At 38.6% G+C, this 115343-nt stretch carries 102 protein-coding genes, 3 pseudogenes, 1 riboswitch and 1 other annotated feature (2 of these 107 running past the window's edge); of the genes and pseudogenes, 21 read left to right on the forward strand and 84 right to left on the reverse strand.

Features of this window, described 5'->3' with window-relative positions; translation table 11 throughout:
• Both HMPREF9243_RS05070 and HMPREF9243_RS05075 read right to left on the reverse strand, forming a co-directional pair.
• Nucleotides 1-698: the 5' portion of a fructosamine kinase family protein gene (locus HMPREF9243_RS05070; protein ID WP_013669302.1), read on the reverse strand. 175 nt of this gene lie to the left of the window's left edge; 698 of the gene's 873 nt are visible here — the first part of the coding sequence; it begins with the start codon at nucleotides 696-698; its stop codon lies beyond the left edge, outside the window.
• 67 nt (nucleotides 699-765) lie between these two features.
• Nucleotides 766-1587 (reverse strand): HAD family hydrolase, encoded by an 822-nt coding sequence (locus HMPREF9243_RS05075; RefSeq protein ID WP_013669485.1) that lies wholly within the window; start codon nucleotides 1585-1587, stop codon nucleotides 766-768.
• A gap of 177 nt (nucleotides 1588-1764) precedes the next feature.
• On the opposite strand from HMPREF9243_RS05075, the gene HMPREF9243_RS05080 reads away from it, so the two are divergent.
• From HMPREF9243_RS05080 to HMPREF9243_RS05140, 13 genes and pseudogenes are all read left to right on the forward strand, one after another.
• Nucleotides 1765-2973, forward strand: coding sequence for an ATP-binding protein (locus HMPREF9243_RS05080; RefSeq protein WP_013668692.1), 1209 nt, complete (start codon nucleotides 1765-1767; stop codon nucleotides 2971-2973).
• Nucleotides 2974-3013: 40 nt separating this feature from the next.
• Complete coding sequence (locus HMPREF9243_RS05085; protein WP_013670115.1) at nucleotides 3014-4567, forward strand: VWA-like domain-containing protein; 1554 nt, start codon at nucleotides 3014-3016, stop codon at nucleotides 4565-4567.
• Nucleotides 4568-4760: 193 nt separating this feature from the next.
• Nucleotides 4761-5066, forward strand: coding sequence for a hypothetical protein (locus HMPREF9243_RS05090; protein WP_013668506.1), 306 nt, complete (start codon nucleotides 4761-4763; stop codon nucleotides 5064-5066).
• Between the two features lie 75 nt (nucleotides 5067-5141).
• A complete protein-coding gene (locus HMPREF9243_RS05095; RefSeq protein ID WP_013669735.1) occupies nucleotides 5142-5612 on the forward strand; it encodes a superoxide dismutase family protein in 471 nt (156 codons plus the stop codon).
• A gap of 194 nt (nucleotides 5613-5806) precedes the next feature.
• Complete coding sequence (locus HMPREF9243_RS05100; protein ID WP_013669023.1) at nucleotides 5807-6967, forward strand: ArgE/DapE family deacylase; 1161 nt, start codon at nucleotides 5807-5809, stop codon at nucleotides 6965-6967.
• Between the two features lie 34 nt (nucleotides 6968-7001).
• Entirely contained in the window at nucleotides 7002-7736 is a 735-nt protein-coding gene (locus HMPREF9243_RS05105) for a DUF5058 family protein (RefSeq protein ID WP_013668938.1), read from the forward strand.
• 12 nt (nucleotides 7737-7748) lie between these two features.
• A complete protein-coding gene (locus HMPREF9243_RS05110) occupies nucleotides 7749-8435 on the forward strand; it encodes a hypothetical protein (protein ID WP_013669904.1) in 687 nt (228 codons plus the stop codon).
• Between the two features lie 238 nt (nucleotides 8436-8673).
• Nucleotides 8674-8904, forward strand: a binding site (T-box leader).
• A gap of 66 nt (nucleotides 8905-8970) precedes the next feature.
• Nucleotides 8971-10106, forward strand: a pseudogene (locus HMPREF9243_RS05115) (5-methyltetrahydropteroyltriglutamate--homocysteine S-methyltransferase).
• Between the two features lie 237 nt (nucleotides 10107-10343).
• The gene (locus HMPREF9243_RS05120; protein ID WP_013669957.1) at nucleotides 10344-11519 is read left to right on the forward strand and encodes an ABC transporter ATP-binding protein; all 1176 of its coding nucleotides are present in this window, start codon (nucleotides 10344-10346) and stop codon (nucleotides 11517-11519) included.
• A 2-nt stretch (nucleotides 11520-11521) separates the two neighbouring features.
• Entirely contained in the window at nucleotides 11522-12163 is a 642-nt protein-coding gene (locus tag HMPREF9243_RS05125) for an ABC transporter permease (protein WP_013669370.1), read from the forward strand.
• 2 nt (nucleotides 12164-12165) lie between these two features.
• Nucleotides 12166-13122 (forward strand): osmoprotectant ABC transporter substrate-binding protein, encoded by a 957-nt coding sequence (locus HMPREF9243_RS05130; RefSeq protein WP_013668573.1) that lies wholly within the window; start codon nucleotides 12166-12168, stop codon nucleotides 13120-13122.
• A gap of 3 nt (nucleotides 13123-13125) precedes the next feature.
• Nucleotides 13126-13797: an ABC transporter permease gene (locus tag HMPREF9243_RS05135; protein WP_013669043.1), complete on the forward strand. Its 672-nt coding sequence runs from the start codon at nucleotides 13126-13128 to the stop codon at nucleotides 13795-13797.
• 16 nt (nucleotides 13798-13813) lie between these two features.
• Complete coding sequence (locus HMPREF9243_RS05140; protein ID WP_013670073.1) at nucleotides 13814-14560, forward strand: alpha/beta hydrolase; 747 nt, start codon at nucleotides 13814-13816, stop codon at nucleotides 14558-14560.
• Between the two features lie 60 nt (nucleotides 14561-14620).
• Here the strand turns inward: HMPREF9243_RS05140 and HMPREF9243_RS05145 are convergent, their stop codons facing one another.
• Nucleotides 14621-15160: a DUF924 family protein gene (locus HMPREF9243_RS05145; protein ID WP_013669908.1), complete on the reverse strand. Its 540-nt coding sequence runs from the start codon at nucleotides 15158-15160 to the stop codon at nucleotides 14621-14623.
• Between the two features lie 328 nt (nucleotides 15161-15488).
• Here HMPREF9243_RS05145 and HMPREF9243_RS05150 point away from each other — a divergent pair, with 328 nt between their 5' ends.
• From HMPREF9243_RS05150 to HMPREF9243_RS05160, 3 genes are all read left to right on the forward strand, one after another.
• On the forward strand, nucleotides 15489-16355 hold the full coding sequence (locus tag HMPREF9243_RS05150; RefSeq protein WP_013669215.1) for an LD-carboxypeptidase: 867 nt from the start codon (nucleotides 15489-15491) through the stop codon (nucleotides 16353-16355).
• Nucleotides 16356-16624: 269 nt separating this feature from the next.
• On the forward strand, nucleotides 16625-18214 hold the full coding sequence (locus tag HMPREF9243_RS05155; RefSeq protein WP_013669720.1) for an ABC transporter ATP-binding protein: 1590 nt from the start codon (nucleotides 16625-16627) through the stop codon (nucleotides 18212-18214).
• A gap of 130 nt (nucleotides 18215-18344) precedes the next feature.
• The gene (locus HMPREF9243_RS05160; RefSeq protein WP_013668756.1) at nucleotides 18345-18761 is read left to right on the forward strand and encodes a hypothetical protein; all 417 of its coding nucleotides are present in this window, start codon (nucleotides 18345-18347) and stop codon (nucleotides 18759-18761) included.
• Between the two features lie 335 nt (nucleotides 18762-19096).
• Here the strand turns inward: HMPREF9243_RS05160 and folK are convergent, their stop codons facing one another.
• The 5 genes from folK to HMPREF9243_RS05180 all read right to left on the reverse strand — a co-directional run bounded on the left by folK (nucleotide 19097) and on the right by HMPREF9243_RS05180 (nucleotide 23878).
• The gene (folK, locus tag HMPREF9243_RS05165; protein WP_013668542.1) at nucleotides 19097-19570 is read right to left on the reverse strand and encodes a 2-amino-4-hydroxy-6-hydroxymethyldihydropteridine diphosphokinase; all 474 of its coding nucleotides are present in this window, start codon (nucleotides 19568-19570) and stop codon (nucleotides 19097-19099) included.
• Nucleotides 19567-20118, reverse strand: a complete 552-nt coding sequence (gene folP, locus HMPREF9243_RS05170) for a dihydropteroate synthase (RefSeq protein ID WP_196793318.1) — start codon at nucleotides 20116-20118, stop codon at nucleotides 19567-19569. The genes folK and folP overlap by 4 nt, the downstream gene beginning before the upstream one ends.
• On the reverse strand, nucleotides 20070-20399 hold the full coding sequence (locus HMPREF9243_RS10285) for a dihydropteroate synthase (protein WP_081456644.1): 330 nt from the start codon (nucleotides 20397-20399) through the stop codon (nucleotides 20070-20072). Before HMPREF9243_RS10285 ends, folP begins: the two co-directional genes overlap by 49 nt.
• Nucleotides 20400-20641: 242 nt before the next feature.
• Nucleotides 20642-21976 (reverse strand): GntP family permease, encoded by a 1335-nt coding sequence (locus HMPREF9243_RS05175; protein WP_013670005.1) that lies wholly within the window; start codon nucleotides 21974-21976, stop codon nucleotides 20642-20644.
• Nucleotides 21977-22006: 30 nt separating this feature from the next.
• Entirely contained in the window at nucleotides 22007-23878 is a 1872-nt protein-coding gene (locus HMPREF9243_RS05180) for an FAD-dependent oxidoreductase (protein WP_013668896.1), read from the reverse strand.
• Nucleotides 23879-24096: 218 nt separating this feature from the next.
• Between HMPREF9243_RS05180 and HMPREF9243_RS05185 the strand changes: the two genes are divergently transcribed.
• On the forward strand, nucleotides 24097-24786 hold the full coding sequence (locus tag HMPREF9243_RS05185; protein ID WP_013668770.1) for a MurR/RpiR family transcriptional regulator: 690 nt from the start codon (nucleotides 24097-24099) through the stop codon (nucleotides 24784-24786).
• A 69-nt stretch (nucleotides 24787-24855) separates the two neighbouring features.
• Here the strand turns inward: HMPREF9243_RS05185 and HMPREF9243_RS05190 are convergent, their stop codons facing one another.
• The 8 genes from HMPREF9243_RS05190 to parE form a co-directional block, all read right to left on the reverse strand.
• Complete coding sequence (locus tag HMPREF9243_RS05190; RefSeq protein ID WP_013669692.1) at nucleotides 24856-25662, reverse strand: ABC transporter ATP-binding protein; 807 nt, start codon at nucleotides 25660-25662, stop codon at nucleotides 24856-24858.
• Between the two features lie 16 nt (nucleotides 25663-25678).
• Entirely contained in the window at nucleotides 25679-26566 is an 888-nt protein-coding gene (locus tag HMPREF9243_RS05195; RefSeq protein ID WP_013668508.1) for an ABC transporter permease, read from the reverse strand.
• Nucleotides 26567-26570: 4 nt separating this feature from the next.
• On the reverse strand, nucleotides 26571-27527 hold the full coding sequence (locus tag HMPREF9243_RS05200) for an ABC transporter substrate-binding protein (RefSeq protein ID WP_049776760.1): 957 nt from the start codon (nucleotides 27525-27527) through the stop codon (nucleotides 26571-26573).
• A 782-nt stretch (nucleotides 27528-28309) separates the two neighbouring features.
• Complete coding sequence (locus HMPREF9243_RS05205) at nucleotides 28310-28933, reverse strand: hypothetical protein (RefSeq protein WP_013669289.1); 624 nt, start codon at nucleotides 28931-28933, stop codon at nucleotides 28310-28312.
• 3 nt (nucleotides 28934-28936) lie between these two features.
• A complete protein-coding gene (locus HMPREF9243_RS05210) occupies nucleotides 28937-31171 on the reverse strand; it encodes an AAA family ATPase (RefSeq protein ID WP_013669863.1) in 2235 nt (744 codons plus the stop codon).
• A 911-nt stretch (nucleotides 31172-32082) separates the two neighbouring features.
• Nucleotides 32083-33018, reverse strand: coding sequence for a manganese-dependent inorganic pyrophosphatase (locus HMPREF9243_RS05215; protein ID WP_013668924.1), 936 nt, complete (start codon nucleotides 33016-33018; stop codon nucleotides 32083-32085).
• A 130-nt stretch (nucleotides 33019-33148) separates the two neighbouring features.
• On the reverse strand, nucleotides 33149-35605 hold the full coding sequence (gene parC, locus HMPREF9243_RS05220; protein WP_013669947.1) for a DNA topoisomerase IV subunit A: 2457 nt from the start codon (nucleotides 35603-35605) through the stop codon (nucleotides 33149-33151).
• On the reverse strand, nucleotides 35595-37670 hold the full coding sequence (gene parE / locus HMPREF9243_RS05225) for a DNA topoisomerase IV subunit B (protein WP_013668965.1): 2076 nt from the start codon (nucleotides 37668-37670) through the stop codon (nucleotides 35595-35597). Before parE ends, parC begins: the two co-directional genes overlap by 11 nt.
• Nucleotides 37671-37812: 142 nt before the next feature.
• On the opposite strand from parE, the gene plsY reads away from it, so the two are divergent.
• On the forward strand, nucleotides 37813-38553 hold the full coding sequence (plsY, locus tag HMPREF9243_RS10290) for a glycerol-3-phosphate 1-O-acyltransferase PlsY (RefSeq protein WP_041706084.1): 741 nt from the start codon (nucleotides 37813-37815) through the stop codon (nucleotides 38551-38553).
• On the opposite strand, the gene HMPREF9243_RS05235 is transcribed toward plsY, so the two are convergent.
• The 58 genes and pseudogenes from HMPREF9243_RS05235 to fabG all read right to left on the reverse strand — a co-directional run bounded on the left by HMPREF9243_RS05235 (nucleotide 38456) and on the right by fabG (nucleotide 104094).
• Entirely contained in the window at nucleotides 38456-39277 is an 822-nt protein-coding gene (locus HMPREF9243_RS05235; RefSeq protein ID WP_013669685.1) for a GTP-sensing pleiotropic transcriptional regulator CodY, read from the reverse strand. The two genes, plsY and HMPREF9243_RS05235, sit on opposite strands and share 98 nt — an antisense overlap.
• Nucleotides 39274-40203, reverse strand: coding sequence for a tyrosine-type recombinase/integrase (locus HMPREF9243_RS05240; protein WP_013669888.1), 930 nt, complete (start codon nucleotides 40201-40203; stop codon nucleotides 39274-39276). The genes HMPREF9243_RS05235 and HMPREF9243_RS05240 overlap by 4 nt, the downstream gene beginning before the upstream one ends.
• Nucleotides 40204-40368: 165 nt before the next feature.
• Nucleotides 40369-42459: a type I DNA topoisomerase gene (gene topA / locus HMPREF9243_RS05245; protein ID WP_013669135.1), complete on the reverse strand. Its 2091-nt coding sequence runs from the start codon at nucleotides 42457-42459 to the stop codon at nucleotides 40369-40371.
• A gap of 87 nt (nucleotides 42460-42546) precedes the next feature.
• Nucleotides 42547-43431 carry a DNA-processing protein DprA gene (dprA, locus tag HMPREF9243_RS05250; protein ID WP_013670085.1) on the reverse strand — a complete coding sequence of 295 codons (885 nt, stop codon included), beginning with the start codon at nucleotides 43429-43431 and terminating at the stop codon, nucleotides 42547-42549.
• 49 nt (nucleotides 43432-43480) lie between these two features.
• On the reverse strand, nucleotides 43481-44257 hold the full coding sequence (locus HMPREF9243_RS05255; RefSeq protein ID WP_013669473.1) for a ribonuclease HII: 777 nt from the start codon (nucleotides 44255-44257) through the stop codon (nucleotides 43481-43483).
• Nucleotides 44250-45131 carry a ribosome biogenesis GTPase YlqF gene (ylqF, locus tag HMPREF9243_RS05260; RefSeq protein ID WP_013668765.1) on the reverse strand — a complete coding sequence of 294 codons (882 nt, stop codon included), beginning with the start codon at nucleotides 45129-45131 and terminating at the stop codon, nucleotides 44250-44252. The genes HMPREF9243_RS05255 and ylqF overlap by 8 nt, the downstream gene beginning before the upstream one ends.
• 72 nt (nucleotides 45132-45203) lie before the next feature.
• Complete coding sequence (lepB, locus tag HMPREF9243_RS05265; RefSeq protein ID WP_013669657.1) at nucleotides 45204-45731, reverse strand: signal peptidase I; 528 nt, start codon at nucleotides 45729-45731, stop codon at nucleotides 45204-45206.
• Nucleotides 45732-45748: 17 nt separating this feature from the next.
• Nucleotides 45749-47242, reverse strand: coding sequence for a S41 family peptidase (locus tag HMPREF9243_RS05270; protein WP_013668699.1), 1494 nt, complete (start codon nucleotides 47240-47242; stop codon nucleotides 45749-45751).
• A 140-nt stretch (nucleotides 47243-47382) separates the two neighbouring features.
• Nucleotides 47383-47604, reverse strand: coding sequence for a YozE family protein (locus HMPREF9243_RS05275; protein ID WP_013669591.1), 222 nt, complete (start codon nucleotides 47602-47604; stop codon nucleotides 47383-47385).
• Between the two features lies 1 nt (nucleotide 47605).
• The gene (locus HMPREF9243_RS05280; RefSeq protein WP_013670130.1) at nucleotides 47606-48238 is read right to left on the reverse strand and encodes a DUF2140 family protein; all 633 of its coding nucleotides are present in this window, start codon (nucleotides 48236-48238) and stop codon (nucleotides 47606-47608) included.
• Nucleotides 48239-48256: 18 nt separating this feature from the next.
• Nucleotides 48257-48757, reverse strand: coding sequence for a dihydrofolate reductase (locus HMPREF9243_RS05285; RefSeq protein ID WP_013669394.1), 501 nt, complete (start codon nucleotides 48755-48757; stop codon nucleotides 48257-48259).
• 41 nt (nucleotides 48758-48798) lie between these two features.
• Complete coding sequence (locus HMPREF9243_RS05290; RefSeq protein WP_013669103.1) at nucleotides 48799-49740, reverse strand: thymidylate synthase; 942 nt, start codon at nucleotides 49738-49740, stop codon at nucleotides 48799-48801.
• Nucleotides 49741-49813: 73 nt separating this feature from the next.
• Nucleotides 49814-51730, reverse strand: a complete 1917-nt coding sequence (locus HMPREF9243_RS05295) for an ABC-F family ATP-binding cassette domain-containing protein (protein ID WP_013670057.1) — start codon at nucleotides 51728-51730, stop codon at nucleotides 49814-49816.
• A gap of 72 nt (nucleotides 51731-51802) precedes the next feature.
• Nucleotides 51803-53485, reverse strand: a complete 1683-nt coding sequence (locus tag HMPREF9243_RS05300) for a formate--tetrahydrofolate ligase (RefSeq protein ID WP_013668973.1) — start codon at nucleotides 53483-53485, stop codon at nucleotides 51803-51805.
• A gap of 248 nt (nucleotides 53486-53733) precedes the next feature.
• The gene (locus HMPREF9243_RS05305; RefSeq protein WP_196793319.1) at nucleotides 53734-54567 is read right to left on the reverse strand and encodes a hypothetical protein; all 834 of its coding nucleotides are present in this window, start codon (nucleotides 54565-54567) and stop codon (nucleotides 53734-53736) included.
• Nucleotides 54540-54803 (reverse strand): hypothetical protein, encoded by a 264-nt coding sequence (locus HMPREF9243_RS05310; protein ID WP_041706097.1) that lies wholly within the window; start codon nucleotides 54801-54803, stop codon nucleotides 54540-54542. The genes HMPREF9243_RS05305 and HMPREF9243_RS05310 overlap by 28 nt, the downstream gene beginning before the upstream one ends.
• Before the next feature lie 101 nt (nucleotides 54804-54904).
• Nucleotides 54905-55246 carry a type II toxin-antitoxin system PemK/MazF family toxin gene (locus HMPREF9243_RS05315; protein WP_013669240.1) on the reverse strand — a complete coding sequence of 114 codons (342 nt, stop codon included), beginning with the start codon at nucleotides 55244-55246 and terminating at the stop codon, nucleotides 54905-54907.
• Complete coding sequence (locus HMPREF9243_RS05320) at nucleotides 55246-55467, reverse strand: AbrB family transcriptional regulator (RefSeq protein ID WP_013669547.1); 222 nt, start codon at nucleotides 55465-55467, stop codon at nucleotides 55246-55248. Before HMPREF9243_RS05320 ends, HMPREF9243_RS05315 begins: the two co-directional genes overlap by 1 nt.
• A gap of 69 nt (nucleotides 55468-55536) precedes the next feature.
• A complete protein-coding gene (gene lepA / locus HMPREF9243_RS05325; RefSeq protein WP_196793349.1) occupies nucleotides 55537-57357 on the reverse strand; it encodes a translation elongation factor 4 in 1821 nt (606 codons plus the stop codon).
• Between the two features lie 338 nt (nucleotides 57358-57695).
• Nucleotides 57696-59122, reverse strand: a protein-coding gene (locus tag HMPREF9243_RS10295) for an IS3 family transposase (RefSeq protein WP_101560582.1) whose coding sequence is annotated in 2 segments (ribosomal slippage) — nucleotides 57696-58612 and nucleotides 58612-59122 — 1428 coding nt in all. Because the reading frame shifts where the segments join, the coding sequence is not laid out codon by codon here.
• 110 nt (nucleotides 59123-59232) lie between these two features.
• Nucleotides 59233-60393, reverse strand: coding sequence for a molecular chaperone DnaJ (dnaJ, locus tag HMPREF9243_RS05345; RefSeq protein WP_013669474.1), 1161 nt, complete (start codon nucleotides 60391-60393; stop codon nucleotides 59233-59235).
• 71 nt (nucleotides 60394-60464) lie between these two features.
• On the reverse strand, nucleotides 60465-62282 hold the full coding sequence (gene dnaK, locus HMPREF9243_RS05350) for a molecular chaperone DnaK (RefSeq protein WP_013669794.1): 1818 nt from the start codon (nucleotides 62280-62282) through the stop codon (nucleotides 60465-60467).
• Between the two features lie 21 nt (nucleotides 62283-62303).
• Nucleotides 62304-62966 (reverse strand): nucleotide exchange factor GrpE, encoded by a 663-nt coding sequence (gene grpE, locus HMPREF9243_RS05355; RefSeq protein ID WP_013668838.1) that lies wholly within the window; start codon nucleotides 62964-62966, stop codon nucleotides 62304-62306.
• Nucleotides 62967-62970: 4 nt separating this feature from the next.
• Entirely contained in the window at nucleotides 62971-64041 is a 1071-nt protein-coding gene (gene hrcA / locus HMPREF9243_RS05360) for a heat-inducible transcriptional repressor HrcA (protein ID WP_013669798.1), read from the reverse strand.
• 307 nt (nucleotides 64042-64348) lie between these two features.
• Nucleotides 64349-65305, reverse strand: a complete 957-nt coding sequence (gene ribF, locus HMPREF9243_RS05365) for a riboflavin biosynthesis protein RibF (RefSeq protein ID WP_013669069.1) — start codon at nucleotides 65303-65305, stop codon at nucleotides 64349-64351.
• Nucleotides 65306-65535: 230 nt separating this feature from the next.
• Nucleotides 65536-66243 carry a tRNA pseudouridine(55) synthase TruB gene (truB, locus tag HMPREF9243_RS05370; protein ID WP_231286945.1) on the reverse strand — a complete coding sequence of 236 codons (708 nt, stop codon included), beginning with the start codon at nucleotides 66241-66243 and terminating at the stop codon, nucleotides 65536-65538.
• A 14-nt stretch (nucleotides 66244-66257) separates the two neighbouring features.
• Nucleotides 66258-68048, reverse strand: a complete 1791-nt coding sequence (gene recQ, locus HMPREF9243_RS05375) for a DNA helicase RecQ (RefSeq protein WP_013669366.1) — start codon at nucleotides 68046-68048, stop codon at nucleotides 66258-66260.
• Nucleotides 68049-68250: 202 nt separating this feature from the next.
• Nucleotides 68251-69732 (reverse strand): aldehyde dehydrogenase family protein, encoded by a 1482-nt coding sequence (locus HMPREF9243_RS05380; RefSeq protein WP_013668772.1) that lies wholly within the window; start codon nucleotides 69730-69732, stop codon nucleotides 68251-68253.
• Nucleotides 69733-69820: 88 nt separating this feature from the next.
• Nucleotides 69821-70627, reverse strand: coding sequence for an ABC transporter ATP-binding protein (locus HMPREF9243_RS05385; RefSeq protein WP_013668822.1), 807 nt, complete (start codon nucleotides 70625-70627; stop codon nucleotides 69821-69823).
• 16 nt (nucleotides 70628-70643) lie between these two features.
• Entirely contained in the window at nucleotides 70644-71528 is an 885-nt protein-coding gene (locus HMPREF9243_RS05390; RefSeq protein ID WP_013669563.1) for an ABC transporter permease, read from the reverse strand.
• 174 nt (nucleotides 71529-71702) lie between these two features.
• The gene (locus HMPREF9243_RS05395) at nucleotides 71703-72572 is read right to left on the reverse strand and encodes an ABC transporter substrate binding protein (protein ID WP_395994312.1); all 870 of its coding nucleotides are present in this window, start codon (nucleotides 72570-72572) and stop codon (nucleotides 71703-71705) included.
• Between the two features lie 790 nt (nucleotides 72573-73362).
• Nucleotides 73363-73716: a 30S ribosome-binding factor RbfA gene (gene rbfA / locus HMPREF9243_RS05400; protein ID WP_013669767.1), complete on the reverse strand. Its 354-nt coding sequence runs from the start codon at nucleotides 73714-73716 to the stop codon at nucleotides 73363-73365.
• A gap of 21 nt (nucleotides 73717-73737) precedes the next feature.
• Nucleotides 73738-75891, reverse strand: a complete 2154-nt coding sequence (gene infB, locus HMPREF9243_RS05405; RefSeq protein ID WP_395994313.1) for a translation initiation factor IF-2 — start codon at nucleotides 75889-75891, stop codon at nucleotides 73738-73740.
• Nucleotides 75892-76072: 181 nt separating this feature from the next.
• Entirely contained in the window at nucleotides 76073-76354 is a 282-nt protein-coding gene (locus tag HMPREF9243_RS05410; RefSeq protein ID WP_013669204.1) for a ribosomal L7Ae/L30e/S12e/Gadd45 family protein, read from the reverse strand.
• Nucleotides 76347-76643, reverse strand: coding sequence for an RNase P modulator RnpM (gene rnpM / locus HMPREF9243_RS05415; protein WP_013668631.1), 297 nt, complete (start codon nucleotides 76641-76643; stop codon nucleotides 76347-76349). Before rnpM ends, HMPREF9243_RS05410 begins: the two co-directional genes overlap by 8 nt.
• An 11-nt stretch (nucleotides 76644-76654) precedes the next feature.
• Complete coding sequence (nusA, locus tag HMPREF9243_RS05420) at nucleotides 76655-78022, reverse strand: transcription termination factor NusA (RefSeq protein WP_013669656.1); 1368 nt, start codon at nucleotides 78020-78022, stop codon at nucleotides 76655-76657.
• Between the two features lie 12 nt (nucleotides 78023-78034).
• Nucleotides 78035-78508 (reverse strand): ribosome maturation factor RimP, encoded by a 474-nt coding sequence (rimP, locus tag HMPREF9243_RS05425; protein WP_013668712.1) that lies wholly within the window; start codon nucleotides 78506-78508, stop codon nucleotides 78035-78037.
• Nucleotides 78509-78614: 106 nt separating this feature from the next.
• The gene (locus tag HMPREF9243_RS05430) at nucleotides 78615-79274 is read right to left on the reverse strand and encodes a P-II family nitrogen regulator (protein WP_013669398.1); all 660 of its coding nucleotides are present in this window, start codon (nucleotides 79272-79274) and stop codon (nucleotides 78615-78617) included.
• A gap of 32 nt (nucleotides 79275-79306) precedes the next feature.
• The gene (locus HMPREF9243_RS05435; RefSeq protein ID WP_013668871.1) at nucleotides 79307-80767 is read right to left on the reverse strand and encodes a DUF1538 domain-containing protein; all 1461 of its coding nucleotides are present in this window, start codon (nucleotides 80765-80767) and stop codon (nucleotides 79307-79309) included.
• Nucleotides 80768-80791: 24 nt separating this feature from the next.
• Nucleotides 80792-81106: a P-II family nitrogen regulator gene (locus HMPREF9243_RS05440; RefSeq protein WP_013669256.1), complete on the reverse strand. Its 315-nt coding sequence runs from the start codon at nucleotides 81104-81106 to the stop codon at nucleotides 80792-80794.
• 208 nt (nucleotides 81107-81314) lie between these two features.
• The gene (locus tag HMPREF9243_RS05445; RefSeq protein ID WP_013669983.1) at nucleotides 81315-85628 is read right to left on the reverse strand and encodes a PolC-type DNA polymerase III; all 4314 of its coding nucleotides are present in this window, start codon (nucleotides 85626-85628) and stop codon (nucleotides 81315-81317) included.
• Between the two features lie 51 nt (nucleotides 85629-85679).
• Nucleotides 85680-86942, reverse strand: a complete 1263-nt coding sequence (gene rseP / locus HMPREF9243_RS05450) for an RIP metalloprotease RseP (RefSeq protein ID WP_013669763.1) — start codon at nucleotides 86940-86942, stop codon at nucleotides 85680-85682.
• Nucleotides 86943-86954: 12 nt separating this feature from the next.
• Entirely contained in the window at nucleotides 86955-87476 is a 522-nt protein-coding gene (locus tag HMPREF9243_RS05455; RefSeq protein ID WP_269208267.1) for a phosphatidate cytidylyltransferase, read from the reverse strand.
• A complete protein-coding gene (locus HMPREF9243_RS10860) occupies nucleotides 87467-87745 on the reverse strand; it encodes a phosphatidate cytidylyltransferase (protein WP_269208268.1) in 279 nt (92 codons plus the stop codon). The genes HMPREF9243_RS05455 and HMPREF9243_RS10860 overlap by 10 nt, the downstream gene beginning before the upstream one ends.
• Before the next feature lie 15 nt (nucleotides 87746-87760).
• Nucleotides 87761-88501 (reverse strand): isoprenyl transferase, encoded by a 741-nt coding sequence (locus HMPREF9243_RS05460; protein WP_013669651.1) that lies wholly within the window; start codon nucleotides 88499-88501, stop codon nucleotides 87761-87763.
• Nucleotides 88502-88755: 254 nt separating this feature from the next.
• Nucleotides 88756-89316 (reverse strand): ribosome recycling factor, encoded by a 561-nt coding sequence (frr, locus tag HMPREF9243_RS05465; protein WP_013669985.1) that lies wholly within the window; start codon nucleotides 89314-89316, stop codon nucleotides 88756-88758.
• Nucleotides 89317-89320: 4 nt separating this feature from the next.
• Nucleotides 89321-90037, reverse strand: a complete 717-nt coding sequence (gene pyrH, locus HMPREF9243_RS05470; RefSeq protein WP_013669226.1) for a UMP kinase — start codon at nucleotides 90035-90037, stop codon at nucleotides 89321-89323.
• Nucleotides 90038-90119: 82 nt separating this feature from the next.
• Complete coding sequence (tsf, locus tag HMPREF9243_RS05475) at nucleotides 90120-90995, reverse strand: translation elongation factor Ts (RefSeq protein ID WP_013669351.1); 876 nt, start codon at nucleotides 90993-90995, stop codon at nucleotides 90120-90122.
• Nucleotides 90996-91142: 147 nt separating this feature from the next.
• Nucleotides 91143-91928 (reverse strand): 30S ribosomal protein S2, encoded by a 786-nt coding sequence (rpsB, locus tag HMPREF9243_RS05480; protein ID WP_013668623.1) that lies wholly within the window; start codon nucleotides 91926-91928, stop codon nucleotides 91143-91145.
• A 173-nt stretch (nucleotides 91929-92101) separates the two neighbouring features.
• Entirely contained in the window at nucleotides 92102-92680 is a 579-nt protein-coding gene (locus tag HMPREF9243_RS05485) for a sugar O-acetyltransferase (RefSeq protein ID WP_013668870.1), read from the reverse strand.
• 12 nt (nucleotides 92681-92692) lie between these two features.
• Nucleotides 92693-93907 carry a CapA family protein gene (locus tag HMPREF9243_RS05490; RefSeq protein WP_013669440.1) on the reverse strand — a complete coding sequence of 405 codons (1215 nt, stop codon included), beginning with the start codon at nucleotides 93905-93907 and terminating at the stop codon, nucleotides 92693-92695.
• A gap of 37 nt (nucleotides 93908-93944) precedes the next feature.
• Nucleotides 93945-96887 (reverse strand): DEAD/DEAH box helicase, encoded by a 2943-nt coding sequence (locus HMPREF9243_RS05495; RefSeq protein ID WP_155811984.1) that lies wholly within the window; start codon nucleotides 96885-96887, stop codon nucleotides 93945-93947.
• A gap of 160 nt (nucleotides 96888-97047) precedes the next feature.
• Nucleotides 97048-98473: pseudogene (locus HMPREF9243_RS11025) on the reverse strand (IS3 family transposase).
• Nucleotides 98466-98819: a hypothetical protein gene (locus tag HMPREF9243_RS05510; protein ID WP_155811985.1), complete on the reverse strand. Its 354-nt coding sequence runs from the start codon at nucleotides 98817-98819 to the stop codon at nucleotides 98466-98468. Before HMPREF9243_RS05510 ends, HMPREF9243_RS11025 begins: the two are co-directional and overlap by 8 nt.
• A 193-nt stretch (nucleotides 98820-99012) precedes the next feature.
• Nucleotides 99013-100260, reverse strand: coding sequence for a thiolase family protein (locus HMPREF9243_RS05515; protein WP_013669880.1), 1248 nt, complete (start codon nucleotides 100258-100260; stop codon nucleotides 99013-99015).
• Nucleotides 100261-100310: 50 nt separating this feature from the next.
• Nucleotides 100311-101888, reverse strand: a complete 1578-nt coding sequence (locus HMPREF9243_RS05520) for an acyl CoA:acetate/3-ketoacid CoA transferase (RefSeq protein ID WP_013669534.1) — start codon at nucleotides 101886-101888, stop codon at nucleotides 100311-100313.
• 50 nt (nucleotides 101889-101938) lie between these two features.
• Nucleotides 101939-103279 (reverse strand): GntP family permease, encoded by a 1341-nt coding sequence (locus tag HMPREF9243_RS05525; RefSeq protein WP_013668869.1) that lies wholly within the window; start codon nucleotides 103277-103279, stop codon nucleotides 101939-101941.
• A 77-nt stretch (nucleotides 103280-103356) separates the two neighbouring features.
• Nucleotides 103357-104094, reverse strand: a complete 738-nt coding sequence (gene fabG / locus HMPREF9243_RS05530; RefSeq protein ID WP_013669418.1) for a 3-oxoacyl-ACP reductase FabG — start codon at nucleotides 104092-104094, stop codon at nucleotides 103357-103359.
• Between the two features lie 220 nt (nucleotides 104095-104314).
• On the opposite strand from fabG, the gene HMPREF9243_RS05535 reads away from it, so the two are divergent.
• Complete coding sequence (locus tag HMPREF9243_RS05535; protein WP_041706114.1) at nucleotides 104315-104602, forward strand: LysR family transcriptional regulator; 288 nt, start codon at nucleotides 104315-104317, stop codon at nucleotides 104600-104602.
• Nucleotides 104603-104640: 38 nt separating this feature from the next.
• A complete protein-coding gene (locus HMPREF9243_RS05540; protein WP_231286972.1) occupies nucleotides 104641-105261 on the forward strand; it encodes a LysR family transcriptional regulator substrate-binding protein in 621 nt (206 codons plus the stop codon).
• A gap of 201 nt (nucleotides 105262-105462) precedes the next feature.
• Here HMPREF9243_RS05540 and HMPREF9243_RS10305 read toward each other — a convergent pair.
• Nucleotides 105463-106888: pseudogene (locus HMPREF9243_RS10305) on the reverse strand (IS3 family transposase).
• 103 nt (nucleotides 106889-106991) lie between these two features.
• Nucleotides 106992-107780, reverse strand: coding sequence for an enoyl-CoA hydratase/isomerase family protein (locus tag HMPREF9243_RS05555; protein WP_013669571.1), 789 nt, complete (start codon nucleotides 107778-107780; stop codon nucleotides 106992-106994).
• 167 nt (nucleotides 107781-107947) lie between these two features.
• Between HMPREF9243_RS05555 and HMPREF9243_RS05560 the strand changes: the two genes are divergently transcribed.
• The gene (locus HMPREF9243_RS05560; RefSeq protein WP_013668703.1) at nucleotides 107948-109084 is read left to right on the forward strand and encodes an alanine--glyoxylate aminotransferase family protein; all 1137 of its coding nucleotides are present in this window, start codon (nucleotides 107948-107950) and stop codon (nucleotides 109082-109084) included.
• 241 nt (nucleotides 109085-109325) lie between these two features.
• On the opposite strand, the gene HMPREF9243_RS05565 is transcribed toward HMPREF9243_RS05560, so the two are convergent.
• The 8 genes from HMPREF9243_RS05565 to HMPREF9243_RS05600 all read right to left on the reverse strand — a co-directional run.
• The gene (locus HMPREF9243_RS05565; protein WP_013669671.1) at nucleotides 109326-109655 is read right to left on the reverse strand and encodes a branched-chain amino acid transporter permease; all 330 of its coding nucleotides are present in this window, start codon (nucleotides 109653-109655) and stop codon (nucleotides 109326-109328) included.
• Complete coding sequence (locus tag HMPREF9243_RS05570) at nucleotides 109652-110335, reverse strand: AzlC family ABC transporter permease (RefSeq protein ID WP_013669063.1); 684 nt, start codon at nucleotides 110333-110335, stop codon at nucleotides 109652-109654. The genes HMPREF9243_RS05565 and HMPREF9243_RS05570 overlap by 4 nt, the downstream gene beginning before the upstream one ends.
• 190 nt (nucleotides 110336-110525) lie before the next feature.
• On the reverse strand, nucleotides 110526-111062 hold the full coding sequence (hpt, locus tag HMPREF9243_RS05575; RefSeq protein WP_013669499.1) for a hypoxanthine phosphoribosyltransferase: 537 nt from the start codon (nucleotides 111060-111062) through the stop codon (nucleotides 110526-110528).
• A 111-nt stretch (nucleotides 111063-111173) separates the two neighbouring features.
• On the reverse strand, nucleotides 111174-111713 hold the full coding sequence (gene thiW, locus HMPREF9243_RS05580) for an energy coupling factor transporter S component ThiW (RefSeq protein ID WP_013668690.1): 540 nt from the start codon (nucleotides 111711-111713) through the stop codon (nucleotides 111174-111176).
• 25 nt (nucleotides 111714-111738) lie between these two features.
• Nucleotides 111739-111833, reverse strand: a riboswitch (TPP riboswitch).
• A 465-nt stretch (nucleotides 111834-112298) separates the two neighbouring features.
• Nucleotides 112299-113348 (reverse strand): PTS transporter subunit IIC, encoded by a 1050-nt coding sequence (locus tag HMPREF9243_RS05585; RefSeq protein ID WP_013669015.1) that lies wholly within the window; start codon nucleotides 113346-113348, stop codon nucleotides 112299-112301.
• A 605-nt stretch (nucleotides 113349-113953) separates the two neighbouring features.
• Nucleotides 113954-114610: a 1-acyl-sn-glycerol-3-phosphate acyltransferase gene (locus tag HMPREF9243_RS05590; RefSeq protein WP_013669807.1), complete on the reverse strand. Its 657-nt coding sequence runs from the start codon at nucleotides 114608-114610 to the stop codon at nucleotides 113954-113956.
• Nucleotides 114611-114708: 98 nt separating this feature from the next.
• A complete protein-coding gene (locus HMPREF9243_RS05595; RefSeq protein ID WP_013669734.1) occupies nucleotides 114709-114927 on the reverse strand; it encodes a YneF family protein in 219 nt (72 codons plus the stop codon).
• A gap of 93 nt (nucleotides 114928-115020) precedes the next feature.
• Nucleotides 115021-115343: the 3' end of an RluA family pseudouridine synthase gene (locus tag HMPREF9243_RS05600; RefSeq protein WP_013669134.1), read on the reverse strand. The gene runs 625 nt beyond the window's last position; only the last 323 of its 948 coding nucleotides appear in the window; its start codon lies off the right edge, out of view; its stop codon occupies nucleotides 115021-115023.

Consider the following 115343-nt stretch of genomic DNA (forward strand, 5'->3'; position numbering starts at 1 on the left):
AAACCGCCAAAGACCATGGAGACCCCAATATCAAACTCACGATCGCCGTAAAAAGGGGCAGGATCAAAGATAGCCGGTCGACCATCGCTTAAAAACATAAAATTACCTGACCATAAGTCGCCATGTAGGAGGGAAGGGTGACTTTTATGCTGGCTCAAGCTATCTATAATGATGGCGCGAATTTCTTGGTAGGCCTCACTTTCGGCCTGTTGCCATAGTTGGTGGTCCATCAGATAATCATGGAGGGGATCTAGCCTTTGTTTAATGAAAAAGTCAGGCCAAGAGGAACTCCAGGCATTTGAGAAGGTTAAGCTGGCTCCTTGATAATCCAGGTCAAAGCCAAATTGACCATTGTCGCTGTGGACATGGTGTAAGTTACTGATTAATTCACCCAATCGCTTTTGGTCTCCTGAAAAGCCTTCATCAAGATAAGTCAAGAGAAGATAGGCGTCCCCATTAATTTCCCCCTGACTGATCACTTTTGGTGCAGTAATACCTGCCTTTTCAAAGGCCTTAAGACCAGCAACCTCACTGTCATAAAAGGAAGCTGGAGTATTCTTTTGAACCAGGAGAAAATAAGGGCCATTATTACTATCGATGCGATAAGCATCGTTGACGTCTCCACCTGAAACGGGATGAAGCTTTTGAATGTCCTTCACTGGTAATTGACTGATCCATTGACGGTTAATTTTCGTCATTAATAGGACTCCTTTCGCTATATTTTATTCATAAATTAATCGATACCCTATATGATATTTAAGCGTGCTACTTGCTTTCATTTTTAGAAGCTAGTACCTTTTTATAGACCTCAAGAACGCCTTGATCATTGTTGCTTTGGCTGGTTGTATAGTTGGCGTAAGATTTGACCTGGTCAGTTGCGTTCTTCATGGCAAAGGAATGAGGGGTTAAGGAGAGCATTTCGGTATCGTTCCCACTATCACCAATAACGACTAATTCACGCGGAGAATAATTAAGTTTTTCCAGTAATTTATCTAAACCGTGACCCTTTGATTGGCCTTCCATAGTGATATCAATCCACTTTGCGCCACTAGGCATCACGGTGTAAGGGCCGGAAATTTGCTCTTGATACTCTTGGAGGTAGTCTTTATTGTCATAGTCAGGGAAGTAAGCAGTTACTTTATTCACTTCAGCTTCTACTTGACTTAAATCCTCAACAAATTCAATCTTTACATAATCGCTAAAATCATCGTAGTAAGGTTTTGCTTGGTAATCAAAATAAGCCTTATCATTAGCTATTAGAGCGGGAATTCCTTTGGAAGCCTCTTTAATTAAACGAACTAAGTTCCTATAACCAACCTTGGGAATGGTTGAATTATAAACGGTCTCTTCCTGATAGCTGACAAAGGTCCCGCCAGAGCAGACTAAGGCCATTTCTTTTATCCGGTCTTTAAAGACTGCTTCTAGAGCATAATAGGGTTTACCCGAAGCAATCCCGAAAATAACCCCTTGGGCCTGCAAGTCACCCATATAGGAACCAAGTTGCTTAGGTAATTCACCTTGGTCATTTAAGAGGGTCCCATCCATATCACTAGCAACTAATTTGATATCTTTAAAGCTTTCAGTCATAATTTTTCCTTTCTTTTGCTTTCACTTAGATTCTTATTTATCTTAACTTTAGCACACAATGCCTTTAAAAAATATGTTTAGTCTCTTTAAGTTAACTTCGCTAAACACATCAATAGGAATAAGCTGGGCTTTTAGCTATAATATCCCTTAGAGATTAAAGAAGAAAGAGGTTTTGAAATGGCCGATCGTACACCAGGACTAACTTATCAAGCCGTTTATAAAGGAATGAAATTACTATTAAAAGCTGAATCAGATATTGTAGTAGATATTGTTGGACACGGCGGGATCGGTAAGACGCAACTGGTACAAAATTTAGCCCGAGACTTGGGCTATGGGTTTTATGAAATGACCTGTTCCTTACTACAACCAGGGGACTTAACCATGCCCATCCCCAAAGAGGACCGCATTGAATATTATCTCAACCCCCAAATTCAAGGGGCAGTGGATGAAGCCAAGGCAAACCCAGACCATAAGGTGATCTTATTTTTAGATGAATTTAACCGTCCCATTGCCATGGTTCAAAGCGAACTCATGAACTTGGTATTACAACGTCATCTAATGGGAATTCACTTACCCGATAATGTCATTATTATTACCGCAGAGAACCCTTCTAGCGATACAGAAGGTTTTGAGGGCAACGCTTATGCAACGAGTGCACGTGATTTAGCTATTAATGACCGTACCATGCGCATTCGGATGGGCGCTAATTTAGACCATTGGATTAAGAGCTTTGCTGACCAGGAGAATGAGTCGGGTCAGACTAACATCCATCCGCTAGTCAGGGACTATCTTCAAGCAGAAGGGCGTCAATATTTCATTGTTATTGATGAAACCCGGGATAAGAACCCAACTCCCCGTGCTTATGAGCGTTTATCCCACTTGCTTTATGATTATGAAGCCATGGGGATTGATCCGACACAAATTAAAGATGATGACTTACTCGCCTTCTTAGTTGAAGGGATCGACGGCTGTATTGGTGAAGAGGCCGGACAGGTCTTCTTGTCTTATCTAGAAAATCACCAAGGGGACTATATTAGTCCTAAAGAAATTATTGATTTAGATAGTGCAGACTTACCTGATTCAATCAAAGAACGTTTTTTAAAAATGCCTGCGATTAGGAAGAAAAGAATTATTCAAGACTTAACGCAATCGCTATTGGATCATAAGGAGCTCATCAAGGAGCAGGATCTGCTTAGCCGCTATGTTGATCTATTTTTACTCGCTGACCCTGACTTAATCTATTCCTTAGTCACTCGCCTAATGCAAGCTGAAGCAGGGAGTGCTTTAGAAGAATTAAGAGCAAGACTAAGTGAAGATGAACGCTTTATCGATAAAGCTTATGCCATCACCATGGCCAGTGGATCAGATTTAGAAGATAAGGACTAATATTTCCGGGACTAGAAAAGGAATAAAAGAGGTGAGAGCGATGAATCGAATGCAGAGCCAACCTATTCAGGAAGAAAAGGTAGATAAAAGCCATAAGACGGATCTTTTTTATGATGATATCAATCAGCTCTTTCGTGAACTAAATTATGCCTTCATCATCTATATGAATTTCGGATGGTCGGAGGACTATGATAAATTTTCTCAACTAATGGATGAATTCATTGGTCTTTTATGTGCTAAACTCATGGCAAATCGTTCTTATCATGGCGCTGGAGATGTTCTTTTTGCTGGAGTTTTATACCAGATGGACCGCAGGATGTCTGAAGACTTGGCTAAACCGCTTAACGTTAGCGTTGAGGGAACTAGCTTAACCCTGTCAGTCAATCCGGTCTTGTTTTTCATGTACTATCAGGGTCCAAAGCAAATGTTAGCTGGCATCCGTCAAATTTGTTACCATATTATTTTTAATCACTTGACTGACTATGACTGGGCCTTCCTCAATGAAGAAGATGGCAAAATGATGAGTGTAGCCATGGATACTGAAGTTAATCAATATATCGATGACCTTCCAGACCATGCAGCCAGCCTTGATAGTATGAAGCAATTGCTGTCTAAAAATTCTCTTAACGAGAAACAGGGTTCTTTATATTACTATCAAGAGCTGAAAGCTGCTCGCGATGACCCCAAACACCATAGCCATGACCGGGTATGGTCAACCTTTGAGAAGATGAAGGGCAGTGGAGATATGAATGATACCTATAGTCAACTCAGCAAAAATTTTGACCCTGAAAAGGCTCGGGAATTGCGAATAGAATCGGCAGAACAATTAAATGATGAAATGAAGAAAAATCATTCCATGCAGCCTGTAATTCCTCAAAGTAAGAATAATGACTTACACCGAAAAATCATTAACGGCATTGTACGTAAGGCTTATGAAAATATGGATGAAGAAATGCGCCAACATCTCAGTGGTAATATTAAAGAAAAAGTTCAAGTTCTCTTTAAGCAACGTTCTCTGAATTGGAAGGACATTATCATGCGCGGTTTGGGTCAAGCACCAATTCCTTATCGCTATTCCAAAAACCGGGTCAATCGCCGCCAACCTTATCGGATCGACCTACCGGGAAGGACTTTAGATACTGCTGCCCAATTAGTGGCCTTCATTGATACCAGTGCTTCGCAAAATGCTGAGGCCTTAGCATACAGCTTAGCAGAGCTTGCTAATATTAATAAAACTTTAGGGACTGATATTTGGGTGGTCCAAGTAGATACCCAGGTGGTCGGTGTTAATAAACTGGATCAAAGTAATGTCGACCAGTTCCAATTTGAGGGTCGGGGAGGAACCAGTTTTGCACCAGCCTTTGAATGGTTACATGAAAATGGGTTTAATGATAGAAATTCAGTATCTGTCTATTTTACTGATGGTTACGGCGATGACGGTTTTGAGCGTTACGGTTATCAGAACATGTACTGGGTGCTGACAACAGCAGATCCTAAGGACCCTTCACCATTATCTACCGATAGCGGAGGAAAATTATTATACTTACGCCAAGATGAAAAATATAATCACCGGATAATTAAGCAAGGGCATTAACGTTAGGTATATAGGCATAAAGGAGAGAAGAAACTTTGACATTAGGGTCAAGTAAAAAAAGAAAGTAATCTTAAAAACTCAATTCGGTCAATATCTGGAACTTGTAAAAACTATTACTTATGATGAGCTAGCGCAGGCAGGGATTAGTATTGCTTTCAATTTTAAAGGGATTAACGATGAAATTGCCTTCTATATGGTCATTCATGGCTATTTAGCTGCATTTGATAGTGACCGGCAAAAGGAAACCTTGATACGGCAAGCCAATAATTATCGCCTTAATAATGATGTTGCTGTAGAAGATCTGGACCAATTCCTCGAAGTGGTGTGGGATGATTACCAAGTTCGTATGGAAGCAAGCAGGGACAGTGCGAATAAGCCAGATAACAATATTATTGCCCGGCACGGTAACAACCAAAAACTTTGGAATCACTTTATGTCAGAAAATATCCCTGAACTGGAAAATAAACGCCAGCGCTATCTTTCCAGTCAGGAGTGGTAATAAAGCATATTATTTGTTCTTTATCAAATAAAAATGATATGATGAGAGTAGTTAAAGAGGAAAGGAGTTTTGCATATGTCAGATGAAAAAGTTGTTGTTAACATGCTTAATCAAAAAGGTGAAGATTCAGGTACCGCTACTTTTGAAGAAGGTGACGGTAAGGTAAAAGTTACTGTAGATTTTCACGGTTTACCAGAAGGTGAATTTGCAATGCACATTCACGAATATGGTGCTGCATCTCCAGAAGAAGAATTTGCTGATGCAAAAAGTCACTTCAACCCAACAGGTGTTGACCATGGTAAAAAATCAGAAAATGGGCCTCACTTAGGTGACTTACCAAACATTGAAGTGCCAGCTAGTGGTGATTTTAAAGGGGTCTACGAAATTGAAGGCCTTTCTCTAAAAGAGGATGCTAAATATTCCCTTCATAATGAAGGTAACGGGACAGCCCTAATTGTTCACACTGGTGCAGATGACTATATTTCCCAACCTACAGGGGATGCTGGTGGTCGTCAATTAGGTGGCGTAATCTTCCCAGCTAAATAAGCGATTAAGTCTCTGTTATAAACACTAAGAGCTCATGGTTAGACCATGGGCTCTTTTTTATTTTTAGCTAGGTTTTATTCATTTTAAACTATTTTTTATGTAAGAATATCTAACCAATTTTTCCTTTTTATGGTATTATTAAAAAATAAACGATTTTTAATAAGAATTTGTAACATAATAAAGGAGGCATTCTTATGCTGTTTACGGATGAGGAAAAATTACAGATTTTACGCGATGTATTAGCAATTGAAAGTGAAAATGATCGAGAGGCAGAGGTCGCTGAATATTTTAGCCGCTTACTGGCTAAGTATGGTATTGAGAGCGAAATTATTGAATACCAAGCTGGGCGCTCTTCGCTTATTGCCAATATCCATGGTAGTGAAGGTGGAGAAGGAAAGGTCTTAGTCTATTCAGGGCATTTCGATGTCGTATCTGCAGGCGACCCTAGTGATTGGACCTATCCACCTTTTGCTGGAGAGATTCATGATGGAAAAATCTATGGCAGGGGGACTTCAGATATGAAGTCTGGTTTGGTTGACTTGGTTTTGGCTGCCATTGAATTAAAGGAAGCCGGCGCCAATTTTAAAGGTTGTCTACGCTTAGCCCTGACGGTTGGTGAAGAGATTGGCATGTATGGGTCCAAACAATTAGTCGAAGCAGGTTATTTAGATGATGCCGATGGCTTTTTAATTGCAGAACCATCAGGGAGTGAGTCAGTGATATATGCCCATAAAGGATCTATCCAATATGAAATTATTGCCCGTGGGAAAACTGTTCACTCTTCCATGCCAGAAGTGGGTATTGATGCCTTGCAGTTAATGGTTGATTATATCAACTTAAGTAATCAACGTTTTGATGAAAGCTTTAATACTGAATCCGCTTATAATGCTGACCTAGGGAAGACCCTAAATGTCAATACAGTGATCGAGGGGGGGACTCAGATCAATAGTGTGGCTGGTTTAGTAAAAATGAAAGCCAATACCCGGACAGTTCCTGAAGCGGACAATGATTTAGTTTTATCGATAATTAATGACTGTATCGAAGAGTTAAATGCTAAGAGTGAGGGGTATTTAGAATTAAATCTTCTTCAAAACAATCCACCAGCAACCTCAACAGAAGATAATGATTTAATTAAAGCCATCCAATCCAGTGTCAGTCATGAATTAGAGCTGACCGTTACCGGTGGAGCAACAGATGCTTCTAATTTCGGTCAAATTGGTGAAGACTATGATTTAGCGGTTTATGGGCCAGGAGAACCCTCAGTCGCTCACCAAGAAAATGAATATGTCTCCTTAGATAAATTTTTAGCTTTCGTCGATATCTATAAAGAAACAGCCCTAAACTACCTTAAATAAATACCTACCCTAGCGAAATGAAAGAGGACTGCCTATGAACGAAGAAGTTCACTACTTAGAAATTGCTAACAGCTCGATCGTTTTCATCTTGTGTGCCATTGTCATTTTAATTGTGAGCGTTCAAGCGATCTTGTTTATCAAGAATGCCTATAACCGAGGTCTGGAATTGGGAATGACCAAAAAAACTTTAAAAAGAGCAATGACCAATAGTGCCATGCTGTCTGTAGTTCCTTCCCTGCCTATTATCGTGATGATGCTAGCCTTATCTGTACCTTTAGGAAAATACTTCCCTTGGCTTCGCCTATCGATTGTTGGTTCAGCTGGCTATGAGGGAATGGCGGCTAATATTGCTGCCCAAAGTCAAGGACTTACCGATATTTCAGATCCTAACCTGACAGCAGAAGTCTTCATTATTATTATGTTTGTGATGACTATTGGGATCATATGGGGGATACTATTTAACATCCTCTTTATGGGTAAGCTAGACCAAGTCTCCCAAAAAGCTAAGGAAGAAAGCCATAATACGAACATAGTCGCTTTAGTATCAGGCGCTTTATTTACGGCAATGTTGATTACCTTATCGACACCTTATGTATTTAATACGAAAAATATCTCATCCCTAGTTGCTTTCTTGGCCGCCGGACTGACGACTTTAATCATCGATTTCTTAGCTAAGCGTTTTGGCTGGACTAGCCTAAAAGATTATTCCCTCCCCGTTGCTTTAATAGTAGGGATGGGGGCCGTCATCCTGCAAGCACAAATATTTTAAGGAGTTTAGCCTATGAATGATAAAAAAATACGCACTTCAAAAGAATTTTCTCAAGAAATCAATCGACTAGGCAAGATCACCAGTATAATTGCCTTGATTGCCATGTTTATGGTACCGATAGGAACGGCTTATTGGTATGGAGTCGGTTTATCCTTTACTAAGGCTTTAGCGGCTGGGAGTAGTCTAATCGCTATTTTTCTACCCATGGCTGTGGTAGAGAACTTGTCCTTTTATCCCATTTTTGGTTCTGGAGCCATGTATTTGAGTTCAATTACCGGAAATATTACTAACATGAAGATGCCAGTGACAGTAGCCGGGCAAAAAATTGCTGGGGTCAGTCCAGGAAGCGAGAAGGGGGATGTGATTGCCATCATTTGTGTAGGGATCTCTTCACTGGTGACTATTGTGGTTTTAGCTGCTGGGGTATTTTTAATTGGATCCTGGCTAGTGCCTATCTTAAACCATCCTGTCCTTAAACCAGGTTTTGACCATATTACGCCAGCTCTTTTTGGTGCCATAACAGTCCCTCAGTTACTGAATAATAAAAAGATAGCCATTGCCCCTTTAATTTTTACGGCAGCTCTATTCTTATTTTTAGGTCCTGCAGCCTATAGTCAATATCAATCTTATATCTTAATTTCTGCCATGGTAATTTCATTTGCGGTTGCTTACTTTTTAGATAAGAATAAGCAATCATAAGCTGATGTGTTTTTATAATCCTCTTGGTTTTGAGAGCAAGCATTACCAATAGATATCAAAAATATATCTGATAAGATAGGGTGTAACGATCACTAACCAAATTTTAGTCAATGATCTGTTGATTTATCAAGCTTTTAACTAATCAATAGTGATCGATCTTCCGGTCCATCCTTCTAGAATGATGATAAAGTGATTTGCCTTTAGGACAAAGACTTGCTATGCTAGAAAACAAATAAATAAATTAACTGTGATGAGAAGAGTAGCTTATTCAAAGCGTTTACAGAAAATTAGTAGGGATGAGAGCTAATAACGATTGAATCAGTGAAGATGAACTCGGAGGTTTTAGAAGGTGTTGGCTTTCTAAACGGTAGCAACCGTTACTTTGCAGCAATTGATAAAGATTGTATAAGTGACTCCTCTAGCAATAGAGGAGTAATCAGGGTGGTACCACGGTTATCCCGTCCCTAGGAAAGGTTATTGTTCCAGGGATGGGATTTTTTTATGACATCAATTAAAAATAAAAGGAGTGCTAATTATGCCAAAATTTACTCAGTTAAAACAATCACCATTTCGTTATGACCATGTGGGGTCTTTTCTACGTCCCCAAGAGCTCATTGATGCAAGAGCGAAATTTGAAAACGGAGAAATTGAATATTCAGAACTTAAAACTATAGAAGACCAAGCGATTATTGACCTGATCAAAAAAGAAGAAGCCGTTGGTTTAAAGACCATCACGGATGGTGAATTTCGCCGTAAAAGTTGGCATTTTGACTTCTTCTGGGGACTCAATGGCGTTGACCGTGTTGAAGTAGAAGCGGGAACTCAATTCTCCGGAGAACAAGTCTTTGCCGTGACCAGCCGAATTGTTGATAAAATAACTGGTGATAAGCATCCCTTTGTGGATCATTTCAAATTTACCCAATCGCATGCTTCTGATCATGTTGACGTTAAGCAAACCATTCCAGCGCCAGCTCAATTCTTGCAAGAGGTTTTACGTGACTTTAATAAGGAATATACTCAGGGGATATATAGCCAATTAGACGACTTATTAGCTGATATCACCCAAGCCTATAGCCAAGTCATTGAAGACCTCTATCAAGCAGGCTGTCGGACCGTTCAATTTGACGATTGTACTTGGGGACGTTTAGCTGGGGGTAAAGATTACGATGGTAGTGAATATAGCCAAAGGAAAATCGAAGAATTAAAAGCCCTTTATGCCCGCGTCAATAATGCAGTTATCGCAAATAAACCTTCTGATTTAAGGATAAATACCCATGTCTGCAGGGGAAATTTCCGCTCAACTTGGTTTGCTTCAGGAGGCTATGACACCGTACAAAGTCCATTATTTGACCAAGAAAATGTCCATGCCTACTTCCTAGAGTATGACTCTGAGCGGGCGGGAACTTTTGAACCTCTAAAGACTGTATCTGATGACAAGCATGTCGTCTTAGGCTTAGTCACAACAAAGTCAGCTGAATTAGAAAGCCAAGACGACCTAATCGCCCGGATTAAAGAAGCCAGTCAATATGTTCCCTTAGATCGTTTAAGTATTAGCCCTCAATGTGGCTTTTCTTCCAATAAAATTGGCAATAAGATTAGTGAAGAAGACCAATGGAAAAAATAAAATTATTAATCGAAGTTGCAAAAGAAGTATGGGGCGAAGATGCCTAAGTAGCCGCTCACAAAAATATACTAAATCTTAGCAATTACAACAACGCTTAAGAAGCTGAAGTTGATTGAAAAGTTGAAAGGGTAATTGATTTACCACAGAAGAACTTTTTAGTCAATTTCAGCTTTTTGGATTATAAAAGTATTTATCTGATAGAATTGTATTCTTTTTATTTTATTGATATATTAAAACTATGAAAAATATTCACAGGAATAATAATTCAAAAAGAAGGAGATTCTATGATTGAATTTGATCAGGTTGAGAAAATTTATCCTGGCAATGTCCAGGCCTTGAAGAAATCGTCCCTAACGATTAATGATGGTGAGTTTGTTTGTTTTATCGGACGATCGGGTAGTGGGAAAACTACTGCACTCCGTATGATAAACCGGATGCATGACCCCAGTTCTGGCGCTATTTTAATCAACGGCAAAAAAACAACCGACTTAAATCCTGTTGACCTCAGACGAAAAATTGGCTATGTTATCCAACAAATCGGACTCATGCCTCATATGACCATTTATGATAATATCGTTACAGTTCCCCGCTTGCTAAAAGTAGACGAAGAAGAATGTAAGCGTATCGCCCACCGCTTATTAAAGCGGGTGGAATTACCAGAAGATTTCCTTGACCGCTATCCTTCCGAACTATCAGGAGGACAGCAACAGCGGGTTGGGGTTATCCGTGCCCTAGCCGCTAATCCAGAAATTGTTTTAATGGATGAACCCTTTGGAGCCTTAGACCCCATTACCAGGGATTCTTTGCAAGAACTGGTTAAGGATTTGCAAAGAGAATATGGGTCAACCTTTGTTTTTGTGACTCATGATATGGATGAGGCATTGGCTTTGGCTGACCGAATTGCTATTTGGCGGGACGGCGATTTGGTTCAATATGATACTCCAGATAATATTATTCAAAATCCAGCAGATGACTATGTCCGCGATTTCTTGGGTGAAGACCGTCTCATGCAGGCTCGGGCCAATATCATCACGGTTAAAGAAATTATGAACACAAACCCCTTAACGATTAGTTTGCGCAAATCGATTAGCGATGCTATTCGGGTTATGCGCAATAACCATGTGGACTCGCTATTTGTGATTGATGATTATCGCCATCTAATGGGACGGATTAGCCTGGAAACTATTACTCATGAACAAACCCGTGATGCTTCTGTCAGTGCGGTAATGGACCAAAGGACTTATCCAGTCCAAGAGGATGACTTGGTACAAGATACCATGCAACGGATCCTAAAAGGGGCTTTGCCTAATATTCCAGTTGTCAATAGTGACCGGCAATTAACCGGTATTGTCACCCGCAGTGCTTTAGTTAACTTTGTTTATGATAGTGTCTGGGGCGATGATAGTGAAGAAGATAATTCAGAAGAAACAGTCACCAGTCAAGAAGAGGGGACTGAATAAGCATGATTGAATTTTTACAACAAGAAGGCGATGAAATTTTAAGGCTATTAGGTCAGCATATTAGTATTTCTCTTATTTCCTTAGCACTAGGCATCATTGTTGCTATTCCCTTGGGGGTCTTTCTATCCCAACATCAAAAATATGCCGGTGGTTTCATTAGCTTAGTCAGTATTTTACAAACCATTCCCACTATGGCACTTTTAGCCTTAATGATCCCTTTTTTTGGTGTGGGAAGGACGCCATCGATTATTGCCTTATTTCTCTATTCCTTACTACCCATCCTTAGAAATACTTATTTAGGAATGACTTCAGTAAGTGCTGATCTCTTAGATGCGGGGAAGGGAATGGGCTTGACTTCCTGGCAATTAATTTGGAAGGTTCAGTTGCCGTTAGCTACGCCTGTCATTATGGCTGGAGTGCGCTTATCAGCTGTCTATGTGATTGCCTGGACCACTTTAGCTGCTTATATCGGCGGTGGGGGCTTAGGAGAAATGATCTTTAATGGTCTCAACCTCTTTAGAGCAGATCTAATCTTTGGCGGAACTATCCCAGTAACCATACTCGCCTTAGTGGTTGACTTTATCATGGGGAAAGTTGAACAATGGTCCTCACCTCAAATGTCATCAAAAGAGGAGGCGGCTTAAGCATGAAACGTATTATTAAAAGTATTCTCGCTCTGATCAGTGTCGTCTTATTGACTAGTTGTTCCTTACCTGGTTTATCTAATGCTGCTGATTCGGATACCATTACCATTGCTAGTTTAGGAAGTACGGAAGCCGAAATTATGGGCTTCATTGTCGAAGGCATGGTGGAACACTATATACCGATTGATGCTAATCGAATTACAAACCTAGGTTCCTCATCAATGAACCATGCCGCCCTCCAAACCGGAGATGCTAACGTGGCCTCAGTCCGTTATACAGGGACCAGCTTAACTGGTGAATTAGGCCAAGAACCGATCACCGATCCCCAACTCGCACTTGAGAAAGTCGTTAAAGGTTTTGAAAAAGAGTTTGACCAAACCTGGTATCCTACTTATGGCTTTGCCAACACCTATGCCTTTATGGTAAGGCGAGAAGATGCGGAGGAACTAGGCCTTGAAAAGGTCAGCGATTTAGAACAATATGCTGATACCTTTAAGGTGGGAGTCGATAACTCCTGGCTCGAACGCGAAGGGGACGGCTATGATGGCTTTGTCCAAACTTACGGTTTTGACTTTGATAATCTTTACCCAATGGCGATCGGTTTGGTTTATACAGCTATAGCAAATGGAGAAATTGATGTTGCCTTAGGCTATTCAACCGACGGAAGAATTATCTCTGAAGATCTCAAGGTCTTAGAAGATGACAGACACTTATTCCCTCCTTATGACGCTAGTCCTGTCGCTACAAATGAGATCCGTGCTAGGTATCCTGATCTTGATAAGGTCATGGCCAAACTTGCAGGAGCGATCAGTAATGAAGAAATGCAACGGCTAAACTTTACCGCTGATAATTACTTATTAGAACCAAGTACAGTCGCTAAGGAATGGCTACTACGTCATAATTATTTTGAAGACAAAGAACCTTACTTGGAACCAGTCAGAAAAAAGGAGGTTGAATAGGACATGGCTGACATTACGGATTTAAGTGTATGGCAACAATTACTCTATTATTATTCAGAAAATAGTTCCTATGTCATTAGTCAATTCTTTCAACAAATGCTAATGGCCTTATACGGCACTATATTTGCCTGTTTATTGGCTATCCCCCTAGGCTTTTATATTGCTAGACGGGAAAAACTGGCCAATGTTGTGATTAGTATCGCTAATATTATTCAAACTGTTCCAGCCTTGGCCTTACTATCTGTATTGATGCTTTACTTAGGGCTAGGGTCAAATCTGGTAGTTTTAACCGTTTTCCTCTATTCTTTATTGCCGATTTTGCGGAACACCTATACTGGAGTTAGAAATATCGATGCCGGCATCATTGATGTTGGTAAGGGCATGGGAATGACTAAGATGCAAGTGATTCTGAAAGTTGAATTTCCCTTAGCCTTCCCGGTCATTTTAGGGGGGATTCGCAATGCCTTCATTACTGCCATTGGGATAGCTACCATTGGTACCTTTGTTGGAGCAGGGGGCTTAGGCTCAATTTTAACCCGGGGTGTTAATGCTTCGGAAGGGACTAGTATTATATTAGCTGGAGTAATCCCGATAGCCTTAATGTCTATTGTGGCTGATTACCTGATGGAATTGCTTGAAAGACGACTCAGTCCTAATGCAAGTAAGAATAAATAAGTGAAAGGAGAATTGCATGACGGCTACAAATTTTACTGTCCGTTATAATGTCTTTTCTGATATTCCTGTATTAGAGGTATTTATGGAAGGGCAGGGTAATAAATTAAAGGACTTTATTATTGGCTATCACGGCTGGACTAATGTCAAAGAATCAATTCTAACCCAAGCTATCGCTTTTGCTAAGGCAGGCTTTCATGTGGTTATTCCTGATGCCTATCTCCATGGACAACGGCGCCCCAATAATTACCAATACCAAATGGAAAAAGACCTAGCCTCCGTTCTAAAGCATAATGTAGAAGAATTTCCACGCTTAGTTCAGGCCATAACAGAAGCTTATAGTGTTAAGCACTTGGCTATTTTTGGAACTTCAATGGGAGGTTTGACGACTGGCTTAATCATTGCTAAATATGGCCAAAAATTAAATGGGGCCGTCCAATATATTGCTGCCATTGATGCGGTTGAACAATTAGGGCAATTATATAACCAAAACCAAACCAGCCAAAGTGTAAATGAAGACTTAGCCTTTATCCGTAGCTGGAACTTAGCCGATCATCTCGATCAGCTAGAAGGTCTTCCTTTCTTTGTTTACAATGGTGGCAGGGATAACTGGATAAATACAGATATTAATCGTCAGCTTATCCCAAAAATACAGTCGGATAATGAAAAAGTTAATATCGCTTATCAGATTTATGAGGAAGAAGACCACTGGGTTCCTTATGATATTATTGAAAAATCAGTCGACTTTATCCAAAAAAATATATAATTACAAATATAGAGCAGAAAAAAGGACTTCATTTCAATCAAGTGAAGTCCTTCTTTCGCTCTAAAAGCCTTCATTATGTTTTAAGTATTCCTCTTCCTCAGGAGTGTTTTCACGACCTAAGTAGTCATTGCGGTAGGGATAACGACCATATTCTTTAATGATATCATAGTGCATTTTTTCGTATTTTAAGCGATGGCTCAGACCGGGCTCAGAAGCAAAGAGTTCAAGCGCTTGTTCATGAATTTTAAGTGATTCCGAATGCATAAAGGGCATATAGAAGAAACCACGTTCTTCAACTGTTAGACCACTTAAATCGGCATGCCTTATTCCTTCTTGAGCTAAAGCAAGGGCCATATTGTCGTAAGCGTAGGCTTGGCCACTCTGCCGGTAAATATTACGGGAGAACTGGTCTAAGACAATAATTTCAGCCAGCCTACCTTTAACGTCTTGACGCCAATCTGCGTGTTCACCAGCAGCAACTTGTCCATGTAGCTTAGAAAAATTATCTATAATTAACTGATCAACTTGGTCGCCACCGTTAAACCATTGTTTGGAGTCGAGTTCTTTAAACCAAAAATCGAGTACATCAGTATAATCCATTCTTTTCACCTCTCAGATAACTAAGCTTTTATTAAACTTACCATAGAAAGCTTATTTTAAGCGAACAAAACGAAAATTATTGGTATGTTAGCGAAAAAATATGATCCTAGGTATAATTAAATTAGCTTTTCATGGCTGTAAATGTTTAATATTATTAGAAGGAATGAAAATGTTGAAAGATTTTTTTGTAGCTCTAATTTTGATACTATGGGGAATGTTAATATCACGAGTGCCAAATAATCGTTTTATGGTCTTATATTTAATCCTGTCAATAATCATTTGTTTAAGCTATGCATATCATCATAAGAATAAGAAATAGGGGAGTATTATGCAAGAAATTGCCTTAGTTGCCTTATCCAATGGACTAAGCCATAGTCAAAAAGATTCACTAGTCGACCTAATCATTCTGTTAGAAAATCTATCTATTAAGGTGCATTATCAAGCAGATGCCTTATTTAGCGACTCTAAGATTGGAGCAGTTAATGCAAAACGACGCGCTGAAATTGTCAACCAATATTTTAAAAATGCAGCAATTGACTATATCTTTGACTTATCTGGCGGAGATATTGCTAATGAAACAATTTGCTATTTAGATTATAAAGCGATTAAAAAATCGTCATGCAAATTATTTGGCTATTCCGATTTAACTACTGTTATTAACGCGATTTATAGTCAAACAGGTAAAAGTTCTGTACTTTTTCAGGTACGTCATTTAGTTGACAAAAGTAGTAATATGCAGTTTGAAGCTTTTACTAGCCTTTTAAAAGATACTGAGGCAAAATTGCTAGTCAATAAATATATCCAGAAAAATTCTGAATTCATTCAAGGAAGGTCTCTAAACAGTCTTGTCTTAGGTGGTAACATACGCTGTTTCTTAAAGTTAGCCGGTACTCCTTATTGGCCAGATTTAAAGGAGAAGATTTTATTTTTAGAAAGTTTTTCTGGCTTGGAAGGTCGAATAAGAACGTATTTTGCGCAATTACAACAATTAGCTGTTTTTGAAGAAATCAGCGGTTTAATATTAGGGTCTTTTACCGAATTTGATAGAAAAATTGGTAGAGATTATCTATTAGATATTGTTAAAGAGTATACTAACCCCGAACTCTCATTAGTATCAACAGAATCTATTGGTCATCAAAAAGATTCCTTACCCCTAATGATCGGTCATGAGCTATCCTTAAAAATTACTGGATAAACCGTCTTTATTTTGTAATGGTAAAAAATAAAAATTAACAGGGACTCTAGCACAGTAGATACATTCTATTGTGCTTTTTTACTTTAATATATGACCTTAAGTAATTATAAAAAGGGCAAGATCTGCCTTTAAAAACGGGCTAAGTTAAGCATTTTTCTAATTTTCCAATCTACCTTTCTTGATAATTAATTTGATTAAAAAGTTATATTTTTATTGACAAGGCGATTTTACAGCGCCAAAATAAATCAATCAAATTAAAGGAGAGCTTAATGAAATCTATTTACAGAATATTAAGAAAAGATATTTTTATCTATGCCTTTCTCACATGTTTATTATCTCTAGCCATGGTCAGTGAAGCCTATTTGATGCAATTTATTATTGATGCTATAAAATTAGGTGAAAGTAGATATATTACCGTATCTCTTTTGACTATTGTTTTTATATTAATTCAAACTTTGATCTATTATTTCCAGCAATCATTAACTGCCATATTAAGTAAAAAGTCAGCCTATGTTTTTCGCAAACATATTTTTGCAAACATTCAAAAAGTACCTCTTGATTTACTAACTGGAGAAAAGAATGATAAACTTTTAGCTTCTCTAACTACACAAATTGATCAAGTCGAAGCCAATTATTTCTACTCGATTTATTGGGGTGGATATCTCATTTGCCAGCTACTAGTAGCGGTTATTGTATCTTTATATTTTAATCCTATCCTGTCTATCTTATCGATTGTTCTAAGCCTTCCTAATCTATTTGTGGCATTTTTATTTAAAAACGCCCTAGAGAAAAAACAAGAGGCGCTTATCGGGGAAACCAATTCAACGGTAGCTAGTATTCAAGATTTGATTGGAGGAGCAACTGACTGGCGCGTAGCAAATAAAGAATTAAGCATTTTCAAATTATTTGAAAGTAGTACCTTAAACCTTTTAAATAAACAAGTCCAAGTTGAAAAATCACAATACACGGTTGTCAGCTTAAATCAATTATTTTCAAATCTTCTCTATTTTGGGACTTGGATCATAGGTGGTCTATTTATTATCCATGGTCAACTCACACTAGGGGGAATGATTGCATTCTCTCAACTATTAGCAAGAATTGCCTTTCCTATATATACTTCTTCTGATTTACTGGCAAAATATATTAGTGGTAAAAAAACTTTAGATGCACTTTCCCAAGAATTTATAGAAATCGATCAAGCAAGTCATACGGTGAAAGACTTTAATGTCATTTCCCTTCATCAATTTTCCTTAAAAAATAGCAAGGGCAGTAAGGCGCTTAATGTTTCCTTTGAGAAAAATAAAAAGTATTTACTAAAAGGGAAGAGCGGTATTGGTAAAACAACAATCCTAAAGGCTATTTTAAGAGAGAAAAATGACTATAAGGGCAGCGTTGAAATAGACGGCCTTGATGTTAGGACTATTAGGGAAAGTAATCTTTTTGAACATATTGGCTATGTCCCACAACAACCCCATGTCTTTAGTGCTAGTTTGAAGGATAATTTAACCTTATTTTCAAATAATTATTCCAATGATGAGTTATTTAAAGTATTAGATTTTGTTGAGTTAAGCCAATGGGCAAACGAAGACAGTTTAGACATGATGATTTCTAGTGGAGAAGTCAGTCTATCCGGCGGTGAGGCTAAAAGAGTCTGTCTCGCCCGAGCTTTATTGATGAAGAAAGATATTCTATTATTAGACGAATTTTCTGCTGGTATTGACTATGAAAGCTTATTAAAGATAGAAAACAAACTAATCAATTCAGATAAAACACTTATTTATGTTAGCCATGTTGATATTGATCGGGCAGGCAAACAATTCGATGAAGTGATTGATTTAAATCATTATTTTGTTAGCTAAGAAATATTTGAATACTTCTTTATAAAATTTTGTATACTCAATTACATTGCTTTTATTGATAAAATAAAACAAGCTAGGGTGGAGGAAGCTATTTTAAAAATATAGTGTAAATAAGGTGGTGACTAGCATAATGAAATATCTTAGTGGTCAGTTTGCTTTAAATATTCCCTGCAAACTAGAGACATATGGTGACTGGCATATTTTGGCCTTAGACTGGTCTAATCCTGACTTTAAAGAATCAAGAAATAGTATTTTTGGAAATTACGGCATTGAAGATAATAAAAAATTACCTTATCATACAGGCACTTATTTTGTAGCAAACCATTTAAGAGCTATATTAGATTTGTTAGATGATGGCTACGTAAAATATTTAGTAGGTATGAAGAATGACTTTATTGGTACAGACCAATATAATGACGAATTTTTTGATCAAGTCTATTTACTGAAGAATAATAAAAATTGGCAAAGTATTTATACATTATTAATAAGAGAATTTGGTCTAGAATGGTATGCTTATGTTTATGTAAAGGAAAGTTTAAATCATTAAGTTGATTTGTACGATATAAAAAGTCTAGGTGTATTTTAGGAATCTAGGCTTTTTATTATTGTTCATTAGCTTCATTGAGAGCGATTCTCCTGCAAATTCAGTATAAAAGCTGCATGTCTATCTATTCTTTACATATTTTAATCTTTGAAAGTAAGCGATTATACTGTTGAGTATATTTAACTTCATTTATTTTTCATCTTTTCTAGTTAACATAATATATATTATCGAGAGTAATTAGTTGATAATTTTCCACTTCTTTTTTAAGTCAAGTACAATAAATAGCGTTTATTAGCTTGCTTTTGCAATTCGGGCTAATAAACGCTACTTCGAATATTTTATTGATTACGATCAATTAAGTCTTGGTACAATTCGCTTACCGTCTTTTTGTAGATGGGATGTTTTTTATTAGGAGCGATTTCTTTTAAAGGCCCTAAGACAAAGTCACGATTGACCATGTCGATATGTGGAATCGTCAATTCTTGGCTATTCAAGACTTTATCTCCATAAAAGATAATATCAATATCTATCAGACGTGGTCCCCAGCGATAAGTCTCTGTCCGCCCCATTTCTTTTTCAATCTGCTTTAAAGCTTTTAATAAATCCAAAGGAGCTAAATCCGTTATGATTTCGATAACACCATTGAGAAAATCATCCTGATCAGTTACCCCGTATGCAGCATTAGATAAGTTGGCTGATCTTTTAGTGACTTTTGTGCCTTCCAGGGCATCAACGGCTTGCACAGCTTGATCTAGATTCTTACTGAGCTCTCCTATATTAGAACCAATCGCTAAATATACTGTTGTTTTCATATAAATAACTCCATCACGCGAATCGCGCGTAAATTTTCTTTAACATCGTGAACCCGCACCATTTCTATGCCTTTCATGGCTGCAAAACAGGAAACAGCAATTGTCCCCTCCAAACGCTGACTGGGTTCTAATCCCCCCAGGCGTTGACCGATAAAGGTCTTTCTGGATACTGCCAGAAGCATAGGCAGCTGATATTTTTTCATAAAATCAATATTCTTAATTAAACTAACATTGTGCTCATAATTTTTTCCAAAACCAATACCAGGGTCTAGAATAATCTTATCTCTTTGAATGCCGTGATCAATGGCTAATTGAATTTGGCGATCGAAAAATTCTTCTACTTCAGTAATTAAGTCATCGTAATGCGGATCATTTTGCATGTCTTTAGGTTTGCCTTTAATATGCATAATAATTATAGGCACTTGATATTTAGCAACTATATCAGCCATTTTTTCATCAAAAGTGAGTCCAGAAATATCATTAATAATATCCGCGCCGGCTAATATAGCTGCTTCCGCCGTAGTAGCCCGATAAGTGTCAATAGACAATAAGATGTTCGGATATTTTTTCTAATCATACTTACTGCTCTTTGGATATTTTCAATTTCAGTATCTTCGTCGATTGGATCAATGCCGGGACGTGTTGATTCTGCTCCAATATCTAAAATAAGGGCACCTTCTTGAATAAACTGATCTACCCTTTGCATTAAACTTTCTTCTGAAACACGAGATTCTTTGTAAAATGAATTTTTAGTAATATTAATAATCCCCATAATTTCAGTTTGTTGAAAATCGATTTTTCTATCATTTCTTAAAACAAAACTATGCATAATTTCCCTCTCTTAACTAGCATATTCACCATTAACTCAGCATTTTTTGAATAACTACTGACTTCTAGGTATTATAAAATAATAGCATATAAAGCATATCGTTTGGAATACTTTTATAGAGTGATCGAAAAGCTAAAATTTTACCACCGAGATGTTCCTCCCATACCAGGCGCACCATAGAAAAAGAACAGGACTTTCTAATCCTGTTCTTTAATTGGGGGCTATTTAAAGCTGGTTAAATCTTACAAGTAGAAGATTTGTGCCACAATGACAGTAACGATTAAGGATAATAAGAAGCCACCGTTACTTACAATAAACGCTTCTTTAAAACCATGTTTGAAGTCTAAGCCACTAATATTGTTAAAGGTTAAGACAACTCCTGATTGAGGAACAACTGTAATTACTCCACCACCAATAACAACGATACGGTGGATAATTTCAGCTGGAATCCCCATTGATAAGTAAGTTGGTGCTAATTGGGTAATAACAGTCCCAATGGCACCTGAAGCAGCCATAACCCCTGAAAGAATAGCAGTTGCAACCGCTAAACTAACTAATGGTGGTCCAGGAATATTAAGGATGGCTTGTTTAATTGCGTCAAAGGTTGGTGCACTGGTTAATACCGCCCCAAAGGCTACAGCACTTGCTGCCCCAAAGGAAGAACCCACTGAGCCTGTAGCACCAGCATTTAAGACTTCTGTTTGTTTCGGTAAATAAGATTTAAATAAGAATGCAGATAATACAATGCTAATGGTTAAGGCAATTAAGATGATATTATCAACATTTGAAAAAATCATAATAGTCGCAATTAAAATAACCAAAGGAATAATACTGGTTACAAAGGATGGTAAGTCATTATCAGAATGTTCAACGACATCTTCTTCGATCTGACTCGTATCCCCTTCAAGATATGAATAGAAACCTTCCCCTTTTGCTTGACTCTTGTTGAGTTCATATTTCATATACCATAGGCCAAAGCCCAGCATGACTACAGTAGAAATAATCCCAAGCACTGGAGCAGCCGTTAAGCTCGTGCCTAGTGTCGTTGTAGGGATAGCATTTTGTACGGACGGAGTCCCCGGAATCATGGACATGGTAAAGGTTCCTGCTCCTAAATATAATGGAATAGATAATAATTTCCAGTTAATGTCTAATTTCTTAAAAATCGGTCTGGCAAGAGGAATTAAAGTAAAGAAAACCACAAAAATACTAATACCACCAAAGGTTAATAAGGCCCCAATAAAAGTTAAGGCTACCAGCACTTTATAGGCACTTTCAGTTCCAACCTTGTCTAAAATAAAGTTAGCGATAGAAACAGTTGCTCCACTTTTATCCATGTATTGGCCTAAAATAGCACCCAGGATGAAAATCCCAAAGTTCTTAATTAAAAAACCAGCCAATCCTGCCATATAAGAATTTTCTGGACCAATTAATGATCCAAAGATATCCATTTGGTTACATAAGATAATAATTAAAGCAGATAGTGGCGCTGCCACTACCATGCTTAATCCTTTAAATGAAAGATAAATGACGCTAATTATAGCTACAATTAGCCCAATGATACCAATAACTTCCATAAGTTAATACACCTTTCCCCGTTCTAAAGATTATCGATTGCTTGCAGCGTTTTCGCCAGCAATTCTTCCGTAAGTAAAGATGTCAATTAAGGCGTTTCCACCAAGACGGTTTCCTGCGTGAATCCCACCTGCAACTTCACCAGCTGCAAATAAGCCATCAATAGCTTCACCAGCTTCATTGATTACTTGGGCATTCACATTGATTTTCAAACCACCCATGGTATGATGGGTTGCAGGACTTCTTGGAGTCGCGTAGAATGGAGGGACCTCTACCTTATAGTTGAATGAACCCTTATTAAATTCAGGATCGTGTCCATCCTCAACATATTGGTTATATTTCTCAATGGTATCAACCAGAACTTCAGGATCAATATTAATTTGTTCAGCAAGTTCTTCCAAGGTATCTGCTCTAAAGCAAGCATCGTTTTTAATATCATTTTCGAGTTGTTCATCAGTAGAATTGAAACGGGTTGCCGCAATATTCTTGTCAGAAATATTGTAAATCAAGCCGCCTTGGTCAAAGATTGCTTGGCAAAGTTGGTCACGAGTCCCATATTCATTAACAAAACGTTTACCTTCTAAGTTAACAAAGACGAAATCAGAAGGTGGACAGTCAATCCCACTAAAGATATTACCTGTAATAGGGTCGGCACTAGGCATTAATTGAGCAAAGCCCATATCTACTAGAGCTGCATTAACTGATAGCCCCATTGCAATACCATCCCCGGTTAAGGCTGGTGAATTGGTTGTTGGGATCGTTTCAGGAAGATTACCCCAGTAATTATCATATTTTTTGACCATTTCAAAGTTAGCTGAGTAGCCACCAGTAGCCATAACTACCCCACTCTTAGCGTGAACGGTTAAGTCGTTGCCGTTGCTGTATTGAGCTTTCACACCAACAATTTTACCGTCTTCTACCAGTAATTCTTTAGCTTGGCAGTCAGTAATAATTTCTCCACCTTGTTGGGTAAAGTATTTTTGCAAGGGGTCAATAAAGCCGTAACCACCAGTAGGAATTGGTTCACGGGCACGACGCCAGGAAGCTCCCACAGGTTCAGTAACATGCTCTTCATCAAATTCAACACCCTTGGTTTTCATCCATTCAATGGTTTGACGACCTTTGTGGGTTAAATTAGATACTAAGTCGTAATTACCATAGGTAACATTACCATCTAAGTCTTTCCGCGTTCCTCCTAATAAGGTTTGGATACAGAAGAGGTTTTCTGAATCAAAGAGGTAATTTTCTCCGTTTTCCATATCAGCGAAGTATTTTTCTAGCTCGCCTTTTAACTCACGGAATTGTGAGCGATAGGCTTCTGGAATGTCCGCTTCGTCCATTTGATAAATTCCCTTTAAGTTATTAACTTCCCCTGGGAAAGCATCAAAGCCTTTTTGCCATTCAGGGTCAGCAGAGTTAATTTGTCCCCCTGTCCGTGTGGTATTTCCGCCGAGTGAAGGGAATTTTTCAAGAAGAATGACCTTAGCTCCCTTATCAATGGCACCGATAGCTGCTGATAAACCAGCTCCACCTGAACCTAATACAACCACATCAGCACTTTTTTCATCAGGACTGTCAGCTTGGTCAGCTTGGTATTTAGGACGATTACGGAATTCTTCAGGGTCCCCACCGGCTGCTTCAATAGCATCGGCAACACCTGCCAAAATCCCCTTACTGGTTACTGTCGCTCCACTGACGGTATCGACATTGAGGGTTTGGCCTTCAATAATTGCTTTAGGAATTCTTTCAAAGACTGGTGAAGTGATTCCCTTACTTTCACCACTAGTATCAATCTCAATACTCTTAATGCGATCGTCAGTCAAAGTGACTTCCATAGGTAAAGACCCATTGTGTCCTGCTGCTCTAACAGAATAACTACCTGGTTCAAAAAGACCTTTTGTCATCTTTATACCTCCTAAAAATAAATAGATAACCTGTTTTCGTGATAAGGATAACATATTAAGAATAGTTGTTACTATACTTTAGGAGTTAATATAAACATGTTCAATTTCAAACTAAACAAAATAGAAAATAACCCATTAGTGATTAAAGTAATCGCTATCAAGGATTCTTGTAAAAATGTTATAATGTAATTTATTAATAAATATAATGAGGTAATTAAATGAAATTAGAACGTATTATCAGTAAATATCATTTAACTGACACTGAAGTTGATATTTTAAAGCATTTAATCCAATCTGATGCTAAGCTAACGATCCGCGAGCTAGCAGAAAAAGCCTATGTTTCCCCGGCAACCATTATCCATTTAGCCAAAAAAATGAACTTCTCTGGTTATAGTGAATTATTATTTCAATTTAACCAAGAACGTGAAAAAGAAATGCACGTCAGCCAACAATCAATCATCGATTGCTATGGGGAAGCTTTTTATCAAATGATGGAAAAATACCAAGATAAGCTATTTATTTTTATGGGTCTAGGCTTTTCCTTACACTTAGCTAATTATATGTCTGACCTCTTAAATACTTTTGGCTTTCGCTCCATCAGTAATACTTATGAAGAATTCATCAATAAAACCTTTGCTGGTGAAGCGGTTATTATTTTCATTAGTCATTCAGGAGAAACGGAATATCTTCTGCGTTTAGCTCAACTTGCTCATAAAAATGGTGTTGAATATATTGTTTTTACCGGAAATGCCAGTGGCCAGCTCAAAAATCATGCCGCATTGGCTATAGATACCAAATCATATTCCATTTTCCGTTATAAGGAATACAAGGCCCAAGTCTTTTTTGGTCTAAGTCTCATTTATTTTGAAGAATTAATCGCCTATTCCCTAAAAAGATTAGATAAATAACTCTCATTAAAAACAGCACAGCTAGTTGTTCATGCAACTGACCGTGCTCTTTAAAAATGGATTATTTTACTAAGTTTGCAATAATAGTTCATCACTCACTAATTGACTGCCTACACTTTGCTTAAAGAGTTCCATCAAGTCCTCGACATTTAATTTTCTCTTGTCCTCCCCACTCACATCAACCACAATTCGACCTGCATGCAGCATGATTAAACGGTTTCCATAGCTTAAGGCATCGTTCATATCATGGGTTATCATCAAACTGGTTAATGAATTTTCTGTGATGAGTTGATCGGTCAGCTCCATAACCATGGCACTAGTCCGGGGATCAAGAGCTGCAATATGTTCATCAAGGAGTAGAAGTTCTGGCTTCTCGAGTATAGCCATCAAGAGCGTTAGAACTTGCCGTTGTCCTCCTGAAAGATTGCTGGCAGGAGTAGTTAAACGCTGGTCTAATCCTAAATTTAACCTTCCCAACTTCTTATGAAAAATTTTCCGCATATCATCTGTAACAGCTCGATTAAAGCTGCGTCTGTTTCCTCTCTTATAGGCAATAGCCAGATTTTCTTCAATGGTTAAGTTACGAGCAGTTCCCATTTGAGGATCTTGAAATACACGACTTATGTGTTTAGCGCGCTCAGGTGCTGGTTTTTGAGTAATATTTTTCCCTTTTAGATAAATCTTCCCAGAAGTTACTGGAATGGTTCCTGCAATTAAATTTAACAGTGTAGACTTTCCTGCGCCATTGGAACCAATAACACAAATAAAGTCTCCTTCATGAATCCTTAAATTAAAATTCTTGAGCACATGATTTTCATTAGCACTATTCATATTAAAAACTTTGTTTACCTGCTTTAATTTCAATAATTCTGACATAGTAACCACCTTTCTACTATTTTTGCTTTCTCTTGTGGTCGATTTGACTCTTGGCATAAGGAGCAAAGAGGATAATAGCTAGGGCTAACGATGATAAGATTTTTATATCACTTGGTAAGACAGGAATGACTTGCTGTTGCATGATAAAGTCAATAATTAGGCGATAAATCACTGCCCCAATAGCAATCGTTACTAGGCGTTTACCGAAGCTAGTATTCTTGTAAATGACTTCCCCAATAATAACAGCGGCTAAACCAATAACAATTGTCCCTGTACCCATAGCAATATCCGCATAACCGTTATTTTGACAGATAATCGCACCAGATAAAGCGATCAAACCGTTTGAAATCATCAAGCCAACTAATTTCATTTGTTCAGTTCGAATACCATTGGCTTCCGCCATGAGGGGGTTATCCCCGGTCGTTCTCAAACTCAAACCATACTCCGTATTCATAAATAGGACCAAAACAAAGATCACTAAAATGACGAAAATCAAGCTGATAGTCAAGGAAGCCACTGTTGAATTGAAACCCAGATTATAGAGGCTATCCATTAGGTTGGCTTCACCTAATAAGGGAGTATTGGCTTGACCCATGATGCGGATATTTACTGAGTAAAGTCCGGTCATAGTTAGAATCCCTGATAATAAGGCTGGAATATGCATCTTATTAATCATAAAACCGTTAACTGCTCCTGCCAGCATACCGGCAAGAAAAGCGATCAATGTAGCTAATAAAGGATGCCAACCTAAAACAATCAGCTTGGCACATACAGCTGCACCGAGAGGAAAGCTTCCTTCGGCAGACATATCAGCGATATCTAAAATGCGAAAGCTTAAATAAACCCCAAAGGCTAGGATAGCCCACATTAAACCTTGTGAAATACTAGAAATAATGATGGCCATTGCTCTATTCTCCCTTCTTCAACTGATCGGTATCAATTCCAAGTGCGCTTGCCATTTCTTCATTCACTTGTAATTCATACTCATTTGATTTTTCAACTGGCATTTTACTGATGTCAGCATCCTCTTCTAAGATTTTTACTGCCATTTCAGCGGTTTGACGGCCTAAGTGCTTAAAATTGACCCCGTAAGTTGCCAAGCAACCTTCTATATGAGCGCTTTCCGCACCAATGGTAGGAATTTTTGCTTCTTTTATCACTTTTCCAATGGTAGGAATTGTTTGAGCGATGGTATTATCAGTGGGTAAGCAAATACCGTCTACTTTTTTTGCTAATGTAGTTATCGCAGATTGAACTTCATTAGTGCTGGTTACAGTTTGAGCTTCAACTCTTAATCCCTTACTTTCAGCGTATGCTTTAAAGGCAGCAAATTGAACTTCAGAATTGACTTCACTAGAATTGTAAGGCATTCCTACCGCCTTTATTTCAGGATTAATCTTTAAGAGCAAGTCGACAGCCTTTTCAACAGGCGTCATATCTGTCGTTCCACTAGCATTAGTTCCAGGCTGATCATTTGATTTCACTAAATTAGCTGATTCTGGATCAGTGACTGCAGTAAATAAAGTAGGAGTCTCCTTATCAGCGTTGAGTGCTGCTTGGGTAGCTGGGGTAGCGATAGTAAAGACGAGGTCTTTTCGTCCTTTCATCCCTTGAGCAATACTATTAAGATTGGATTGGTCTGCTTGGGCATTTTGGTAGTCGACTTTGATCTTTTCACCATCTTTTAAGCCCGCTTCAGCTAATCCTTCTAGGAAACCTTCACAAGAATCATTCAGTGCTTGGTGTTCTGCGTATTGAATGATACCAATCTCTTTTTGATCGTTTTCTTTTACTTGGCCACATCCCATTAGTCCAAGGGCTAAGGCTCCTAAGCTCATTATTTTAATAACTTGTTTTTTCATCATAATCTCCTCTTTCTCAGTTTTAAAGACAGTGTTTCCCATATTTATAACAACAAACTCTTAATAAAAAATAAAAAGGTTCAATTAGTTTCGATAAAAACTAATTGAACCTTTTACGAGTGTATTCCAAAAGAATTCGCCTCAAGCCATTAGAATTTATCATTCTAGATGGCCTGAACACATAAATACTGTAGCCATCATAGATACAAAAACTTGCGTTTGTTTGTACCTATGATAGTGTCACAGCTACAAACATTATCTAAAATAGCTATAGTAATATGTATTAGTGGTGATATCTAAAGATAAAACCATTAGCGAATCGAATTGGATTTTTAACATTTTTCTTACGCCCTTTTTATTAAGATATATCCATCATAATCAGGAAGTTTATAAATGTCAACGCTTTTCTTGTTTTAATATTCAAACAATTTGTGATTTATTGGAACAAAGACTGCTTCAAATTAGAAAAAATATTCTCATGACTAAGTCAAGAATGCACTAAAACATAGGCTTAAAGGCCATTGATTGTTTGGCCTTGTTAATAGAATAAATCCTGGGTGAAACCCCTTATTAAAAAAGCTGAACTTTTAGCCCAGCTTTCATTTACCTATATTAAGTTATCTCACTTCATTTAAAGGAAAACAATTAACCTTCAAATGAATCTGTTAATGGAAAAAATATGTTCTTTAGTTGAAATTATGGCCTTTAAGTAATTTGATAGTCACTGGCAACAGGACCAAAGGCCTTTTCTATATTTTTTAATTTTCTTAAAAGGAACTGCTAAATTAATCTCTCCAGACCCTTGTTCTCTCATTATCTATATATAAAACCTTTCCATACTTAACTGCTTTTCGCCAGGTAAGAAATCCAGAGATAGGAGCAACAAAAGTGATCCATAAAAGAATCAAAAAATCCTGAATAAGTACCTTCCAAAGCAATGAAAAAACAGAACCAAAATAAACTATATTTTTAGTAAAGTTATCTATAAGTCCTCCTTGGAAACTAAATAAAGAATAATGCCAAAATTCCCAAGCTAAAGATGTCCAGATTAAGGCAAACAGACCTCCTAGACTAAATAAAGTGCCGCTTCCACAGAACAAAATGAAAAATACAATAAGGCAGCCAAAAAAGCGGCGAACATTATATTCATCTCTATATTCAGGTGTAAGGTGGTTTCGGATGGATTCCAAGAAGGATTCCCCTTTATCCAAAGCTTCTGATGACTGCTCATTCCTATTTGGACTTTCATAGATATTTTCATTATTAACTGAATCTGTAATTAACTCATCTTGTTGGGGTGGTTGAACGTATTCTTTATCTACGAGCCCGTCTTTTTTCGGTGGCTGAATATATTCTTTGTTTACTGTAACATCCTTTTTTGGTGGTTGAACATAGTCTTTATCTGTCATTTTCTAGTCCTCCAATAATTTTAAAATATCCTCATCCGTGATTTGGTTGATATCCGCTTCAAGGTCATTAGCAACTCGACTGGATAGATTCTTAATCAAACGTTCATTAATATTTCTAATCCAGCGACCATTACTATGGTCATTCGATTTTGCATAAGCTTTTTTAATGACCTCTTCATACAAGGATTCATTGAAATTATAACTTTGCTTACTTAGTCCTAAACGACCAATTTTTACAATTTCATCTTCAAAATAATCTTCAAAATCAAAAATATTTGGAATACGACTGGTTAATCCAGAATTAGTCCTTAAGAACTCATTCATTTCTTTGGTATAACCAGCTAAAACAATAATGATATCTTGGCGGTGATCTTCCATAAATTTAAGAATCTCATTGATTGCTTCTTGACCAAAGTTATCATTAGTAGTGGCCAGTGAATAAGCTTCATCAATAAAGAGAACCCCGCCTAAAGCGGACTCCAATACTTCTCTTGTTTTTAATGCAGTTTGCCCCACATAGCCAGCAACAAGATCACTTCTAGATACCTCAATAAATTTCTTTTGAGCAATTATTCCTTTTTGATAGAAAATTTCTCCTAAAATACGAGCAACGGTAGTCTTCCCAGTTCCTGGATTTCCTAAGAAAAGTGAATGCAGAGTAAATTTAGCTTCACCACCGTTCTCTTCTTCACGTCGCCGATTTAATTCAGCTAAATGTACAAATTCAGAAATTTGCTTTTTAACTTTTGCAAGACCGATCAATTCATTTAATGCATCAAAGGCATCTTTTCCTTCTTTTACTTCATAACCGGCGTGTTTACCGAGGACCTCATCAATATCTTGATTAGTGATGGTATTAAGGTCTTCAAATTGTTCATTTTTATAGCAACGATCAGCCAAGGCCTTATAGAGTTTTTCATTAAAATTACGGATCCAACGGCCATTACTTCTATCCAAAGAAGCATTGTATACCCTAGAAACATTACGCTTATAATAATCGCTATCTTCTAATCGATAATCATTTTCTTTTAACTGTCTCTCGCCCATGGCAACAATTTCGTCAGCCGTATAATCTTCGAAAAGAAAGGTGTTAGGGACTCTTGATTTAAGCCCCGGATTGGTCTTTAAAAATTGCTCCATCTCCTTAGTATAACCTGCAAAAATAATCATAGTATCCTCACGATTATCTTCCATAAAGGTTAAAAGCGTGTTAATCGCTTCTTGGCCAAAATTGACACTAGCGTCTTTTTTATTCAAAGTATAAGCTTCATCAATAAAAAGAATCCCGCCTCTAGCTTGCTCTAGAAGGTTTTGTGTTTGAATAGCAGTTTGCCCCACATAGCCAGAAATAAGGTCTGCCTCTTTTACTTCGATAAATTTCAATTTATCGCCCTTAAAAATGCCATAGTCAAATAAGACTTCACCTAAAATTCGAGCCAATGTTGTTTTCCCAGTTCCTGGATTTCCCATAAAAACAGAATGAAGGACGACCTTTTGCGGTTTGAGTCCCTGAGCTATACGGTGCTTGTTAAACTCCACCATTCGAATCATCTTATGAATTTCTTCTTTGACCTTAGTGAGCCCAACTAAATTATTTAATTTTTCCATCGAAACTTGGGGGGTTCTCTCTGCTTCATCTTGATTTTGAGAAACTTGCTTATTTTCACGGATCTCTTGCTTTTCAGCTAAAAGATTGAAATAGCTCGTTTCATCCGTGTCAAAAATTAGATCTGACACTGATCCTTGATCATACTTTAACTGATTAATATATAGGTGCGAACCTTGTTTAACTCGGATATTAGGATTAAATAGTCGATTGACCTTTATTTCATCGGCAATCAAAGCTGAATTGTTTCTAACTAATAAGTCAATTTTTTCATCATTATTGCCTTGAAAATTAACAGATTTCTGAATCCTTGCTAGTGTTGAGTCTTCAAGCGATAAAAGATAAGCAATTTCCGACGAACTTAAAAATAATTTAGAATTTAGTGCACGTATGGAACTCACAAAGCTATCAGTAAATTTTAGATTGGATCCATCATCCGAACCAACTGACTCACAATATTTTTTATCGCTTTTAACTTCCTGAATAATTGAAGAACTAGCTACAGTTACAGAGGAGTTTATCAAAAGCAAAGCAGGGTAATTATTTTCATTATTCCCCCCTTCAATATGCGTCTGTTCAATCTTCAAGTTCGAGGAATTAGAATTAATCACATTCCTTTCATAGTTTATCATTGTACAATTTGATATTTGTACTTTACATTTATTAATATTCATCTTTGAATAAAAAGTTGAATTTTGAAAAGTACCTTGAGAGCCATCTAGCATTATCGTTTTACTCAATTCCGAATCTTGTGGATAAGTAAAGCAACTTGACATAGTTAGGCTAGCTTCTCCATAAGTGTATATTAAAACTCTTGTTTTAACTTTATCAATGTCATTAACTAAACAATTGTTAAATACTGCTTTGGACTTATTCTTGACGATGATTGCAACCTTATCATCATAAGCACGTTCAATCCAAAAATCTTCAAATGTCACATCAGCTCCATCTGTAACAACGATTGGTACTCTAATGGAATTAGTGAATAATTGCCCTCCATCACTTTTGGGTTCAACATTTCCTACAAAATTAAGCGATTTATCTATATTTAAGCTTGTTATATACGATTGATCTATAGTGTAATTAGGTTCAAATTCGATTGTATCGCCATTGCTTGCTGCTTGATAGGCATCTATTAAATCCCACGCATTATCGCTTATTCCTACTTTATAAAATGCCATACTTTCACTCCATAACATATTATCTATGCTTGAATTTTAAGATTTTTTATTCTGCATTAAATTTTTTGCCGTCAGGTAATAAAAGCGTATTAAGCTATTCCTCATAATTAATAAGTAATTTAACACGAGAATATAGATAATATTATACCTTAATTTTATAAAGCAGTTTAAATTTTATTAATTTTTTATATACTTTGTTTATATTTAGTAAAGGTAATGTTTAGACTTACAAATTAAGCCTAAAACATAGACTTATCTTGTACACAATTATTCATTCAACTTAGCCAGTCACAAAAAATGCCACAATATAAGTATTGTGGCATTTTTTATATATTCACTTAAGACTTAGACTAATAGCTAAATTAACCTTCAAATGAATCTGTTAATGGGGGCACAATTTGTTTTTTACGTGAAACGATGCCCTTTAAAGCAAATTGATGGTCAATGACATCAATACCAAAGGCTTTTTCAAAGTTCTTAGTTAAGGAATCATCCCCAACTAAGAGACCTTCAGAATCATTGGTTAAGATATTTGTAATCACTAATAAGAAAGCGTCATAGTTGTTGTTAATGAGTAAATCTTTCATGGCTTTAAGCACTTCATCTTTACGCTTAATCACATCGTTGGCATCAACAACATTGACTTGACCAATACGGACTTCTTTTCCACCCATATTGAAGGATTTAGCATCGCCATCAGCAATTTCCTCAGCTGATTTGTCATCAACATTAGCACCAGCTTTAAGCATTTCGGTTCCGTAACTTTCATCGTCTACGCCAGCAATTTCAGCTAACTTTTTAGCGATTTCCTTGTCCTTTTCGGTACAGGTTGGCGAAGAATAAAGTAAGGTATCAGAAATAATTCCTGATAGCATTAATCCGGCAATTTGTTGAGGGATTTCCACGCCCTTTTCTTGGTAAAGGTCATAAATCACACTTTGGGTACATCCTAAAGGTTTAGTAATGTAATAAAGTGGTGCAGAAGTTTCAAAGTTTCCTACCCGGTGGTGGTCAACGACAGCAAAGACATTAAGGTCTCTAATATCTGCAACAGATTGTTGGAACTCGTTATGGTCCACTAAAGCCACGGTATCCGTTTCATCACCAGCTTTTTCAATCACACGAAGACCTTCATGGTTAAAATGGTCTAGGGCATATTTAGTTTCGTCATTAGCCTCTCCTAAAGCAACCGGTTCGGTCTCATAACCTAGGGTATTTAATAAATAGCTTAAGGAGATAGCACTGGTAATCGCATCCATATCAGGATTTTGGTGGCCAAAAATTAAAATTTTACTCATAATAACTCCTATCTTTCTCTGAATAGTATAAATAAAATATTCAAAAGAATTATTTCAAATTTATATTTAGTGTAACAAAAGCAGGCCCAATTGTTAATAGAATAAATCGTAAATCCAGTGTTTAGGTCACTTATTTTTCTGGATCTTTTCTGTATAGGGGAATGACATCAAGCAATTCACCTAAACGGCCTTCGTCGATGATTTGTGATCCATTACTATAACGCTCATGAAGGGGAACATCGACCGCTTTAATCTGACTTAATTCTCCGTTACTGGTATATAATTCATAGACTTCTTGGGTTGATTCAACCTCTAGGGCTTGAACTAAGCGATGGGGTTTTGATTTAACCTCACGTAGTACCATCAGGCCCCGCTTAGCCCGGGTCATGGTTTGAATATCCCGCCAGCGCATCCGTTTCATATAACCCCGCTGGGTGGCAAGGAGGATTTGCTGGTCCTCATCCACCTGGTCTTGGTAGACAAAATTAACCACCTGGTCTTGGTCTTTAAGGTTGATGGAAATAACCCCCTTAGCACGTAAACCTACTGTATTAATTTCACTGATTTGGTAACGCAGGCTAAAACCTAAGGCGGTAAATAAGATCACTTCGCCATTTTGCTTATCGCTTTGGTTATTGACTAAATAGCAGTTAACCACTTCATCAAGAGGACTGGATAAAGGCATAATTTGAGAAGCTTTATTCTTATGGCCCCGGATTTTCTTCAATTCACTGAGCTTACTTTGTTTAATCATCCCTTCTCGAGTAGCAAGGACAATCGTATCTTGACTATCCTTAGCGTAGGGATAGACTTGGATAATCTTCTCATCGGAAGCAATAGGGATGCGTTGAGAAAGGTGCTCACCAAGGTCTTTCCAGCGGAGCTCTTGCATTTCATAAACTGGTTGGAAAATATAATTTCCTTTATTAGTAATAAGGACTAAATTATCTAAAGTTGAATGTGCGGCTAAGTATAAGACATGGTCCCCATCTCTTAAGCCTAAGTCAGCAAAATTAGAGGATTGGTAGCTTCTTAAGCTAGAGCGCTTAATATAACCGCCCCGGGTCACTACAGTAACGACCTCTTCATCAGGGATTAAAAATTCCTTCTTAATTTTTATTTCTTCGACCTCAGCTTCAATCTTTGTTAAACGGTCAGTGGCATAAGCCTTTTTAATGGCCTTTAGTTCTGATTGAATTAGTTTCATCAAGATCGTCTCATCACTTAAAATCGCTTGGTATTGATTAATGGCTTCATTTAAGGATAACTTTTCTTCTTGTAAAGCCGTAATATCAGTATTAGTTAAGCGATAGAGCTGTAAGGTGACGATGGCTTCTGCTTGGGCCTGAGAAAATTGATATTCACTAATCAGGTTATTTTTGGCATCCTTTTTATCAGAACTATTGCGAATAATAGTAATCACTTGGTCAAGAATGGAAATAGCCTTAATCAAACCATCAACAATATGTCGGCGGCTTTGGGCCTTGTTTAAGTCATATTGGGTTCTACGACTCACCACGTCTTTGCGGTGGTCGATATAGGCTTGAATAATAGCAATTAAACCAACCTGTTCCGGACGTTGCTTGTTAATGGCCACCATATTGAAATTATAGTTAATTTGTAAATTAGTATGCTTAAAGTAATACTGTAAAATTTGATCGGCATCAGCATCTTTCTTCAGTTCAACAATAATACGTAAACCAGATCGGTCAGATTCATCACGGACTTCCATGACCCCATCAATACTTCGATTGAGTCGTAATTCGTCCATTTTACGGACCAAATCAGCCTTATTGACCTCAAAGGGCAGCTCTGTAATTACGATCTGTTTACGGCCTGCCTTAAGCGACTCCACTTCCGTTTGGGCCCGAACCACTACCTTGCCTCGACCCGTTTTATAGGCTTTAATCAGCTGGTCTTTTCCTTGGATAATGCCCCCAGTGGGAAAATCAGGGCCAGGAAGATACTTCATCAGGGTCTCTACCTTAGCTTTAGGGTGATCAATATAGTAATTGACTGCATCAATGACTTCCCCCAGATTGTGGGTAGGAATTTCAGTAGCGTAACCTGCTGAAATTCCCTGTGAGCCATTGACTAGTAAATTCGGAAAGCCAGCAGGTAAAACAACAGGTTCTTCCTCAGTATCATCAAAGTTCAAGATGGTATCGACAGTATCTTTGTTTAAGTCCTTAAGTAGTTCATCGGCCAGCTTAGATAGGCGTGCTTCAGTATAACGCATGGCTGCCGCAGGATCGCCGTCCATGGACCCATTATTCCCATGCATATCAATCAGGGGCATGCGGTTTTTCCAAGCTTGACTCATTCTCACCATAGCTTCATAAACTGAGCTATCCCCATGTGGATGGTAATTACCTATGACATTACCGACCGTTTTAGCGGACTTTCTAAAAGCATGGTCTGAAGTATTGCCATCATGATACATGGCATATAAAATACGTCGTTGGACCGGTTTGAGTCCATCCCTGATATCCGGCAAAGCGCGATCTTGAATAATATATTTGGAATAACGACCAAAACGATCGCCCATCACTTCATCAAGGCTTAGTTCTTGAATATCAATCGCCATTCACTTCAGCTCCTTCATCAAATAAATCCATTTGCCCTTCCTGATCACTCATACTTGTGACTTGGTCCGATTGAGCGATTAACTCACTAGCTTCGATCGCATCGTTCTCTTCATGGTTGGCGTGCTCCAATAATTTATCTTCTTCATCCATGGTAAATTGGACATTATCTTCAATCCAATCCCGCCGTGGTTCAACCTTATTTCCCATCAACACAGATACCCGTTTTTCAGCTTGCGATAAGTCATCGAGGGTGACACGAATTAAGGTGCGGGTTTCAGGATTCATAGTGGTATCCCATAATTGATCAGCATTCATTTCCCCCAAACCTTTATACCGTTGGAGGGTATAGCCCTTACCAAACTTTTTAGTTTCTTGGGCCAGTTCTTCATCGGTCCAAGCGTAAGCAATTTTTTCATTCTTGCCCTTGCCTCGGGAGAGCTTGTATAGAGGCGGCATGGCAATATAAACCTTGCCCGCTTCAATTAAGGGGCGCATGTAACGGTAAAAGAAAGTCAAGAGTAAGACTTGAATATGGGCACCGTCAGTATCCGCATCGGTCATGATGATCACTTTATCATAGTTAGAATCATGGATATCAAACTCTGGCCCCACGCCTGCACCTACGGTATGGATAATGGTGTTTAGTTCTTCATTTTTAAGAATATCGGTTAGACTTGCCTTTTCCGTATTCAAAACCTTTCCTCTTAATGGAAGAATAGCTTGGAATTTACGGTCCCGCCCTAGCTTAGCTGAACCCCCCGCTGAATCTCCTTCGACTAAGAAGAGTTCATTTTTCTTGGTATTTTTACTTTGTGCGGGAGTGAGCTTACCGGAAAGTAAGGTTTCTTTACTCTTGCCCTTTTTACTATGGCGACTTTCTTCCCTAGCCTTACGGGCTGCTTCTCGGGTCTGGCGTGCTTTTATGGCCTTACGAACTAGCATTTGGGCAATTTCGCCGTTCTCTAATAAATAGATCGATAAATGAGTGTTCACCATATTTTCTACGGCTAGGCGCGCTTGCGGAGTCCCTAATTTTCCCTTGGTTTGCCCTTCAAACTGTAAGATTTCTTCAGGAATCCTTACAGAGATGACGGCAGTGAATCCCTCACGAACATCTGAACCTTCCAGATTTTTCTCCTTGGGCTTTATCAGATTAACCTTTCTGGCATACTCATTAAAGGCCTTGGTCATTCCGGTTTTTAAGGCCGTTTCATGAGTCCCGCCATCTGGCGTACGAACATTGTTAACAAAGGACAAGATGGTCTCAGAATAGCCATCATTGTATTGGAAGGCTAATTCCATTTCGATATTAGAGCTTTTATCCTTGTCTTCAATATATGTGACCCCTTGGAGGACTTCTTTATTTTCATTTAAATAATGAATAAACTCGACCAAACCGTCTTCATAGTGGAAGCTTTCTTGGCTATCCGTTTTTTCATCAGTAAAATGAATCGCTAAGCCTTTAGTTAAAAAGGCCTTTTCCCTTAACTGTTCTTTAATGGTGTCACTATTAAATTCCGTTGCACCAAAGATCTTAGGATCGGGGTGAAAGTGAATACTGGTTCCAGTCTGCTTACTTTTATGGCTGGTTAACTTAGGCTTATGGGGCTTACCGCCCTGACTAAAGCTTTGGTAATACTTTTTATTATCCCGATAAACGGTGACCTCTAAGGAGTCAGATAAGGCATTAACCACACTAGATCCAACTCCGTGGAGCCCACCAGAGGTCTTATAAGCACTTTCGCTAAATTTCCCTCCAGCGTGAAGGACGGTCAGGATCACTTCAACAGTTGGTTTGCCACTACTATGTTTACCGATGGGCATTCCCCGTCCATTATCAGTTACCGTAACGCTATTATCTTCATGAATGGTCACAGAAATTTCATCACAGTAGCCTGCTAAAGCTTCATCAATAGAATTGTCTACGATCTCATAGACCAAGTGATGTAAGCCGCGATTATCGGTTGACCCGATATACATTCCTGGTCGCTTACGAACCGCTTCTAAGCCTTCTAATATTTGAATGGATGACTCATCATAAGTTGCCTTAGAATTTTTTGCCATGCAGTGCATCTCCTCTAACCTATTTATATGCATATTTACCATAATACTTTAATTTCATTAAATTGCAAAATTTTTTTCTAGCTCAAACGCTCCCTTTGACTTATGCTATAATACCAATAACTGAATAGAAAGGAATCAGCTAATGATAATTAATCTTATCTTCCTATTTATTTCATATCTACTGGGCTCAATTCCATTCGGTGTGGTTATCGGTAAGTATCTTTACCACAAAGACATTCGCGGGGTGGGCTCAGGAAATATTGGTACGACCAACGCCTTCCGTGCCTTTGGCCCCAAGGGTGGCTTATTGGTATTCCTGTGCGATATGGTAAAGGGAATGCTACCGGTTCTTATCGCTAATTACAGTTCTCACTTTACTGATTTTGATAGCATGCTTTTTGGTTTAGCGGCTATCTTAGGACATACCTTTTCACTTTTTCTCCACTTCAAAGGTGGAAAAGCCGTAGCGACCAGTTTTGGTGTTGGCTTAGCTCTAGCGCCCCTGGCTTCCTTAGGAGGGATTGCGGTCTTTTTCATTGTTCTCTATCTTTTTAGAATGGTTAGTCTAGCGAGCATTATAGCCATGATCGCAGCTTCTATCATTTCTTTTCATTATGCTGTTTTGATTAGGATTTTGATCTTATCCATTACCCTTCTAATCATTTACCGCCACAAAGATAATATTAAACGCATCCTAGCTGGTAAAGAAGCTAAAGTGCCCTTTGGCCTGGGCTACAAAAAAATAAACAATAAAAAATCGCGTCATCTGGCGCGATTTTTTTGCTTTAAACTTCTTCTGCTAAACGTTTTTTCAAATACTCCAGGTTTTCTTTACTCTGAGTATCAATATGGGTCCCTTTCATACCTAAAGAGCGGGAAGTAAATACCCCAGCAGATTCCATTTTTCGTAGGGCATTTACAATCACAGAACGGGTAATATTCTCTTCTTTAGCAATTTTAGAGGCCGTTATGCGGGTACGTGGCTCTTCTAGGTCTTTAAAAATAACATATAAGGCATTTAATTCCGAATAAGAAAGTGAGCGAATAGCTGAATCCACCACTTGTTTTTTCTGTTCTTTTTCCTCTTGACGACGGCGTTTAATAAACACCATCTCCATGGCTAGAACCGTCCCCACATATTCACCAAGAATCAGATCATAGCAATTAAAGTCTTCATAGGGACGAGCTAGGATTAAATAGCCTAATTTGGTGGTATTACCATAGATAGGAATAATGGTGGTCATGCCTTTGTTAAATTTATCACGAAATTCCAAGGCCAAGATAGTCCGGTCATCTGAAGTTGGAATGTTTGACTTGGTTTCTTGGATCGGTGAGATAATATCTAAATAATTAGGGTCAAGTTGGTGGGCTTGCATCATCGCTTCGGTCCGCTCACTATTGATTTCCTCATAAATAGCAAAATACCCCAATAGTTCTCCTTCAACAGATACTAAATAAGCGTTGGCCTCTAAATTTTCCGCTAAGTAACGGACTAACTTTTGAAAGGGAAAATCTGCCATCTCATCATCATAAATATTACCTTCACGGATAACTTTATTAATGTCTCTAATTTTTTCTAAAACGCCCTCTACCGATTCAGCTATCATTCTTTGTCCTCCTTATGTACATCACTATGCTTTGCTCTTGGAAAGTATTTCAAATAATTATTTCTTAAAGATTCTTTTGACATATGTGTATAAATTTGCGTACTAGATAAACTTGAGTGCCCTAATAATTCTTGTACTGTCCTTATATCAGCTCCATGGTTAAGGAGATGGGTAGCAAAAGAATGGCGTAATTTATGGGGATGAATATCCAGGTTACTGGCGCTTTTTTTGACTAAATCATTCAAAATATAAGTCACGCCTGATGGAGTCAAGGCTTCTCCCCGACTATTAACGAAAATGTACTCATGATCATGGCCCTTTAAGAGAACAGGTCGGCCAGAATCCAAGTATTCCTCCAATGCTTTTTTACAATAGGATCCAAAAGGAACATAGCGATCTTTGCTCCCCTTACCATGCAGTAAGGCAATAGAATTTTTAAGATCCACTTGCGTTATGGTCAAGTTAGTACATTCACTCACCCGAGCACCAGTCGCATATAAGAATTCTAACAGCGCTATATTTCGCTTATCCAGGGCTCGAGGCCCCTTAGCCGCCTCAAACAAGGGATCTAACTCAGCTTCATAAAAAAAATCGGGTAATCTTAGTCCCGTTTTAGCTGCTTGAACATAGGTAAAAGGATTATCTTTCACCAGACCTTGGTCAAGAAAACGATTGAAGGCGGTTCTCAAACTGCTTAAATGACGAGCTAAACTTTTACGACTCAATCCCTTTCTTTGCAGATGACTTAAATAAAGGCGAATATCTCGATAGCTTAACTGCTCGAAATCGCTTATTAATAGTTCGTCCCTAAGAAAAGAAATAAAGTCGTCAAAATCGCTTAAATACGCCTTTAAGGTCTGATCACTATAATGTTTCTCATCTTTTATATATTCTTTTAACCTTTTTCGATAACTTTCAAAAGTCATAAAATCCCTCTTAGCTCATATAATCTACCATATTAAGGGCCTTTTTTCAAGTAATTGTCGGAATTTTCAAAACATTTATGAAGTTAATTTACCTTTTGCTGAGTGAAAATAAAAAACCTGTAATCTTATTTGATTATCAGGTTTCGTATTCTGTCAGCAAAAGCTTCAATCATCGCCTTTTTGGACATCTTCTTTATAGTCACAATTGCTACAAATCACTTGTTTAGAGCCGCGTTTTTTCTTTTCAACCAAGTAATGGTCACATTTAGGACAGGACCGCCCCACCGGTTTATCCCAGGAAACAAAATCACAATCAGGATAACGGGAACAACCGTAAAAGATCCGTTTTTTCTTCGATTTCCGTTCGACCACTTGTCCCTCCTTACAGGTTGGACAATTCACGCCAATTTCTTTAACAATGGCCTTAGTATTACGGCAATCAGGGAAATTACTACATGCATAAAACTTCCCATAACGTCCTAATTTAATAACCATTGGATGACCACAGACGTCACAATCAAAGCCTGCTGGTTCGTCTTTAATTTCGATTTTTTCCATTTCTTGGTCAGCTTTTTCAATATCCTTACTAAAAGGTTGATAGAAAGCATCAACGACGTCTATCCAATTCTTATTGCCGTCTTCCACATGGTCTAATTCATCTTCCAAGTTAGCGGTAAATTGTGGATCAACGATATCAGGGAAAAATTCAGAAATTAAACTATTAACAATCTCACCTAATTCAGTAGGTTCAAAGCGTCTAGCTTCTAATTTAACATAGTAGCGCTTAATCAGGGTTTCTAAAGTTGGTGAGTAAGTAGAAGGACGACCAACCCCTAATTCTTCTAGAGTCTTAATTAAGCTCGCTTCAGTATAACGAGCTGGTGGTTGGGTAAAATGTTGGTTAGGAGTTAATTCTTTACTCTTTACCTTTTCACCGTTTTCTAGTTCTGGCAAGAGATTATCCTTTTCATTATTATCCGGATAAACTCTAAGGTAACCAGTAAATTTAATTTTTGATCCATTTGCCCTAAAGCTCACATCATTTTGAACCAGATCACAGGCCACCGTATCATAGACAGCTGGTGCCATTTCGCTAGCCATAAAGCGAGACCAGATAAGACTATATAGCTTGAACTGGTCTTTACTGAGATAAGCTTCAACGCTATCGGGATGACGAAAGGCAGAAGTCGGTCGAATAGCCTCATGGGCATCTTGGGCACCTTGTCCGCTGGCCCCGCTAGTCCCCTTACCGATATATTCTTTACCGTATTTTTCTTGGATAAATTGGCCAGCTTCTTGTTTAGCACCCTCAGAGATCCGGGTGGAATCAGTACGCATGTAGGTAATTAAACCCACTGTCCCTTCACTGCCTAATTTAATCCCTTCATATAACTGTTGTGCAACCATCATCGTCTTTCGCGTTCTAAAGCGTAAGCGTTTGGAAGCTTCTTGTTGGAGGGAAGAAGTTGTAAATGGCTTTTGCGGATTCCGTTTTCTTTGCTTTTTGGTCAAATTTTGAACTTCGAATTGATCACTGCTGAGGTTAGCCATTAAGGCTTTAACATCATCTTCATTTTTTAGATCAATTTTTTTACCCTTATATTTGGAAGCATTGGCCTTGAAAGTTTCTTTTCCTTTTTGGAATACGCCTTCAATGCTCCAATATTCTTCAGGCACAAAGTTACGGATTTCATCTTCGCGGTCAACGACCATTTTTAAGGCAACAGATTGTACCCGCCCAGCGGATAAGCCCTTCTTAACCTTAGCCCATAAAATTGGGGACAAGTTATAGCCCACCAAGCGGTCTAAGATCCGTCTAGCCTGCTGAGCGTCCACCAAGTCCTTATCGATGGCGCGTGGATTGTTGATCGCTTCTTTAACCGTATCCTTGGTAATTTCATTATAAGTGACCCGGATATCTTCTTTGGGATCTAATTTTAAAATATGGGCTAAGTGCCAAGCAATCGCTTCTCCTTCCCGGTCCGGGTCAGAAGCTAAGTAGATATTATTTGCTTTTTTAGCCTCTTTTTTAAGATCTTTGATCGTATCTCCCTTACCACGAATTGTAATATAATGGGGATCATAATTATTTTCGATATCTATTCCCATTTTACTTTTAGGAAGATCACGTAAGTGGCCCTTACTTGCCACCACTTTATATTTACGTCCTAAGTATTTCTCAATCGTTTTTGCTTTCGTTGGTGATTCGACAATCACTAAATCTTTTTTAGGTGTTTTCTTTCTTTTTGTAGCCAATAATATGCTCCTCTCTTCTTGGGAGATTTAAACGCTTCATATCATAGGCGAATTTTTTAACCTTGTCAAATATAAGATTTTTAGCTATTAAATAAAAGAAGGATAACGATAAGTCTCTAAGATATCATCCGCTTCGCTAATCAGTTTGGCTCCTGCCTGAATTAAAGCATTAGTGCCTTGGGAACGGACACTAAAAATATTACCTGGAGTAGCCAAAACCTCACGATTGGCTTGTAAGGCATAGTTAGCAGTAATTAAACTGCCCGATTTTTTCTTAGCTTCAACAACCCAGGTGGCTCTGGACAGTCCCGCAATCACTTCATTTCGATAAGGGAAATGCCACTTTTTTACCCCGGTAAAACTAGGCAGTGGAGAAACCAGCAGGTGATTTTTAGCAATAAAATCTTGCAAAGCGCGGTGTTCTTTAGGGTAACACTTAGCTAGACCGGTCCCTATCACAGCGATGGTTCTTCCTGAATTTTGAATACTGGAGCGGTGGGCTAGGCTGTCAACGCCACGAGCCAAACCGCTAACGATAACTAAAGAGTTAACAAGATTTGGCATCAGCTTATCAATAACTTTTTGGGCATAGTTACTGCAATCTCTCGCCCCAACTATAGATAAACAGTCAGCTTTTAACCAGTCAATATTGCCTTGACAAAATAAAACCAAAGGCGGCTTATGACTTTCTTTTAAAAGGTCTGGGTATTGAGGATCAAAGTAAGTGATGGGGAAAATTTTCTCTTTTTCATAATAGTTTTGATAAAAAGACCAAGGTCTATGACTCAAAAAGCGAAGAAGTTTTGGATAATATTTTCTTCCGTTTAAATAATGTCTCAGCACCCCTTGATAATCAGGATTCTCTAATAGGCCTTTAAACACCTGGACTCGGTCCTCATAGCCCACTATGGCAGACTCCGTTAAATGAATGAGTACTTGCCTAGCACCTTGATAATTCCTTTCATCATACATATAACCACCCTTTCATAGCCTATTCAGCCGTAAAAGGATGACAATTTCATTAGAAATAATTCTTAATTGGTGCAAAGCTTTTCCGATGGATGGGACAGGGGCCATAAGTCTCTATTGCTTTAAGATGTTCCTTGGTCCCATAACCGACATTGCGGTCGAAGCCATAAGCTGGATATCGTTTAGCATAGTCACGCATGATTTGGTCACGATATTCTTTAGCGATAATGCTAGCAGCAGCGATTGCGCTTACCCGGTCATCCCCCTTAATTAGACTACTATGAGGGATATTTAAAGAAAGATCGACAGCATCAATTAAAACATATTCTGCTTGCGGACTTAATTTCTTTATACTATTCATCATTGAGCGTTTGGTGGCATTTAAAATATTGTAGCGATCAATGGCCTCATTGTCTTGGACATCAATAGCTATAGCGACACTATTCTCTTTAATCAAAGGAATTAAGTTTTGCCGTTGGACTTGACTAAGTTGTTTAGAATCACGCAAATCAAACAGGGGCCGCTTAGGCTTTAAAATGACTGCCGCTGTGACCACTGGCCCAGCTAAGGGACCACGCCCGACCTCATCTACACCGGCAATATATTGAAAGCCCTTAGCATGTAAGTCAGCTTCAATTTGGTTCATATAGCGTATATGTTCTTGTCGCTCTGACTCCTTGGCTAAGCGCCGGTCGTACTGGTTAATAGCCTTAATAACTCCCTGTCGCTGGTCTAAGCGCCAGCTAGCCACTAAGTCGGTTTCAATGGCTGATAGGTCCTGTTTCAGGTAGTCTTTTATCGCTTGTACGGTTAGCTTATCTTTAGTCATCAGCTGATCCTTCCTCAGTTTGATCCAGTCGATAATCTTCATAACGATCAAGAGTCATTGGGGCAATTTTTCCACTACGAAATTCACGAATTAGCCAATCACTAAAGCGTTCATAATCATCCTTCATTCCCATTTTATTTGTTAATGACATCATCAATTCAGGGTATGGCGGTTGGGCTTCCTCTTCTGATAAATTGAAGAACTGACAAAAGTCTTCCATATAATAATCCATCATAAATTGCATGGCATAAAGGGCAATGTCATCACTATAGTAATGGGTGTCTTTAATAGCCCCTGTCAGAGCGAGATTCATCCCCACCAGTGGGTCTTCAAATTTAGGCCAGAGGATGCCAGGGGTATCCAATAAGGAAAAGTCTTTATCAATTTGTACCCATTGCTGTCCTTTAGTAACACCTGGGCGATTTCCTACTTTTGCTGATTTCTTATGGGTCAGTTGATTAATCAGAGTTGACTTACCCACGTTAGGAATCCCTAGTACCATTAAACGTATCGTTTTTTGTTTCATGCCCTTGTCTAGCCATTTTTGCCGCTCACCACCAGTCACTTCCAAGAGGTAGTGGCGGAGCTTCTTTATTTCTTTATTATTTTTACTATCGATAGCAATGGCATCGGTATCTTTATTTCTTAAGTGATTTAGCCACAGTTTATTTTGATTCGGATCAGCTAAATCAGCTTTATTTAAGACTATTAAACGCTTTTTCTGTTGAATAATTTGATCAATCAAAGGATTTTTACTGGCTATGGGAATACGGGCATCACGAATTTCTACTACCCAATCCACACTCTTTAATTGTTCTTGAACTTGTCTTTTAGCCTTGGCCATGTGGCCAGGAAACCATTGTATTGTGCTCATTTTCTTCACCTTCCTCATAAGAAAAGGCAGCTACATCTTTGAAACTGCCTTCTCATCCATTCGATTATTCTATTACTCAATTCGGCCGGCTTCATCAAAAGGCCAAATCCTCCAATTGACTTCTCCGTAAATGAGATCACCAGCTACTGGCCCAAAAGCACGGCTGTCCTTTGAAACTGGTCGATTATCTCCCATTACAAAATAGGAATCTTCGGGAACTTTTTCAATAGTAAAATTTTCAGTCACTAATTTTCCGGGATTTTCGGCTTTTAATTCATTGAGATAAGGCTCATCGTACGCTTGGTCATTAATATATAATTGATTATCACGATATTCCACCTTGTCTCCTGGCATACCTATAACTCTTTTGATATATTTATCCCCGCTATTATCCGGAGCATCTAATACAACGATATCAAAACGATCCACATCCCCCAGGCGGCTAACGATGAGATGCTGGCCATCCTCCGTTGTGGGATTCATAGAGGCCCCTCTAACAGTAAATTGAAAACCGATGAAATGGCGAATCCCTAGATAGAGTAAGAGGGCAACCGCTACAATAATAATGATTTCTCCAATACCACTAAGAAATTTCTTCATCAATCTAAAACCTTCTTCTATTGTGCATGCTCAAGTAAATAGTCAACAGCTTTATCTTTTTGGGTATCGTGGGCTAAAATATAATCTCTTAACGCACGAGTTAAGGCTTGCGCAGTTTCATCATTCACTTGACCAGTTTTTTCAAGCTCATGATCTGCTTGGAAAGCCCCCAGGGCTGTCTGAGTCTGTTCATCAAATTTCCCTTGTACTTGATCAGATTCCAGATAGCCTAATAAGGCAAGTTGCGCTTGGATATTTTTTATTTTATCAGATTCTTCCCCTAATTGGTAATTTTGACTGCCATCAACTAAGGAAAGTTCTGAATAATCAGGGAGTTTGGCTTCGATATCTGGGCTAATACCTTGCTTATGGATCCAAGACCCATCAGGAGTTAACCAATGAGCATAAGTTATTTTTAATTGGTCCTTATCATCCAATTTGACCACTGTTTGTACGGTACCCTTACCAAAACTTTGACTGCCAATGACTGGAATATGGGCAGATTGCTGTAAGGCACCTGCTAGAATCTCAGAGGCACTTGCACTCCCCCTATCAATCAAGATGACACTGGGTTCATCAATTTTAAAGTCTCCCATCTTGCTTTTATCGGCTTGAATTTTCTTCCGATTGCCCTGGCTATCTTCAATTTGAACAATAGTATCTCCGTCGGCTAAGAAGTAATTTGAAATTTGAATTGCTGAACTGAGTAAGCCCCCAGGATTGCCACGAACATCGAAGATAAAGGATTTAACACCTTCTTCACGCATGCTTTTGACCGTTTCCTGAACATCTTTAGCGGTAGGTTCAGAGAAAGAAGAAATTTGAATGAGACCAATTTCGGGATGGCCTTCAATTTGATGACTATAGACCGTCTGCAAGGGAATTTCTGCTCGAGTTAAGGACAGCTCTTGTTGGTCGCCACCGCGTTCAATCACTAGTTGGACTTGGCTTCCCGCTTCTCCTCGGATCATATTAGCCGCTTCTTGGGCATTTTTCCCTTCCAAAGATTCACCATTAACACTTTTAATGATGTCGTCGGTTTGTATGCCTGCCTTTTCAGCTGGGCTACCCTTAATGGGGCTAATGACTACAATTTGATTATCCCTTACTGTAATTTGGGCGCCAATACCTTCAAAATTAGCCTCAATGGTTTGGTCTAATTGAGAAGATTCATCGCCATGCAAGTAAGTCGTATAGGGGTCATCAACGGCTTCTGTCATTCCTTTTAAGGCACCTTCAATTAATTTTTCACGGTTCACATCACCAATGTAGCCATCAGTAATTAATGAAAATGTTTTTTGTAGTTTACTAATTTCCTGAGTAGACATGGTATTTTGAGCGTGAATTTGCCAAGGTAATCGTCCTGTGGTCAGATAATTAGTGACAAAGAAAGTCATTAAAGCTGTTAGAGCGATAGCTAATAAGGTTGATAAAAATCGCGTCCAAGATGATTTAGGGTTAAATTGACCTTCAGCGTTTGCCTTTTCAGAATTTTCTTCCTGCCCTTGCAAAATTTTCTCTTTTATTTCAGAGTCTGCTTGAGATTTTGAAGCATGGGAAGCTTGGCCATCTTCAGTTTTTTTTACTTCATTATTTTCTTGATTATCTGCTTGTTTTTATTTTCATCCGTCATATTTTCACTTCCTAGTCATTAGTCATTGTTGAGATAAGCTTGCCACAATTCATCAAATTGAGAAACCCACTGAGAGTAGCGACTATTTAACTCAATATAATCACTAATACTAGTAAAATCAGTAGCAGTTTTAGGAAAATCCCCATCAAGATAGATTAATTCAGCCAATTGGCTCTTGGAATCTTGACTTGTCCCACTACTATTGCGGTGTTTTTGAATATATTGATAAAATGGCTTCACTTTAATTTCTCTCTCCCAACTGGTCTAAGATTTGGCTAATTTTCTGTTCAGGAACACCTAATTGTAAAACAATTTGATCATTAGTCAAATCGATTGCTTCAACCTCAAAAGCAATGCCTTCCTTTGCTAGTAGTTCTTTTATAGAAATAATGATCGATTCTGATTCAGTATCAACAGCTAAAGGCAAGTCACTAGGCATTATCTTGGAAAGAATGGGTAAAAAGAGATTTAAAGGAAGATCTAAGGATAGTATTGAGAAATTAACTACTTTCAAACTAAGATTGCCACTGGAATGGACCTCAGGGCGAGTAGTTAAGGTGTAAGCAAGGGATTGGTTTAAAAGCTGAATTTTCCCTTTTATAACGATCGCGTCCTGATTATTTTCCAAAAGAAAAGACAGGTCTTCTTGGTTGAGAAGACGGACCAGGTGGTCAAGGGTCATCGTTAATTTAACTGGAACCATTGCCTGGTCAGAACTCTTGGGCCGATTTACTTGGATTTTATCCTGGTATGTGTTTACTTGACTATTTTGATAGATATAAAAATAAGCAGAAGCAAATAAGAGCGCCAAAAAGGTAAGCAAGCTTAAAAATGCAATTTTCCATGGATTTCTTTGCTTCTTTTTATTCTCCACCGTAGAACCTCCCTAGTCTCATTTCTTTCTTTCCCAAAATTCAAACTGGTAATGATATTTCGATTTGCTATTAAGATCTTGGTCAACAGTCGCATAGCGTCTAAATTGGCTCAGATCAGGATTAAAGCTAGTATCCCCTTCAACATTTTCAGCGATATTAGTAATGCGAAGCTCATCTAAATACGGCCAGAATAAGCGGTAAATTTCTGCTCCTCCGATAACCATAACATCCTCTGCTTTAGCTAGCTCGATAATCTCATCCATCTGGTTAATGATTTGAACCTGATCCTTATTATCAGCATTAACCCCCGGTAAGCTTTTCTTTCGGGTCAAAATGTAATTTTTCCGCTCCTTTAGGGGGCGGTTTCCCATCGACTCGAAGGTTTTTCGGCCCATAACTACTGTCTTATGCAGGGTTTCTTGCTTAAAAAATTTCATATCTTCGCTAATATGCCAAGGAAGTTGGTTATTTTTTCCTATAATGCCATTAGCCGCATGGGCCCATATAGCTATTAACATGATAGCCTCCTTTTATCCATACATTTTCAATCAGCCTAAATCTATACAGCCACTGGAGCTTTTATTGGAGTCTGAGGATGATAATTATTCAATACGATATCATCCTTTTCAAGGTCAAACATGGATTTATCACTTTTTATTTCAAGCTGAGGTAATTGACCAGGTTGACGACTTAATTGTTCTTTTACCTGGTCGAAATGATTATTATAGATATGAACATCACCAAAAGTATGAACAAAGTCCCCGACTTCCAAGCCAACTTCACGGGCAATTAAATGGGTTAATAAAGCATAGGATGCAATATTAAAAGGAACCCCTAAAAAGACATCGCCACTTCTTTGATAGAGTTGGCAAGAAAGCTTGCCGTCATTAACGTAAAATTGACTTAAGGTATGACAGGGAGGCAAGGCCATATTAGGGACATCTTCTGGATTCCAGGCGGATAAGATGATCCGGCGGGAATCAGGGTTATTTCTAAGCTGCTCTAGAATATTCGCAATTTGATCGATAGAGCCCCCATCACGAGTTTCCCAATCCCGCCACTGTTTGCCATAGACATTGCCTAATTCACCATATTTTTTAGCAAAGTCTTCATCATTAAGGATCTTTTGACAAAAGTCTGCTTTAACTTTCAAATATTCTGCTTTAAATTCTGGGTCCTTTTCTGCCCGTAAACCAAAATTAGTCATATCTGGGCCCTGATAGTCCTCACTGTTTACCCAGTTTTCGAAGGCCCACTCATCCCATATATGGTTATTATTTTCTAATAAATAACGAATATTAGTGTCTCCTCTTAAAAACCAGAGAAGTTCACTCTTTATCAGTCCAAAGGCTACCTTTTTAGTTGTCAAAATCGGAAAACCTTCTCTTAGATCAAAACGCATCTGATAACCAAAAATTGAACGCGTGCCAACACCAGTACGGTCGGACTTGTCATGGCCTTTTTCTAAAATGGTCTGTAACAAGTCTAAATATTGCTTCACTACTTTTCCCTCCAATGATCATATTAAGGCTTCATAGTACCACAGAGTCTCCCTTAAAACTTCGTATCTTAAGTTAAGGTTTCAATTCACTCAGATAATCCCAATATTCCATTTTTTCTAGCAAATTATTTTCTTTGCTTTCTTTTTCTTTTTGCAATTCAGCTAACTTTCCGTAGTCAGATCCATTTGCTAACATATCGTTATCTATCCTTTGGATATCACTCTCTAACTGGTCAATTTGACTCTCAATAACTTGCCAATCTTGCTTTTCTTTATAGGTCATTCTTTTCTTACTACTTTGACTAGCTTCAGAGGCATTACTTTTATGTGAATCATCACTTTTTTGAACTTGACTTTGTTTTGAAGAATGGCCAATTTTGGTTTTTCCTTTATGCTCCCTTTCATAGTCAGTAAAATTTCCAAAAAATAGTTGGCAAGATTTATCCTTATGAACAATTAATAATTTATCAACCGTTTTATCTAAAAAGTAGCGATCATGGCTAACCGTCAACATCGCTCCTGGAAATTGAGCCAGATAATCCTCTAAGACTGTTAAAGTATCAATATCTAAGTCATTGGTGGGTTCATCTAGGAATAAGACATTAGGCCGTTCCATTAATAAGCGCAAAAGATACAAACGTTTTTTTTCACCACCGGACAATTTAGCAATTAATTGACCATGACTTTCCCGGTTAAATAAAAAAGTTTCTAACATTTGCGATGCTGACAGTTTACGTCCATCATCATAAACAATTTCATCAGCGACTTCACTGATATAGTTAATTAGGCGCTTATCTTCTGGTAAATCAGTGGGCACTTGCTGAAAATAAGCAATCTTAACAGTAGGACCAATCTCAATCTGCCCACTTAAAGGAGGAAGTATTCCCGCAATGGTATTTAATAAGCTGGTCTTACCGACTCCATTCTCTCCAATAATACCGATCCGGTCGCGATTTTGGATTAGTAAATTAATATCTTCAAGTAAAGGCTGGCGTCTATCATAACCCACACTAACGTCTTCTAGAGAAATAACTTTTTTCCCTAAGCGTTCTTGATCAAAGTCTAGTTGAACGGAACCTTGAAGAGACCGGTGCTGATTTAAGTCCTCTTTAAGATCATTAAACCGATTAATACGGGCCTGCTGTTTGGTAGATCTGGCCTTAGCCCCTTGGCGCATCCAGGCCAACTCCTGCTTATACAATTTTTTTTGCTTCGCTTGATTAGCGGCTTCAACATCTAACTCAACGGCACGTTTATTCAAGTAATCTTGATAATTTCCCTGGTATTCAGTCAATTTCCCTCTATCTAAGGCAAATACCCGTTGGGCTACCGTGTCCAGGAAGTAACGGTCATGGGTAACAATAACCACTGATTTTTTATAATTATTAATATAATTTTCCAGCCACTTGACCATTTCAAAATCCATGTGGTTAGTCGGTTCATCCAACAATAAAAGATCAGGTTCATCGATTAATACTTTAGCCAATCCCAACCTGCGTTTTTGGCCCCCGCTTAAATGCCCTACCTTTTGATAGAGATCCTTGAGTTCCAACTTAGTAAGGATAGTTTGAATATTTGTATCTAACTGCCAAGCATCTAAGCGATTCATTTCGCTTTCCCAATGTGAAAATTTCCTTTGTTTCTTTTCATCATTAGGATCTTGAGACAGAGCCTGTGTGGCTTGTTCATAGGCTTTAACTGTTTTGACTAAGGGACTATCTCCAGAATATACCGCTTCAAAGAGGCTTTGCTGATCATCCAAATCCGGGTTTTGACTAACTAAACCGATGGAATAATCGTTACTATGCTCGATCGTTCCGCTATCCAAATGATCCTTACCGGCTAAAATTTTTAATAAGGTGGACTTCCCTGATCCATTGGGGCCGATCAAGGCAATATGGTCGCCTTCACGAATTAAAAAAGATACATCATCAAGTAACTGCTTGATGCCATATGTTTTACTCCAATTTTTAGCTAAGTAATCTTGCAAAATAATCGCTCCTCTTTTAACTTCTGTTTCATTCTAGCACAACTCATTGACTTGGGCATAGTCAGCGAATAACTAGAAAAGTCCATTAATCTTCCCTTGATTATCAATGGACATCTTGAGAGCAGCTGGTTGCTTAGGTAAACCTGGCATGGTTAAAACATTACCCGTCAAAGCAACAATGAAGCCTGCCCCTAGCTTAGGAACTAACTCGCGAATATGTAGGGTGAAATTCTCTGGAGCGCCTAGCAATTTAGGATCATCACTCAGGGAATATTGGGTTTTTGCCATACATATCGGTAAGTGATCCCAGCCGTTTTTCTTAATAGCCGCTAATTGTTTCTTAGCCTCGGCTGAATATTCAACACCCACCCCGCCGTATATTTTTTGATTAATTACTTGAATTTTTTCTTCAACGCTCAATTGATTAGCTTGATAAAGGGGTTGAAAGTGAGTATTTTGCTCTCCATCAATGGAGTCGATCACGGCTTGACCAAGGTCAAGCGCCCCTTGGCCTCCTTTTTCCCAGACATCTGCCAAGTAAGAAGGCGCCTGCTCTTTTTGACAGAGCTCTTTTATCAGTTCAATCTCTTCATCAGCATCGTCCTTAAAGTGATTAATAGCTACTAAAACAGGGACTTGGTAGGATTTCATAATTTGAATATGTCGAGCTAGGTTAGCGAAGCCTTTTCTAACTGCCTCGACTCTATCTTCTAAAGCTGCATTTTTATCCAAATCAGGATTGCCGTGATGTTTTAAGGCTCTTGCAGTAGCCACGATAACTACGGCATCGGGAGATTTTTCTAAGATAGGAACCTTGATATCCATAAATTTCTCGGCCCCTAAGTCAGCTCCAAAGCCAGCTTCAGTTATCACATAATCTGCTAAACGAAGAGCTGTATCGGTTGCAATCACTGAATTACAGCCGTGGGCAATATTGGCAAAAGGCCCCCCATGAATCAACGCTGGCATATGTTCAAGAGTTTGCACTAAATTAGGTAAAATAGCATCCTTCATTAATAAGGACATGGCACCAGAACAGCCTAAATCTTTTACTGTAATCGCTTCTTGGTCTCGAGTATAGCCAATCACAATTTTATCGAAGCGTTGACGTAATTCATCAAGATTTCTAGAAAGGCAAAGGATTGCCATAATCTCTGAGGCAACGGTAATATCAAAACCATCTTCGCGTACATAGCCATTACCAGGACTCCCCAGGCCAACCACAATATGGCGTAGCACCCGGTCATTCATATCCATGACCCGCTTCCAAGTAATGCGTCGGCTATCGATGCCTAATTGGTTACCTTGTTGGATATGATTATCAATGATTGCTGATAAAAGATTATTGGCTTGGGTAATCGCGTGGAGGTCACCTGTGAAATGCAAATTAATATCTTCCATAGGTACAACCTGGGCATAGCCTCCACCAGCTGCCCCGCCTTTTAATCCCATTGTCGGTCCCAGTGAGGGTTCTCTTAGGGCGATCATAGCTTTTTTATCTAAGCGTCTTAGGGCATCACCTAAGCCAATAGTCAAGGTAGATTTTCCTTCGCCTGCAGGGGTAGGATTAATCGATGTTACTAAAATTAGCCTACCTTTTTTATTATCTTTTAATTTTTCAAGGGCTTGATGGTTAATTTTAGCCTTATCATGGCCATAAGGAATCAGATCCTCTTCGCTTAAATTGACTTCTTTGGCAATCTCTTTAATAGGTAAAGACTTATTAGCTTGTGCAATTTCGATATCCGTTAACATGTTATAACCTCATTTCACTGCTTAGTAGTTAAATTATACTATAGGAATTTAACTTGAGCCTTAAGAAAATAATTTTCTATTTTAAAATTAAAAACTTAAGCTTTGACTATGTCGATCAGGGAACGAGGTCCCTATTTTAGCTACGGTATTAACCAAGAAAAATGGTGTCGACGAGGAATTTAAGTCCTCAGTCAACACCAGAATTTCATATCCGTTTATACTTAGTCCGTATTAATAAGCTCATTCTCCTAATAACGTAACAAGGCATAAGTAGACGTCTCTGAAACAGAGCTAGCAGGAACAACTGAAATCTCCCCTCCATTTATAATGGTTTGATGGATTAATTCATCAATCAAACTCGCATAAGTCGACGACTCTCCATAGAATATTATTAGCTCAGCAATCCGCCCTTCTTTAGCGGCAAGCTGAATATCCTCAACTTCTTCCATAAGGAGAGAAGCTCCCCTAGCCTCTTCAATATTATCTTCTATGGTTTTAACATTGTCTTTAGCTAGTGGTGAAAGAGTCTCAGCTAAAAGCTCTTTAATTCTTTGGTGGCTTTCGCCGCTAATGGGCTGCTCAATCGCTGTATCCAAGTAAACCTTCGAGGAAGATTCCTTTTTAAAGGCAGCTATATTCTCCTTGGTTCCAGCTAATAATATTTTTCTTTCCACTTCCTTAGCCAGTTTGTCAAATTCTTGATCTAGGTAGCTGAAATATTTATCACGATCTCTTTCAACTTGGGCGGACTTGCTTTGATTAGAATGAATAGACCCTTGACCCCTAGATATCGTTTGCTTGTTTTCGGAATCATTATCATCATAAATATCGTAAAATGAACTTTTGATTTCATCAATTTCAGTCGGTTCATAAGAATACTGGTCAGCTAAGTATAATTGAACTTGGTCTTTAGCAATATCGGCCAAAATTACATCAAAAGCTTCCTCATAGTAAGCTAATAAGGGAACCAAATGGAAATAATCTCCTACATAGGCGATTTCCTCTTGCTCTTGCCGTAATCTAAAGATCTCAATCAACTGATCACTAGCTAATATCACCAAGCCCTCTTTATTTTTTGCCAAAAATCGACTTTTTCATCAATTAATTTAGACAAATGATCAAAAGTCCTTTGCCAATCACTATCGTGATAATTAGTCTCTAATTGAGTCTTGACTTCATTGAGTAAATTTTCATAACGGATAGGATCTTGCTGATTTTCCGGAGCAGCTCGATGGGTTGGCATATATATTGAAATTTTCGGGATCCCCTTTTCAGCGTTGGCTTTAACTACACGATATAAACGTTTGTCGACAGTCATAGTAGTCTCCTTTCCTTAAGCGCTTCAACTTCTATATCTACTATAAAATAAATATTGGCTTTTTACTAACGGAAAGGGCTTACTTTAAAATAATCAAATGGTTAAAAGTCAAAATTATATTGAATCAGTTGTTTAATAAGATGGAAATCTTTCTTAGACATTCTTTCGATGTATTGAATTTCTCTTCCACCAGCTTCAGTCACATCTAAAGAATACATTTGCTGGGTCATCACTTGACCTGTCGTTTGGTAGCCCTTAAGTCTTAAATGAGTTTTAAGTTTCCTTTTTGTATTGGTTATCGGGCAGACAATAACAAAATGGGTGGCATGGTTGTAGTCATCGGAGGAAACAATTAAAGCTGGCCGGCGTTTTTGAATTTCGTGACCCTTGGAAGGGTTAAAATTAATCCAGACAATGTCTTTTTGCCGTGGTTGGTAGGCCATCAGTCCACCTCCTTATGATCGTAATCATCCCAGGCCTCTCCCAGGTAAAATTCCCCATCACAAGCATGACGATAAGGGTTATCTACCCGAGGAAGTAAAATAAAGCTATCTTCTTGATCGCTATTTTCCTTTAAAGTCCATTGACTATATTCTTTAAATATTTCTTCATTTGGCAGCAGTAAAGCAGGCCCCTCTTCAGTGTGAATAATTTTTAAATCCAAAATTTAGCCTCCTCAAGTTTAAGTCTTCATGTGAAAAAAGACCGCCTAAGCAGTCTTTTTTCTTTAACTCTATTTCTCATCATCCATATCCAAGATGGCCAGGAAGGCTTCCTGAGGCACTTCAACAGATCCTACTGCCTTCATGCGCTTCTTACCTTCTTTTTGTTTCTTCAACAGCTTCTGTCTTCTGGTGACGTCACCACCGTATAACTTGGCAGTAACATCTTTTCGGTAAGCCTTGATCGTGGTGCGGGCAATAATTTTATTGCCAATAGCTGCTTGAACAGGCACTTCGAACATTTGCCGGGGAATCACTTCTTTTAATTTTTCGGCTAGTTTACGACCGCGATCATAGGCAAAATCACGGTGAACGATAGTACTCAAGGCGTCGACAGGTTCTCCGCTCAGTAAGATATCGAGTTTGACTAAATTGCTCTTTTGATAACCAATCAGTTGATAGTCAAGCGAAGCATAGCCCTTGGTGCCGGATTTTAGACGGTCAAAGAAGTCAAAAATCACTTCATTCAGGGGCATTTCATAAATAATATTTACTCGAATATCATCCAGATATTCCATGTTGATAAAATTTCCTCGCTTTTGTTGGGCGAGTTCCATGACATTTCCAACAAAATCCTTAGGCACCATAATTTCAGCACGGACGTAAGGCTCTTCAATCCAATCAATTTGGGTATTATCTGGCATTTCAGAAGGGTTGGAGACTTCTACCATTTCCCCATCGGTTTTATAAACATGGTAAATAACCGATGGTGCAGTCATGATTAAATCAAGGTTGAAATCACGTTCGAGTCGTTCTTGAGTAACATCCATATGGAGCATACCTAAGAAACCACACCGATAGCCAAAACCTAAAGCTTGAGAAGATTCTGGCTCAAAGGTTAGAGAGGCGTCATTTAATTGCAGCTTTTCTAAGGCTTCTCTAAGCGCAACATAGTCAGCAGAATCTACCGGGTATAGACCACTATATACCATAGGCATCATGGGACGATAACCAGGTAAGGCTTCCGCTGCAGGACGATCCGCTAAAGTCACAGTATCACCCACCTTAGTATCTTGGATAGTCTTGATACTTGCAGTAATATAGCCAACATCCCCTGCCATTAAATAATCCCGACTAATGGGGTGAGGCGACATAATTCCTAAGTCAGTGACATCAAACTGCTTACCATTACTCATCAGTTCAATGGTATCACCAGGTTTTACTATGCCGTTTTCAATCCGCACACTAAGAACGACTCCCCGATAAGAATCATAGACGGAGTCGAAAATCAGTGCCTGGAGAGGCGCTTCGATATCCCCTTGGGGAGCAGGTATTTTAGTCACAATTTGTTCCAGGATTTCCTCAATACCAATCCCAGTCTTAGCACTACACAAGACTGCCTCGCTGGCATCAATACCAATAATATCCTCAATTTCAGTTCTAACATATTCAGGATTAGCTGCAGGTAGATCGATCTTATTGATGACTGGCACTAACTCTAAATCATTATCCACTGCTAAATAAGCATTTGCCAAAGTTTGAGCTTCAATCCCTTGAGCCGCATCAACCACCAAAAGCGCCCCTTCACAGGCTTGCAGACTCCGTGATACTTCATAGGCAAAATCGACGTGTCCAGGTGTATCAATCAAATGGAAGATATATTCTTGGCCATCTTTTGCTTGGTACTCTAATTCAACGGCATTTAGTTTAATAGTGATGCCACGTTCTTGCTCTAAATCCATTGAATCTAGTAGTTGATCATGCATTTCGCGGTCAGAAACCGTCCCAGTCATTTGCAAAATACGGTCAGCCAAAGTCGATTTACCGTGGTCAATATGGGCCACAATCGAAAAATTTCTAATGCGTTTCTGTCTTTCTTTTAATTCATTCATATCAATTGCTTTTGTCACTCGTTTGCTCACTTCCTTATCTAATCTATAAAGATTCTAACCTTCATTATAACATATAGCAGCTTTGTGATCAGATGATATATTACACAAAACATGAAAAACTGTTGTTGTTAGTAAAAATAAAAACCGTAACCTCCATAAATAAATATGGTGACCCCAATAAGTTGGACTTTATATATAGTGAGTTGGCCTTTGGCCAGCTCTTTTTTGTTGCTTACAGTTCTTGCTTATTTCTTGCCGACACATTTACTCAGAAATTTAAACTTGTCAAGAGGAAGAGCGTAGCGGCTCTTGATAAGTTTAAAGTTTATGTGTAATCATTAAGCGGCGAAAGAAGCGTGATGAAGACGAAATTCTATAGGACTCCTAAAATCTAATTTTTCTTTGATTCTTTCACCATTGTAATAGATTATAAAATCTTCAATCGCTTGTGCTAATTCTTCAAAGGAATGATAAGTCCGACCATAGTAGACTTCTTGTTTTAGTAGACTAAAGAAATTCTCCATTGGCGAATTATCTAAGCAATTTCCTTTACGAGACATACTTTGAAAAATTCGGTGATCCTTCAAGAGCCGGGTGTAACTTTTCATTTGATAGGCCCAGCCCTGATCAGAATGAAAGGTTCTTCTGTATGGACATAATTTACTTGCTTCAATGGCAGCTTGTAGCCCCTCCAACATGCTTTGTCCATTAGGCTGATGTGTTATCTTAAAAGAAATAATTTCTCGATTAAATAGATCCATGTAAGGATCTAAATAGAGTTTTCCAGTTTGATAATTCCCAGAATCATCGGCATAGTAGTATTTAAATTCTGTTGTGTCTGTTGTTATTTTTTGATAAGGAATGGTCGAATCAAACCGCCGGTTGATACGATTTGGCGCTATCTCTCCAATCGTTCCTTTGTAGGAATTATATTTTCTTGTCTTTCTAGTATAGCTAGTGACCTGTATCCCCATAATTTTCATTAGGCGTTGAACTTTGTTTTTACTGACCTTATAACCACGGGAAAGCAGTTCAGCTCGCATTCTTCGATAACCATAATCCTTATGGGTTTCTCTGATGTCTTTCATTTCCTCTTTTAAATCGGCATCCTTATCAATTTCCTCATCTTTATTTTTCCAATAAAAGTAGGTCGATTTAGGAAACTTTAAAACGCTAAGAATATCTTTTAAAGCATATTTTTCATCATGGAGACGTGTGATTTCGGTCACTATTTCTTCTTTTCTCGCTTGACTCTTTGAGCCACACGTCTCCTCAATCCTTTTAAAAATTTGTTCTCAATTTCTAAATCCGTAATCCGTTGTTCAAGTTCCTTTATTTTTGCTTCACTTAACTGATTGGTTTCGCTGCTATCCTTTATTTGATTGATTTGTGATTTCTTTTTAGACACTTTAGGTGGCCTTCCTTTCCTCGCGGAAAGGCCATCAAGTCCTCTTTCATGATAAGCTCTTCGCCAATTAGCGATTAGACTTGGATTATTCATGTTTAATGAATTGGCCAATTCGCGATAACTCATTTCCGTACTTTCATACAATTCTATCGCATTTAATTTGAATTCAACAGTATAAACCTGTTGAGTCCGCCTTTTCTTTAAACCATCTACACCAAATTCATAATAGTTATTAACCCACCTTCGTAAAATAGAAGGATCTATTCCTGCTTTATTAGCTAAGGTTCGATAACTTCCTTTTTTCGCAATATAGTCTCCTACTAAATTCAGTTTAAATTCTAATGAATATTTAGACATAAAAATAACCCCCAAAAGTTGAATTCTTAGTCCAACTTTTGGGGGTCACTACAAAAGGGTCACGGTTTTTTTAATTAAGATTAAATACGTTTTAATTAGCAAGACTGCCTTTATGAAAAGGCATCCTTAATTTTATCAAAGAAATTCTTCTCTTCTTCAGTAATATTATTACCTGATGCTTTAGCAAAATCACGAAGAGCAGCTTTTTGTTTATCATTTAGATGTTTAGGTGTGATGATCTTAATATTTACTAATTGATCTCCATTGCGGTCACGGTTTAAGACTGGGGCGCCTTTGCCACGTAAACGGATGGTATCGCCACTTTGTGTACCAGCAGGAATTTTAAGGTTAACTTTGCCGTGAACGGTTGGAACCTCAACTTCATCACCCAGAGCGGCTTGGGCAAAGTTTAGAGGCAAGTCAATACTAATTTGCGACCCTTTTCTTTGGAAGATATTGCTTTTAGCTACCCGGAAGACCACATAGAGGTCACCGGCTGGCCCCTTATTGTAGCCAGCTGAACCTTGTCCGGAAAGACGAATCGATTGCCCATCTTCTACACCGGCTGGAACCTTCACTTTAACCGTATGGGTCTTCTCTTCTCGACCGCTTCCTTGGCAATTAGTACATGGGTCTTCGATAATCTTACCCTCACCTTGACACTGGCTACAGGTGGTTTGACTAGCCATTTGTCCAAATGGGGTATTTCTTACTTGTTGAACTACCCCTTGGCCATTACAGGTTGGACAAGTTTTCTTGGACGTTCCCGGCTTAGCACCAGAGCCTTCACATACCTGGCAAGCTTCTTCACGTTTATATGAGATCGTTTCTTCCTTACCAAAGATAGCTTCTTCAAAGCTTAAATCCATGGTGTATTGTAAGTCGTCCCCACGGCGAGGTGCAGTCCTAGACCGTTGACTAGCAGATGAGCCAAAGCCACCAAAGCCACCTTGACCACCAAAGAACTGATCGAAGATATCTTCAAAGCCAGAGAAACCTTGTCCTGAGTAGGATTGATAACTTCCATTGCCAAAGCCACCGAAGCCACCATTTGCACCAGCATGACCAAACTGATCGTATTGTTTCCGTTTATTTTCGTCACTTAAAACTTCATATGCTTCCGTTACTTCTTTATATTTTTCTTCAGCACCGGGATCATGGTTTAAGTCAGGATGGTATTTTTTTGCTAGTTTACGGTAAGCACGCTTGATATCTTTCTGGCTGGCGTCTTTACTGACACCTAAAATGTCATAGTAATCTCCTTTAGCCATATTTTACCCCCTTATCCTCGATACAATAGTTTGTCCCTGCCTTAAGACAGGGACAAGCCTACTATAGTCGATTATTTATCGTCATTTACTTCCTCGAAGTCACCTTCAACAGTACCATCATCATTATTATCTTGATTTTCACTTTGGCCTTCTGCTTGATTTGCTTCGTAAAGTTTTACCGTTAATTGTTGAAGAACTTCCATTAATTCGTCCTTCTTAGCTTCCATCTCATCAGTATTTCCAGCTTCTTGGGCAGCCTTTAGTTCGTCTTTTAATTGGTTGGCTTTATCAATATCTGCTTGATCCGCTTTGCCTTCAACATCTTTAGTAGTTTTTTCAGTTTGATGGATGATTTGTTCAACTTCATTCTTCAATTCTGCTTCTTCTTTACGCTTGTTATCTTCTTCAGCGTTAGCTTCAGCATCTTTCATCATGCGGTCAATTTCTTCATCGGTTAAACCAGAATTGGATTGAATGGTAATCGCTTGTTCCTTACCGGTGCCTTTATCTGTGGCTGAAACATTAACGATCCCGTTTTTGTCAATATCAAATTTCACTTCGATTTGAGGGACACCACGAGGAGCTGGGTTAATATCAGTTAATTGGAAACGACCTAAAGTCTTGTTGTCAGCAGCCATAGGACGTTCACCTTGTAAGACGTGGATATCTACAGCGGGTTGGTTATCTGCAGCCGTTGAAAAGACTTGAGATTTAGACGTTGGGATAGTCGTGTTCCGATCAATTAATTTGGTAAAGACTCCACCCATGGTTTCAATACCTAAGGATAGTGGCGTAACGTCGAGTAAGACAACGTCTTTAACGTCACCAGTAATCACACCACCTTGAATAGCAGCACCCATAGCAACCACTTCATCAGGGTTAACACCACGGTGTGGGTCTTGACCAGTTAATTCTTTAACATGGTCAACCACTGCAGGAATACGGGTAGAACCACCAACTAAAATCACTTGGTCAATATCTGACTTGGATAAATCAGCATCAGCTAAGGCTTGTTGAACAGGTTTAGTAGTCCGGTCAACTAAGTCATCAGTAAGTTCATTGAATTTTGCCCGAGTTAAGGTTAATTCTAAGTGTAATGGGCCACTTTCACCAGCAGAGATGAATGGTAGGCTGATTTGTGTAGAGGTAACTCCGGATAAATCCTTTTTCGCTTTTTCTGCAGCATCTTTTAGACGTTGCATAGCCATTTTGTCATTGGAAAGATCAATCCCATTATCCTTCTTAAATTCTTCAACTAAGTAATCCACAATGCGTTGGTCAAAGTCATCCCCACCTAATTTATTATCACCGGCAGTAGATAAAACTTCAAAGACTCCGTCACCGAGTTCTAAGACAGAAACGTCAAAGGTCCCGCCACCTAGGTCAAAGACTAGGATTTGTTCGTCTTTATCATCTTTGTCTAAACCATAAGCTAAAGCAGCTGCAGTAGGTTCGTTAACAATCCGTTCAACTTCTAAGCCAGCAATTTTACCAGCATCTTTGGTTGCTTGACGTTGGGCGTCATTAAAGTAAGCTGGAACAGTAATAACAGCTTTACTTACACTTTCTCCTAAGTAATCTTCAGCGTAGCCTTTTAGGTATTGTAAGATCATAGCAGAAATTTCTTCTGGGGTGTAATCTTTGTCATTGACATGAACCTTGTAACCGGATTCCCCCATATGACGTTTAATCGAAGCAACTGTATTCGGGTTTGTCACCATTTGGCGTTTAGCGACTTCTCCTACTTGAATTTCGCCATCTTTAAAAGCTACTACAGAGGGTGAAGTACGATTGCCTTCTGGGTTAGTAATAATTACTGGTTCTCCACCTTCTAATACTGAAACGGCAGAATTTGTAGTTCCTAAGTCAATTCCTATAATTTTACTCATTATTTATTATCTCCTTTTTTATTATTGTGCAACGACTACCATAGCTGGTCTTAAGACACGGTCTTTGATGACATAGCCTTTTTGATAGACTTCAACTATAGTATCTGATACTTGACCGTCATCGGCAGGAACAGATGAAACAGATTGGTGGAAGTTAGGATCAAACTTTTCGCCTTTAGGATCAATCGTTTTTATTTCTTCATCATTAAAGGCACTTTGAATACTTTCCAATACCATTTCAATGCCGCGTTTCATCCTGCGACTCGCTTCATCATCTGCTTCAATAGTCAAGGCCCGTTCTAAGTTATCAACTGCACCTAAGAGTTTTTCAGCTAAATGTTGGGAACGGTACTTAGCAGCATCTTGTCTTTCCTTATTATTTCTTCTTTGAATATTCTTAATTTCTGCAGATAAGCGAAGAATTTGATCATTTTTTTCTTCAAGTTCTTTCTTTATACTTTGAAGTTCACTCTCTTTATCATTCTCATGGACTTCTTTATCTTCATCTGCGGTTTTATTTTTCTCATCATCAGCCAGGTTTTCTGGCTCATTATCCTTATCGGCTTTATTATTTTGATTTTGTTCCAAATCTTGAGCCTTGTTTTTATCCTGGACTAACTTTTCATCTTCATGTATATTTTCTGGGTCAACATCCTGATTGTTCTTATCATGAACTTTGCTCATCTGTTTACCCCTCCTCTTTATCATTTTTATAATATGAATCGATATAGTGATTGAGCTGTAGTCTCACACCTTGAAATAGTTGAGCCATACGCAGGTAAGACATATTTTCTGGGCCGAGAATAGCCACAGAAATCGTTTGTTGATCATTATTACCACCAACAAAATTGGTAGCCATAATAGATAAACGATTGAGGCCATCAGCCTGCATATCCTTACCTACCTTCACTTGAATCCCTTGATCACCCGGATCAATGAGTGTATCTAATAAGTTAGGATTAGCAAATAGACGATTTAAATTCTCTACCTGTTGATAAGCATCACTTTGATAGAGATGATTATAAAGATTTGCCTTACCTTTAACAAAGACGCGTGAGGCATCAATTTTTTTAAGTAAATCTTCGATTATACTTCCTTCATAAAGTAAACGTCGAATTGATTCATCAAAATAGGACATATAGTTACTTTTAAGGCGTACAAGAACGCTAGGAAGACTTAAACCAATTAAATCACGGTTAATAATATTTGCCATATCCTCTAAAGCTTCCATAGATACACTGTCTGGCAAACGATAGATTTGCGTTTCCACTGTCCCTTCTTCTGTCACTAAGACAAGCATCACTTGCCGGCTAGTTACCGGTACAAAGCGAAAGCCCGCTAAATGATAATGGTAAGCGTCGGGTCCTAAAGAAATCGCCACATAGTTAGTTAGCTCAGCTAATAGTTCAGTTGAGCGATTGACAATTTCATCTAAAGCCAAGTAAGGTGATTGAAATATTTCACTCACCTTTTCATTTTCCGCTTCACTTAATCCACTATCGATAATTCCACCGTTCTTGGGAAGAATATAATTAATGTAGAAGCGGTAGCCGGCTTCAGTTGGCACTCTTCCGGAAGACGAGTGCATCTTTTTAATCAAATCAAGTTTTTCAAGTTTTGCCATATCATTTCTAATAGTTGCAGAACTTGCCTCAAGGCCAGTCAGTTTTAGAATCGATTTAGAGCCAATCGGTTCTTCACTTTGACTATAGGCGTCAACAATCGCTTTTAAAATAATAATTTGTCTTTTACTTAACATCTTATCACCTCTTTTAGCACTTGACAGCTCCTTCTGCTAACATATTTATATACTAACATGGTTAAGTGCATATGTCAATAAAAGTCAAACTGTTTTTCAAAGGATTTCCTAGTCAATTCAATTCCTATTTTGACCTTTAACAAAACGATTTCATAGATAAAGTTAAAAGATAGCCCTTACTTAGTAATAACAGCTGGCAGTGATGACTTACTAGCGACTCAACGTTTACCTTGAATCGGTCCCTAGCCTCATACAAAAATGACAAAATAAAAAAAGTTGGCAAAATTGATACCAACTTTTAGAGAATTTAATTTTGATAATTTTCATATTTTTGTAGACGACTTAGACAGTCACTTTTATCTTGATTCAACTGTTCCACCATAGCCTCTACACTAGAGAATTTCTTTTCACCCCGTAAATATTCGTACCAAAATACCAGCATTTCTTCACCATAAATTTCTGATTCAAAATCAAACAAGTTAATTTCAATGGTCTTGTCATTATCATCACCAAAAGTGACATTATATCCAATGGAAGCCATCCCCCAGAATAGCTGATGGTTGATCTGACATTGAACCAAATAAACACCCACTTTGGGAATTAAAGTACTGGCCTGGGTATAGATATTAGCCGTTGGAAAGCCTAGGGTACGACCTCGTTTAAAGCCGTTTATGACTAAACCACGGAAGAAATAAGGATAGCCCAGAGCCTGGTTCGCTTCTTCCAGTGATCCCTCAGTCAGCTCCTTGCGAATCTGTTTGGAAGCAATTTTATTATTATTTTCATTCAATACGGGGACTTCAATAATTTTGAAGCGATCTTCAGCGTAGTCTGGCAAGTTTTTCATATTGGCTATGGCTTTAGCACCATAGGTATAATCAAAGCCCGCAACAACTACCTTAGCATTTAAGCCAACCAGATAATTATCAACGAAAGCTTTGGGACTTTGATTAGAAAAGGCACTGGTATAATCAACTAAGTAAACCCGATCTACCCCAAAAGTCTCAAGCAAAAGCATCTTTTCTTGATTTTGCGTCAGGTATTTCATTTGATTAGGGTGAAGGTCTTGATTAACAATTAAAGGTGAAATATTAAATGTCATCACTGCTAATGGAAGCTTGCGTTTGAAGGCTTCCTTCCTTGCAGCTTTAATCACTGCTTGATGGCCACGATGGACGCCATCAAAAAAACCCAAAGCTAAAACGATACCCTCATTATTTTTAAGATTCTGATCTATGGGATGATGAATGGTTATTACTTGCATAAGACACCTCATTGTTAAAGTCATCAGTTATATCAGCATTTTTAACGGTTTCATTTGTTCTTCATCACTAGGATGTTGTCCATAAATAGCCATGAGACCTTGCTGGCCATAAAAAGCCACCGGCAATTGGTCTCGATATTCTTCGACCAAATTATTTTTGTTTAGAACCGCTCCATTGCTGACGAGTTTTTCTAATTTGCCACTAATCTCTATATGAGCTAAGTCTTGGATTAAAAAATCGATGGGAAAAATAAAATCATTTTTCCTTGACTAATTTGATCTTCAATTTCAGATAAAGTAAAGCATTGTGATTGGGTAAAGGGGCTTGAGGCTATCCGAATAAGGTCAGTCATGGTCGCAGCATAGCCTAGTGACTCTCCTAGGTCTGAAGCAAGGGTCCTCACATAGGTCCCCTTGCCACAACGGACGCGGAAATTAAAACTTTGCACTTGCTGGTCTTGATCGTATCGGCAGGGCTTTAGAAGGTCAAATTCATAGATATTAACCAGTCTTTTCGGGCGGTCAACCTTTTCACCATGACGGGCATAGTCATATAACTTTCGGCCGTTAACTTTAACAGCCGAATACATGGGAGGGACTTGAGTAATTGTACCTAACATACTATCCATAGCTTTTTGAATAAGCTGTCCATCGACAGCTTCTTTCACAGGCGTTTGGCGAACAATTTTTCCGTCCAAATCTTCTGTTTCTGTTTGAAAGCCTAAGGTAATTTCTCCTTGATAGACCTTTTCCTTATCAGTGATCCAATTAGCCATTTTTGTCGCCTTATTCACACAAATAGGCAAAAGGCCGCTCACATTGGGATCCAAGGTGCCGGTATGGCCCACCCGTCTGGTCTTTAACAATTTACGTAAGGCATTGACACAATCGTGACTAGTCATCCCTCTTTCCTTCCATAAAGGAATTATGCCATCCATAGCTTCACCTCCTATTATTTAATACTTACAAAATCTTCAATTAACTGACAGAAGTCATCTGCATATTTATCTGCCTTTACTGGGCCTACTCCGCTAATATCAAGAAATTCCTGATAGTTCTTAGGCTTTATTTCCACCATATCAAGGAGACTCTGGTTATTAAAGATAATATAGGCAGGAACATTTTCTTCACTAGCTAAACTATAGCGTAATTCACGAAGTGCTTCAAATAATTCTTCATCTTCTGGCGATAAATGATCAGTCAGTGATTGAGCTTTCTGACTAGTCTTCGTTTTATTTTCTGATCGAATATAGGCAGATTCTTTAATATAAAGGCACTTATTTCCTTTTAGAATTGGGAGCGCCTTTTCCGTAAGGCTAAGTCCCTTATATTCATTAACCGCCAAGGCCCCTTCAGAAATTAATTGAGAAATAATATTCTTAATGGTTTGCTCATTCATATCTTTTAACAAAGCGTAGGTTGATAATTGGTCAAAATGTTTGTCTTTAATTTTTTGAAGTTTTTTCCCTTTTAAGACATCTGTGACTAGGGTCATGCCATAAGGATAAGCCATTCTAACAATACAAGAGAGGATCATTTGTCCTTCTCGGCTGACATCAACCTTTTTCACTTGCTGCAAACAATTGGAGCAATTTTGGCAATGGTCAGGAGCTTCCTGACCGAAGTAGGCTAAAATGTGTTGTCTCAAGCAGGAAGAGGTCGTTGCATAATTAATCATATCATTTAAACGACCTTCACTAGTGGGATCATTGCTTTGACTAATTAAAAATTTTGCGGTCAAGATATCCTTGGGGCTGTAGAGAAGAATGGCTCTAGCCGGCAAGCCGTCTCTGCCTGCCCGGCCTGCTTCTTGGTAGTAACTCTCTAAATTAGTGGGCAAGTTGTAATGGATCACCTGCCGAACATCAGGTTTATCAATTCCCATCCCAAAGGCATTGGTTGCCACAATAATATTAGTACGCTCATAGATGAAGTCATTTTGCGAAGCCATACGATCCGCTGGGCTCATTCCCGCATGATAAGCGCTCACCGGAAGTCCTTGGTCTCTTAACCATTCACTCAAACGGTCAACAGTTTTTCGAGAAGAAGCATAAATGATAGCTGCTTCTTCTTTATCTATTAAATCAATTACAGTCTTCTTCTTTGATTCTGGTTCCATAACCTCAAAAGTCAGATTGGGACGATCAAAGGAATTAATGAGGACATAGGGATTCTCAAGAGCCAATTGATGAATAATATCCTGTTGAACCCGATTGGTAGCTGTGGCTGTAAAGGCACTCACAACCGGTCGATGACTTAACTGGTCAATAAAGTTAGCAATCTCTCGGTAAGAGGCTCTAAAGTCGTGTCCCCATTGGGAAACACAGTGGGCTTCATCAATAGCTATTTGATCTAAGGGTAAGTCATTAGCTAATTGTAGAAAAGACTCGCTCTTTAACCTTTCTGGTGATACATAAATCAGCTTGACTTGTCCAGAATGGATCCTATCCAGGACAGCAAAATAATCCTCACTGGATTGACTGGAGTTGAGATAGACACTATGAATTCCGTGTTCATTAAGACTATCTACTTGGTCCTTCATTAATGAGATTAAAGGAGAGATTACTAAAGTAATACCAGGTAAGATTAAAGCAGGTAATTGATAGCAAATTGATTTGCCTCCGCCAGTGGGTAAAATCCCCAAACTATCGCGACCAGCTAGAATACTCTCAATGAGTTCCTTTTGTCCGGGGCGAAACGTTTTATAGCCAAAATATTTTTCCAAAGCATGCTCAATTAGCATAAAAACCTCCCTCTCCATCACGTTTTTTATTATAACAAATTTTCTAGAGACTTAGGGATATTTCACCTTTAAGATGCAAAGAAAAAAAGACTAGAAGTGCTACAACTTGTCTCTTTAACCAAGTGAAGTCGCACTTCTAGTCCTTGTTGTTTTACTATTTAATTAGCTTTTCTAGCTCTTCAGAGATCAACTGATCCAATAATTAATACATTCCTGATCTGCCATCAGCTAAATTAATATAGATATTTTTCGCTTGGGTATAGGCATTAAGAATCATTTTGTGGGTTTCTCGACCAATCCCTGAATCTTTGTAGCCTCCAAATGGTGCCCCAGCTTCAAAGCTATTATAGGTATTAATCCAAATTCGTCCTGTTCTTACTCCACGAGCTACCTTAAAGGCTGTGTCTAAGTTTTTAGTGAAAACACCGCCTGCTAAACCATAATCACTATCATTAGCAATACGGATGGCATCTTCAACATCTTTGAATTTAATCACAGTAGCAACGGGACCAAAAATTTCTTCTTGAGCCACCCGCATACTATTGTCTGCTAATAATAAAGTAGGTTCAAAATAATAGCCCTTTTCAAGGTCTCCTTCTGATGCTGAATGGCCACCGCTTATAATTTCAGCTCCTTCATCTAAAGCCACTTGAATATATTCGCTCACCTTTTGATGTTGAGCCTGACTAGCTTGGGCACCAAGTTGAGTGTCTTTTTCCCAAGGCAAACCAACTTTCACCTTTTTAAATTCTTCTTTTAAGCGACCGATAAATTCATCATAGATCGATTCTTGCACTAAAATTCGTGAACCTGCTGAGCACACTTCCCCTTGATTGAATAAGATACCCAATTGAGCTCCTTCTAGGGCTTGTTCCATATCCATATCTTCAAAGAAAATATTGGCCGATTTTCCACCTAATTCCAAGGTTGCTGGGATGAGGTTTTCAGCAGCTGAAATTCCTACTTGGCGGCCAACCGAAGTTGATCCAGTAAAGGCAATTTTATCAATATCTGGGTGGTGTTGGAGGTATTCCCCACTCTTTGATCCACTTCCAGTGATGATATTTAAAACCCCCTTAGGTAAGAGATCATTAATTAACTTAGCTAACTCTAGGATGCTTAGAGAAGTGGAAGAGGAGGGTTTTAATACAATAGTATCCCCTGCTGCTAAGGCTGGCGCTATTTTCCAAGCTGCCATTAAAAAGGGAAAGTTCCAAGGAATAATCTGGCCGACAACGCCAATTGGTTCCCGGAGAACCATGGATAAGGTATTGTCGTCAAGCATTTTAAAGTGATCTTCTTCGCTACGGATAACACTAGCAAAGTAACGAAAATGGTCAGCTGCTAAAGGAATATCAGCCCCTGCTGTTTCTCGAATCGGCTTACCGTTGTCCATGGTTTCAATTAGAGCCAGACGCTCTTGGTTATCTTCGATAACATCAGCAATTTGATTAAGAATTTTAGCTCTTTCTTTGACATCCGTTCTGCCCCACTTAGGAAAGGCTTGGCGGGCAGCTGCAACAGCTTGATTGACATCTTCCTCAGTAGCATCGGTAATTTCAGCTAATTTTTCGCCATTTGCCGGGCTATAATCTTCAATCGTCTCTTGACCGCTGCCATTAGTCCATTCACCATTAATTAACAATTGATAACGCTTTTCAAGTTTAAGGTTTTTAATATCCATTGTTATCTCCCTTTCATCTCAAAATACAGTTAAAAATTTAATTTCAGTATACCTAAAAAGCGCTTTCATTAAAAGAATTTGGCTTTGCTTAGTTAGCTAGTAATAACTCATCATTATTAAGACTTTCACCTACATTATGATGGAAAAGTTGTAGTAAGTCGTCAATGCTACAATTTTCTTTCTCTTCTCCAGAGATATCAACCACTACTTGACCGTCATGAAGCATGATTAAACGATTGCCATAAGCTAGCGCATCATTCATATCATGGGTGATCATTAAGGTAGTCAATTGATACTCGCTGACCAAGTCTTGGGTTAAAGACATTACCATTGCACTTGTGCGCGGATCTAAGGCAGCCGTATGCTCGTCAAGAAGTAATAGTTTTGGCGTTTGTAAGACAGCCATCAGTAAGGTTAACACTTGGCGCTGTCCCCCCGATAAGTAGCTTACCCGTTCTTGCATGCGGTTTTCTAAGCCCATAGCTAAGGTGCTTAGACGAGCACGGAATTCTTCACGCATATCTTTTGTAATAGATATTTGAAAGCTGCGCTTGTGTCCTCGCTTATAAGCAATGGCTAAGTTTTCTTCCACGCTTAAGGATTTGGCTGTACCCATTTGTGGGTCTTGGAAGACCCGACTAATCATTTTTGCACGTTTATAAGCTGGTAAAGCAGAAATTTCACGGTCTTCTAAATAAATCTGCCCCGAGCTTAAGGGAATCGTTCCGGCAATAAGATTCATCATGGTTGATTTTCCGGCGCCGTTACTGCCAATGACACTGATAAAATCGTTATCCTTAATGGAGAGATTTAAATTTTTAATGACTTGATGGGGTTTACTCGATTGCGTTTGAAATACCTTATTTAAATTCTTTAATTGAACTAATTCATTCATGATTATTTTCCTTCCTTTAATCATTTAAGCGAGCGCTTTTCTTAGTCTTCCATTCTACTTGTGGGCCCCATAGGATAATTGCCAATACTATGGCGGATAGTATCTTGATATCACTTGGTAAAATCGGAATATATTTCATGATTAAGTCGATAATTACTCGATAGATAATCGCACCCAAAATTATTGAAAATAAACGACTTGGTAATTTTACTTGGCTTAATAAAACTTCGCCAATCACAATGGCAGCTAGACCAATGACGATGGTTCCGGTTCCCATTGATAAGTCAGCATAGCCGTTATACTGAGCGATTAAAGCCCCTGATAGAGCAATCAAGGCATTAGAAATCATGTAACCCACTAATTGCACGTGGTCCGTCCGAATCCCGTTAGCTTCTGCCATTAAAGCATTATCACCAGTTGCAATTAAAGCTAATCCGTACTCAGTTCCCATAAAAATCACAAGTCCTAAAATGATAACCATGACGGTTAATAAGCCTAGTAAAAATGGTGACCATGTTGTCGATATACCTAAGTTCTCTATTGAAGTTAACAAGGTTTTTTCTCCTAGTAAGGGAGTATTGGCTTGCCCCATGACTCTTAAGTTAATGGAGTAAAGTCCGGTCATAGTTAAGATCCCTGCCAAGAGGGCCGGTATTTTCATCTTAGTGGTCATGAAACCGGTTAGAAAGCCAGCCAAAGCGCCTGCTAGAAGTGCTGCTAGAAACGCTAATAAAGGGGATACCTGATTGACTAATAATTTAGCACAGACAGCCGCGCCTAAGGGGAAACTCCCCTCAGCTGATAAGTCGGCTAAGCCTAAGATTCTAAAAGTAATATATACCCCTATGGCCAGGATAGACCACATCATTCCTTGCGAAACACTAGATATCAATAAATCCATTCTTCTTGCACCTCTTCTAATATGCCTGGTCTGGCTATTTATCTTTCATTTTTATTTAACTTAATGAATAACATTTAAATTATTCTTTTAAACGCGCCTTTAATTCTTCACTATCCATTCCCAAAGCAGCAGCCATTTCATCATTCACCTTAACAACTAGGTCCTTAGAACTTTCTACTGGAATGTCTTTAGGTTTTTATTTTCCTTCAGAATATCTACTGCCATTTTCCCAGTTTGTTGTCCTAATTTGTAGAAGTCCACCCCATAGGCACATAAGGAACCCTCGATAGCAGCATCGAAAGCGGCTACGGATGGTGTCTTAGTTTCCATTAAAACTTTGCCAATTGTTTGAATGGTGTTAGCAATGGTATTATCGGTTGGGAGGTAGATACCATCTACTTTTTCTGCTAAGATTTTTGTCGCTTGTTGGACTTCATTAGTTGAGGTCACTGTCATACTTTCGACCTTTAAGCCCTTGGATTCGATATATTCCTTGGCTTGTTCATATTGCACTTCTGAATTTACTTCACTTGAGTTATATAAGATCCCAATTGTTTTAATACTTGGATCAGCCTTTAATAATAAGTCGACGACATCACCAACTGGAGCCATATCACTGGTACCGGTCATATTTTTACCGGGTTTTTCCATACTCTCAACTAATTTAGCACTGACCGGATCAGTTACTGCTGTAAATAATTGTGGGGTCTCCTTATCAGTATTGAGCATAGCTTGTGCAGCTGGTGTAGCAATACTTAAAATCAAGTCCTTTTTCCCTTTTAATTGTTGGGTAATACTTTGCAAGTTTGACTGGTCCCCTTGGGAGTTATGGAATTCAATCGCTAAATTCTTTCCTTCTTCATAACCAGCCTCTTTCAGGCTATCTTGGAAACCTTCTTTAGCTCTTTGTAGGGAATCGTGTTCCATATATTGGATAATACCCACATCGACCTTTTCAGTACTGCTTTCATTACCTTGATTGGAACAAGCTGCTAATGTACATGTTAATAAACCTGCTGTGAGATAACGTAAATATTTTTTCATCATTTTTCCTCCATCATTCTATATATAAGGGTTAACTTTCTATTTTTCTGACTGTTAAACGGACCTTCCATACTATCACTCCCCTAAAAGGTATAAAAAAAGCCCACCTAGTTTGGAAAAAACTAAATGGGCTGAATAATAGCATATATTAATAGTGGTATAGCCCATTTAGAATTTATCCATTCTATGAGGGCTAGACACGCTTAAGATCCTTAGCCATCATAGATACAAACTTGAGTTTGACGTTTGTATCTATGATGTTTCATAGTACAAACGCTATCTAAAATAGCTAAAGTAAAATCGTACATTTTGATAAGTAGAGCATGCGCTCTGGTTGATAAGATATTTAACTGACATGATCACATGCTCCTTTCTTAAGCTGTTGAAGTAATATTAAACAATTTTTAAGGTAAAGTCAACTCTTAATTTAAAACATAAGTTTATATTTCTAAATTTAAAATTTTATTTTATAAATAATAGAACGAAAAGACTTATATAAGGGTAATCTTAGAGATTATTTTTTTAATCGATCTATTATTTTGATCGATCTTGATCATTATTTCAAAATAAGCTCTGATTTCTTAATCCACTCGGCTAGTCTTTTATTAAAATTTCATTTCTAAGTTTCAGTTTAAAAGAAAAAGAGGCCTACAGATACACAGCCTCTTTTCAAAATGTGTTTCAAGCTCTGGACAAGCGGCTACTTCAGAAAATGGTGGTAAAATTTTGACACATTTTTCTTCCAGCGATCTTGCTCTTTGACGCGCTTGTCACACTCGCTTCTGAAATATTAATCTTCTTTATTTAACTGAGCCAATAACTGGTCAATACGTTGACCATATTCGATCGATTCATCCCGCTTAAAGACAACTTCTGGTGTCTTATAGATACGTAAGCGTTGACCTAACAACGAACGTACTAAGCCACTGACCTTATCAAGTCCCTTTTGCACTTTTTCATGTTCACTTTGTGAATCGGATAAGGTGGAATAATAGATGGTAGCGTTTTGTAAATCACCAGTTAAATCAACATCAGTAATGGTAATATTTTTGACACGAGGATCTTTAACTTCTTTGCGCAGAATCGAGTTAACTTCACGTAAGATTTCTTGGCTAACTCGCTCTACACGTCGATTCGTAGACATAAAATCCCTCCTTGTTAAATATTAACGCTTCACTTCTACCATATGGTAGGCTTCGATTTGATCGTCCACTTTAATATCATTATAGTCTTCAATCATCAACCCACATTCATAGCCTTTATTAACTTGTTTAACATCATCTTGAAAACGGCGTAGGGAAGATAATTGCCCTTCGTAAATAACAATATTATCGCGAATTAAGCGAATTTTACTGTTTCTTTCGATATATCCATCCGTGACATAACCTCCACCGATGGTTCCTAACTTAGAAACATGGTAGGTTTCCCGAATGGTTACATAACCCGTAATTTCTTCTTTATATTCTGGGTCTAACTGACCTTTCATTGCATCCTCAACTTCTTGAAGCGCGTTGTAGATCACGTTATGAAGACGAATTTCAACTTCTTCTTCTTGGGCTTGGGTTTTAGCTGTTGGCGTTGGTCTGACATTGAAACCAATAATAACTGCATTGGAAGCTGCCGCTAAGGATACATCACTCTCGTTAATGGCACCGACAGCACCATGAATAATATCAACTTTAACGCCTTCAACATCAATTTTCTTCATACTGGAGGCAATCGCTTCAACAGAACCTTGAACATCGGCCTTAATAATAATGTTAACGGTCTTCATTTCGCCTTCTTTAATGGTATCAAACAAGTTATCAAGAGTCACCTTATGGGTTTGATGGCGACGTAATTCTTGAGCTTGTTGGGCACGACGTTCACCAATATTTCTGGCAGTCTTTTCATCATCAAAAACCACAAAACGGTCGCCTGCCTGAGGAGCTTCTTGTAGGCCGGTAATTTCAATAGGCGTTGAAGGACCTGCTGACTTAATCCGACGACCTTGGTCGTTAGTCATGGTACGAACCCGTCCATAAGTGTCTCCTACAACAATAGCGTCTCCTTGGTGTAAAGTCCCTTCTTGAACCAAAATAGTCGCTACGGCACCACGATGGGCATCTAATTCCGCTTCAATCACAGAACCAAGGGCGTTGCGATTAGGATTGGCTTTTAGTTCTTCAACTTCAGCCACTAAGAGAATCATTTCAAGTAATTCATCGATATTTTCACCAAACTTGGCTGAAATATTAACAAAAATGGTATCGCCACCCCATTCTTCTGGAATCAACTCATATTCGGTTAATTCTTGTTTAACGCGGTCAGGGTTGGCCTGTGGTTTATCAATTTTATTAACTGCTACGATAATAGGGACTTCGGCTGCCTTAGCATGGTTAATTGCTTCAACAGTTTGTGGCATAACGCCGTCATCAGCTGCTACAACAATGACGACAATATCGGTAACGTCAGCTCCACGTGAACGCATGGTAGTGAAGGCCGCGTGCCCCGGAGTATCTAAGAAGGTAATTTCTTTGTCATTAGCATGGACTTGGTAGGCTCCAATATGTTGGGTAATGCCACCAGCTTCCCCTTCAACCACGTTAGCGTGTCTTAAGTAATCTAGTAAGGTAGTTTTCCCGTGGTCAACGTGACCCATAATGGTTACAACGGCTGGGCGTTCTTTTAAATTATCCGCTTTTTCTTCTTTAGCCTCTTCAAAATAATGATCGAAGTCAGTAGGATCAATGATAACCTTTTCTTCAGCTTCAATGCCATATTCAGCTAAAATTAATTGAATAGTATCTGAATCTAAAGCTTGGTTTTGGTTGGCCATGACACCAAGCATCATCAAACTCTTAATAATATCAGCTGGAGACCGTTTGATTTTTTTAGCTAACTCAGCAACGGTCATGCCATCAGTAAATTCAATTTTTTCTGGACTTTCTTTTTTCTTGCGGCTAGGAGCCGAAGAATTATTATGTTGGACTTTTTTACGTTGATTATGTTTTAAATGCTTGTCCTCATATTTTGATTGTTTGTTATTTTTACGGCGATTCTTTTTATTGTTCTTCTTATTGGCCTTTTTATTGGTATTTGATTGGCTATTTTTGCCGGATTGACCGTCATTCTTTTTATGGTCTTGACCTTTTTCTTCTTGCTTATTCGCTGGTTTTTTCTCGCCTTTGTTTTTATTATGCTTTTCTTGTTTTTTACCAGCTTTTTCAGACTGAGATTGCTTATTGCCTTGTTTCTCTTGGCTAGACTCTTTTTGCTTAGGCTGACTTTTTTCCTTTGCAAAATACTTTTCCATGGTTTGGATATCTTCATCAGTCATCGAAGACATATGGCTAGTGTAGGATAATCCAGCCTTTTTAGCACTAGCTAATAACTCCTTACTAGAAATATTTTTTCTTTTGCATATTCATAGACACGTTTTTTTGACATGTCATCACCTTCCTTAATCTTATCGCTTCATGATTTGTTCTCTCCTATAAGAAATATCACTTGAAACACAATCAATTAAATTTTTTAGCAAAGCCTTGGTTAGTAAAAGCGCAAACTGACCGCTTCTTACCGAGGGCTTGGCTTATCTCTGCTTGGGTAAATTCTAAACTCAAGGGAACTTGGTAAAAATCACATTTGTTCTTAATAGTTTTTAATGAACGCTCACTTAAATCTGTCGCTGCGATGACGTGAAGTGCCTTACCGTTTTGAACAGCTTCAATAACACTGCTTTCTCCACTGATCAAACCGCCGGCAACCTGGGCAAGGCCTAAAAGATTTAAGCGCTTATTCATTGCCATATAGCTCTTTTCTAGCTTTCATATGATCAGCGTAATCCTTTAATTCACTATAAAAATCGTCATCAATACTAACTTCCAAGTGCTTATCGAGTATGTGCTTATCCCATGCCTTTTGAACTAAGTCAGGGTCGGTCGCTACATAGGCACCTCGTCCATTCATTTTCCCACTCGGGTCAATAGCAACTTCGCCCTCTGGTGTACGGACAACCCGAATTAACTCTTTTTTGGGAAATTGCTCATTAGACACCACACACCGACGCATCGGTATTTTGCGCTTTTTCATAAATATCCCCTCTATTCTTTTTCAAGATCTTGACCTTCATCCAACAATTCATCATAAGTCACTTCATCGGATTCTTCAACATCTGAAACAATTTCTTCCATATCATCAGGATGGATATTTTCTTCATCGTAATTTTCGAAACCAGCTTGGTCATCTGCGGAGACTTCTGATAATAAAGGATCAGTTTCCTCACTAACAAGAGAATCAGAGGCTAAGGCAGCCGGATCACTCATGAGTTCTTCCTCTACGTTAACATCGTTTAAGAGGCTTTCGACTTCTTCACTCTCAGCTTCAAGATTTTGATCTTGTAAAAATGTTTCTTTGTATTCTTCAGAATCTTGATAGTCTTCATACTCGGTTTCAGACTTAATATCAATCTTATAACCCGTTAACTTAGCTGCTAGACGAGCGTTTTGCCCTCGCTTACCGATGGCTAAAGACAAATGATTATCTGGAACAACGACTACACAAGCCTGTTCATTAGGGACAAAGTGAACAGCGAGAACATCAGCAGGATTTAAAGCATTGGCAATGAGAACCGCAGGATCCTCATCCCATTCGATAATATCCATATTTTCGCCCTTCAGTTCATTAACCACTGTTTGCACTCGGCTACCTCTAGGCCCCACACAGGTTCCCACCGGATCCACATTAGGGTCATTAGAATAAACAGCTAGCTTAGACCGATCGCCTGCTTCTCTAGCAATTGAGCGAATTTCAACGGTCCCATCGTAAATTTCGGGAACTTCTTGCTCAAATAAGCGTTTTAGCATATTTGGATGAGTACGACTCACGTAAATTTGAGGTCCCTTTGTGGTATTTTCAACCCTTTCCACATAAACTTGGATACGATCATGGGGTTGGAAATATTCTCCAGGAATTTGTCCCTCAGGGGTTAAAACTGCCTCAATTTTGCCTAAATTCACATAGATATAACGCCGGTCTTGTCTTTCCACTGTTCCCGTTAACAAGTCATCTTCATAATCGATAAATTCTTCATAAATGATTTCACGTTCTGCTTCACGTAAACGTTGGGTGATGACCTGCTTGGCTGTTTGTGCTGCAATACGCCCAAAATCTTCTGGTGTGACTTCACAGCGAATTTTATCGCCAATTTCGTAACCCCGATTGATTTCCAAGGCATCCTCTAGGGAAACTTCTAAATTAGAGTCCATCACGGTTTCCACCACTTCTTTTACAGAATAAACGTGGAAACTTCCTTTTTTATCATCGAAAACAACTTCGACATTTTGTGCCTGGTCAAAATTTCGCTTGTAAGCAAAGACCAATGCTGATTGCACAGCATCTATAATGGTATCCTTTGATATACCTTTTTCTTGTTCTAACATTTCAAAGGCTTGAATTAATTGTTTGCTCATTTCTATCCCTCTTTAAAATTCTATTGCCAAACGAATTAAAGACACGCTTTTACGCGGAAAGTCTTGAACTAAACGTCGGGTCTTATCTTTTACTTCTAAAGTAAAGTATTGTTCACTAGCTTCTAAAAGGCGTCCTTCAACAAATTTGCTACCATCAATTTCATGATAAAAATTTAAATGAACCCATTTACCGATCGCTTGTTGGATGGCATTATCATTATTCAAAGGACGTTCCGCTCCAGGAGAAGACACTTCTAGGTAGTAAGCTTGGGGAATAGGGTCGTCTTCGACATTGTCTAAGATTTCAGAAATCTTTTCGCTCGCTTTGACACAATCAGCGATCGTTATGCCGTCATTATTATCGATGTAGATGCGTAAATACCAATCCTTACCCTCTTTGGAAAAAGTAATATCAAATAATTGATATCCCATTTCATTAATATCAGCTTCAATTAATGCTTTCACTTGGTCAGTAACTTTAGCCATACTTCCCTCACTTTCTACTCATGAAAAAGAGTGAGCGCTAGCGCTCACTCCTTCCTTTCCTATACAACACTTTTATATTAGCATATTTTTCATTAACTAGCAATAGCTAGGCTTTTTTGCCCTGACCTATTAAGCCACTGACACTTGAGATCGGCAAGGAAAAAATTAGACCATGGCCTGGCTCCGTAATTTTCATTGTCTCTGAAATATTATCTGTAACTTGTTTAATTTTATTAGCGGGAAGAACCATCCAAACAATTTCTTTTTCGGGTTCAATTTGAATGGAAAAAATGGTGGATTTTTCATGGGCACCACTTCCACGACCATGTAAAATTGTCGCTCCCTTAGCTCCTTCATCACGGGCAGCATCAACCACTTGATCAGCTAAATCCCTTTGTACTATGGTTACCAGGAGCTGGTCTTTGTTTTCCTGATCTGCCTCATTAAAGAGATAGCTATGGTTTTGATTTCCTAAATAAGAAGACACATCAAAAGAGAATAGGACACCTGTCCCCTTTTTCTTTAATTTCAGGGCATCTTCTAAATGGGCATGAATATCCGCTTCTTTTTCTTTTGGAACAATGGTTAAAAAGATTTCACGTTCAGCTCCTTGTAAACCCAAGGACCGCAATAAGTTGCTTTGAACAGTCCCATAGGCTCTAATAATCGTTCCACCTGATGCACCAGCTTGTTTGGCACGCTTCAATAAACGGCTAGCCATCCCTTCTTTAACAATGGCTAAAAATAAAACCGGTTCTTTATTCACTTTTATTCCCCTTTCTCCATTAGCGCTTATACTTAATCACTTGTCTTTGTTTGAATCTTAAATATTAATCCGAGTAATTCTACCATGATCACTGGAATCATAGCAACAAAAGCAATCACACCAAAGGCATCTAATGCATTTGCATTGGGAAGATAGTCAGCTGCTCCTTGGGCAAAGGCTAAAATAAAAGTAGCTGTCATCGGACCAGAGGCTACCCCACCAGCATCAAAGGCGATCCCAGTAAATAGATTAGGGACTTGGTAAGACAAGAGTATTGCCAAGGCAAAACCAGGTAAGAGGAAGTGCCAGACCATTAACTGGTCACTGGAAATCCGTAACATGGATAAACCGACTGCTAAAGCCACCCCTATGGATAGCGCAATCATAAGGATTTTATTAGGAATATATCCACCCGTGACATCCTCGACTTGATCTCCCAAGACATGGACAGCAGGCTCAGCGAGGACAACAACTAAGCCAAGAATAAATCCAGTAATAATTAACCATAGATTTCCTCTTTCAGCCATGGCCTGGCCAAGGAATTTCCCCATATCCATGAAACCTTCATGGACACCAACTAGGAAAATAGTTAAACCAATCACCGTATAAATAATTCCTTTAAAAATATCCATCAATTCTTCTTTATCAAGTTGGAAATGTTTCCAGTTCATATAGATAAACAAGAGAACAATCGGGATAAGGGCAATGATCGATTCAACTAGAGTCGGTAGAAAACTGGATACAATGGCATAAAACACATTTTGCGTCGGTTCAACCACCGATTCAGCCGGTTGAATATTACTTTGCGATAATAGAATCAATAAAAGGGTCGCTAAGATTGGCCCAGTACTCATGGCGCCAACAAGACCAAAGGCGTTGTCTTCAGCATCTTTTCCCCCCATCCTTTGGGCAAGGGAACCTGACAAGGCTAAAATAAAGGGAGTGGTTAATGCTCCTGTTGTCGCCCCAGAAGCATCAAATCCCATGGCAATGTTAGAGTCTTCAGAAAAAATAGCTAATATTAATATAACCCCGTAAACAAGTGCAAAGAAATGCTTTAAAGCAATTCGTTTCAAGAGTCGAAATACTCCAAATGCAATCATGATCCCCACACCAATAGAGACTGATAAGACGACTAATTGCTGGCTTAAGGCGCCTGAAGTCGCTTCTTGAATTTGTAGTCCCAGTATTAATAAGTCTGGTTCAGCGATAGTCACTGCAAAACCAATAATAAAACTGATCACTGCAATAACCTTAACCGAACTATTTCCGGCAACATAGTGCCCTAAGTGGTTCCCAATTGGGGTCATCCCCACATCAATACCAGTTAAAAAAATCGTCAATCCTAACATGAGTAAAATGGCCCCGATAATAAAAGCGAGCAACATATTAGCTGGCACATCAACCACAAAAAATGATAGCACTAATACAATAGCCACCACAGGTAATACCGAGTAAGCTGTTTCTTTAAAACTATCAATTAAAACATCCATAGACGCTCTCCTTTCTTTCAGATTTTATTCAATTTCACGTAATAATCCAGTCGTATTATTGACAGGTAAAGAAAAGGTAATTCCTGAATTTGGTGATCTCAGGTTCATTTTCTCAACAATAGCCTGGGAAATGGCACTTACCTTTTCACTATCTACCACCATTAAGACAATATCTTTTTCTTCTTCGATGGTGACATCAAAAGCGGCTTCATAATCTTTATAACCCGCTCCACGTCCCTTAACGACAGTAGCTCCGACAGCTCCCGCTTCCCGGGCAGTTTTGATTACATCGCGACCATATTTATGGTCAACAATGGTAATAATCATTTCTTGCATCATAACAGCTCCTCTCTTCAAAAGATTCAGTCACTTTAAAAGTGAATATGAACAAATAAAAATAAGTTTACTTTGATCGTAACATAGCAATCTAGCGATTAGCTAGTAAAAGGCTCCCTACTAGAAAAGATAGAAGATACAATATAATAAAACAAGGCTGTCGAAAATAACAGCCTTGTTAAGTATTACGCCTTTCAATTGTTTATCTCTTTTAAAAATCAAATAGGGACAATTGATTTTCTTCCGGTAAGCCGTTCAGTGCATTGCACTCATCTAAATGATCGATAACTGATTGGCTGACCTTACCACGGATCTTCAGATCTTCTTTTGATAAGAAGGGAGACTCTTCTCTGGCTTTAACGACCTGTTGAGCCACACTGACACCTAGTCCTGAAACGGCACGAAATGGTGCAATTAAGGTATCCTCTCCTTCGATAACAAAGTCTTTGGCATCTGATTTTTCTAAATCAACCATCTTAAATTTCAAACCACGTTCCCACATTTCATTGACTAATTCTAGCACAATTTGTAGGGCCTTTTCTTTGGCACTAGCATCATTCCCCTTAGCCTTTATCTCTTTAAGGCGGTCCTTGTTCGATTCTAAACCTCCTGCCATGGCTTTCAAATCAAAATCTTCAGCCCTGACACTGAGATAGGCACAATAGTACCAAATAGGATGGTGCACTTTGAACCAAGCTACTCGTAAGGCATTAATCACATAAGCAGCCGCATGGGCTTTAGGAAACATATACTTAATTTTTTGGCAGGAATCCATGTACCATTCTGGTACCTCATGCTCTTTCATGATCGCTTGGTGTTCAGGTGACAGCCCCTTTCCCTTTCTTACCTTTTCCATAATTTGGAAGGAATCGCTCTTAGGAACTCCCATATGAATCAAGTCCATCATAATGTCGTCCCGACAACCAATAACATCCTTTAATTCCATGCCCTTTTCACTAACCAAAGTTTCCGCATTCCCCAGCCAAACATCCGTACCATGAGATAGACCGGAAATTTGTAGTAATTCGGCAAAAGTGCTGGGGTGAGTCGCTTCTAGCATCTGTCTAACGAATGGCGTACCAAATTCAGGAATCCCCAGGGTTCCGGTTTTGGAAAAAATTTGCTCTGGAGACACCCCAAGGGATTCGGTTCCATTAAATAGTTTATAAACTTCGGGATCGTCCATTGGAATATCTGTCGGCTCAATTCCCGACAGATCCTGTAATTTACGAATAACCGTAGGATCATCGTGACCCAAACAGTCTAATTTCAAGACATTGTCATGAATGGAATGGAAATCAAAGTGGGTGGTCCGCCAATCAGCAGTTTGCTCATCGGCAGGATATTGGATCGGGGTAAAATCATAAACATCCATGTTTTCTGGAATAACGATAATCCCACCCGGGTGTTGTCCAGTTGTCCGTTTTACCCCGGTAGCCCCTTTGGCGAGAAAATCTTTTTCGGTTTGCCTTAAGTTTAAATTATGATCTCGATCATAACCTAAAACATAGCCAAAAGCGGTCTTATCAGCAACAGTAGAGATGGTTCCGGCTTTATAAACGTGGTCCTCCCCAAAAAGGACCTTAGTATAGTTGTGGGCTTGAGCTTGATATTCTCCGGAGAAGTTAAGATCGATATCAGGAACCTTGTCTCCATTAAAACCTAAGAAGGTTTCAAAAGGAATATCATGACCATCCTTAGACAATGGCTGACCACATTCGGGACAATCCTTATCTTCTAAGTCAAAACCAGATCCAATTTCGCCATGGGTATAGAAATGACTGTAATGGCAGTTCAGACAGACATAGTGTGGAGGAAGGGGATTAACTTCAGTGATACCTAGCATGGTGGCAGCAAAGGAAGAGCCCACCGAACCCCGAGAACCAACAATATAGCCATCCTCATTCGATTTCCACACTAACTTTTGCGCAATGTAATAGATCACCGCAAAACCGTTACCAATAATACTGTCCAATTCCCGTTCTAATCTTTCTTCAATCAGTTCAGGTAAATTCTCCCCGTAAATTTCATGAGCCTTAGTAAAAGCATCATTACGAATGGACTCTTCAGCACCATCGATATGGGGTGTATACAACTTATCGTGAATAGGTTCCACAAATTCAATAGAATCAGCTATGGCATTAGAATTAGTGACGACTAATTCAAAGGCTTTCTCTTCTCCCAAAAAGGCAAAATCATCGAGCATTTCTTTGGTCGTCCTGAAATGGGCTCTAGGAAAATATTTAGAGCGGTTAGATTTTATCGAATTGATCAAGATTTCTCGGTAAATTTTATCTTCGGGATTAAGATAATGCGCATCTCCTGTGGCTACCACTGTAATACCAAGTTCATCTCCAATGTCCACTAAATCGTTAATGATATTTTCTAAAGCCTCATTATTGATAATATCTTGATTACGTAAAAGAGGCTCATAAGATGCTTTGGGTTGAATTTCAAGGTAATCGTAAAACTCAGCAAATTTCTTAGCGGTTTCCTTTCCTTTCTGCATGGCAGCAGTAAAGACTTCTCCTTCTGAACAAGCGGAACCAATCAATAGATGCTCACGGTGTTCCTTTAGGAGCGAGCGAGGAATACGCGGAACCCGGTGAAAATAGTCAACATTAGAGGCACTCACTAATTTAAATAAGTCCTTAAGCCCCTTTTGATTTTTGGCTAAGATGGTCGCATGGAAGGGGCGTCCCTTTTTATAGGCATCTCCTTGACCTATATCACGGTTCAACTGATCATGGTAAACCATATCATGAGATTCTTTGGCTTCCTTAACAAAAATCCATGCTAAAGCACCCGTTGAAGTCGCATCGTAAATCGCCCGGTGGTGGTGTTCTAGAGAGACGTTAAAATGCTTGGACAAGGTGTTTAAACGGAAAGATTTCAAATGGGGGTAAAGGTAGCGAGCTAGTTCCAAGGTATCAATCACTGGATTTTCTATGGTAGGTAAGCCATTTCTTTGATAGGCAGCATCAATAAAGCCAACGTCAAAGCTGGCATTATGAGCGACTAAAATCGTTCCTTGACAGAAGTCCAAGAAATCCTGCATCACTTCGGGTTCAGGACGGGCATTAGCTACCATACTGTCGGTAATGCCTGTCAATTCGGTGGTAAAACTAGATAAGTGATGGCCAGGATTTAAGAACTCAGAAAATTCTCCGACCACATTTCCTTTATGCATTTTTACCGCACCTATTTCAATAATCGTGTTATAAACTGCCGATAATCCGGTCGTCTCCACGTCAAAAATAACATAAGTCGCATTTTCTAATTCAACGTGGCCGGGATTATAGGCAATAGGGACTCCATCATCAACGACATAGGCTTCCATACCATAAATCAGCTTGACCCCAGTGTCTTTAGCTGCTTGACTAGCTTCAGGAAAAGCCTGGACATTACCATGGTCAGTAACAGCGATAGCTTTGTGCCCCCATGCGGCCGCTTGCTTGACAAAGTCAGTCACAGAATTCGTAGCATCCAGGGCACTCATATTCGTGTGTAAGTGAAGCTCTACTCGTTTTTGATCTTCCGGCATGGTATCTTGACGTGGTTCCTTTTCAATGGCTTCCAGGTCACGTGCATTAACAACGAGGTCTCTAGCAAAGCGGTCATCCATTTGGATATCACCTCGAACACGTAGCCACATACCTTCCTTGATACTATTGAAGATGGCAATATCAGCGTCAGTATTAGAGAATTTTTGTACAATAAAGGCCGAGGTATAATCTGACATTTTTAAGACAAGAATGCAGCGCCCGGTTCTTAATTCCCGTATCTCAACATCAAAAACAACACCCTCCATTACAGCACGACGCTGCTCTTCAGTATAGCTTTTCATCATCTGAACTTGGTCACTAGGAATAGACCGACCGATTCGAATTTGATCTGGAGATTTAACTTGCTTAGCATTTGAAGGGGCTTGCTCACTACGCTCCTGGACAAGCTTGGCTTTTTCTTGTTCTTCCTTCTCTAGCGCTTGACGTCTAGACTGGTATTGCTCTTGCCGCTCATTCGCCCTGTCTTGATCAACAATAACCTTGAGACTTAGCTTATCGAAGCCGTGGCGCTGATAGCAATCCAGGATCGCCTGGACGTAGTTAGTTTCAACATATTCTCGAATGGGGTCATTTTCTACATAAAGGAACATCTTCCCCTGGTTAATTTTAGGAGGATTAGCATATAAAACTTGTTGAGCCATGCCATCTGACAAATTCAAGCATTCCAAAATCACCGGCCAATAAGCACTCACTTCTTGGTCACTAGCTGTACTTACTTGACTAATAATAACTTTCAATTTTACTTTGGCTATGGCTTGAAAAGTATTGGTTAACTGGGCATAAAAAAGTTGATAAGCAGAAAAAGGTAAGCGTTCTGGAAAACGAATATTGAATTGATAGCAGCGAGAGACTTGGTGAACAATCACCTCTTCAATAGACCCTTGCTTAATATTTTCATCATCACTCTGCCAATGCATTTGCCTAAGTAAAGTTTGAAACATCTCTTCGTTAGAAAGCATTTCATTCTCCCTTCAAAATAAAGAAACCCTCAAAAGGGCTTCTCTTTTTATTTAAAATAATCGTAAGATATCATTCCAGGTCACGGCAATCATTAAGACCATTAATAAGACAAAACCAATCAAATTAATAATTCCCTCTGTCCGCACACTTAAAGCTTTCCCACGTATGGCTTCAATAATATTGAGGAAGGCCTTGCCCCCATCCAGGGCTGGGAAAGGCAGGAGGTTGACTATGCCTAAATTCACAGTCAAATAAGCCATTAATTGTAGAACAGCAATAAAGCCGACTTCTACAGTTTGAGAGGTCGCTTGGTACATATAAACCGGACCACCAAAGTTATTAATATCAAAACCATTAACGACCATGGAAGCTATAGCGCTAATAATTCCAACAACAATCGCCCAGGTCGCTTTAAATCCATAAGCGATCTTAGACCCAAAGGACTTATTTTGAGGTGCACGTACTCCGATTTGCCCGATGTTTTGACCTTTATCCGTTTCGACCGCTCCCACTTGAACAGCGATAGATTTTTGCTCTTGGTCACGTTCAACGGTAAAATTGACTTCTTGACCCGGGTGTTGACTGACAATTTTTTGCATATCGGTGAAGCTATCAATTTTCTCATCATTAATCTTAATGACCCGGTCTCCGCTTTCTAATCCCGCTTCTTGAGCAGCTGAGTCCTCAACCATCTCCCCTAAAATTGGAGCATTGCTATAAACACCGCCTTGAATAAAGGCGATAAGGATAAAGGCTAAGATACCTAAAATAAAATTGTTGATTGGCCCCATGATATTAGTTAACAGGCGGTTAATTAAAGGGGCTGATTGGAACTGTTTGTCAAGCGGAGCAATTTTCACTAGGCTACCATTTTCTTCCAAAATATAGGCTTCTGGGCTAACAGAATATTTTTTAGATTCAGTTTCACCAAATGGGACCCCATGAATATACACAGACTCAGACAAATCACTATCCATCACTTCCAATGGTAGAGCTTCAATATCTTCCTCGTTACTGTCTAAGCAAATTAAATCAATCACTTGATCATCATTAAAGCCGACTTTAATTTGTCGTCCTGGTTCGATGACTTCATCCATATCTTCAAGACCAGCCATACGCACATAGCCACCGATTGGTAAAAGACGTAGGGTATAAGTGGTTTCTTCTCCTTCATAATGAAAAATACGTGGTCCCATACCAATAGCAAACTCACGAACCATAATCCCTGACCGTTTAGCCATGATAAAGTGGCCAAATTCATGGAATATCACGATAACACTGAATATAATAATAAAAACGATAATTGCTTTCATAGAAACTCCTTACTACAAAAATGCCACTAAATAATGAAACATTGGTAGAACAATCAGTAGGCTATCAAATCTATCCAGTAAGCCGCCGTGCCCTGGTAGTATTTTTCCACTATCTTTCACTTTAAAGTAGCGTTTAATGGCAGATTCAATGAGGTCGCCAAATTGCCCCAAGAGACAAAGAGCAATCGCCAAGATAATCACTGAAAAGAGAGGCAATTTCAAACTACCATCAAAAAAATTGAGGCAAAGACTATAGATGATCCCTGCCAATATCCCACCTATCGAGCCTTCGATGGTTTTATTAGGTGATATCTTAGGCGCTAACTTATGGCGGCCAAAATGAACACCCGCTAGATAAGCAAAACTGTCATTAAACCATATAATACCAAAAGCAAAAATGACAGCAAAAAGTCCTAACCGTCGTGTCATAATCATATAATGATAACCAATACCTACATAAACGGCTGAAACGGCTAAGGCACATAGGCGCTTAAAATCCATCTGTTCAGGAAAATAAACCATGGCTATAAACAAAAAATGATTCCAGCATAGAAGAGATCCATTACCGTTAGAGAATGGGGAATAAAAGATAGGACCCGGTCAGGAAGCATGACGACCAACATCATCAACTGGGTAACCAGCCCCTCAAAAGAAAAAAGCGGGACATTCATCATTTTTAGTAATTCACTCAAACTAACGATTCCTAACAAGACAACTAAAGCTTCAAAATACCCTCCTCCAATAAGCAAGAAAGGTATAAAAATTACTAAAGCGATAATTGCAGTAATCGTACGCGTCTTCATAGTCATACATCCATTCTATTTTAGGCCCCCATAGCGTCTTTGACGGCTTTGGTATTCGCCAATACATGATAAAAAGATTTTTTTGTCAAAATCAGGCCACTTAGTATCAATAAAATACATTTCACTATAGGCCAATTGCCAAAGTAAATAATTACTTAACCGGACTTCTCCACTCGAGCGAATTAAAAAATCAGGGTCATTATAGGGTGCAAGTTGTTGGGTCATGAGATGATGGCTAATCGTGTCTTCATCTATCGAGTCAGGATTTAAATATCCAGATTTAACTTCACCGGCGATTTCCTTTACCGCCTCAACTATCTCAGCTCTACTCCCATAATTAAAGGCAATATTGAGGATTAAGCCAGTGTTATCCTTAGTCTTATCTATAGCATTTTCAATAGATTGGATAGTGTATTTAGGCACTGAGCCTTTATTCCCCATAATTTTAACCTGAACATTATTCTCTATCAATTCGGGCAAGAGTTCTGCTTCCATTAAATTAGGCAGCTTCATGAGATAAGACACTTCACTACGGGGACGTTTCCAATTTTCGGTAGAAAAGGCATATACAGTTAATATCTTGACACCGATTTGACTGGCCGCTACAGCGACGCGGCGAATGGCTTTTAGGCCCTCATGGTGTCCATCAGTACGCTTTAAGCCCCGTTCCTTCGCCCAACGGCCGTTACCATCCATGATAATTGCAACATGCTGGGGAATTTCTAAATTAGGGTCAAAAGGATGCGTTTCGTTCATAATGTTTCCACCTCAAAATATAAATACTAGTTATATTGTACCGATTAGTCAGGAATTTTGTAAATCGCATTTCTCAAATTAATACCTATTTTAACATGTAAGAAGAAAAAAGCGGGGAAGAATTACTTAAGAGTATCTAGCTGGATTCTAATTGCTAACAACAGAGCTTAATAAAAGAAAAAGTGACTTAATATTCACCTCTTTAAAATATAAAGAAGGAATAAAAAGTCACTAATTCAAGCAATAAGTAATGATTAACTATTTAAAATTTCATCTTCTTTATCGCTAGCAATTTTTTCCAAACGTTCAGTTACTTCATCAGTAATTTTTTGGACTTCCTTTTCATTACGACGAGCATCGTCTTCAGTGATTTCTCCGTCTTTTTCTGCTTTCTTAATGGTATCATTAGCATCACGACGAATGTTTCGAATTGCAATTTTGGCGTCTTCTAAATCACGACCAACTAACTTAGACAGTTCTTGACGACGTTCCTGAGTTAGCGCAGGAATGACTAAACGAATTTTTTCCCCATCATTAGTAGGAGCTATACCTATATCCGACATTTGAATGGCACGATCAATATTATCTAAGGCACTCCGGTCATATGGAGTCACCATTAACATTCTTGGCTCTGGAATGGTAATTGATGCGATTTGATTTAAAGGCGTATCAACCCCATAATATTCGACATAGATACCATTCAATAAACTGGCATTGGCTACACCAGCACGAATTTTGCCGAGTTCATTTTGCAATGATTGCTCGCTCTTCTTCATACGGTTTTTTGTTTCCGTAAACAAGTTATTAATATCCATTATCCTAACCCCTTACCGTTGTTCCGATTTCTTCCCCTTCAACAACCCGACGAATATTTCCACGCTCGTTAAGGTTAAAGACGACAATCGGAATATCATTATCCATACTCAAAGAACTTGCTGTTGCATCCATGACCTGTAAGCCCTTGGTAATCACTTCTGTGTGAGAAAGTTCTGAGAATTTCTCTGCATTTTGATCGACTTTTGGATCAGCTGTATAAACACCGTCTACTCCATTTTTAGCCATTAAAATAACGTCCGCTTCAATTTCTGCAGCGCGTAAAGCAGCAGCTGTGTCTGTAGAGAAATATGGGTTCCCTGTTCCGCCAGCAAAGATGACTACCCGATCTTTTTCTAAATGGCGCACGGCTTTGCGACGAATATAAGGTTCAGCAATTTGGCGCATCTCGATAGAAGTTTGGACCCGGGTAGGCACTTCCAGGTTTTCTAAGGCATCTTGCAAGCCTAGGGCATTCATTATCGTAGCTAGCATCCCCATATAATCTGCTTGGGCCCGTTCCATACCAATTTCTTCACCCGTTTTTCCCCGCCAGATGTTGCCGCCACCACAGACAATGGCTATTTCAACCCCTAATTGGTAGACATCTTTGAGTTCTTGGGCAATTTTTTTCATTGTTTTAGGGTCAATTCCAAAATTATTGTCGCCTGCTAGGGCTTCCCCGCTCAATTTTAAAACGATACGTTTATATTTTGTAGACATGATTCGCTCCTTAACCTTCTAATAAAAAGGCTGGGCTTAACCCAACCTATTAGTATTTTCCAACAAAGTATTTGCTGGATGATTAACGCATTTGACTTTGAACTTCAGCTGCGAAATCTTCTTCTTTTCTTTCAATTCCTTCACCAACAGCGTAGCGACGGAAATCTTCTACAGAAGCATCTTCTTTGTCTAATAATTCTTTAACAGTCATGCTGTCATCGAGTAAGTAGTCTTGGTCATTTAAGCAAACTTCAGCATAGAATTTGTGCATACGACCTTCAACCATTTTTTCAATAATCTTTTCAGGCTTACCTTCATTTTTAGCTTGTTCAGTCAAGACTTCGCGTTCATGATCACGTTCTTCTTGGGGAATTTGCTCTTCACTAACATATTTAGGTGCAATCCCACTAACATGTAAGGCAAGATTTAAAGCTAATTGGTCATCAGAACTATTTACTAAAACAAGTGTAGCAATTTTCCCACCCATGTGAACGTATTGTCCGAATACTTGGTCATCAGTTTTCTCAAAAACAGTGAAACGACGGAAGTTAATCCGTTCACCAATAATCGCAGTCTTTTGAGTAAGGTAATCTTCTAAGGATTCACCGTTAATTTCAACTTTTCCCTTAGCTTCTTCCATATCTTGTGGCTTATATTGTACTAAGGCATGTCCAATTTCATCGATAATTTCAGTGAATTTGTCATTTTTTGCAGCAAAATCAGTTTCAGTATTTACTTCTAAAATAGCTGCAGTATTGCCTTCAATATAAATCTTTGCCAAACCTTCAGCAGCAACACGATCCGCCTTTTTAGCAGCTTTCATTTGACCAGATTCACGTAAGTAGTCGACAGCCTTATCGATGTCCCCATCAGTTTCTTGAAGAGCCTTCTTAGCGTCCATCATACCCACGCCAGTTTGATCACGTAATTGTTTAACTAACTTTGCACTAATTGCCATATTTTATTTTCCTCCTAGAGTGAATTCATTTCAAAAAAATAGCTATCTCATAAGTAAAAGCTACTTGAAGCTTGAGTTACCTAAGAAGATAGCTATCTACTCTTTTATATCTTACTATTTTTAGCGTTTTACTGCAACCGATTTAGATTATTCTTGGGCTTCTGCTTCTTCGTTTTCACTAGCAAACTGGGCAGCAACTTTTTCTAAATCTTCGTCTGTTGCTAATTCTTCGCTTGCGTCTTCGTCATCTTCACCTTGGTTACCTTCAAGTACAGCGTCAGCTAAAGTACTTGCAATTAGGCGGATTGCACGAATGGCGTCATCGTTTGAAGGGATGACATAGTCAATATCATCTGGGTCACAGTTAGTGTCGACCATAGCAATGATTGGAATGTTTAATTTCTTAGCTTCGTTAACTGCAATTTCTTCCTTACGTGGGTCAACCACAAAAATTGCATCTGGTAAGCTTGGCATATCAGCCATACCACCAAGGTTGTTCTCTAATTTTTCACGTTCTTTATTTAATTCAGAAACTTCTTTTTTAGGAAGAACATCAAAAGTACCGTCTTCTTCCATACGATCAATATCACGCATGCGTTGGATACTCTTTTGAATGGTGTCCCAGTTAGTTAACAAACCACCTAACCAACGATGGTTAACGTAGTATTGACCACAACGTAAAGCTTCTTCTTCAATGGCTTGTTGTGCTTGCTTCTTGGTCCCAACAAATAAGATGTTACCACCATTAGCAGCAATATCACGAACCACGTTGTAAGCCTTGTCTAATAATTTGACAGTTTGTTGTAAGTCAATAATATAAATGCCATTACGTTCGGTAAAAATGTAACGGTCCATTTTAGGATTCCAACGACGGGTTTGGTGACCGAAGTGAACCCCTGCTTCTAATAATTGTTTCATAGTCACTTGTGACATATCTATTACCTCCATTTGGTTATTTTTCCGCCTACGCTTCCAAGAAACGCTACTCATGCTAGAGCACCTGGCGTTTCAATCCACGTAGTGTGAAATCAATATATGTTAAACACATACTGGGCTATTATATATCATTTACGAATAGAATACAAGGCTATAATGGCATTTTCTATTTAATCATCTAGTTCCTCGTCCTGATTAATATAGCGAACAAGCTTTGCCGGCACTCCCACTGCTAAGGCATTGTCCGGAATATCCTTGGTTACCACGCTGCCAGCTCCAATCACTGCGCCAGAACCAATACTTACGCCAGGCATCACGGAAACATTAGCTCCGAGCCAGCAGTTTGCACCAACCTTGATCGGTAAAGCCCGCTCAAGTCCCTGGTTACGCTTTTTGATTTGTAGGTGGTGCTGTGCTGTATAGAAACCACAAAAGGGCCCAATAAAACAGTGGTCTCCTATAGTAATAGGGGCCCCGTCCATGAAGTAAGCAGAATAATTAATAAAGCAATCATCTCCGATACTTACATTAGTCCCATAGTCAACATAAAAAGGAGCCAGTAATTGAGACTTATCCCCGAAATGAGCAAACAATTGCCGTAAAAAGGCCCCCTTTTGCTGAGGATCTTCGGATAGACAATCATTATATTTCTTTGCTAAGCCTTGGGCCTTTTGCCGCATAGCTAATAGTTCCTCATCATAATTAGCATCGTACCATTGACCAGCTTTCATTTTTTCGCGTTCAGACATTTATCTTCCTTTTCATTCCTTAGGCCATTGCAAATTGACATGGTCAAGCGTTTCTTGGTAAGCGCGATCCACTCTAGCTTGAGTCGCATGATCTAATTGACCATAATACTTCCCGCCTTGAACCCAATCTTCTAAGACATAAACAGTGTAGTCATATAGATCGAAGCCGTGCCCTCTTTTTCCATTGGGTGTACGATTAACCCAGGTAGGATGGGCTTGAATAGTTTCAATCTTGGTGGTGTCTCCCTGCTTAGTCAAGCTAACATCCATCAGCACCCCTCTTTCCGTCCAAGGGTTGTCAACAGTTTCGATCCGTTGATTAGATAAGAAATTCCCCATGGAATAAATAATAAACTTATTTTCACCATTGTGGTTGACCACTTCACTTGGTTGAATAACATGAGGATGGCCCCCAAAGACGAGATCAGCTCCCCAGTCAATCATCTTATGATAGAGAGCTTTCTGTTCTTCATTAGGTTGTAACTGGTACTCAATACCCATATGCGGCATAACAATGGTTATATCCGCATTTTGCTCAGCAAAGTTAATTTCTTCCTTCATTTTTTCTTCATCAAGGTCACTCATGGAAGCCTCATATTCTTTTTTGGACAGATTTTGTTCCATACCATTGTAGCCATATGCATAATTTAAAATGGCTATTTTAATGCCATTAACCTCTTTAATCAAGAGTTGATCAGTGGAGCGTGGTGCCTTGGTATAAACTCCGATAGTATCGATCCCTAAATCATTAAAGGCTTTTTGTGTTGAAGCAACTCCTTCTAACCCCATATCCAAAATATGATTATTTGCTAAGGCCATCACATCATAACCAGCATTTTTTATAGCTGAAGCGACTTCCACTGGGGCATTAAACATTGGATAACCGGTTAACTCACGTCCTGGTGTGATGGTGCCTTCGTAATCTCCAATCACCAAATCTCCCTGGTCCAACCAATCTTTAAGGTAACGGAAGTTATTATTAAAATCATAAGTCCCATCCCCCTGCTCAGCAGACCAATAAACGATATCGTGATAAAGTAGGTCCCCATTACAAAAAATGCGCGCACTACTTGTTTTTGAAGAATTATTCTTAGGCTTTAAGCTAAACTCCCAGCTTTGACCATCCTTAGAATGCTTTAATTCTTGATAAAGAAATGCTCCTGAAATGACAATTAGTAGGGCAAAGAAAACACCTAAAAGCGCTTTTAACAGTCCTTTGATATTCATCATCTACCTCCTCTATTTTATACTTGACGTTTCACTTTTAACTTGCAGGCATATCTAAAATAAAGCGTAAGTCATCCATAGTTAAGTGGGAACTTTCTCCCATTTCCTCATCTTGGAAGAGTTCATCGAAAAGATGGCGTTTTTCTTCTTGTAATTCAGCAATGCGCTCTTCAATCGTTCCTTCTGTAATGAATCGGTAAACCTCAACATCTTTGGTCTGACCGATTCGGTGGGCCCTGCCGATAGCTTGTTCTTCAACAGAGGGATTCCACCACAGATCATAAAGGAAGACAGTATCCGCACCGGTCAGATTAATTCCCACCCCGCCAGCTCTTAGGGAGATTAAAAAGACAGAGCCTTCACCTTGGTTGAAGCGGTTGACTTGATCTTGACGTTTTTCTTTATTGGTTTTTCCTTCAATAATAAAATAGTTAATCGCTTCTTGGTCTAAATAATCCTGCATGATCGCTAGCATCGATGTAAATTGTGAAAAGACCAATATTCTACGATGATTACTTAAGGCCCGTTCTAACATCCGCTTGAAATATTCAAATTTTCCACTCGTTCCTTGGTAGTCAGAATTAACTAAAGCTGGATGGCAGCAAATTTGTCTCAAGCGGGTGATGGCAGCAAGCATTTCCATGTGTTTGTGAGAACCATTGACATCATTATCTTTTAGGCGATCGCGGATATCTTCCAAGTAAGCAAGATAAACCGCCTTTTGATTTGATTCTAAGCTAGCATAGCGATTATGTACAGACTTATCAGGCAATTCCAATTGAACTTCCTGTTTGGTTCGACGTAAGACAAAGGGGCTAACCAATTTACGAATGTTTTCAATGGACATGGCTTGAAATTCTTTCTTCTGTGGTAATAGACCTGGTAAAATCATTTGCATCAAAGCCCAAAACTCATTTAAATTATTCTCTAAAGGAGTCCCTGATAAGCCAATCCGCATGCCGCTGTCCTGGTTAACAACTGATTGGTATAAAACCGTACGTTCATTCTTGAGTGCTTGGGCTTCATCTAAAATCAAAACATCAAAATATTCTTGGTGGTAGGCTTCTTGGTCATTACGATAGGAATGGTAGGAACAAATCCAGATGGCCTTGGGATTTTCCTTGCGGATTTTTTCTCTTTCCTCAACACTACCATCTAATACCACAACCTTCACCTCTGGAGCAAAGCGTTGAATTTCATATTTCCAATTATAAATAACAGAAGCTGGCGCTAAAATGAGTACATTGGCTTGAGGTAATTTATCAAAATAGTCCAACAGGAAAGCCACTGTTTGAACAGTTTTCCCTAGTCCCATTTCATCGGCTAATAGTCCACCTAGGTTATATTTAGCCAATTGGCCTAACCACTGAACAGCATATTTCTGATAAGGGGCTAATTCAGTTTTTAAGCCTGGATTGCTTTGGTAATCTGACCGAGCTGGGTGGATGATATCTTGGTAGAATTGTTCAAAATCTACTGCCTGGCCTAAAGCGTCTGCATATTTTAGACTCTGATAGGCAGGAACTTGCCCTCCATTTTCCCAATGCGTATTGCCAGAACGCAGCTGCTTTAACATCTTATTCTGTTGAGGAGTAATGATTTTCTTCAAATCAATAATTTTTCCACTATCTAACTGCAGGTATTGGTCGTTTTGCTCGATAGCTTTTAAAATTTCATTGACTTCATCGTCATCAACATCATCCAGGGTGAAATTAATCGTTAAGAAGCGATTCTCTTCATTTTTACCAGTTTCTACTTTTAATTGCTTATCGTTATTTTGCCATTCCTCTAATTGTTGACTATAAGTCACCATCCATTCATCAGGAAAGAATTTCTGACAATCGTTTAAAGCTTCCATGGTTTGATTAAAATTATCAAATTGACTAATAAATTGATTATCTGATTTTTCAAAAGCTAATTTGATAAGTTGTTGCTCGGATTGAATTTCGCCCTTAATATCTCTTAAGATAATGCCCTTTTCTGGCAAAATATTTTCTCCTGGAGTATCAGATAACTGGTACTGGCCATAATGATAGATTAAATTAGCTTGTAAGAGACGATCACTGACATCTAGGGCTATCTCTACTTTCAATGGGCCCATTCCTGAAGCAAAACTTAACAATACAATATTATTGATAAGACCATGAGCAAGAATTTGGTAGCCAAAACAAGAAATAAACTCTTCAACCTCATCCGCACTAAGCTGCCACTGGTAGCTATGGTCAGCAAATGTCCCTTGCAACAATTCTAAATCATCAAAATAACTTTGGTCAGCTTCAATTTTATAGAGATTGTAGCCATCGAAGATCATTTGGTAGAACTTATATAAGCGCATCCTAGGATTCATGATCACTAGGTAATTTCCATCCTTGTGCTGGAGTTCAAGTAAGACTGGCCGTTTGTCTTGATAAAAGTTAAGCTCAACTAAGTCATCATCGAGATAAAATTGGATGTTGTCGCCATCTTGATTTGATTCACTGTGCGCTTGAAAAAAATCTATCAACATGGACAATTGTTTCTGAGATAAGAAATCTCGTTGAGGGCTTTGGTGAGATGTCGAAATATTTAATCCTGCTTCTAGGCGGTGATTGTTATTTTCCTTAATCAAGGCTAATTGGTAAAGCAAGTCATAAGTATCAGCATTAAAGGCTTCTTTAATGAGCCAGACCGCTTTATCGTGGCGGTTGGAGAGCCTATATGAGCCCGCATTTAAAAGTTGTCGATAAAAATCCGTAAAATCTTGAACATAGTAAAGTTGATCATAGCCGACTTTTAGCCTTAAATAAAAGAGTCTTTCGCTCGATAATTGATATTGGAGTCCAGTCATATCGTAAATTTCGAATTGAACCTTTAAACGATAGGTCTTGACTTGATCCTGGTCACTGAGCTTGTAATCCATTCTTTCACGGTAGGAAGTAAGTAATTTATCAATTGATGGATGCTGGTCCATCACATTTTCTGGATAATATGGTGACCCCAATAAGTTGGACTTTATATATAGTGAGTTGGCCTTTGGCCAGCTCTTTTTTGTTGCTTACAGTTCTTGCTTATTTCTTGCCGACACATTTACTCAGAAATTTAAACTTGTCAAGAGGAAGAGCGTAGCGGCTCTTGATAAGTTTAAAGTTTATGTGTAATCATTAAGCGGCGAAAGAAGCGTGATGAAGACGAAATTCTATAGGACTCCTAAAATCTAATTTTTCTTTGATTCTTTCACCATTGTAATAGATTATAAAATCTTCAATCGCTTGTGCTAATTCTTCAAAGGAATGATAAGTCCGACCATAGTAGACTTCTTGTTTTAGTAGACTAAAGAAATTCTCCATTGGCGAATTATCTAAGCAATTTCCTTTACGAGACATACTTTGAAAAATTCGGTGATCCTTCAAGAGCCGGGTGTAACTTTTCATTTGATAGGCCCAGCCCTGATCAGAATGAAAGGTTCTTCTGTATGGACATAATTTACTTGCTTCAATGGCAGCTTGTAGCCCCTCCAACATGCTTTGTCCATTAGGCTGATGTGTTATCTTAAAAGAAATAATTTCTCGATTAAATAGATCCATGTAAGGATCTAAATAGAGTTTTCCAGTTTGATAATTCCCAGAATCATCGGCATAGTAGTATTTAAATTCTGTTGTGTCTGTTGTTATTTTTTGATAAGGAATGGTCGAATCAAACCGCCGGTTGATACGATTTGGCGCTATCTCTCCAATCGTTCCTTTGTAGGAATTATATTTTCTTGTCTTTCTAGTATAGCTAGTGACCTGTATCCCCATAATTTTCATTAGGCGTTGAACTTTGTTTTTACTGACCTTATAACCACGGGAAAGCAGTTCAGCTCGCATTCTTCGATAACCATAATCCTTATGGGTTTCTCTGATGTCTTTCATTTCCTCTTTTAAATCGGCATCCTTATCAATTTCCTCATCTTTATTTTCCAATAAAAGTAGGTCGATTTAGGAAACTTTAAAACGCTAAGAATATCTTTTAAAGCATATTTTTCATCATGGAGACGTGTGATTTCGGTCACTATTTCTTCTTTTCTCGCTTGACTCTTTGAGCCACACGTCTCCTCAATCCTTTTAAAAATTTGTTCTCAATTTCTAAATCCGTAATCCGTTGTTCAAGTTCCTTTATTTTTGCTTCACTTAACTGATTGGTTTCGCTGCTATCCTTTATTTGATTGATTTGTGATTTCTTTTTAGACACTTTAGGTGGCCTTCCTTTCCTCGCGGAAAGGCCATCAAGTCCTCTTTCATGATAAGCTCTTCGCCAATTAGCGATTAGACTTGGATTATTCATGTTTAATGAATTGGCCAATTCGCGATAACTCATTTCCGTACTTTCATACAATTCTATCGCATTTAATTTGAATTCAACAGTATAAACCTGTTGAGTCCGCCTTTTCTTTAAACCATCTACACCAAATTCATAATAGTTATTAACCCACCTTCGTAAAATAGAAGGATCTATTCCTGCTTTATTAGCTAAGGTTCGATAACTTCCTTTTTTCGCAATATAGTCTCCTACTAAATTCAGTTTAAATTCTAATGAATATTTAGACATAAAAATAACCCCCAAAAGTTGAATTCTTAGTCCAACTTTTGGGGGTCACTACATAATGAAATAGAGGTTTTTTTGAATATGCCATGGCACGAACCACATCATGGTCACGTAAAAACAATTCCACTGCAACAGTATGTGGGCAGTAAGATTTTTGTTGCCAAGTGATACAACGACAAATATCTTCTTCTTTACCAGTTCCATCTAAAATAACGATGTATTTTTCATCGTCAAGAACTTCTGCGCGCCAAATAGCTTCATTTTCATTAGGAATCACTTTTAGCACACGGTCCTGGTTAACTAGCTGCCTACCTTCCTCAATCATTTTTGTTGGTATACTCCAACGCATAAATTCACCCACTTTTTATAAATAATTAACTTCTTTGAATTAATTCATTATACCATACCGACGTAAAAGTGAATAGAATATCCAGCCTTAACGCATATGTTGAAGTCTGTCCTTACTAATATTTAGGTCCTACAAATAACAAAAACTCCTAGGAAAAGTCCCTAGGAGTTATATTTTAAGCTAATGATTAAAATTAGCCTTGGTAATACCCATTTTCAAGTAAGAGAGCAATACCTTGTCCACCACCGATACATGCTGAAGCAATCGCGTAACGGTATTCTGGATGGTTCTTGAATTCATACAATAGAGATGTAATGATACGTGCACCAGACATGCCTAATGGGTGCCCTAAAGCAACTGCACCACCATGTGGGTTGAAATGATTCTTGTAGAAGTCAGTATCTTCTTCAATACCAAGTTCAATTAAGCAACCAATGGTTTGAGCCGCAAAGGCTTCATTAATTTCTAGTACATCAATATCTTCTTTAAGATCCATTTCTTGACGAGCAAGAATATCTTTAATAGCTTGAACTGGTCCTAAGCCCATGTAGGCTGGATCACAACCTGCGATTTGATAATCCACAACGCGAGCCATGATTTCTAAGCCACGTTCTTCAGCAACTGATTTAGTGGTCATAATTTCAAAAGCACCACCGTCATTTAATCCAGAAGCATTACCTGCAGTAACAATACCATCTTTTTCAAAAGCTGGGCGTAATTTAGCTAATGATTCCATCGATGTTCCTGGACGTGGATGACCGTCTTTTTCTACGACGTTAACTTTCCCCTTACGTCCTTTAACTTCTACCGGAATAATTTCTTGAGCAAAACGTCCGTTTTCAATAGCTTCTGCAGCTTTACGTTGGGATTCTACTGCAAATTGGTCAGCGCGTTCACGAGTAATTCCGTATTTACGAGCAACATTTTCTGCAGTGTTCCCCATGTGGTTAACACCAGAATCTTTACCAGAAGCAGAGCTATGGCCAGCTAAGTTAGCATCAATTAAAGGTTTATTGCCTCCCTTTAATCCCTCATAACGAGCGGATTCTGGTAGATAGAAAGGCGCACGTGATAAAGATTCTACCCCACCAGCAGCAATAATACTTTTGTTGGAGAATAGTAATTCTTGTGCGGCTGATACAGCGGATTGAATACCTGATCCACAGATACGGTTAATAGTCATACCTGTTGCAGTATTTTTTACTCCTGCATCAATCCCGATAATGTTACCTAAATTATTGGTCGTTTGTGATCCAGTGACATGACCAACAATAACTTCTTCAATATCTTCAACGGCAACACCAGCACGTTTAGCAGCTTCTGTAAGAGAAATTACCCCTAATTCATCAACTGGTACAGTCTTTAAGTCGCCTAGGTAAGCACCAACAGGAGTCCGTGCGGCACCAACAAAAACAACTTCTTCATTTTTAGCTTTTAACATTCACTAAATCCTCCTTTAATTTCAAGGCCTTTATTATACAACATATCTAATTATTTTTTAGATTTTGCATCAATAATTTCTTTAAGGCCGCCCCATTCTTCTTTAAAGATATCAGGATTCATTTCTTTCAAGTCTTCGGCAATTTCAGGTTCAAATTCCATTTGGTCGAGAACATCTTTTTGGAGGTCAATTCCTGGTGCAATTTCAATTAAACGAACTTTACCTTCATGTAAGTCAAAGACAGCACGTTCAGTGACGTATAAGATATTTTGGTCATTTTCTTGAGCATATTTACCAGAGAAACTTACTTGTTCAACTTCTTTCAAGAATTTAGGTCCACGACCTTGTTCATCAATGACTAATTTACCGTCTTCGATGTGTGACTTACCACCAACAGTTAAAGTACCTACAAAGACAAGGTTCTTAGTGTTTTGAGAAATATTGATGAATCCACCTGGGCCAGGAACTTTAGGTCCAAATTTTGTAACGTTATTGTTACCATATTGGTCAATTTGTCCAATTCCTAATACAGAAAGGTCTAAACCGTTACCATCGTAGAAGTCAAATTGGTTAGCCATAGCAATGGAAGCATCAGCATTACGTGAAGCACCAAAGTCCAAGCCACCAGCAGCACTACCACCCCAGATACCCATCTCTAGAGTTGTCACATATTCGTCAGCAACGCCTTCTTCTTGGGCAACAGAAGCCACCATGTCAGGCGTACCGATACCTAAGTTAATCACAGAATCAGGTTGTAATTCCATAGCTGCACGACGCCCAATGACTTTACGTGATGAAAGTGGAGCTGGTTTAACGCTGTCCACTGGAACATTGATTTTTCCAGCTAGTTCTGGGCTGTAGTAGGTTCCCATAGTTTGGTAGTGATATTCAGGGTCAGCTACCACAATATAGTCAATTAAACCGCCTGGTACCACAATACTCTTAGGATCTAGAGAGTTGTTTTCAACAATTTGTTTTACTTGAGCAATAACGGTACCACCTTTTTTCTTGGTAGCCATTGCTAATTCAAGTTGTTCAAGAATACAGGTCTCATCTTCAACGTTCATGTTTCCTTTTTCATCAGCAAATGATCCACGGATGAAGGCAACATCAATATCAAAATCTGGATATTTCAACCATTCTTCGCCACCAAATTCCGCTAATTCAATAAGTTCTTCAGTGGTTTTTTCAGTTGCTTTAGCCCCTTCTAAACGAGGGTCAACATAGGTTTGTAAACCAACTTTAGTTAAGAAAGGTTTGTTACCAGCAATAGCGCGATAAAGTTGAGTAAATACACCTTGTGGTAATAAATAGGCTTCAACTTCGTTATTAACCACCTTATCAACCATACCAGGTGAAGAACCAACGTGACCAGCAATGATACGTTTTACCAAACCATCTGCTAATAAGTGGTCAGCACCACGGCCAGGTTTGTTGTTACCAATACCACATGACCACATGAAAGTGATATCTTTGGGATGTTGTTCTTCTTCGTAACGTTCTTTAACCCCTACTAGTAAGTCTTCAGGTAGGCCCCCTAAACCGAAAGTACAAGTAGCTAATAGATCGTTATCTTTAATTAAATCAGCTGCTTCACGTCTTGAAATAACTGGTTTCTTTTTACCCATTTATCTCTCTCCTTTTCTATAAATACATTTCTTTAAATACATTTCTTTTCTTAATATAAAATTGTTGAAGCAATTAACATAGCGATCAAGGCAAGCAAGTGACCACCATTAACCATTATAAACTGATGCATGAAAGCATTTTTTAAACTTAAGCCAGTCAAGTTGTTAAAGGTGATTGTCACTCCCGAATGAGGAACCACTGTAATCACAGCTGATGCAACAACTGCAATACGGTGAATCAATTCAGGCGCAATTCCCATCTCTAAATAAGTTGGTGCAAAGTTTTGCATAACGATCCCCAGAGCCCCGGAACTAGAACCTGTAATCCCGCCAAGTAAAGCAGTTGCTACAGATAGTCCAATTAAAGGGTTACCCGGGATAGACATAATCGCATCTTGAACCACACTGAAGCCAGGAGCACTGGTTAATACTGACCCAAAAGCTACTGAGCTTGAAGTAGCAAAGGCTGATGGTACAGCACTATTAGCTCCATCATTCAATAGTGAAGTTTGTTTTGGTAAATATTTCCGATATAAGAAGGCACTTAATAAGATACCCACAGTTAAAGCAATCAAAATAATATTCGGCACATCACTGAAGATTAAAATAATCGCTACTAAAGTAATCAATGGTAAAATAGCTAATAAAATTGGAGGAATATTTTCTTCATCTGTTTCAGCGTCAAGGTCAGCTTCTTCTCCAACTGATTCCCCTTCACCTAAATAGGAATAGAAAGTTTCTCCCTTAGCTAGACTCCGATTTAATTGAAACTTTAAGTAGGTCAGCCCAAAAGCAACCACTGTAATAACACCAATCATACTCAACACAGGAGCTGCTGTTAAAGTAGTCCCTAAGTAAGTCGTTGGTACCGCGTTTTGAACTGAAGGTGTCCCTGGCAGCATAGACATAGTTACGGTTGCCATTCCCAAGAATAGCGGAATAGGTAATAAGGACCAATTCACATTTAACTTTTTAAAGATTGGTCGAGCTAATGGGACTAAGGCAAACATAACCACAAATAAGCTAATCCCCCCATAAGTTAATATTGCTGCAATACCAGCAAAAGCTACTAACACAATAAAGGGATTATCTAAACCAACTTTGGCCAATACCCAGTTAGCGATAGAAACTGTTGCATTACTTTTTTCCATATATTGAGCCAGAACTGCACCTAATAGGAAAATCGCAAAGTTTTTAATTAAGAAACCTGCAAGACCGGTCATATAAGAAGGTGCATCACCAATTAATGACCCAAAGATGTCCATTTGGTTGGTTAGAATAACAATTAATGTGGCTAGAGGAGCAGCAATAACAATGTTTAATCCTCTAACTGATAAATAAATAATTGCGATAATCGCAAGAAATATACCGATTACGCCAAGAATTTCCATATATTTTCTCCTTGCTGTAAAAAACATGATTAAAGGAACGGTTAACCGTTCCTTTAATTTTTATGCAGCGAGCGACATTACATGTTCATACCACCGTTAACTTGTAGTAATTGACCAGTGATATAACCTGAATCTGGTGAAGCTAAGAATTTCATTGCATTGGCAATGTCTTTTGGATAACCAATACGTTTTACTGGAATACCATCAATCATATTTTGTTTGATTTCTTCTGGAATAGCATCGGTCATTGGGGTTTCAATGAAACCTGGTGCAACGGCATTAACGGTAACACCTTTAGCAGCACCTTCACGAGCGATTGTCTTAGTCATACCAATAATACCTGCTTTTGAAGCGGAATAGTTGGTTTGACCGAAGTTACCTTCAACCCCTGCTAAGGAAGAAGCGTTAACAATACGTCCGTACCCTGCGGCAGTCATGCGAATAAATGCTGCTTTAGAATAGTTAAATACACCTGTTAAGTTAGTTGCAATAACTTGATCCCATTGTTCTTTTGTCATTTTCTTCAATGAAGCATCACGGGTAATACCAGCATTGTTGATTAAGACATCAACTTTACCGTATTTTTCAACAACATCTGCAATAATTTCCTCAGCACGGTCGAAATCAGATACATCTGCTTGATAAGCAACTGCTTTACCATTATTTTCATTAATGGCTTCTGCTGTCTTTTGTGCAGTTTCTTCATTGAAATCCACAATAACTACTTGAGCACCATCTTGAGCGAATTCTTTAGCGATTTCAGCACCAATACCTTGGCCTGCGCCAGTAACTACAACAACTTGATCGTTAAACATTCGATCTTCCTCCTTTGAAATAGCTAATGTATTAATTTATAGTTATAACAAGCTAAGTAACTACAAACCATTTCTCTTACATGCTTATTATATCGGAAAAGAAATGAAAATAGAAATAATAGATGAAAGCGCTATCAATAACTATATTGTTATAGATGGTAAATTATGCTATACTATACTCACCGTTAAGCATGCACTGACTATTTGGAGGTTTCTAAAAATGTCTAACATAACACCCTTAGTACTCATGGAAACAATTGTTGCCGAAGGTAATATCACTGCTGCTGCAGAAAAGCTCTATGTCTCTCAACCCTATTTAAGTAAAATGTTAAGTCGTTTAGAAGGTGAGTATGGATTAGAATTTTTCACCCGTTTACCGCGTTCGGTTCAAATTACTTATGCCGGTGAACGTTATTTAGACCATTTGCGCAGAAAGCATGAAATCGACCTCGATATGCTAAGTGAATTTGATATGATCTCAAAAAACAAAAAGGGAAAATTAAACTAGGGATTAATCCTGCCCTAGGTAGTAGTATCTTACCTTTAATTATTCCACCCTTTCTTGATAAAAATCCCGAAATTAAATTTGAATTTTATGAAGAGGATGCCGATACCATTGATTCTTTAATCGAAAATCACATGATTGATATCGCTTTTGAAATGGCTCCTATGGAAAACAATGCTTTTCAACATCACTATATCTATAGCGACCAGATGTATTTGATTGTCCCTAAAAATAACCCACTCTACCAAGAGAAATATGGAAGCGAGATCACCCATTTCCCCTACGATCTTGAAAAATTAGATAATCTCCCCCTCGTCTTACTCCCCCATAATTTTGGTTTAAGACGCTTAGTGGATTTATTTTATAACCGTAAAAGGCTAAAACAGAATGTCATTTTGGAAACTTCCACTGTCTATTCGGCAGTCGGTTTAACAAGAAAAGGAGTAGGGGCTACCTTTGTACCGGTTACAGGAATGTCTTGGCCAACTTTTAATGACTGTAATGTCTTTGTTTTTGATAGTGATATTTTTAAGTGTGACTATGTATTCTCTCATCGTCAAGATCGTTCACTAGCGCCAACCATCGTTGAATTTATTCAAACATCAACGGATATTCTTCGCAAACTCAGCCCTAAATTTACCTTCTCCACCAATAAAGACTAATAAAAAGCTCCCCCGACTTATACAAAGTATGGTGACCCCAATAAGTTGGACTTTATATATAGTGAGTTGGCCTTTGGCCAGCTCTTTTTTGTTGCTTACAGTTCTTGCTTATTTCTTGCCGACACATTTACTCAGAAATTTAAACTTGTCAAGAGGAAGAGCGTAGCGGCTCTTGATAAGTTTAAAGTTTATGTGTAATCATTAAGCGGCGAAAGAAGCGTGATGAAGACGAAATTCTATAGGACTCCTAAAATCTAATTTTTCTTTGATTCTTTCACCATTGTAATAGATTATAAAATCTTCAATCGCTTGTGCTAATTCTTCAAAGGAATGATAAGTCCGACCATAGTAGACTTCTTGTTTTAGTAGACTAAAGAAATTCTCCATTGGCGAATTATCTAAGCAATTTCCTTTACGAGACATACTTTGAAAAATTCGGTGATCCTTCAAGAGCCGGGTGTAACTTTTCATTTGATAGGCCCAGCCCTGATCAGAATGAAAGGTTCTTCTGTATGGACATAATTTACTTGCTTCAATGGCAGCTTGTAGCCCCTCCAACATGCTTTGTCCATTAGGCTGATGTGTTATCTTAAAAGAAATAATTTCTCGATTAAATAGATCCATGTAAGGATCTAAATAGAGTTTTCCAGTTTGATAATTCCCAGAATCATCGGCATAGTAGTATTTAAATTCTGTTGTGTCTGTTGTTATTTTTGATAAGGAATGGTCGAATCAAACCGCCGGTTGATACGATTTGGCGCTATCTCTCCAATCGTTCCTTTGTAGGAATTATATTTTCTTGTCTTTCTAGTATAGCTAGTGACCTGTATCCCCATAATTTTCATTAGGCGTTGAACTTTGTTTTTACTGACCTTATAACCACGGGAAAGCAGTTCAGCTCGCATTCTTCGATAACCATAATCCTTATGGGTTTCTCTGATGTCTTTCATTTCCTCTTTTAAATCGGCATCCTTATCAATTTCCTCATCTTTATTTTTCCAATAAAAGTAGGTCGATTTAGGAAACTTTAAAACGCTAAGAATATCTTTTAAAGCATATTTTTCATCATGGAGACGTGTGATTTCGGTCACTATTTCTTCTTTTCTCGCTTGACTCTTTGAGCCACACGTCTCCTCAATCCTTTTAAAAATTTGTTCTCAATTTCTAAATCCGTAATCCGTTGTTCAAGTTCCTTTATTTTTGCTTCACTTAACTGATTGGTTTCGCTGCTATCCTTTATTTGATTGATTTGTGATTTCTTTTTAGACACTTTAGGTGGCCTTCCTTTCCTCGCGGAAAGGCCATCAAGTCCTCTTTCATGATAAGCTCTTCGCCAATTAGCGATTAGACTTGGATTATTCATGTTTAATGAATTGGCCAATTCGCGATAACTCATTTCCGTACTTTCATACAATTCTATCGCATTTAATTTGAATTCAACAGTATAAACCTGTTGAGTCCGCCTTTTCTTTAAACCATCTACACCAAATTCATAATAGTTATTAACCCACCTTCGTAAAATAGAAGGATCTATTCCTGCTTTATTAGCTAAGGTTCGATAACTTCCTTTTTTCGCAATATAGTCTCCTACTAAATTCAGTTTAAATTCTAATGAATATTTAGACATAAAAATAACCCCCAAAAGTTGAATTCTTAGTCCAACTTTTGGGGGTCACTACAAAGTTTGGGGGAGCTTTTTTCTTGTTAACTATACCTTAATCCTTAAATGACTAACGGTTTTTGTAGTTAGGTTCACGTTTTTCTTTGAAAGCTTTAATCCCTTCAGCAGCATCTTCTGTTTTAAAGTTATCAACGAAGACTTCGGTTTCAAAGGCTAGAGCTTCATCGATAGGTAGGTGAGCCCCATCATTAATGGCACGTTTAGCCGCTTGTAAACCTTGTGGGGAATTCTTAGCCATTTTTTCAGCAATCTTAGTTGCTTCTTCTTGCAAGCTGTCAGATGGAAAGACATTTTGAACTAAGCCAACTTCTTTAGCTTCTTCAGCTTTCAATGGTCTGCCGGTATAAATTAATGATTTCGCATTAGCAACACCAATTAAACGTTGAAGTGTTTGGGTACCGCCACCACCTGGGATAATACCAATGCCAATTTCTGGTAAAGCAATATTTAATTTTTCCCCAGCAATCCGGTAGTCAGCAAAGAGTGACATTTCGCAACCGCCACCGCGAACAATGCCATCATAAACATAGATAACCGGTTTTTTAGCATAGTAGAAGCAGGAGTAGTTACGTTTAGACACTTTACAGTAATTTTCAATCCCGTTTTCTTCCTCTTGAGTTGCTAACATTTCATCGAGGTCCATCCCAGCTGAGAAGATTTTGCCTTCCTTTTGCATAACCATTGTGAAGTAAATAACACTCACATCATCATTGTTATCCATTTCATGAACAGCATCTTCGATCATTTGTAAGTGTTCCATTTCTAAGATATTTAAGGGGTCATTTCTTAGAATAATTTTACCCACTTTATTCTCAACTTTAGTCTCAACAACTGACATTTGAGTCACTCCTTCTAAAAATATTGTGTTTGTTTTCACAACTACATTATCTCACGTAGAAAGCCCTTTCACAAATTCCTTTTCTTTAGTATAGCGATAACTATTTCTTTATGTCAAATGTTTGCTATACTTGAGATAATGATTACTCATTAGAAAGGTATGATCGTATGTTAAACTTGTGTCCCGGACCCACTCATATCTCCCAAGCCGTTCTTAAAGCCTATAGTCAAATAAAAACTAATCCTGATATTGACCACCAGTACACCCAATATCAACGTCAGATTGAAAACAAGATATCACAGTTATTACATACCAAGGCCGTCTCTTTTTTTATGGTGGGCGAAGCCCTATTGGCTCTAGAAGCTGCTGTCAATTCTATCATCCAACCAGGAGACCGGGTTTTGGTGATTAGTAACGGGGTTTATGGTCAAGGCTTTCAAGACTTTGTCAACTTTGTTAAGGCAGAGGTTGTGCTTTATGAAAGTGACTGGCGCCGTGGGATTGATTTGAATGACTTAAAAGCCTTTCTAGAAGACAACCACGATTTTCAGGTGGCAACTTTCGTCCATTGTGAAACCCCCACCGGCATCACTAATGATATTCATGGCATCGGTCAAATCTTAAATAGCTATGATATTCTCTCTATAGTCGATTCAGTTTCCGCAATTGGCGGCGAATATATTAACTTTGACCAAGCTAAAGTGGATGTCTTACTTGGTGGTAGTCAAAAATGCTTTTCCGCTCCTGTAGGCTTGGCTAGTGTCACCCTTTCTAAACGCGCTATAGAGCATATGGAAAATCGTCATTCCCCTATCCCTAGCTTTTACGCCAATTTCCAATCTTATCTCAGCTTTGACGACCCGCACTTCGACTTTCCTTATACAATGAATGAACAGGCCATTTACGCCATGGATGTAGCTATTCAACAAGCGATTGACAGTGATTTTGCCAACAAGCATCAAAAATGGGCTGAAGCTACCCGACAATTATTTAAAGAAGCCGGTTTTGAACTATATGCTAAAGACCATGCCTCAAATACATTAACCAGTGTTTTACTCCCTGAATCAGTTGCAAGCCTGGATGTGATGAAATTAGTAAGGGACGAAGATATTTTAATTACTAAAGGCGACGGGCCCCAAGGCGAAAGGCTGCTACGAATCGCCCATATGGGAAGTAATATGGAAGTCAAATATTTCCAAAAAATGTACCACGCCCTAGACAAAGCCTTTCATCATTTGGGTATAAAATACCAAGGAGAACTCGAAGAAAAGTTTATGTTAAGTGACATTGCTAAAAACTATTAAAAAACGGTAGTGTGACAAAAGTCAAAAGAGCCCTGAACCGCTTCGCATACTATATCTGTAACTCGCTTGCGCTTCGAACAGCTATAGCAACTGGAGCGAACTATGGTAGATAGTTGCAAAACTATCGCACATAGTTCGTGAAGTGGACGTCAGGGCTGACTTTTGGAGCAGGTTTTGAATAGATAGTCCGTGTTTTATTACATTATGTTATTAACTCTTCCCTAGCTTAACTTTTAAAGAATTACGGAAAAAGCACTTGAACTAAGAACATATAAGACAGGGTTCCGCCAGCGATACTCAGTAAAGAGCGGTGGGTCTTAGCCTGAAGCAGGATTGTCACAAGGATGGCAATCAGCTCAGGCAAGGCATAAGGATAAGCCAAGGGGTTACTTGATTGTAAGGAATAAACCACTAAAAGGCTAATCGCAGCGGCAGGAAGGACTTTACCCAAATAAGTGACAAAGCGAGGAGGAACTTGGTTTTTCGAAAAAACCACAAAGACAATAAAACGGGTTAAGGCTGTTCCCAAGGCCAAGAGAATGACTGTTATTAACTGTTGGTTAAAACTCATCTTTCTTCCTCCTCACGTATAAAAATAAAAAAGAATATAGCAATAATGATTAACATTGCAGGAATCAAGAAGCTGTTAGGACCAAAAATAAATAAACTAATTAAGCCAGTGGCTAGGGCAATGATTTGTGGCCTATGGTTAGCGCTTCCTTGCCATTGGTCGACAAAAATACTTACAAACAAGGCTGTTAAAATAAATTCAATTCCTCTTAGGCTAAAGCTGATAAAATTTCCTAAGAAAATCCCTAGAACTGTTCCAATAATCCAGTAAAACTGATCTAATAAACTGATCAAAAAGTAGACCCAAGACTTGTCAATATGACCGGGAACCTTAACCGAAGCCGTAAGTGAAAAGGTTTCATCAGACAAAGCAAAAATGCTATAATATTTTTTCCAACCTAGGGACTGATAACTTTCCAACATGGTAATTCCATAAAACATGTGTCTAGCATTTACCATAACAGCCAACATAAAAGCGGCAAAGGGATCATAGGCTCCCAATAAGACATTAATGCCGGCAAATTGAATCGACCCCCCATAAACAATTAGACTCATTAAAATAGTTAACCAGGGGTGAATTCCTGAACTCGTTGCTAATAAACCAAAGGATAATGACAAAAATAAATATCCCATCATAATCGGGATCGTTTTAGGAAAGGCAAATTTGAGTGCTTCTTTCATTTTATACCTCTTTTCTATGTTAAATAATTCTATCTTACAGAATAATATAGTTACCAAGGAAAATAAATCACAGATAGCTCATCCAATCATGATCTTTTCCAATCAGTCCTGATAGCCTTAGCTAACTTAGCTAATAATAAGAAAAAACTGGGACGAAAGCCCAGTTTCTCTTATAAGTAAGAATATGTGGTTAAGAATAGACTTCTTCTTTTAAAACAGCAATATTAGGATAGTTTCTCAATTGGCCCTTATAGTCTAGGCCATAACCGACAACAAACTTATCCGGAATTTCAAAGCCGATCCAGTCGGCCTGAAAGTCCTTTTTGCGCCGACTCGGTTTATCTAATAAAGAAACGGTTTTTATGGAAGCTGCCTGGCGGGATTTTAAGACCTTATACAAATAGGTTAAAGTTCTCCCTGTATCAACGATATCTTCAACAAACAAGATATGACGCCCCTTTGCAGGAACCGATAAATCTTTTATTATTTTGACTTCGCCACTGGATTCAAAGGCATCACCGTAGCTAGAAACATCCATAAAGTCAATTTCAAGTAGGATATCCATTTGTTTCATTAAATCAGCCATAAAGGGCATCCCCCCTTTTAAGACACAAACGAGTAAAGGATTCTTATCTTGATACTCTTTAGCAATGTCCTTGGCTAATTCTTCGATACGTTCTAATAATTCCGCTTGGGGAATCAGTATTTCTTCCATTAAATTATCCATTAAAAAGCTCCTAATTCTCTATTCTCTTATTCACTCTTGTGATCTTATAATAACAGATAATAGCTAAAGGCGCAGAAAAAATTGAGAACTTTAGCTTTAACTATGACGAATTTAAGCCTTTTTCTTAGATGAGTCATAAACATTGACTCCTAGGCGTTTTTGCATTTTATAAAGCAAACCGGTTTGCCGCAAGGTGGCTAAGAAGAAATAAGCTAAGACACCACCAATAATTGTTGCAATTAGAAAACTAGGAACATAAAACAGCCAAGTAATTCCTGTTTTTCCCAATAGAAGCGCCATTACTGGATAAGAAGCAATAGCTCCGATAATCCCGGTACCGATAATTTCACCAAGCACACAGGCAAGGATAGAACCATTAAAGAGACGATATAGTATTCCCGAAAGCACAGCACCAAAAACTTGGCCAGTAAGTGCTAATGGAGGCACCGAAAAAAGACTCATCCGAATAATTGCAGTCAGAATGGCATTTAACAAACTATACCAAGGGCCCAATAAGACCGAACAAACTACATTAACAAAGTGGGCAGTAGGAGCAAAGCCCTCGATGCGAAAAATCGGTGAAATAACCACCCCAATGGCCACAAACATCGCTACCGTTACTAAAATCAATGGACTTGATTTCTTAGTCAAAAAAATCCCTCCTAAAAGATAAAGGAGAGCACAAAAAAAGACTACCTACGCAAGCATTACCTTGATCAGGTTACAGGGTCGATATCAATCCTCTCAGCCGTGGCTCCCCTAATTAATAGTATTTTACCTACTTATCATATGTCATAAATAAAAATTAAACAAGCCTTTTCACCTATCTTTTAAAAGACCCAATTAAAAACAACAGGGAGAGTGTGACAAAAGTCAAAAGAGCCCTGAAGAGCTACGGATACTATATCTGTAACTCGCTCTTGGCTTCGAACAGCTATAGCAACTGGAACAAAGTATGGAAGATAGGCACAAGGCTATCGCACATAGTTCGTCGTTGGGTTCGACTTGGCAGACTTGGACTGATTTCACAAGTCAGAAACAAGCGAATGCTTCGCTTTTATTCTGACTTGCTCCAATCATCCAAGTCTAGTTGCCAAGTCTCACACTCTGTGTGAAGTGAATGTCAGGGCTGACTTTTGGAACACGTTTTGATTAGATAATTCGTATTTTGAAAAGAGTCTGAGACTTTTGTCCCAGACTCACTTTCCTAAAAGTATTGACTTCTTCTATTCGTTCTTAGTGTTCTGGAGCATGGTAAACATAAATACTTTCATCATAAACCCCCATACGGGTAAATGTCTGATGGGTAATAATAGAAATCGCCAAAGGCACTACTACATATGTTAGGCAGAGGACCAAAATATTAACCACTGCATTATCATCCATAAAATAATAGGCATTGATTGGTCCAGATAGACCCGTGATACCAAAACCAGCTGATTCAGTAGTTCCCTGAATATTAAATAAATAACCAAAGAGTCCTACTACCCCTGCATTAATCACAATAGGTAGGGTCATTTTTAGGTTTTGTAAGTAATTGGCCATAAATAATTTTGGCCCAGCAAATAATAATGAAAAAGTAATCCCATTACTGTTAACTCGTGAAGAAGCATAGAGAAAAGTAAATACAACCGCTACAATTCCTAAGTTAGCTGCCCCAGCCGCTAGACCACTAATGGATACCGCGTAAGCAATCGCAACACTAGACAGAGGCGTAACAATAATAATGGCAAAGGCAATTGCGATTAAAATAGCCATAATTAATGGTTGAATCTCTGTGAGATGAGCAATCCCCTGGCCTAAAAGTAATGTCAGTTGACTAACCAAAGGTAGGATTAAACGGCCAATAAAACCGGGTAAAATTCCTCCCAGTAAAGGAAGAACCACAATGTTGAGACTTTGCCAACGATTATTATAAAGTTTAATAAAAATAGCAGCAATAAAGACGGTGATAATGGTGTTGATTAAGTCTCCCGTTCCTTTAAGTGCCCAAGCCCCATCGACTAAGCGAGCTGCTCCACTCCCTAAAAAAGCAGCTCCTGCTAATGCTGCTGTTTCCATGCCCTTCATATTTAACTGCAAGGCCGCAAAGAGACCGACTAAAAAAGGTACGGCAAATTGAAAAGCTTGAATAGAGCCAGCAAAGTCAGCCAAAACGCCTGGTGTACTTAGCCAAGACCGAGTTAATGCGCCTAGTATGGCACTAGGAATCAAACCGATAACAATACCTGTTGATGCCCCATTTAAAACTTGATTAAAGATATCCTTAATTTTTAAATTCTGCATAAATTAACCTTCCTTCATTAAAGTATTTTTAATATCTTATCATGAAAACATGATAAAATCTTGGGAATTTCACCAAGATACAAATTAAATAAAAAGATTATTTATTTTTTTACTATTTACTTCTATAAAAAAAGGCAGCCCTTACTGCCCTAAATCACATATTATAATTATATTTTGGGGTCTATCTAGTCAACTAGCAAAAAAATACTGCTAAATTATTTAAAGAGATCATTCTAACGATTAAACTTCAATAAAGGATAAGCAAGAGAGTGTGACAAAAGTCAAAATAGCCCTGAAGAGCTACGCATACTATATCTGTAACTCGCTTGCGCTTCGAACAGCTATAGCAACTGGAACAAACTATGGAAGATAGGCGCAAGCCTATCGCACATAGTTCGTCGTTGGGCTCGACTTGGCAGACTTGGAGTGATTTCACAAGTCAGAAATCAGCGACTGTTTCGCTTGTTTCTGACTTGTTCCAATCATCCAAGTCTCACACCCTGTGTGAAGTGGACGTCAGAGCTGACTTTTGAAACACATTTTGATTAGAAGGTCCGTATTTTGAAAAGAGTCTGGGACTTTTTTCCCAGACTCGGTAGGCTTACTTATTTTCGATCCCGTTCCCGAATAGCTGCTTCAAGATCATAATGATAGTTAGGGTCAATCTCTCGATCGATTACTTGAAAAGCCTGCCCAATTTGCTGATCGATGTCCTTGAGGTCTTCTTTTGATAGCTTCTTACCAGCAGGCAAATAGATGGGTTTTCCCACTCTGAACTTTACCCGATTTTTTGCCTTTCTTGAAAAGAGTCCAGAAATATGAATCGGGCCTTGGTAGGCAACGGGTAAAATGTTAACCTTGCCCATTTTTGCCAATACAGCTGCCCCATCCTTAATTTCTGTCGAATAACGAGAGCCAGTAGGAAAAAGTCCAACGTTATCTTCACCCTTTTTGAGTTCGGCTACCGCCGCTTTTAAGGAAGCCATGCTAGGATTTTCTCGATCGACTGGCATAACACCTAAGTGGTCTAAGCACCAATTCACCAAGGCAGATGAAAATAGCTCCTGCTTAGCTAAGAAATGAACCGGTTTAGGTAAGGTATGGATGCCGATAATTACCGGATCAAGTATACTGCGGTGGGGAGCAACAATTAAATATTGTTGATCAGGATCATAGTCCTCATGGTAGGAAAGTTCTGGTTTTCCATTGACAATTCGAAGTAAGCCTTTAACCAAGTAAGCCATAAAGTTATAAAACCACATTTTTGTCACCTCGCTAGGATTTTCAAGCATCAGCTAAGCTAGCCTTTTTAAAAAGCATAAAACAAATAGAGGCTGGAATTCCTCCAACCTCCTTATTATTATTTTTTCGTTTTTTTCATAGAATTAATAATTTGTTGGACACGTTTTTCGGATGGCTTTTGCCCCATTTGTGCCATCATAGTCCGGATCATATCAGCTGAAATTGGTGGGTTATCTTGGAAATAGTTCATCATATAACGACGAGCAATAAAGAAACCTAAGATCATACCGATAATCAAAGTAATAATGATAATAATAATCCAAGCGAAATTTGACATGAATGATTTCCCCCTCTATATAAACATCTTTTTTATTGTACTAAAAATTATCTGACTTGCCAAGTTTAAGAAAATTTATAAACTCCGAGGCTTTTATTTTTCCAAGTGTAAATCATAGTTAGGTAAGGCCTTATGCAATATGTTCATAAAGGTCTTAGGCGGCTTAACCTGAAAGCTAAGTTTTTCTTTAGTGATCGGGTGATTGAATGATAGTCCATAGGCATGGAGACATTGTCCCTGCTGACTAAAAAAACGCTGCTGATAGGCTTTGGCATAGAGTGGGTCATCAACAACAGGATGGTCCAAGTAAGCTAAGTGGGCCCTAATTTGGTGGGTACGGCCAGTTTCCAAACTTAATCGCAGCAAGGCATAGTTTTCCACTTGAGCGATTTGCTTGAAATGGGTCACTGCTTCTT

Source organism: Aerococcus sp. Group 1 (assembly GCF_000193205.1).
GTDB classification, from domain to species: Bacteria; Bacillota; Bacilli; order Lactobacillales; family Aerococcaceae; genus Aerococcus; species Aerococcus urinae_A.

What these genes read in the sequence shown, in the direction of transcription:
- rimP (WP_013668712.1), bottom strand. Translation starts at nt 78,508, where the DNA reads ATGGCTAAAGTTACTGACCAAGTGAAAGCATTAATTGAAGCTGATATT.
- HMPREF9243_RS05100 (WP_013669023.1), top strand. Translation starts at nt 5,807, where the DNA reads ATGCTGTTTACGGATGAGGAAAAATTACAGATTTTACGCGATGTATTA.
- HMPREF9243_RS05460 (WP_013669651.1), bottom strand. Translation starts at nt 88,501, where the DNA reads ATGAACGAAACGCATCCTTTTGACCCTAATTTAGAAATTCCCCAGCAT.
- HMPREF9243_RS05510 (WP_155811985.1), bottom strand. Translation starts at nt 98,819, where the DNA reads ATGCGTTGGAGTATACCAACAAAAATGATTGAGGAAGGTAGGCAGCTA.
- HMPREF9243_RS05190 (WP_013669692.1), bottom strand. Translation starts at nt 25,662, where the DNA reads ATGTCAGAATTATTGAAATTAAAGCAGGTAAACAAAGTTTTTAATATG.
- HMPREF9243_RS05255 (WP_013669473.1), bottom strand. Translation starts at nt 44,257, where the DNA reads ATGACTAAAGATAAGCTAACCGTACAAGCGATAAAAGACTACCTGAAA.
- HMPREF9243_RS05110 (WP_013669904.1), top strand. Translation starts at nt 7,749, where the DNA reads ATGAATGATAAAAAAATACGCACTTCAAAAGAATTTTCTCAAGAAATC.
- plsY (WP_041706084.1), top strand. Translation starts at nt 37,813, where the DNA reads ATGATAATTAATCTTATCTTCCTATTTATTTCATATCTACTGGGCTCA.
- HMPREF9243_RS05440 (WP_013669256.1), bottom strand. Translation starts at nt 81,106, where the DNA reads ATGATGCAAGAAATGATTATTACCATTGTTGACCATAAATATGGTCGC.
- parC (WP_013669947.1), bottom strand. Translation starts at nt 35,605, where the DNA reads ATGGCGATTGATATTCAAGAACTAAGCCTTGATGAAGTGATGGGCGAT.
- recQ (WP_013669366.1), bottom strand. Translation starts at nt 68,048, where the DNA reads ATGCTAATTGAGCATGCTTTGGAAAAATATTTTGGCTATAAAACGTTT.
- HMPREF9243_RS05535 (WP_041706114.1), top strand. Translation starts at nt 104,315, where the DNA reads ATGTCTAACATAACACCCTTAGTACTCATGGAAACAATTGTTGCCGAA.
- HMPREF9243_RS05435 (WP_013668871.1), bottom strand. Translation starts at nt 80,767, where the DNA reads ATGGATGTTTTAATTGATAGTTTTAAAGAAACAGCTTACTCGGTATTA.
- HMPREF9243_RS05490 (WP_013669440.1), bottom strand. Translation starts at nt 93,907, where the DNA reads ATGAATATCAAAGGACTGTTAAAAGCGCTTTTAGGTGTTTTCTTTGCC.
- nusA (WP_013669656.1), bottom strand. Translation starts at nt 78,022, where the DNA reads ATGAGCAAACAATTAATTCAAGCCTTTGAAATGTTAGAACAAGAAAAA.
- fabG (WP_013669418.1), bottom strand. Translation starts at nt 104,094, where the DNA reads ATGTTTAACGATCAAGTTGTTGTAGTTACTGGCGCAGGCCAAGGTATT.
- HMPREF9243_RS05395 (WP_395994312.1), bottom strand. Translation starts at nt 72,572, where the DNA reads ATGAAAAAATATTTACGTTATCTCACAGCAGGTTTATTAACATGTACA.
- lepB (WP_013669657.1), bottom strand. Translation starts at nt 45,731, where the DNA reads ATGAAGAAATTTCTTAGTGGTATTGGAGAAATCATTATTATTGTAGCG.
- HMPREF9243_RS05185 (WP_013668770.1), top strand. Translation starts at nt 24,097, where the DNA reads ATGAAATTAGAACGTATTATCAGTAAATATCATTTAACTGACACTGAA.
- HMPREF9243_RS05555 (WP_013669571.1), bottom strand. Translation starts at nt 107,780, where the DNA reads ATGTCAGTTGTTGAGACTAAAGTTGAGAATAAAGTGGGTAAAATTATT.
- HMPREF9243_RS05120 (WP_013669957.1), top strand. Translation starts at nt 10,344, where the DNA reads ATGATTGAATTTGATCAGGTTGAGAAAATTTATCCTGGCAATGTCCAG.
- HMPREF9243_RS05520 (WP_013669534.1), bottom strand. Translation starts at nt 101,888, where the DNA reads ATGGGTAAAAAGAAACCAGTTATTTCAAGACGTGAAGCAGCTGATTTA.
- HMPREF9243_RS05180 (WP_013668896.1), bottom strand. Translation starts at nt 23,878, where the DNA reads ATGACAAAAGGTCTTTTTGAACCAGGTAGTTATTCTGTTAGAGCAGCA.
- HMPREF9243_RS10860 (WP_269208268.1), bottom strand. Translation starts at nt 87,745, where the DNA reads ATGAAGACGCGTACGATTACTGCAATTATCGCTTTAGTAATTTTTATA.
- HMPREF9243_RS05155 (WP_013669720.1), top strand. Translation starts at nt 16,625, where the DNA reads ATGAAATCTATTTACAGAATATTAAGAAAAGATATTTTTATCTATGCC.
- HMPREF9243_RS05130 (WP_013668573.1), top strand. Translation starts at nt 12,166, where the DNA reads ATGAAACGTATTATTAAAAGTATTCTCGCTCTGATCAGTGTCGTCTTA.
- lepA (WP_196793349.1), bottom strand. Translation starts at nt 57,357, where the DNA reads ATGAATGAATTAAAAGAAAGACAGAAACGCATTAGAAATTTTTCGATT.
- truB (WP_231286945.1), bottom strand. Translation starts at nt 66,243, where the DNA reads ATGGATGGCATAATTCCTTTATGGAAGGAAAGAGGGATGACTAGTCAC.
- HMPREF9243_RS05315 (WP_013669240.1), bottom strand. Translation starts at nt 55,246, where the DNA reads ATGGCCTACCAACCACGGCAAAAAGACATTGTCTGGATTAATTTTAAC.
- grpE (WP_013668838.1), bottom strand. Translation starts at nt 62,966, where the DNA reads ATGAGCAAAGTTCATGATAAGAACAATCAGGATGTTGACCCAGAAAAT.
- parE (WP_013668965.1), bottom strand. Translation starts at nt 37,670, where the DNA reads ATGGCAAAAAATTCTAAGGCAACTTATGATGAGTCATCCATTCAAATA.
- HMPREF9243_RS05285 (WP_013669394.1), bottom strand. Translation starts at nt 48,757, where the DNA reads ATGTTAATAGCTATATGGGCCCATGCGGCTAATGGCATTATAGGAAAA.
- HMPREF9243_RS05565 (WP_013669671.1), bottom strand. Translation starts at nt 109,655, where the DNA reads ATGAGTTTTAACCAACAGTTAATAACAGTCATTCTCTTGGCCTTGGGA.
- HMPREF9243_RS05590 (WP_013669807.1), bottom strand. Translation starts at nt 114,610, where the DNA reads ATGTGGTTTTATAACTTTATGGCTTACTTGGTTAAAGGCTTACTTCGA.
- HMPREF9243_RS05595 (WP_013669734.1), bottom strand. Translation starts at nt 114,927, where the DNA reads ATGTCAAATTTCGCTTGGATTATTATTATCATTATTACTTTGATTATC.
- HMPREF9243_RS05560 (WP_013668703.1), top strand. Translation starts at nt 107,948, where the DNA reads ATGTTAAACTTGTGTCCCGGACCCACTCATATCTCCCAAGCCGTTCTT.
- HMPREF9243_RS05380 (WP_013668772.1), bottom strand. Translation starts at nt 69,732, where the DNA reads ATGGATATTAAAAACCTTAAACTTGAAAAGCGTTATCAATTGTTAATT.
- HMPREF9243_RS05140 (WP_013670073.1), top strand. Translation starts at nt 13,814, where the DNA reads ATGACGGCTACAAATTTTACTGTCCGTTATAATGTCTTTTCTGATATT.
- HMPREF9243_RS05240 (WP_013669888.1), bottom strand. Translation starts at nt 40,203, where the DNA reads ATGACTTTTGAAAGTTATCGAAAAAGGTTAAAAGAATATATAAAAGAT.
- HMPREF9243_RS05160 (WP_013668756.1), top strand. Translation starts at nt 18,345, where the DNA reads ATGAAATATCTTAGTGGTCAGTTTGCTTTAAATATTCCCTGCAAACTA.
- infB (WP_395994313.1), bottom strand. Translation starts at nt 75,891, where the DNA reads ATGACTGATGAAGATATCCAAACCATGGAAAAGTATTTTGCAAAGGAA.
- HMPREF9243_RS05445 (WP_013669983.1), bottom strand. Translation starts at nt 85,628, where the DNA reads ATGCTTTCTAACGAAGAGATGTTTCAAACTTTACTTAGGCAAATGCAT.
- HMPREF9243_RS10285 (WP_081456644.1), bottom strand. Translation starts at nt 20,399, where the DNA reads ATGCATAGTTTTGTTTTAAGAAATGATAGAAAAATCGATTTTCAACAA.
- HMPREF9243_RS05075 (WP_013669485.1), bottom strand. Translation starts at nt 1,587, where the DNA reads ATGACTGAAAGCTTTAAAGATATCAAATTAGTTGCTAGTGATATGGAT.
- HMPREF9243_RS05135 (WP_013669043.1), top strand. Translation starts at nt 13,126, where the DNA reads ATGGCTGACATTACGGATTTAAGTGTATGGCAACAATTACTCTATTAT.
- HMPREF9243_RS05090 (WP_013668506.1), top strand. Translation starts at nt 4,761, where the DNA reads ATGGTCATTCATGGCTATTTAGCTGCATTTGATAGTGACCGGCAAAAG.
- HMPREF9243_RS05390 (WP_013669563.1), bottom strand. Translation starts at nt 71,528, where the DNA reads ATGGATTTATTGATATCTAGTGTTTCGCAAGGAATGATGTGGTCTATC.
- tsf (WP_013669351.1), bottom strand. Translation starts at nt 90,995, where the DNA reads ATGGCAATTAGTGCAAAGTTAGTTAAACAATTACGTGATCAAACTGGC.
- HMPREF9243_RS05085 (WP_013670115.1), top strand. Translation starts at nt 3,014, where the DNA reads ATGAATCGAATGCAGAGCCAACCTATTCAGGAAGAAAAGGTAGATAAA.
- HMPREF9243_RS05200 (WP_049776760.1), bottom strand. Translation starts at nt 27,527, where the DNA reads ATGATGAAAAAACAAGTTATTAAAATAATGAGCTTAGGAGCCTTAGCC.
- HMPREF9243_RS05515 (WP_013669880.1), bottom strand. Translation starts at nt 100,260, where the DNA reads ATGTTAAAAGCTAAAAATGAAGAAGTTGTTTTTGTTGGTGCCGCACGG.
- HMPREF9243_RS05485 (WP_013668870.1), bottom strand. Translation starts at nt 92,680, where the DNA reads ATGTCTGAACGCGAAAAAATGAAAGCTGGTCAATGGTACGATGCTAAT.
- pyrH (WP_013669226.1), bottom strand. Translation starts at nt 90,037, where the DNA reads ATGTCTACAAAATATAAACGTATCGTTTTAAAATTGAGCGGGGAAGCC.
- folK (WP_013668542.1), bottom strand. Translation starts at nt 19,570, where the DNA reads ATGAAAACAACAGTATATTTAGCGATTGGTTCTAATATAGGAGAGCTC.
- HMPREF9243_RS05150 (WP_013669215.1), top strand. Translation starts at nt 15,489, where the DNA reads ATGCAAGAAATTGCCTTAGTTGCCTTATCCAATGGACTAAGCCATAGT.
- HMPREF9243_RS05105 (WP_013668938.1), top strand. Translation starts at nt 7,002, where the DNA reads ATGAACGAAGAAGTTCACTACTTAGAAATTGCTAACAGCTCGATCGTT.
- HMPREF9243_RS05125 (WP_013669370.1), top strand. Translation starts at nt 11,522, where the DNA reads ATGATTGAATTTTTACAACAAGAAGGCGATGAAATTTTAAGGCTATTA.
- HMPREF9243_RS05210 (WP_013669863.1), bottom strand. Translation starts at nt 31,171, where the DNA reads ATGATAAACTATGAAAGGAATGTGATTAATTCTAATTCCTCGAACTTG.
- HMPREF9243_RS05310 (WP_041706097.1), bottom strand. Translation starts at nt 54,803, where the DNA reads ATGACTGTCGACAAACGTTTATATCGTGTAGTTAAAGCCAACGCTGAA.
- dnaK (WP_013669794.1), bottom strand. Translation starts at nt 62,282, where the DNA reads ATGAGTAAAATTATAGGAATTGACTTAGGAACTACAAATTCTGCCGTT.
- HMPREF9243_RS05525 (WP_013668869.1), bottom strand. Translation starts at nt 103,279, where the DNA reads ATGGAAATTCTTGGCGTAATCGGTATATTTCTTGCGATTATCGCAATT.
- HMPREF9243_RS05195 (WP_013668508.1), bottom strand. Translation starts at nt 26,566, where the DNA reads ATGGCCATCATTATTTCTAGTATTTCACAAGGTTTAATGTGGGCTATC.
- dnaJ (WP_013669474.1), bottom strand. Translation starts at nt 60,393, where the DNA reads ATGGCTAAAGGAGATTACTATGACATTTTAGGTGTCAGTAAAGACGCC.
- ylqF (WP_013668765.1), bottom strand. Translation starts at nt 45,131, where the DNA reads ATGAGCACAATACAATGGTTTCCTGGCCACATGGCCAAGGCTAAAAGA.
- rnpM (WP_013668631.1), bottom strand. Translation starts at nt 76,643, where the DNA reads ATGAAAAAGCGCAAAATACCGATGCGTCGGTGTGTGGTGTCTAATGAG.
- dprA (WP_013670085.1), bottom strand. Translation starts at nt 43,431, where the DNA reads ATGTATGATGAAAGGAATTATCAAGGTGCTAGGCAAGTACTCATTCAT.
- frr (WP_013669985.1), bottom strand. Translation starts at nt 89,316, where the DNA reads ATGGATATTAATAACTTGTTTACGGAAACAAAAAACCGTATGAAGAAG.
- HMPREF9243_RS05175 (WP_013670005.1), bottom strand. Translation starts at nt 21,976, where the DNA reads ATGGAAGTTATTGGTATCATTGGGCTAATTGTAGCTATAATTAGCGTC.
- HMPREF9243_RS05570 (WP_013669063.1), bottom strand. Translation starts at nt 110,335, where the DNA reads ATGAAAGAAGCACTCAAATTTGCCTTTCCTAAAACGATCCCGATTATG.
- HMPREF9243_RS05410 (WP_013669204.1), bottom strand. Translation starts at nt 76,354, where the DNA reads ATGAATAAGCGCTTAAATCTTTTAGGCCTTGCCCAGGTTGCCGGCGGT.
- rpsB (WP_013668623.1), bottom strand. Translation starts at nt 91,928, where the DNA reads ATGTCACAAGTGACTATGAAACAATTATTAGAAGCAGGGGTTCACTTC.
- hrcA (WP_013669798.1), bottom strand. Translation starts at nt 64,041, where the DNA reads ATGTTAAGTAAAAGACAAATTATTATTTTAAAAGCGATTGTTGACGCC.
- HMPREF9243_RS05205 (WP_013669289.1), bottom strand. Translation starts at nt 28,933, where the DNA reads ATGACAGATAAAGACTATGTTCAACCACCAAAAAAGGATGTTACAGTA.
- HMPREF9243_RS05585 (WP_013669015.1), bottom strand. Translation starts at nt 113,348, where the DNA reads ATGCAGAATTTAAAAATTAAGGATATCTTTAATCAAGTTTTAAATGGG.
- HMPREF9243_RS05080 (WP_013668692.1), top strand. Translation starts at nt 1,765, where the DNA reads ATGGCCGATCGTACACCAGGACTAACTTATCAAGCCGTTTATAAAGGA.
- HMPREF9243_RS05145 (WP_013669908.1), bottom strand. Translation starts at nt 15,160, where the DNA reads ATGGATTATACTGATGTACTCGATTTTTGGTTTAAAGAACTCGACTCC.
- HMPREF9243_RS05235 (WP_013669685.1), bottom strand. Translation starts at nt 39,277, where the DNA reads ATGATAGCTGAATCGGTAGAGGGCGTTTTAGAAAAAATTAGAGACATT.
- hpt (WP_013669499.1), bottom strand. Translation starts at nt 111,062, where the DNA reads ATGGATAATTTAATGGAAGAAATACTGATTCCCCAAGCGGAATTATTA.
- rseP (WP_013669763.1), bottom strand. Translation starts at nt 86,942, where the DNA reads ATGAAAGCAATTATCGTTTTTATTATTATATTCAGTGTTATCGTGATA.
- HMPREF9243_RS05300 (WP_013668973.1), bottom strand. Translation starts at nt 53,485, where the DNA reads ATGTTAACGGATATCGAAATTGCACAAGCTAATAAGTCTTTACCTATT.
- HMPREF9243_RS05095 (WP_013669735.1), top strand. Translation starts at nt 5,142, where the DNA reads ATGTCAGATGAAAAAGTTGTTGTTAACATGCTTAATCAAAAAGGTGAA.
- HMPREF9243_RS05215 (WP_013668924.1), bottom strand. Translation starts at nt 33,018, where the DNA reads ATGAGTAAAATTTTAATTTTTGGCCACCAAAATCCTGATATGGATGCG.
- ribF (WP_013669069.1), bottom strand. Translation starts at nt 65,305, where the DNA reads ATGCAAGTAATAACCATTCATCATCCCATAGATCAGAATCTTAAAAAT.
- rbfA (WP_013669767.1), bottom strand. Translation starts at nt 73,716, where the DNA reads ATGTCTACGAATCGACGTGTAGAGCGAGTTAGCCAAGAAATCTTACGT.
- HMPREF9243_RS05385 (WP_013668822.1), bottom strand. Translation starts at nt 70,627, where the DNA reads ATGAATGAATTAGTTCAATTAAAGAATTTAAATAAGGTATTTCAAACG.